This window comes from Aliiroseovarius sp. PrR006 (assembly GCF_010500215.1).
GTDB lineage: Bacteria > Pseudomonadota > Alphaproteobacteria > Rhodobacterales > Rhodobacteraceae > Aliiroseovarius.
On the sequence record NZ_JAAGOY010000004.1, the window covers coordinates 55,091 to 165,060 of the forward strand.

The following is a 109,970-nucleotide window of genomic DNA, read 5'->3' on the forward strand; positions in this document are numbered from 1 at the left end:
AGATCTGGTTCGTTCCTATACCACGCAGGCCCAAAGCATTGTACCGCAGTTCCTTGCGGCCAGCTTCGAGATGCTGCGTGATGGTCAGTCGAAGATGATGGAAAACTTTGGTGGCATGGGCAATCCCATGGCGAACATGCCGGGGTTTGAGGCCATGCAGGCCCAGCAGGAAGCCTTCATGAAGGCAATGATGAGCGGGTTTTCTGGGACGGCAGGCCCCACGCAAGATGGCGAGCCAGACAGCAAGGGCGGTGATGCAGACGAGCTGGAAAAAATAAAGAAACAGCTGGTCGAGCTTCAGTCGAAACTGTCCAAACTCAGCTAAAACACGCGTCCACTGATCACATGGAAAAGCCCGGCACAGACCGGGCTTTCTTCGTTTCGCGTGTCGCGTGAAGACCTAGTAGGTCCGGATCAGCCCAACCAGCTTGCCCTGCACCTTCACCTGACCTTCGGGCAGAAGGCGGGTTTCATAGGCGGGGTTTGCGGCCTCAAGCGCGATCATGTCGCCGTTCTTGCGATAGCGTTTCAGCGTCGCCTCATAACCATCCACCTGCGCGACCACGATGTCGCCATTCTCGGCCTGATTGGTTTCGCGGATCACAACGACATCGCCATTATTGATCCCGGCGTCGATCATGCTGTCGCCTTTGACTTCAAGCGCATAGTGACGTCCGCCAGAACCCAGCATCGCACCGGGTACAGACACATGCTGTGCCCCATCGGTGATGGCTTCGATCGGCTCACCCGCGGCGATCCGGCCCAGAAGCGGAAGCTCGTTCACGCCAAGCGCCTCTAGCGGCATCGCGGTTTTGGGAGTGCTTTCAGGACGTCCACCTTCAACAACACGTGGTTCGAACCCGGCACGGCCCGAATTTTCCATGGTTTCCGGCAGCTTTACGATCTCGATCGCACGGGCGCGATGGGCGAGGCGACGGATGAAGCCACGTTCCTCAAGCGCTGTAATAAGACGGTGAATGCCGGATTTGGAGCGCAGGTCCAGCGCCTCTTTCATTTCGTCAAAGGACGGCGATACCCCATCCTTTTGCATACGCTGGTGGATAAATTCCAGAAGTTCCAACTGCTTGCGGGTCAGCATCTGCGTTCCTCCGTCCTCATTCATGGGGCAAAAGGAGTGAATTTTGACCTTTAGCCCAAGGCCCTCGTCGCGGGGCGTTCAAGTTCTGTTCTACCCATGTTCTCTTTTTGTGTCAAGCGCAGGCCGGTGGGCGGCCACGAGGGTCAGATCGGCAGATACTCAACCCGCGCGCCGGCTTTCAGCGCTGGGGCGGCGATCGGACGTACCAGCAGCGCATTGGCTTGCGCAAGCACGCTCAGAAGGGCGCTGTCTTGGCTGTCGAAGACGGTGAGTTCGCCGTTGTCGACGCGGGCACGCATATAGTGTTCACGGGGGCCATTCGGGCCAATATCATCGGCGAGCGTGGCGTGGTGCCGAGGGGCGGCAGCTTCGCCCAACCCCTGCATGGCGCGAAGCGCCGGGACAAGGAAGACATGACCGCAAACCATTGAGGACACGGGATTTCCGGGAAGTCCGATCATCACAGCGTCGCCCATGCGACCCGCCATCAAGGGTTTCCCGGGGCGCATCAAGACTTTGTAAAAGCTCTGATCCATGCCCATCTCGGCTGCGACCTCGCCGACGATGTCATGATCCCCGACCGAGGCGCCACCGATGGTCACGATCAGGTCCGCATCCGCGGCCAGATCCAGCGCAGTCCGCAGGCTGTCGGCATTGTCGCGCGCGATGGGCAGCATGCGGGCATGCCCTCCGTTCGCTTCGATCAGAGCCTTTAGGCCGAAACTGTTCGAGGCGATGATCTGGTCCGGGCCCGGTTCCTCGCCGGGCATGACCAGCTCGTCCCCGGTGGCCAGAAGCGCCACGATGGGTTTGCGGGAGACGGTCAGGGTGGGGACGTTCATTGCCGCCGCCAGTGCCAGATCAGCGGGCGTCAGCACACGCGGAGCGGGGATTGTGTCGCCGGGTTTGAAATCAGCACCGGCTGGGCGCACATGCGGACCTTTGTCCAGCTTGCGGGCGAGCGTGACCAGATTGCCCTTGCGGGTCACATCTTCCTGAATGATGACGCGATTGGTGCCTTCTGGAAGGGGGGCGCCGGTGAAGATGCGCGCGCATTCGCCGGGGCCGACGCGGCCGTCAAATCCATGACCGGCGGCACTTTCACCAATCACGCGGAACATCGCTTCGGGGTCGGCTTCCACGCCGTTCAGCGCATAGCCATCCATCGCCGAAGCGGCGAAGGGCGGTTGCAGGCGGGTGGCGGTGACGGGCGCGGCGAGGGCGCGGCCTGCGGCCTCGGCCAACGGCACCTCTTCGGTTCCACAAGGCGTGACCAGCTCAAAAATTGCGTCCAACGCCTCGTTCACCGTGATCATCAGTCTGCCCCAGAATCTGCCGTGTAAGTTCCCGATTTCCCACCTTCTTTGCGCAGAAGGCGAATGCCCGTGATTTCCATACCCTTCTCGGCCGCCTTGAGCATGTCATAGACCGTCAGGCAGGCGGTCGACACGGCGGTCAGGGCTTCCATTTCCACGCCGGTCTGGCCGCCGGTTTTCACAGTGGCGGTGATGCGCACGCCGGGCAAGTCGGGCTGCGGCTCGAGCTCCAGCGCGACCTTCGTGATCGGCAGCGGATGACAAAGCGGGATCAAGTCCGAGGTTTTCTTGGCCCCCATGATCCCAGCCAGGCGCGCAATGCCTAACACGTCGCCCTTCTTGGCCGTGCCCGAGGTGACAAGCGCCAGCGTCTCGGGTGTCATGCGGACGAAGCCTTCCGCCAGCGCAACGCGGTCTGTCACAGCCTTGTCCGAGACATCGACCATATGGGCCTGTCCCTCGGCGTCGAAATGGGTCAGGGGGCTATCGCTCATGCGGGCACCGGGTCTGCAAGAATGGCGCGGGTTGCGGCCTCGACATCGTCCTGACGCATCAGGCTTTCGCCGATCAGGAAGCTGCGCGCGCCGTGCTCGGCCATGTCGGCCAAATCTTGCGGGGTAAAGAGGCCACTTTCGCAGACCAGATGACGCTCTTTCCCGGCCAATTTCGACAGGCGGCGGGTGGTGTCGAGTGTCGTCTCGAAGGTCTTCAGGTTGCGGTTGTTCACACCCAGAAGGGGAGATTTCAGGATCGTCGCGCGTTCCAGCTCTTCTTCGTCATGCACTTCTACAAGAACATCCATACCCCAGGAAAAGGCTGCGTCTTCAAGCTCTTGCGCTTGGCTGTCCTCGACGGACGCCATGATGATCAGGATGCAGTCAGCGCCCAAGGCGCGGGCTTCGGCGACCTGATAGGTGTCATACATGAAATCCTTGCGCAACGCAGGCAGCGACACGGCAGAGCGGGCAGCCACAAGGAACTCATCCGCGCCTTGGAAGGACGGCGCGTCGGTCAGAACAGATAGGCAGGACGCGCCGCCAGCCTCGTAAGCTTTGGCGATCTCTGGAGGATTGAAGTCCTCGCGGATCAGGCCTTTGGAGGGACTGGCCTTCTTGACTTCAGCGATCAGGCCATAGCCGGTTTGGGCGTCTTTCATCAGGGACGCCGCGAAGCCACGGGTGGGGCTTGCGGCGCGGGCGGCGGCCTCGACCTCGGACAGGGGGCGGGCGGCTTTGCACGCGGCCACATGTTCGAGTTTGTAGGCTTTGATTTTGTCTAGAACAGTGCTCATGCGCTGGTTCTAGCGCGGGCAGGGGGCGGATGGAAGGCGGAATGCGCGCTTCGAATGTGTGAAGGGCATCGGCCGTCCGTCGGGTGGGCGTATAACGCCCGCCCGGTGGGGGCGGACGGGCGTTGCCCGGCGTGCCGCCGGGCGAAAGGTTTAAGCCGCCGAGGTCAGGGCAGCCAGCGCCTCGATCTTCGCTTTCGCAGCGCCGCTGTCGATGCTCTCGGCTGCCATCTCGACGCCGGATTTCAGGTCGCCCACTTTGTCGGCCACGATCAAAGCCGCAGCGGCGTTGAACAGCACTGCGTCGCGATAGGCGGAGGGCGCACCATCCAGCAGCGCCCGGAAGGCGACGGCGTTCTCGGCAGGCTCGCCGCCAAGGATCGAGGCCAGCGGATGCACCGGCAGGCCTGCGTCTTCGGGGTGAATTTCGCGGGTGTGAACCGCACCATCCTCGACCGCCGCCACAGCCGTGGTCCCGGTGATCGAGATCTCGTCCATCCCTTCGGAGCCATGCACCAGCCAGGCTTTCTCGGACCCAAGAGCCAACAGCGTTTCGGCCATCGGATGGATCAGATCCGCCGCAAACGCGCCGGTCAACTGGCGTTTGACGCCTGCCGGATTGGTCAGCGGGCCAAGAATGTTGAAGATGGTCTTGCAACCCATTTCCTGACGGACGGGCATCACGTGTTTGATCGCCGGGTGGTGCATCGGGGCCATCATGAAGCCGATCCCGACTTCGTTGATCGCACGTTCGGCCACGTCCGCGCCGACCATCACGTTCACGCCCATCTCGGTCAGCGCGTCCGCTGCGCCCGATTTTGACGACAGGTTGCGGTTGCCGTGCTTGGCAACAGTCACGCCCGCGCCTGCCACAACAAAGGCTGTCGCGGTCGAGATGTTCAGGGTGCCCAACGCGTCGCCGCCTGTGCCCACGATGTCCATCGCACCTTCAGGTGCGTTTACCGCGTTGCACTTGGCGCGCATGACGGCAGCAGCAGCAGAGTATTCCGCCACGCTTTCCCCACGCGTGCGCATTGCCGCTAGAAGCGCGCCGATTTGCGCAGGTGTTGCGCGGCCTTCGAACAGCTCTTCAAACGCGTCTTCGGCCTGTCCGCGCGACAGCGGGCCTTCAGTGGCTGCAAAAATCAGGGGTTTCATCGCGTCGCTCATGCCGCCACCTTTGTTTTCTTCAGGAAGTTTTCCAGCATCGCGTGGCCGTGTTCCGACCGGATGCTTTCGGGGTGGAACTGCACGCCCTCGATCTCGAGCTCTTTGTGGCGCAGACCCATGATCAGACCGTTGTCCAGCTCGGCCGTGATCTCAAGACAGTCGGGCAGGGTGGCGCGATCCACCACCAGCGAGTGATAGCGCGTGGCCTGCAGGGGCGAGGGCAGGCCTTCGAACACGCCTTTGCCTTCGTGTAGGACCGTACCCATCTTGCCATGTACGATTTCGGGCGCGCGGACAACGTCGCCGCCGAACGCCTCGCCAATCGTCTGATGGCCCAGACAGACACCAAAAAGAGGTACTTTCGCTTCGGCAGCAGCCAGCGTCAGCGGCAGGCAGATGCCCGCTTGCGCCGGGTCACAGGGGCCGGGGGACAGGACGATCCCATCCGCGCCCATACCCATCGCTTCTTGCACATCCAGCGCATCATTGCGACGCACGACCACATCGGCCCCAAGCTCGCCAAAGTAATGGACGAGGTTGTAGGTAAAGCTGTCATAGTTATCGATCAGCAGGATCATGTCGCGGCCTTTCGCCAAAGTTGTATCAGAAGGGGTTACGAAAAGCCCTTGTCGGGCTATACATGGTCCAGGCAAGCGCCGAGGGTCAAGAGCGGCGCGGGATCAATCGAGTAATCAGGGGGTAAAAGCCATGGCAAAAGGCTTCCTTACAGGCGTAATTTGCGGCGGGATTGTTTCTGCGGTCGGTTTGGCGTTCGTGTCGCCGATGCTACCGCCTATTAAGGTGGCCACCGCACCAGTCGCCCCAGTTGATGCTTCGGTCCCTGTTGAAGCCCCCGTGGTTATTGAGGACGCGCCAGCAGATACCGCTGTGTCGGAAGCGGAAAGTGCGCCAGAATCGACGGAGCCTGCTCCGGCAGAGCAACCTGCCGAGCCCACGCCCGCACCGGCAGATGAGGCTGACGATACCGGAACAGCGCCGGCAGCTCCCTCCGCCAGCGAAGCAGCGGACGAAGAGGACGTTCAGCCGCAACCCGCCACAACCGACCCTGTCGCCGTAGAACCTGAAACCACTGCACCTGAGGCCGCAGAGCCGAGCGCCATTGATCCCGAAGTGACCACGGACGCGCGCAGCGGGCTGGGCACAAGTGTTGCGCCCCTTGAAGACCAAGCCCCCGGTGTGACCACCAATCGTCTGCCCAGCATCGGCTCGGCTGACGCCGCGGAAGAGGCGCCCGCGATAGATTTGGGGCAATCGCTTGCTACGGCTCTGCTTGATCTGTCGTCCTCGCCCTTGGCGATCGAGCGGAACTCGGTGCCCGTTGCGGATATTGGCGGGCGTCCCCTGATGGCGGTTGTGCTGAAGGATATGGGGCCAGAGCGCACCAAGCTTGAAGGGCTCAACAAGCTTCCCTTCCCGGTCAGCGTCATTCTGGATGTCACCGCGCCCGATCTGGACGATGCCATCGCGTTCTATCGCGCGGCTGGGGCCGAACTGGTGATGCAGGCCGATCTGCCACCCGAAGCCACTCCGACAGATGCCGAGGTGAACCTGCAAGTGCAACAGTCCGCGCTGAATATGGGGGTTGCGGTTTATATGGCGCCTGACAGCGGTTTCCAGACCAACGCGCCACTGTCGCGTCAGGTCTCAGAGATCCTTATCGTGTCTGGCCATGGTTTGATCACCCAGCCTGCGGGGTTGAATACCGGTCATAAGAATGCGCTGAAAACCGGCGTGCCCGCGGGGTTGGTGTTCCGCGACCTGGATGGAAGCGGACAGGACAACAAGGTGATCCGACGTTTTCTGGACAATGCTGCCTTCAAGGCCGATCAGGAAGATGGCGTGATCCTGATGGGCCGCGCGGTCCCGCAAACGCTGGCCGCTTTGGTTGAGTGGAGCGTGGGCAACCGCGTCGGCTCGGTCGCGATGGTGCCGGTGTCGGCTGTTCTTCTTGGTGGATCCTGATCAGGCACGCGGAATGTCAAAGCCGGGCGCGGCCAGCGTGAAGCCCTCGAACTGAAACCCCGGCGAGACGGTGCAACTGACCAGCGTATAGGCCCCGGTCGTGTGCGCCGCTTGCCAGTGACCCTTCGGGACGATGATCTGCGGCATCTGCCTGGCGGCAAGGTCGGGCCCAAGCATGTGATTCGAGGCAGGGCCTTTATCGGTCTCAGACATGGACAGCACCAAGGGCGCGCCCGCGTGATACAGCCAGATCTCGCTCGCATCGACGCGGTGCCAATGGCTTTGCTCGCCCTCTTTCAACAAAAAATAGATGCAGGTGCCGCTGGGGCGACCGTCGGCATCGGTATCCACCCATGTCTGGCGATAATGCCCGCCTTCGGGATGCGGGGCGAGGTCGAGGTGTTGAATGATCTGGTCCGGAGTCATGTGTTCAAGCCTATAGCCTTTCGATGGATACGCGCGAGTCGGAATATGTGGTAGGATCCGCGCATTCACGAGTGGCGAGGCAGGGCAGGGACCTATCATTCATTTCCAATCAGGAGGTTGATATGTCTTTTTATCTATTTAGGGGCCGCTACAGCACGGACAGTCTGCGTGCTTTGGTCGATGAACCGCAAGACCGCGAAGCCGCCGCGGGGGCGATGATCGAAAACATGGGGGGCAAGCTGCACCACCTGTTTTTCTGTTTCGGGGAAGATGATGTTGTGGCGCTGATCGAAGCGCCGGACGATAGCACGATGGCGGCCTGTGCCTTGGTGGTTGGGGCGTCGGGCATGATGTCCGGCGGGTCCACGACTAAGTTGATGACCAGCAAAGACGCGATGAAGGCGATGGAAGCCGCTGGCAAAGGGCGCGCAAATTATCAAACCGTCGGAAGCTGAAGCAACGCTGGGCGGGCTGGCTATATTAAGACGCCCGCCCCTCACATGCTGTGGCGCAGTTCAGTGATGGATTTGCCCAGTCGGAACGGGGCCGTGAAGCTGACCATGCACAGTGCAATCACTTGCCAGATCAGGATGCCGGAATGCTGTTGAAGGTATTCCCATTCGTCTTTCAGCGCGCCGACCCCGTCCAGCAAAACCCAGACCAAATCCGCCAGTTTTCATGTGGTGTGCCCCGGCGGGTTACGGAACAGAAACACTGTCCCGACCGCCCCAATCCCGAAGAGCAGAAGCATGAGATGAACTTGATATTGCGCGATAGAAGCCATGCAGGAAGTTTAGGGGCTGGCGGACGCGGGGCAACCGGGATGACGAAGTTGTCATGTGGGCGTGCGATCGGCGGCTAGAGCGTCATCTCAAAGAAAAGAATATGCCCTTCTCCGATTTCGGGCAGAGGCTGGTACGGCCCGCGCGGTGTGAACCCCATGGACAGGTAAAGTTTCTGGGCTGACTTCAGAGGCTTCGACGTGTCCATCAGAATGCGTGCAAACCCAGAATTGCGGGCTTGAGTGATCAAGGCCTCCATCAGCGCGTAACCGGCGCCTGTCCCGCGCGCTGCGTCGGTAACATAGACGCGTTTGATTTCGGCCGTGTCTGGGTCCAGCGCATGATACATGCCGCAGCCAACGGGTTCTCCCTCCTTCAACGCAAGTCGCATGGCCCCACCCGGAGAGGCGTGCTCGTGCTCAAGATTGTCGACAATTTTCTGATATTTTTCACGTGGGTAGAATGCATCAACTAACTCGGCGTCAAATGGGCTGAGCGCGCGCAGATAGGCATGGTATTCCCAACAAAGACGCCGGACCGCATCAAGCTGGTCCGGCGTATTCGGTTCTATGATGTCCAACATGGCAGGCTCCCTTTGAGGGAAGTCTAACACGTTTTGGTATTACTTCAGAATGCTGCGCCCTGCATATTCAGCAGTCGCACCCAGGCTTTCCTCGATGCGGATCAGCTGGTTGTACTTCGCCAACCGGTCCGAACGGGCCAGCGAGCCGGTTTTGATCTGGCCGCAGTTGGTGGCAACGGCGAGGTCGGCGATGGTGGCATCTTCGGTCTCGCCCGAGCGGTGCGACATGACGTTGGTCATGCGCGCGCGGTGGGCCATGTCGACGGCTTTCAGGGTTTCCGACAGCGAACCGATCTGGTTCACTTTGACCAGCATCGAGTTGGCAGCACCCTTTTCGATGCCTTCGGCCAGACGGGCGGGGTTGGTCACGAACAGGTCGTCACCCACCAATTGCACCTTGTCACCGATGGCTTTGGTCAGGGCGACCCAGCCGTCCCAATCGTCTTCGTCCATACCGTCTTCGATCGAGATAATCGGGTAGTCGTCGCAAAGCGCTTTCAGGTAGTCGGCGTTTTCTTCCGAGGTCAGCGATTTGCCTTCGCCAGCCAGAACATATTTGCCGTCCTTGTAGTACTCGGTCGCGGCGCAATCGAGGGCCAGATAGATGTCTTCGCCCGGCTTGTAGCCTGCTTTCTCGATCGAGCTCATGATGAAGTCGAGCGCTGCGCGGGTCGAGCCGATGTTGGGGGCAAAGCCACCTTCATCACCGATGCCGGTGGACAGACCAGCGGCCGACAGCTCTTTTTTCAGGGTGTGGAACACTTCGGCGCCCATGCGCACGGCTTCGCGGATGTTTTCCGCAGCAACCGGCATGATCATGAATTCCTGAATGTCGATCGGATTGTCGGCGTGCTCGCCGCCATTGATGATGTTCATCATCGGAACCGGCAGAACGCGGGCCGAAGCGCCACCCACATAGCGATACAGCGGCAGGGCCGACGCATCGGCAGCGGCTTTGGCCACAGCCAGCGAGACGCCCAGAATGGCGTTCGCGCCCAAGCGGGCTTTGTTCGGGGTGCCGTCCAGCTCACACATGGCGGCGTCGATGGCTTCCTGTTCGGTCGCGTCGAAACCGATCAGCATGTCCGCGATCTCGCCGTTTACGGCTTCAACAGCGGCCAGAACGCCTTTACCCATGTAACGCGCCTTGTCGCCGTCACGCTTTTCCACAGCTTCATGCGCACCGGTCGATGCGCCCGAAGGCACAGCAGCGCGGCCCAGCGTGCCGTCTTCCAGAATAACGTCCACCTCGACGGTGGGGTTGCCGCGGCTGTCCAGAATCTCGCGGGCGAAAATATCGACGATGGTGCTCATGTTAGCGCTCCCAATAAGAAGAAAACTTCAGTTGAGGCGTCTTTAGCGCGTTCCGCGCGGTACGACAACAGGGCAGGGAAATGTTAGCGCGCGCGGGCCTGCTGTTCGCGCAGGAACATGTAGATTCCGGTACCAATAACGATGGCCGCCCCCAGATAGGTCCAGCTGTCGGGGCGTTCGGCGAAGATCAGCATGCCAAGGATCATCGAGAATATCAGTCGCATATAGCGAAACGGCATGATGATCGCGGTTTCAGCGATACGCATCGCCTGCACGATGGCGTAATAGCCCGACACGCCACAGATGACGGCCCCCAGCATGTAGGCCCATTCGATGCCCTGAGGCATGACGAAGGAATCATTGATCGGCGCCAGAATGATCCCAGCCGGAACAACCGACGCAAAGCCATAGAAGGCCACGCTGACGGATGGGATCGAGGGATCCATCTGGCGGGTCAGAAGATCGCGCACGGCGATCGTGATCACTGCCCCCAGCGGCAGCAGGGCCGCCAATTGGAACGTGTCACCGCCGGGGCGGATGATGATCAAGACGCCAATGAAACCAATGCCAATGGCGCTCCAGCGGCGCCAGCCAACCTGTTCACCCAGAAACAAGGCTGCCCCTGCGGTGATGGCCAGCGGCGTAGCCTGAAACACGGCCGCGACGGTCGACAGCGGTACCAGCGACAAGGCGGTGATGAAGAACATGGCGGCGACGGCCTCAGACGCGTTGCGCCACAGCATAATGGGCGAGCGCATGTCGCGATGCACCAGCGGGGCCAGCGTGCCACGTTGCAGATACGTCATGACACCGAACGCGATCATCCCGCCCAATCCCAGAAAGATCAGCACTTCGGACACGGGAATGCCGCGCGACATCGATTTGATGAACGTGTCTTCCGCAGCGAAAGCCGCCATCGAAAAGGTAATAAGAATGATGCCGCGAATGTTTTGCATGTTCCGATCCGTTCAGTGCGTCCGGCGACAGAAACCGATTTGCTGAACTGCGGCAAGGGGGGATTCGGTGATGTATCCAATCACGGTGCGTGATGGATGGCGGTGCGCCTTAGTCTTTCTTGCGCACGCCGTACAGTTCCAGCCGGTGCCCCTTCAGCTCGAACCCCAGCTTGGCGGCGATCTTTTCCTGAAGCGCTTCGATTTCCGGGTCGAGGAACTCGATCACCTCTCCGGTAGTCAGGTCGATCAGGTGATCATGGTGATCGCGATCCGCACTTTCATAGCGCGCGCGCCCGTCACCGAACTCGTTCTTCACCAGAATGCCGGCCTCTTCGAACAGCTTCACAGTACGATAGACGGTCGCCAGCGAAATGCGGTTGTCCACCGCGGCGGCGCGGGCGTGCAGCTCTTCTACATCTGGGTGGTCGTGATGGGCATCTTCCAGAACACGCGCAATCACGCGGCGCTGATCGGTCATGCGCAGCCCCATATCTTCACAACGTTTCAAAATGGATGCGCCTGCCATAAGCCCCTCGGTGTTTTGATGCCCGCCCCTTATGCCGTGAAATTTCAGGCAGGCAAAGGGGGGCGGCAAAATCTGGTGGATGGGGTGACTTTTCCCCCTGTGTTCCATAGAAATGGGAGGGACTGTTAATTGATCAGCAGTCAGTGTGGGGAAGAGGCTGCGAACCATGACGGTTGGCCAGAATATCAAACGCGCAATATCTGAGGATCAGAAGGCCGAACGCCAGGCCATGATCTTGTCGGCTGCGCGTGACATGATCGACGAAGCGGGCTTTGACGGCGTGACAATGAGCGCGCTGGCCAAGCGGGCTGGTTTGGCGAAGGGCACCCTTTATCTGTATGTGCGGTCGAAAGAAGAGCTGTTTTTGCTGTTGTTCATCGAGGCGATGCGCACGGTCGTGGCACGCTTCAAGGGCGATGTGGCGCTTGGGTATAGTGCCGCCCAGATCGCGCGCTGCATGACCGATCATGCGCAGACAACGCCGCTTTTCCTGCCGATGTACGCGCGCCTTGTGGCGGTGATCGAATCGAACGTGGCGGACGAACCACTTTTTGCGGCAAAGCGTCAGTTGCTTGCGCTGAGTGCGGAATGGGCAGAGCACTTGGCCCATGTGACGCGCGTGTCCCCAGACATGGCCGAGCCTTTGGCCACAGCCCTTATGATGAGCCTTCAAGGTGCCGCGCAATTCGACCTGTCTTCACAACGAGATCCGACAGGCTTGCCAGAGGACATTCGCGAGGCGTTTTCGCGCTATGCTTTTGCCCGCAGTTTCGAGCCCTCGGCGCGGTTGATCCTTGAGGCGGTGATGACACCACCCAAATAGCGTTACAGGATCAGCTTCCCTGACATCACACGCACGGCAGATCCGGCGACCGTGACGCGTCCCGGTTCCGCCTTCAGGTGGATTTGCGATGGGCGTCCCATGTCATAACCCTGATGGATGGTCAGGCTTTGATTTTCGCCACGATCGGCACACAAAAGCGCGGCCAACGGGGCGGCGGCGGATCCGGTGGCCGGGTCTTCGGGGATGCCATCCAAAGGCGCGAACATGCGGGCGTGGAATGTGCCGTTGGTGTCTTCGACCCAGGCATAGACCGCGAAGTCGTGATTGCCGGGGAACAGCTGCGTTCCTTCGCGCATGGCGTCAGTGTTGGGTGACAAGGCCGACAGCGTGTCGCGACTGTCCAGTTGCGCATAGACGAAGTCCCCACCCAGCGAGGCAATTTCGGGCTGGCTCACGATATGATCTGGAGTGCAGCCAATGGCGCGGGCGACCAGATCGACCTCGGGATTGCCTTTGCGCTCCAGCGGCACCTCGGTCACGAAACGGGCCTGACCGGCCTCGGCATAGGCGGGCAGGGGCCCAACGCCCAGCTCTAGCACCATGTCGGGGCCGTATCCCATGTCGGCCAGCATGACCGCAGTGCCAATGGTCGGATGCCCCGCGAAGGGCAGCTCGCGCATCGGTGTGAAAATGCGGATTTGGGCGGTGTGGGCCGGGTCCTGTGGCGGTAGGACGAAGGTGGTTTCCGAGAAGTTGAACTCGCGCGCGATGGTTTGCATCTGGGCCTCGCTCAGACCCTCGGCATCAGGGATCACGGCCAATTGGTTGCCACCAAAAGCCGTATCGGTGAACACATCATAGACTGCATAGTCGCGCATCACATCAGCTCCGGTTCGCGGCCGATCCGTTTCGCCATCGGGGCGACGGTGAGCCCCTGCACGATGATCGAGAAGATCACCACGATATAGGTGGCGGTCAGGATCAGCGGTTTCCACTCACTGTCGGGCAGGGACAGGGCCAGCGCAACGGAAATCCCGCCTTTCAGCCCGCCCCAGGTCATGATGGGGATGACCCCGCGCGAGAAGCTGCGGAACGGCTTCAGCAGTATCACCGGCACGGCCACGGCGGTCAGGCGTGCAACCAGCGCCAGCGCGATGGCCATGGTGCCTGCAACAACGGCGTCCATGGTGAAGGCGACGGCGAAGACCTCGAACCCGATCATCAGGAACAAGACAGCGTTCAAGATCTCGTCAATCAGCTTCCAGAAGGCGTCGACATAGTTGCGGGTCTCCTCGCTCATCCCGTGTTTTGCGCCTACGTCACCGATCAGAAGGCCTGCACAAACCGCCATGATCGGGGCCGAGAAATGCAGGGCGACGGCCAGCGAGTAGCCCCCGAAGGCAAGGCCGAGGGTCAGCAACACCTCAAGAGAATAATCGTCAATCAAGCGCATGATGCGGAAGGTGAGCCAGCCCAATGCGACGCCCAGAACGGCTCCGCCAACCGCTTCTTGCAGGAACAGAATGACCGCGCCCATAGCCGCGCTTTCCTCGTGCCCGCCACCGTGGCTGCCGTGATGCGGGAAGGCCAGCCCAACCAGAACAAGGAAGACCACATAGCCCACGCCATCGTTGAACAGACTCTCGCCCGCGATCTTGGTTTCTAGCGACTTCTGCAGATTTGCCTCACGCAATACGCCCAGCACGGCGACTGGGTCAGTGGGGGTGATTAGCGATCCAAAGACCAGCGCGATCAGGATCGGCATGCCGGTGATCCAGCTGAAGCCCACGCCGACCACAGCAGTCGACAGCGCCACGCCCATCGTCGCCATCAGAAAAACCAACCGCCATTGCTGGCGCAGGTCCGAGATCTTCACGTGCAGCGCGCCGGCAAACAAAAGCAGCCCTAGCATGCCTTCTAGCAGCGCATCCGAGAAGTCGATGCTGGTGACCTGCGTGCGCACCTGATCGGCAACGCCAAGCCCGGGGGCGACGAGGTCCAGAAGAAGGATCGCAACGGACGCGAACAGCGAGACCACGAGGATCCCGATGGCCGAGGGCAGTTTCAGGAAAAGATAGTTGATGGCCCCGAAAAGGCCGGCCAGAACAATCAAAAGAGAGGCAATTTGCAGAAAAGTCATTCTCGAACCCGTGTAATCGAAAGTCGTGTTTGTGCGCCTCATAGCATGGGCGCAGGCATAGACAAACATCGGAAATTGCGACGGATTTACTTAGTCCGTGATGCGCAGCTTGGCCCAGACCGGCAGGTGATCCGAGGCGATGCGTGCCAGCTTTGACTGGTCCACGCCCGCATCCCGCAACTCGACGCCCTCTGACGTCGCGATCCGGTCCAGCGCCGCCATCGGACGCGAGGCATGATAAGACCGGCCGGGGGAATGGATGTCGAAATGCACTTCGAGCGGTTCGAATCCGCGCCGGGGGGACCATTCGTTGAAGTCACCAAGGATCACGGTGGGTAGGTCGATGTGATCGAAATGCTTCGCCAACGCGCGCATTTGCTGATGCCGATAGGGGCGCAGCAGGCCCAGATGGGTGCCGATCACCTGCATCTTGCCCTCGATCCCGACAGACACTGCGCCACGTGGTTCTAGCCCCGGCAGCTCTAACGTGCGCGCGTCGTGAAAGGTCAGTCCTTTGCGCACCAGAACCGCGTTCCCGTGACTGCCAAGGGACAGGCCGTTGGAAGAGAAGGGAACAGGCACAAAATCCGTCTCGCCCTCGATCAGTTTGAAAGGCAGAGCCGTGGGGCGGGGGCCAAGACGGCGGTCCGCCTCTTGCAGGACCAACACATCCGCATTCAGGTCGTTCAGTACATGCAGAATGCGATGCGGATCACGTCTGCGGTCCAGCCCAATGGCTTTGCGCATGTTGTAGGTCGCGAGTTTCAGATCCATAGCCAAGCCGCCCGCGTGGGCGCGTCAAAAGAGATGTGTCATCAGATGATAGCGGTTACGCGACTGAAAGCCCATGCGTTCATAAAGCGCACGCGCCCGTTCATTGTCGGCATCGACCTCAAGATGCATCGCTTTCACACCTTGTCCAGATAAGGCGCGGGACAGGGCGGTCAAGGCTTCCGATCCCATGCCACGCCCGCGCACCCGCTCGCGGACGTAGATTTCGTCCAGAAATGCGTCGATGCCGCCGAACTCGATCGACCAGCCGAAGCTGACCGCGACATATCCCACCGGGGCCACGCGCGGGCCAATCATCCAGATTGCGCCATGGGGCGAGCCTTCTAGAAGCGGGGTCAGAGCGCCACGCCGTGTGGCGTCATCCTGTTCGATGCCGGCCTCGGCATGGAACCCGGCCACGAGGGGCAGAAGTCGGTCCAGATCGTCCAGAGTGGCAAGGCGCAGGCTGCTCATAGGCGGGCGATCCTTTCGGTTAGAAGGGCAAAGAAACCATCCGCATCGAGGTCTCCAATGAACATGGCGTTGGGGGCGTGATCGGTGACGCCCCACCAATCGGCGACGGTCATGCCCATGGTCAACTCGGATGTGGTTTCGATCTGCACATTGATGTGGCGGCCGGTGAACAGGTCAGGGCGGATCAGATAGGCGATCACAGTCGGGTCGTGCAAAGGTGCGCCCTCGGATCCGTATTTGTGGATGTCGAACCGTTCGAAGAAATCCGTCATCTCGGCGACCGCGTGGCCGACATCCCCCGGCAGAGCGCGGAAGGCGTCGTTGCGGGGCTTGGTGACGAGCGCCTTGTGGGTCACGTCCAGAGGCATCACGACAAGTGGAACGCCAGATGTGAACACGATATCAGCGGCTTGCGGGTCGACATAGATGTTGAACTCGGCCGCGGGAGTGACATTTCCAACCTCGAAATAGGCGCCGCCCATCAGGACTATCTCTTGTACACGCTCGATGATGTCAGGTGCGCGTTCAAAGGCGGTGGCGATGTTGGTGAGCGGCCCAAGCGGGCAGAGCGTGACAGTGCCAGAGGGTTCTGCGCGTAGGGTTTCGATGATGAAATCTACCGCGTTCTGGTCTTGAAGGGGCATGGTCGGATCGGGCAGGTCTGGCCCGTCCAGCCCGGTTTTCCCGTGCACATATTCCGCGGTCACCAGATCGCGGCGCAGCGGACGGTCGCAGCCTGCAAAGACTGGGGTCTCGGATTTGCCCGCCAGCTCGCACACGATGCGTGCATTCTTGGCAGTCAGCTCCAAGGGCACGTTTCCAGCGACGGCGGTGATGCCCAGAACCTCGACATCCTCAGGGCTGGCCAGCGCCAGAAGAATGGCAACAGCGTCGTCCTGCCCGGGATCTGTATCGATGATAATATTGCGTGTCATTACAGTTCCTTACGCGGTCAACTTCACCCAAATTGGCACGTGATCCGAAGGCTTCTCGCGCCCGCGAACCTCTTTGTCGATCTGGCAGTCCTCAAGCATATCTGCGCATTCCGGGGACAGCAGGAAATGGTCGATCCGAATGCCGTCATTGCGTTGCCACGACCCGCGCTGGAAATCCCAGAAGGAATATTGCTCGGGTGCTTGGTTGCGGGCGCGGAAGGCTTCGGTCAGACCAAGGTTCAGGATCTTACGCCATGCCTCGCGGCTTTCGGGGCGATAAAGCGCGTCTTCCACCCAATCCTGCGGGCGGGCGGCGTCTTCGGCTTGTGGAATGATGTTGTAATCGCCCGCCATCAGGAAAGGCGTTTCCTCGGCCAACAGCGCCTCGGCACGGGCGCGCAGACGCTCCATCCATGCGAGCTTATAGTCGTATTTCGGACCCGGCACCGGATTGCCGTTGGGCAGGTACAGCCCGCAGATCCGCACGGCCTGATCGCCCACCACGGTTGCCTCGATGTAACGGGCCTGTTCGTCTTCGTCGTCGCCGGGCAGCCCGCGCGTCACATCCTCAAGCGGCAGCTTGGACAAAAGCGCCACGCCGTTGAAGCTTTTTTGCCCGTGAGTTTCGACGTTATACCCTTTGTCTTCAAAAGCTTCGCGGGGGAAGTTCTCGTCAATAGACTTGATTTCCTGCAAGATCGCCACGTCCGGCTGCGCCTCGTCCAGCCAGCCCATCAAAGCGGGCAAACGGGCCTTGATGCCATTGATGTTGAAGCTGGCGATTTTCATGGGGCTCTCCTGTTGTTGGGGGCACTGTGGGGGCAAACGCGGGTGGGCGCAAGCGGCGCGGGTCAGGCTTCGGCGATATGCCGCCCGGCAGCGTGCGCGCTGGCCCAGGCCCATTGGAAATTGAACCCGCCCAACCAGCCGGTGACGTCGACGCATTCGCCGATGAAGTAAAGCCCGGGTACGGATTTCGACATCATGGACTTGCTATCGAGCCCGTCGGTCGAGACGCCGCCAAGCGTCACTTCGGCGGTGCGATAGCCTTCGGTGCCCGAAGGGGTGAGTTGCCAGTCGGACAGCTGTTCCAGCAGCGCATCCAGCGCTTTGTCAGACTGGTCCGCCAGCCGTTGGGTCAGGTCGAATTGCGCTGCCCATTCTGTGGCGAGGTGATCGACCAACTTGCCGGGCAGGTGACGGGACAGTTCCGTCGACAACTGCCGCCGCCCTTCGGTCTGACGCTGAGTGCGGAGCGCCTCGCGCAGGTTCAGCCCGTGGGTCAGGTCGATATGCACGGGTTCTCCCGGTTGCCAATAGGAGGAGATCTGTAGGATCGCGGGGCCAGAGAGGCCGCGGTGGGTGAACAACAGCGCCTCTTCAAAGCTGGCACGGTCGTTCCAGACGCGCACAGGCAGGGACACGCCGGATAGCGCGGCGAACCGCCCGTCGGGGAAGGTGAAGGGGACAAGCCCTGCGCTTGTCTCGATGATCTGGTGGCCGAATTGCCGTGCAATATCATAGGCAAAGCCTGTCGCGCCCATCTTGGGGATCGACTTGCCGCCGGTCGCGATGATCAGGTTTTGGCAGGTAAGCAGGCCCTGCGACGTTTCAAGCTGGAAACCGCCTTCGGTCTTTGCGACCGCGCTGACCGAAGTGTTCAGCGCCAGTTCTGCCCCGGCCTTGTACAGCCAGTCTGTCAGCATCTGAACAATCTGCGTGGACTTCCCGTCGCAAAAGAGCTGCCCCAGCGTTTTCTCGTGCCACGCAATCCCCGCCTGATCGACCAGTTCGACAAAGTCCCACTGGCTGAACCGGGCCAGCGCCGATTTGTGGAAATGCGGGTTCTGACCCACGAAATTCTTCGGCTCGGCATACATATTGGTGAAGTTGCAGCGCCCACCGCCGGAAATGCGGATCTTCTCGCCGGGTTTCTTGGCGTGGTCGATGACCAGCGTGGCGCCTGCTTGGGCCGCATAGGGCGCGGCAAACAGCCCTGCCGCGCCTGCGCCAATGATGATCGTATGCCATTCCGTTTTCATGCGCGGGTCCTAGCGTGTTCGCCCGATGGGGGGAAGAAAAATGCGCGGGGTGACGATTTTCTGTGATTGCAGTCAGAGATTGTTAACCGAGATCCGTCAAGTTTGAGGCAAATCTGAAGCACCATAAGAGGGATCACGGCGATGGATCACCAAACGCGGGCGCAGTGCCAACATTGTCTGGACCTTTTGGTCGGTCAGGAAGAGGGCTTTGCCCGTGCGTTCTTCCCGCTTCTGTTTCAACGTGGGCCCGAACTGAAGGTGCTCTTTCCCGGTAATATCGACGATCACGCTGAACAGGTGCGGGTGCTCTATCGTCTGATGACGTGCTTTGCTGGGAGCGAAGTCACGTTGATCGCAGGGCTGCGCCTGATCGGTTTCAGGATGGCTATGCGCGGGTTGGGCATCGACTATGCCGAGGTGCTGGCCAACACGCTGATCGGCACTCTGAAACGCCAGATGGGCAGCTCTTGGCAGGGCGATTTCGCCCATGCTTGGCAGATTGCGGCAGACGAGGCGCTAGATGCGTTGGCGTTGGGGGCCGAGCTGATGGCGGCGTGACACCTTAGATCGAGAACGAGGTGCCGCAGCCGCAAGAGGCCGTGGCGTTCGGGTTGTCGATCACGAAGCGCGCGCCGATCAGTTCTTCGGTAAAGTCGATCACGGCGTCGGCCAAAAACGGTAGAGAGACCTCATCGACCACGACTTGCTCACCACCTCCAGTCAGTACAAGATCACCCTCGGCCGGATCATCCAGCGAGATTTCGTATTGAAAACCCGAACAGCCGCCGCCTTCGACAGCCACGCGCAGCGCTTTGCCTTGCGCGCTTGCGCCGATCTCGGACAGGCGGGCGAAAGCTCGGTCAGTGACTTTTGGGGGCAGGGTCAGGTCCATCGGGAAATCCGTTTCATGTTCACGCAAAACGCAATATAGGTTGGCCTGACGGGCGCGACAAGACGCCCCGGACAGGCACATGCGGACGGGACATCCGCGAGGGGCCGGAAATGACAGGCGGAAAGGGGCAGCCATGCTTGCCAGCTTTGCAACCCATCCCGGTGGCAGCCAGGGGCGACTGTACCCGGAAGGGGAAAGCGAATTTCGCGAGCCGTATCAACGGGATCGCGACCGGATCATCCATTCCTCGGGCTTTCGTCGGCTGAAGCATAAGACGCAGGTGTTTGTGGAGCACGAGGGCGATTACTTCCGTACGCGACTGACACATTCCATCGAAGTGGCACAGGTGGCGCGGACGATCGCGGGCGCGCTGGGGCTGAACTCTCATCTGACTGAAGCTGTCGCGCTTGCCCATGACCTTGGCCACACGCCCTTTGGGCATACGGGCGAGGACAAGCTGGACGAGTTGATGACCCCCTTTGGCGGGTTCGACCACAACGCGCAGGCGCTGAAAATCGTGACCTCGCTTGAGCGGCACTATGCCAAGTGGGACGGGCTGAATCTGACATGGGAGACGCTGGAAGGGATTGCCAAGCACAATGGCCCGGTGACTGGCGATCTTCCCTATGCGCTGGCCGAGTATAACGCCAAGCATGATCTGGAGCTGTCCACCCATGCAGGCGCCGAGGCGCAAGTTGCCGCGCTGGCCGACGACATCGCCTACAACAATCACGATTTGCATGACGGGTTGCGCGCGGGGCTGTTCACGATGGAGGAAATCGCCGCGCTGCCCATCGTGGGCGCTGCGATTGCTGAAGTGGATGGGCTCTATCCCGGCCTGGATGCGGGCCGTCGACGGCACGAGGCGCTGCGTCGTGTTTTCGGCGTGATGGTCGAGGATGTGCTGGGCACCTCGCAGGCCTTGTTGAAAGCGGCGAACCCGCAATCCGTCGAAGATATTCGCGCGCTGGATCACGCGGTCATCCGTTTCTCGCCTGCCTTGTGGTCCGATCTGAAAGTGATCCGCAAATTCCTGTTCACCCGCATGTACCGCGCGCCATCCGTGGTTGAGATGCGCACCCGTGTTACTGCCGTGGTGGACAACCTGTTCGGACATTTCATGGCGCATCCGATGGAGCTGCCTGACGACTGGTGTCGCGAGATTGAAGCGGCGGAGGGCGAGACTGCCTTGGCACGCTTGGTGTCGGACTACATCGCCGGGATGACGGATCGCTTCGCCCTGCAGGAGCATGCGCGATTGGGGCTGGGTGGGTAGGGGCTTTGCCCCTCTTGGCCTTGGGCCAATGGGCTCCGCCCGTTCTCAGGCGAAACTGTCCCCCGGACAGTTTCCGGGAAGCCTTCGAACCCCAGGATATTTGTGACAAGAAAATGCGCGGGAGGCGGGTTCTGCCCTCGCATCGCTTGACCTTTGGGGCCGGGGTGCTAAAGCGTTTCGGGATCAAGTTGGCTCACAGCTTGATTTCGAAACGCCCTCGAGATTGGTAAGGTCCGGGCGTTTCGCCATACTATTGGGTTTCAATAGTATGCCGAAACGCTTTAGGAGTGCGCCTGAGAGAAAAGGACCAGACCGATGAACCTGTTTGCCGATATTCGCGCGCTTGTGATTGATGCCCTGACCCAGATGGTCAGCGACGGCGCTTTGCCCGAGGGGCTGAGCTTTGACAATGTGGCGGTCGAACCCCCGCGCGATGCGGCGCATGGCGATATGGCAACGAACGCGGCGATGGTTCTGGCCAAGCCCGCCAAGATGAAGCCGCGTGACATTGCGGAGGTTCTGGCAGGTAAGCTGGCCGAGGACGCGCGCATTGACGTGGCCGAAGTGGCTGGGCCCGGGTTCCTGAACCTGCGTCTGGCGGCGCCCGTTTGGACTGGACTGGTTGCAGGTGTTCTGGCGGATGTGAATTATGGCCGCTCGACCATGGGGGCTGGGCAGAAAACCAACGTGGAATATGTCTCGGCCAACCCGACAGGTCCGCTGCATGTGGGTCACACACGCGGCGCGGTCTTTGGGGACGCGCTGGCAAGCCTGTTGGACTTTGCCGGCTACGACGTGACCCGCGAATACTATATCAACGATGGTGGCGCGCAGGTCGATGTGCTAGCCCGCTCGGTTTACCTGCGGTATCTGGAGGCGCACGGCCAAGAAGTTGCCTTCGAAGACGGCACATATCCCGGCGACTATCTGGTGCCGGTGGGCGAGGCGCTGAAGGGCAAGGTGGGCGATGCCTATGTGGGCAAGCCTGAAGCTGACTGGCTGGTTGAAATCCGGGAGTTCGCCACCGAAGCCATGATGGACCTGATCCGCGAAGATCTGGCGCAGCTGGGCGTGAAGATGGATGTCTTCTTCTCGGAAAAATCTTTGTACGGTACCGGCCGGATTGAGGGCGCGCTGGAGACGCTGCAGAACAAGGGCCTGATCTATGAAGGCGTGCTGGAGCCGCCTAAGGGCAAAAAGCCCGAGGATTGGGAACCGCGCGAGCAGACCCTATTCAAGTCGACCGAGCATGGTGATGACGTCGATCGTCCGGTGAAGAAATCGGATGGCAGTTGGACCTATTTTGCGCCGGACATTGCGTACCATTTCGATAAGGTCGAGCGTGGCTTTGACGCGTTGATCGACGTCTTTGGTGCCGACCACGGTGGCTATGTGAAGCGGATGAAGGCGGCGGTTTCGGCACTGTCTGATGGCAAAGTACCGCTAGACGTCAAACTGACCCAGTTGGTGAAGCTGTGGAAGAATGGCGAGCCGTTCAAGATGTCCAAGCGGGCGGGCAACTTTGTCACCCTGCGCGATGTGGTCGAGCAGGTGGGCTCGGACGTGACCCGTTTCGTAATGCTGACGCGCAAGAACGACGCGCCGCTGGATTTCGATTTTGACAAGGTGCTAGAGCAGTCCAAGGACAACCCGGTCTTCTATGTGCAATACGCCCATGCGCGGGTACGCTCGGTTCTGCGTAAGGCGGAAGAGCAGGGCGTGACCCTGTCTGACACGCCGAACCTGCAGGACGAGGCCGAGCTGGCCGTGGCCAAGAAACTGGCCGAATGGCCGCGTCTGGTCGAGATCGCTGCACGTACCCACGAACCGCATCGGATTGCATTCTATCTGTACGAGCTGGCCTCGGAATTCCACGCGCTGTGGAACCGCGGCAATGACAAACCCGAGCTGCGCTTCCTGCAAGATGGCAATAATGACTCATCGGCGGCAAAAATTGCCCTGCCGCGCGCAGTCGCCGTTGTCATTTCGTCCGGATTGGGTATTTTGGGCGTCACTCCGGCCGAGGAAATGCGCTGACAAAATGCGCCCCGGTCGAGTGCGAGTAGAGCAGTTTGACCGGTGCAGGGTGTGGAAAGAGCCATAAAGGCCAAGCCCCTGGAGATACCGGGTGTGAGGCAAGATGGCAGAAGCAAATTGGGGGCATGGCGCCCCGCATCCGGCGTATCAAAATCATCCCGACTATGGGCATCGCCCTGAACCTGTGATGCGTTCTGCATCGGCAGGCGCGTCTGCCTATGTGCATCCGGCCCATGGTGGCCCAGAGGTGCAACCGGCGCCAATGCAGGCCGATTATGCGGGCTATCAGGACGCACCCTATGCGGATCAGGGATACTATGCCCAACCTGCTGAACCGACCGCACCGCGAGGTGGCGGGGCTGGCGGGCTTTTGAACTATGCTGGTGCCGCTGTGTCGTTGGCGCTGATCGTGGGTCTTGGCGTCTGGGGCTACAAGCTGGCCGTGCGCGATGTGACCGGCATTCCGGTCGTGCGTGCGTTGGAAGGCCCGATGCGCGTGCAGCCCGAAAATCCCGGCGGACAGTCGGCGGACCATCAGGGTCTGGCTGTGAACGCCGTGCAGGCGGAAGGCGAGGCCTCGGCCCCTGCTGATCGTCTTGTTCTGGCGCCCGAGCCCGCCTCGCTGACGGACGAAGATGCGTCCGTGGCCGAGGTCGCCCGCGCCGATACGGACCTGTCCCTTCCCGCTGCTGCAATTCAGGCTTACGTGACCGAGACAGCAGCGGATGTGGATCCGGTTGCCGCCGCACTGGCCATTGCCGAGCAGATCGCAGCAGACAGCCCATTGCTGGGTGGTGAGACTGACGTTGAGCCGACCGAGGTCATTGCCTCGCTTGCGGCGACCGTGCTTCCGAAGCCCTCGACGCCCGCAGTAGAAGAATTGGCGACGCCAAGCGTGAATATCATCCCGGCCTCGATCCCCGGTGTCAGCACATCGCTGCGCCCGGTCGTCCGGCCTGCGGATCTTAACACAAAGGTCGCGGCCCCGGCGCCGTCTGCCCCCGCAGTCGCGAAAGAGATCGATCCCGCGACCCTCGCCCCGGGCACGCGTCTTGTGCAACTGGGTGCCTTTGACAGCGCCGAAGTTGCCCGTGAACAGTGGGATGTGCTCTCGGCCCGGTTCGAGGACTACATGGGCGGCAAAACCCGTGTGATCGAGAAAGCCCAGACCGGTGGCAAAACCTTCTATCGCCTGCGTGCGATGGGCTTTGCCGATCTGGCGGACTCGCGCCGGTTCTGTTCGGTGCTGATGGCCTCTAAGGCCGCCTGCATCCCGGTTGTGACCCGGTAACCATGTCCCGCGTTGGCGCATATATCCTGGGCTGCGAAGGCACCACGCTTTCGCGGGCTGAACGTGATTTTTTTGAACGGGCACAGCCTTGGGGCTTTATCTTGTTCGCGCGAAACGTCGACACACCAGACCAATTGCGTGCGCTGACCAGCGAATTGCGCGGCGCCGTCGGGCGGGACGCGCCCGTTTTTATTGATCAGGAAGGGGGGCGCGTCGCCCGCATGGGCGCACCTTACTGGCGTGAGTGGCTGCCCGCCTTGGATCAGGTCAAGCTGAATCCCAAAGCATCGGTGCGTAGCCTGTATATTCGCTATCGCCTGATCGCGGACGAGCTGTTGTCAGTTGGCATCGACGGCAACTGCGCACCCCTAGCCGACATCGCCACCGCCGAGACCCACCCGATCCTGCAAAACCGCTGCTATGGCGAGGACGTGGTCAAGGTGGCCGAACGTGCCGCCAGCGTGGCGCAGGCCTTGCTGGATGGCGGTGTGCTGCCGGTGGTCAAGCACATCCCCGGTCATGGCCGCTCCACGCTGGACACGCATCTGGAGCTTCCGCGCGTGAAGACCAAGGCGAAAGAGCTTGGCTGGACCGATTTCATGGCGTTCGAGCCACTGGCCGGGCTGCCCTTGGGCATGTCCGCCCACATCGTCTTTGAAGACATCGACCCCGATCAGCCCGCCACCCAAAGCCCCGAAATGATCGCGCTGATCCGGGGTAAGATCGGCTTTGGCGGGCTTCTGATGACTGACGACATCTCGATGAAAGCTTTGTCAGGTGCTTTGTCGGTGCGATCCCGCGCTGCGCTTCGGGCGGGTTGTGACATCATCTTGCACTGCAATGGCGTGCTTGAGCAGATGGAAGAGGTCGCGGATGCCTGTGGAGATCTGTCCGGAGAGGCGCTTTCACGTGCCCAAACCGCGCTTTCGTGGCGCAAACCGCCCGTTCCCATTGACATTGAAGCCTTGGACGCTGAATTTCAAAGCCTGATGACTGGTGAGACAGTACCACAGGCAGGTGATGAGCGAGACTGAAGAGTTTCAAGAAGATGCAATGTCAGTGTCCGAGCGGTTGGCCGCCGAGGCGCTGATTGTTGATGTCGAGGGATTTGAAGGCCCGCTCGATCTTCTTCTGACGTTGTCGCGCACCCAAAAGGTGGATCTGCGTAAAATTTCGGTCCTGGAACTGTCCGTGCAATATCTGGCTTTCGTGGAACGGGCGCGGCATCTGCGGATCGAACTGGCCGCCGACTATCTTGTGATGGCGGCGTGGCTGGCCTTTTTGAAATCGCGTCTGCTGTTGCCCCCCGATCCCTCCGAAGAGGGTCCGTCAGGCGAGGAACTCGCCGCTCACCTCGCTTTCCAGCTGGAGCGCCTTCAGGGGATGCGCGACGCCGCCGCCAAGCTGATGGCGCGCGACCAGTTGGGGCGTGATTTCTTTGCCCGCGGCGTGCCCGAGGATGTGACCCGCGTACGACGTGTGACCTATACCGCCACGCTTCTCGATCTAATGCAGGGCTACGCCCGGATCCGTACCAAGGACGAGTTCCGGCCATTCGTCATGGACCGCGACGCGGTGATGACGATGGAGCAGGCGCTGGATCGGATGCGCGGGCTGATCAACTATGCGGGCGACTGGACCGAGCTGACCTCGTACCTGCCCGAAGGGTGGGAAGTAGAGCCCGCCAAACGCCGTTCGGCCATGGCCGCAAATTTCGCCGCCACGTTGGAAATGGCCAAGCGGGGCGAGCTTGAACTTAGACAGGGCGACACGTTCTCGCCCATTCAAATCCGCAGGAAAACGCATGACGGATGATGTGATCAGTGACACGCCCAGTGAAGGGCAAGACGCGCGCGAGGAAAGCCTGTTCGAGGCCCCGCCCATGGGTGAACAGGAACGGATGGTCGAGGCTATCCTCTTTGCGTCCACCGAGGCCGTCAGCGTGAAAGAACTGGAAGAGCGGATGCCCCACGGCTGCGACGCTGCCGAGGCATTGGTCCATCTGCGCAAGCGCTATGAAGGGCGCGGCGTATCCGTTGTCAAAGTCGGCGACGCCTGGGCAATCCGCACGGCACCCGACCTTGGCTATCTGATGCAAAAGGAAACGGTCGAGCAGCGTAAACTGTCACGTGCCGCGATCGAGACCTTGGCAATTATCGCCTATCATCAACCGGTTACACGTACCGAGATCGAAGAGATCCGCGGTGTCTCGGTTAGTCGCGGCACGATCGACCAGCTAATCGAGATGGAATGGATCCGCTTTGGCCGCCGCCGCATGACGCCGGGCCGCCCTGTGACCTTCGTGGTCACGCCGGGCTTTCTGGATCACTTCGGTCTGGAAAGCGCACGCGACCTGCCGGGGCTGAAAGAGCTGCGTTCGGCCGGGCTTTTGGAAAGCCGCCCGCCCCCCGGTGCGATGCCCGGCCCCAACAGCGATGACGAGGATGAAAGCCCTGAAGGCCAGTCCGAACTGTTCGAGGATTAACACTATGAATGCCAATCAGCTGATCAACATGGTCATCCGCATGGTGACGCGCCGTCTGATCAACAAAGGTGTGAACACCGGGATCGACATTGCCGCGCGGAAAGGTCGGCAGGTCGAAGATATGACCCCGGAACAACAAAAGGAAGCGCAGAAAGCACGCGATCTTGCCAAGCGCGGACGCAAGACCATGCGGATTGGAAAGCGGTTGTTTTAACTGGCGCGTTGCCTAGCCCGCGCATCACGCGGAACCTGCAGCTACTTAAAGTGCTTTGACAGCTTCAGCCCCTGACCCTGATAATTCGACTTGATGTCGACACCATAAAGCGCTTCGGGAATTTCGCTCATCTTTTCATAGACCAAGCGGCCCACGACCTGTCCGTGTTCCAAAACGAACGGGGCCTCGTGGCAGCGCACTTCCAACACCCCGCGTGAGCCTGACCCTCCGGCTGCGTCATAGCCAAAGCCGGGGTCAAAGAAGCCCGCATAGTGCACGCGGAATTCGCCGACCATCGCCAGATAGGGGGCCATTTCGGCGGCGCAATCGGGCGGGATGGCGATCGCCTCGCGGCTGACAAGGATATAGAACGCGCCGGGATCCAGGATGATACGGCCCTCGGTGGTGCGGACCTCTTCCCAGTACTCGGCCGGGTCGTAATGGGCCAGCTTCGACAGGTCCACGACACCGGTGTGGCGCTTGGCGCGATAGCCAACCAGATCGCCGTCAGCGGGTTTCAGATCGACCGAAAAGCCAAGCCCGTCGGAAATCACCGGCTCGCCCGAGACGATGGGGCTGCGGGCGTGGACATCGCGCAGTTCATCATCGGACAGAATCGTTTTGCCCTGCCGGAAGATGATCTGGTTCAACAGCTGCCCGGGCTGGGCGACGACCGAGAAACTTTGCGGGCAAAGCTCGGCATATAGCGGACCGTCATAGCCTTCGGGCACGCGGTCAAATTCGATCCCCTGATCGGTGATCACGCGGGTCATTAGGTCGACCCGTCCAATCGAGCTTTTGGCGCTGGCGGCGGCTGTCATGCCCTCGGGCAGGTTCAGCCGCTCCATCAGGGGAATCACATAGACGCAGCCTTTTTCCAGCACGGCGCCGCCAGTCAGCGACAGCTCGTGCATGGTCAGTTCCGACAGGCGATCAGCGACAGTCGCATCTTTGCCGGGCAGGAAGGACGCGCGTACGCGATAGGCGATTTCGCCCAGACGCAGGTCAAGCGAGGCGGGCTGGATCTGTTCGTTCAGGATGGGCGAGGATGCGGAAATACCGCCTTCCGTGATCATCTGCCGGATCTGATGATCGGCAAGTACTCCGGATTTCATGGCGTTCCTCCTTCGCCGTAGGCCGTAAAGGGGCCTGGTCCATACAAAAACACCCGCCCGAAAGCCGGGCGGGCGTTTTTTGAATTGGTCGGGCTAGCAGGACTCGAACCTGCGACCTTCCGTCCCCCAGACGGACGCGCTACCAGGCTGCGCCATAGCCCGACTGAGGCCCTTACATAGTGATTTTCACGGGCAGGGCAAGCGGGAAAAGAGCGGAAAATGCGCATTCTTTCCAAAGACGTTGCCCAAGCCTTTTGCAGGGTCATTCTGCCTGCCCATTGTCAGACGGGGCAGGGGCCATGCGGCTTGCCAGATCGGACAGCCGTGCGGTCAGGCTGCGCAGGGCATCTTCTGGCAGCGGCTTGCCTGCGGCCCGGAGCGCCCGCAGGCGTTCGCTGGTCAGAACATCCGGCGCGGTTGTGAAGGCGTCGTCTGAGACGTCAGACGCAACATGCGAGATGTCGATGGGGGCAGGGGCTTCGGGGGCGGGATCAGGCTCTGCCACCGGGTCTTGTTCTACAGGCTGGGCGACCTCTGGCACGGCTGTGTCGTCGTCAGTGAATGTCACCTCGTCCTCGACAGAGGTCAGGGTGTCCTCGTCAGGATGCGATGCGGCGATGTCGGCGTCCAGCTCGGTCGGTTCGACATGGTGTTCGGGCGCAGAAGGTTCCGGTTCTGTTTCTTCAATCTTTTCAGCGATCTGTAGGAATTCGGCGGCGAACAGATCCGGTTCCGATGGGCCGTCTTCGGCTGTTTCTTCAGGCACGGCTTCGATCTCAGGCGCGTCATCCGAAGTGTCGGTCAAAGTCGGTGGCGTTTCGTCAACTGGTGCTGCGTCATCCGGTGCGGCCATCGGGGCGTCGTCGGCGGGAGTTTGACGATCGATCTGCGGCTCGGCCTGAACCGAGTCCTCGGCGGTCTTTGATGGCGGTGTCAGCGGGACAACATTCGATCCGTCCGAGCTGCGCATCTCGTTGCTGTCCAGTGGGGGCGACATGGCCGCCACATGCTTCACACCTTTTTCGCGCAGCAGTTTTTGCACGCCACGAATGGTCATGCCGTCTTCGTGCAGAAGCTTCCGAATGCCCCCCAAAAGCTCCATATCCGCAGGGCGATAATATCGCCGCCCTCCGGCGCGTTTGACGGGTTTGACTTGGGTAAACCGGCTTTCCCAGAACCGCAGAACATGTGTGGGCACACCCAACCAATCGGCCACTTCGCTGATGGTGCGAAACGCGTCCGGAGACTTCTTGTCCATGATTGTGCCTGCCTTCTAATCCGTGGCTTCTGGTTGCTACAGGTTGCCTTCAGGTACCCTGATCAGCGTTTGTTTCCATCCGCAACGCGATCTTTCATCAGATGCGACGGGCGGAAGGTCAAGACGCGCCGTGGCAGGATCGGCACTTCTTCCCCGGTCTTTGGATTGCGGCCGACGCGGGCTGCTTTGTCACGGACCGAGAATGTTCCAAACGATGAGATTTTGACGCTTTGGCCAGACACCAACGCGTCCGAGATGTGGTTCAAGACGTTTTCAACCAGTTGCGCGCTTTCGTTGCGCGACAGGCCGACCTCACGAAACACGGACTCGCTTAGGTCCATGCGGGTCAAAGTCTTTTCACTCATATTGTCCCCCTGAATGCTTTTTATTGCCCTTTTTATCGGTGCAAGGGCACCGGGCATGATCAGATATTGGATTGGAGCATGGAATTTTTGAAATTCCGAGTCAATATCAATGGCTTGCGAAAGCAGAAGCTTGCCTGCGCAATTTTGGGGGAAATGGCTGCTCTGGGGGGGCGGAATGCGTGCGGCTGAGCTGTTACCAGCGCAGAACCACAGCACCCCAGGCAAGACCACCGCCAATGGCTTCGGCGACCACAAGATCACCGTCTTTGATCTTGCCTTCGGCGCGCGCCACCGACATGGCCAGCGGGATCGATGCGGCAGAGGTGTTGCCGTGATCCTGTACAGTAACCACAACGCGGTCCATCGAGACGCCCAACTTTTTGGCGGTGCCTTGGATGATGCGGATATTGGCCTGATGGGGCACGATCCAGTTCACGTCGTCGTCAGTCAGGCCCACTTTGGACAAAGCCGTTTCTGCGGTCTGGGCCAGTTTGCCAACCGCTTGACGGAATAGCGGATTGCCCTGCATGCGCAGGTGGCCCGAGGTCTGCGTGGTCGACACGCCGCCGTCCACATAGAGCATCTCGCGTAGGCGTCCGTCGGAATTCAGGTCCGCAGACAGGATGCCGCGATCGGTGTTTTCTCCGGCCCCCTCTTCGGCTTCCAGCACCAGCGCACCCGCGCCGTCGCCGAATAGCACACAGGTGGCGCGGTCTTGCATGTCCAGAATGCGCGAGAAAGTCTCGGCGCCGATAACCAGCACGCGTTTGGCCTGCCCGGATAGGATCAGGGCGTTGGCGTTGGTCAGGGCAAACACAAAGCCTGCGCAGACAGCCTGCACGTCAAAAGCAAAACCGCGCGTCATGCCCAGTTCGTTCTGCACCATCGTGGCCGCTGACGGAAAGGTCAGGTCGGCGGTCGAGGTCGCCAGCACGATGGCGTCAATGTCATCAGGTTCCAGCCCTGCATCAGCAAGGGCCATACGCGCAGCGTTTGCGCCCATTTTCGAGGTCGTTTCGTCTTCCGCAGCAAAATGGCGGCGCTCGATCCCCGACCGGGTGCGAATCCATTCGTCCGATGTGTCTACGATGTCTTCGAAATACGAGTTCGGAACCACGCGTTCGGGCAGATAGTGCCCGACGCCTTTGACCACGGCGCGAAGTGTCATTCTGGCTGCTCACCTTCCGGTTTTTGTGTTTTTTGATCTTGGCTTGGCGTGCCGGCGGATGCAACCCGGGCCGCAAGCTTCTGATTGAAGCCGCTTTCGGCCAAGCGGAAGGCCAATTTCACGGCGGCTGACATGCCTGTCGCATCAGCCGATCCGTGACTTTTGACCACGGTGCCGTTCAGGCCAAGGAACACACCGCCATTGTTGCGGCGGGGGTCCACGCGTTTGCTGAGGCGTCGTAGCGCGGTCAGCGACAACAGCGCCGAGATCTTCGACAAAATCGTCGCATTGAATGCGTCGCGCAACAGGCCCGAGACAAGGCTGGCCGTGCCCTCGGCGGTTTTCAGGGCGACGTTGCCGGTGAAGCCATCGGTGACAATCACATCCACGCGGTCCGAGGGGATATCGCCGCCTTCGATAAAGCCAACATAATCGATATTGGCACGATCCGCGGCCTCTGCGATCAGCTCATTTGCGCTTTTCAGTTCAGCCCGACCTTTGTGTTCTTCGGTGCCAACATTCAGAAGGCCAACGCGGGGACGTTCAAGACCAAGCCCGTTGCGGGCATAGGATGCGCCCATCATGGCATATTGCAGAAGGTCGGTGTCATCGGCCCGGATATCCGCGCCCACATCCAGCATCACGTTGAAGCCCGCCGGATTGCGCGAGGGCCAGAGGCAGGCAATGGCAGGGCGGTTGACGCCGGGCAGCTTGCGCAGACGCACCATCGACAGAAGCATCAAGGCGCCGGTGTTGCCGCAGCTGACGGCCACGTCGGCCTCGCCGTTGCGCACCGCGTCAATGGTCGACCACATCGAGGTGTTCTGACCATTGCGCATCACAAAGCTGGGCTTGGCGTCCATCGTCACGACCTCGTCGGCGTGGCGAATGTCACAGACCTCGGCCAGATCTTTTGTCCGGGCGACCAGCTTTTCAAGTTCGGGTTTGTTGCCATGCAGAATGAACCCGATGTTCGGGTTCTTATCAGCAGACAGCGCAAGACCGGCAACCACGGCTGCCGGTCCAAGATCTCCGCCCATGGCGTCGACCGATACGATTGTGCGTTTGGGGGCGTTCATTGTCATTCTTTATCCCATGCTCGGGGATTTTCTGACATGCTCACCCGCGCGGGGCAAGTGCCTTACGCCGCGTCCTCGTCGTCCAGGTCGATTTCGTCGGCCATGGCAACAACTTCACGGTCGTCATAGTGACCGCAGGACGGGCACACGTGGTGGGGGCGCTTCAGCTCGCCGCAGTTCGAACATTCGTTCGGGTTCGCAGCAACCAGTGCGTCATGTGCGCGGCGATTGTTGCGGCGCGACTTGGATACTTTGTTCTGTTGGACGGCCATGGTCTCAACCTTTGATTTTGGGGGCACATGGCCCGGTGAATTCTTTAGGCTTCGGGGAAGCCTGCTTATCCTCGTGTCTGAGTCTGGCGCCTCATACGCTGTTTGCGGGGCGCTGTCCAACCCATCTTGTGGAAGAAGCCGGGAAAATACTGGGATTCTTCTTTCTTGCAAGTGAAGATTGCGCCGATTCCCCCGAAAACGTCGGTTTTTCGGGGGTGTTTTCGCGCGATGCGCCCAAGTTTGGCCTATTTGGCGTCGTCGTCCGAGTCGCTTTTGCCTGCCAGTTGATCACGCAGGGCCGACAGACCTGCAAAAGGTCTGGCGTCCTCATCGCGCATCGGGGCAACGCCCGGAGCGGCAAAGTTGGTTTGATCCAGTTCGGCCCCATTGGCACGCGGAAACAGCGGCAAAGCTAGCGCAAGGGATTCGGTCATCACCTCGCCCAGATCAATCTCGGGCCCAAGCTGTTCTAGCGTTTCGTCATCCGGCATCTCGACCTCGTCCCCGGCCTCAAGCTCGGGCAGGTCGCGCACCCAGCGGCGGCTGACGGGTTCCTCGATCCGCGTGGTGACGGGATCCAGCGTCACGACACACTCTTGAACCACGGTTGCGCCCAGTTGTGCTTTCAACTGCCAGTCCCTCTTGCCACGTGCGGTCAACGTGCCCTTGAACCGGACCTTGCGCAGGGCAGGCAGGCCCAAATCCGCAGCAATCGCCTTGCATTCCGCCGCCGTCGGGATCAGCTCGAACGGGGTTTCCACACTGGTCGGCAGATCCGCCACCCGCAACACGTGCTGATACACGGGCGCGTCTTGGCCGGACTGGGGCGTATCGGTGCTCATGGCGGTGTCTCCTGACATTGAGTTGCGCGGTATATGGTGGGAACCCTCACCTCTGGATACAAGACCCGTATCGTTTCTTGAACCAAAGCCATTCCTGAGATAAGCCGATACCCAGAAGCAAGGGAAGAACGCAAGGGGAGCATATGTCTTATCTTTCGGATAGGGTGAAACGCGTCGGCCAAGTTGCTGTCGCCATCACGCTTGCCATCGCCTTGACGGCCTGTTCCGCGACCTACCGCAATCATGGCTATATGCCGGTGCAAGAAGATGTGGATCTTCTGGTGGTTGGAAAGGACACCCGCGAATCCGTGACCGAGGCAATCGGGAAGCCGGGGACCTCGGGTTTGCTGGCTGACAGCGGGTTTTACTACGTTCGCTCACGCTTCGAGCACTACCTTTACAACGCCCCGAAAGAGATCGACCGCGAAGTTCTGGCGATCAGCTTCGATAGCAAGGGGCGCGTCGAGAATATCGAGCGTTTCGGGCTGGAAGACGGGCAGGTCATCGTGCTTGAGCGTCGTGTGACCGAAAGCAACATCAAGGGCGTTAGCTTCCTGCGTCAGCTCTTCGGTTCGTTTGGCCGAATCAATGTGGCAGAACAGCTTGGCGGCTAAGCCTGCCTGAAAGCTTGCAAATTGGCGTCGGACCTCCGGCGCCTTTTTCATTTTTGGGGCAGGGCGCGCAGCTTTCGCTTTCGCCACGTCACTTGCCTGTCATATCTTGTTGGCAGAAGGGCGCATGCGCATATGAACGGGAAGGCGTTCGTGCAAAAAGCGGAGGCACCAGATGCCGAAAGGGACGACACCTCGTTTTCGGGCGCGGTTCAATGAAACGCAGGCCGATATTCTGGCCGCCCAAACCTTGCGCCACCGGTGCTTTCGCGGAGGCGAGGGGTTGGATGCGGATCCCTATGACGATATTTGCCGTCATATGCTGGTTGAAGACGTTGCTACAGGTAAACTGGTCGCCTGTTTCCGTCTGATGCCCTTCCCAGACGGCGCGTCAATTGGCGACAGCTATTCCGCCCAGTTCTACGAGCTGTCGGCCTTGCGCGACTACGCAAGCCCGATGATCGAGATGGGGCGCTTTTGCATTGATCCCGACGCCCAAGACGGCGCAGATATCCTGCGCGTCGCATGGGGGGCGATGACGCATTATGTGGATCAGGAAAACATCGGGCTGATGTTCGGCTGTTCGTCGTTTCAGGGCACGGACGAGGCACGCTATCTGGACACGTTCGCGCTGCTTCGTGACCGCCATATCGCCCCGAAACGCTGGCTGCCGCGTGTCAAAGCCCCCAAGGTGTTTCGCTTTGCGCAACGCCTGCGCCGCACCCCTGACGCCAAACGCGCCATGCTGGGCCTGCCGCCGCTTCTGCGTACCTATCTTATGATGGGCGGCTGGGTGTCGGATCATGCGGTGGTGGATCATGACCTGAACACGCTGCATGTGTTCACCGGGGTCGAGATCGCCTCGGTCCCGCCAGCACGGGCACGACTTTTGCGCGCGGTTGCTGCGCCCGCTTGACCCCAAAGGCGCAAGCCCGTAACCCGGCCCTATGGCACGTATACCCCTTTTGCAGATGAACGATATCGCCCTGACTTTCGGCGGTGACCCTATCTTTGATGGTCTGGACCTTGTGGTGCAGCCCGGCGACCGCGTGGCGCTGGTTGGGCGCAACGGCTCGGGCAAGTCGACCTTGATGAAGATGATGGCTGGGATGGTCGAACCCGATACGGGCACCCGCGTTCTGTCACCGGGCGTCACGGTGGGTTATATGGACCAGCACCCAGACCTGTCCGCCTTTGAAACGCTGGGCGAGTTCGCGGCCTCCGGCCTTGAGCCGGGACATGATTATCTGGTCGAGCGTGTCGCCGAAGGGCTGAAAATGAAGCTCGACACGCCGGTCGCGACCGCATCCGGGGGCGAACGCCGCCGCGCTGCGCTGGCCAAACTGCTGGCCGAAGCGCCCGAGCTGATGCTGCTGGACGAACCCACCAACCACTTGGACATCCAGGCCATCGAATGGCTGGAAAACGAACTGAAACAGACCCGCGCGGGCTTTGTTCTGATCAGCCACGACCGCGCCTTCCTGCGCGCGCTCACCCGTGCGACGCTCTGGGTCGACCGGGGGCAGGTGCGCCGACAAGAGAAAGGCTTCGAGCATTTCGAAGCATGGCGCGACAAGGTCTGGGAAGAGGAAGACCTGAATCGCCACAAGCTGAACCGCAAGATTAAATCCGAGGCCCGCTGGGCCGTCGAAGGCATCTCGGCCCGGCGCAAGCGCAACCAAGGTCGCCTGCGCGCATTGTATGCCCTAAAAGACGAACGCGCCTCGCAGATCAAACGGCAAGGCGCCGCCGAAATGGCGCTCGAGGCCGGCCCGAAATCTGGCCGCAAAGTGATCGAGGCCAAGGGGATTTCAAAGATTTACGGCGACAAGGTGATCCTGAAGCCGTTCGATCTGCGCGTCATGCGTGGCGAAACCATCGCCTTTGTCGGCCCCAACGGCGCGGGCAAAACCACGCTTCTGAAGATGCTGACCGGTCAGGAAGAACCGGACACGGGCAGCGTCTCGCACGGCACCGGGCTCGAGATGGCGGTCTTTGACCAAAATCGTTCGACGTTGGATGAGAACGCCAGCCTGTGGGAGAACCTGACCTCGGACCCAGAAATGAGCATCTCGGGTAAATCCGATCAGGTTATGGTGCGTGGCAACCCGAAACATGTGGTGGGCTACCTGAAAGAATTCTTGTTCTCGGACGAACAGGCCCGCGCGCCGGTGCGCTCGCTGTCCGGCGGCGAAAAAGCACGCCTGATCCTCGCCCGTATCATGGCGCGGCAATCGAACCTTCTGGTGCTTGATGAGCCGACCAACGATCTGGATGTAGAAACGCTCGACCTGTTGCAAGAACTGATCTCGGGCTTTGACGGGACAGTTCTGGTCGTCAGCCACGACCGTGACTTCCTGGACCGTGTGGCCGAGCGCACGATTGCGATGGAAGGTGACGGCATCGCCACCGCCTATGCCGGTGGCTGGTCAGACTACCGCGCGCAACGTCAGGACGTTGATGCACCGGCTGCACAAAAGTCTGAGAAGCCCAAACCGGCCCACAAAGACAAGCCGAAGGAAAAGCAGACCACTTCCGGCCTCAGTTTTACCGAAAAACACCGGCTGGAAGCGCTACCCGGCGAAATGGACCGCCTGATGGCCGAGATCGCCAAACTGGAAGAGTTCCTGATGGACCCGGACCTATTCACCAAGGAGCCGGTGAAGTTCAAGAAAGCCTCGGAAGGTCTGGCCGAGCGTCAACAGAAACTCGCCGCCGCCGAGGAAGAATGGCTGGAACTCGAAGAAAAAGCCGAAGCGGCCAGCTAACGCATTTTCTTGCTGAAAATATCCTGCGGGGGTCCGGGGGTGCAAAACCCCCGGTCCTGACCGTGCTTATTTCGGCAGGTGGATGTTGAACCGCGCGCGGATCGCCGCATCCACCACCGGATCCAGATGCGCACGCGACGTTTCGGCCAGAATGGCCTCTTTCCGCGCCTTGGCCGCCTGTACCAGATCAGGTTTGCCGACCTCGGCCCATTCCTTGGGCGACGTGCGGTCCCCCAGTGCAGGATAGGCATATTCCGTCTGCATCAGGCTTAGCGTTTGGTCCGCGCCCAGATAATGCCCTGGACCGTCCAGACAGACAGACCGCATCAGGTCCAAGTCCAACGCATCCTCGGTCACTTCGATCCCGCGCACGCAGCGCAAAGCCTGCCCGATGATGTCATCTCCAATGATCAGGCTTTCATGGCAGAAGCCCAGCAGAGATGCGTGCATGCCCGCGGCTTCGTACACCATGTTCAACCCCGAAAGACCCGCCATCACGTTCGAGCACATCTGCTCCCACCCGGCTTGCATGTCAGGCAGCTTCGCGTCCGAAAAACCAGAGGCCGCACCGCCGGGAAGACCATAGAACTGGTGCATCTGCGCGCACCCAGCGGCAAGCAAAGCCTGCTCGCCCGATCCGCCCGACATCGCGCCAGACCGCAGATCGACCACGAAGGGCCAGGTGCCAAAGATCGCTGGATGCCCCGGTTTGATCGCGTTCACATAGACAACCCCTGCCAGACATTCTGCCACGGCTTGAACGATCGTGCCTGCCAGCGTAGGCGGAGCAGTTGCGGTGGCCATGCCTGCAGACAACAACAGAACCGGCATGCCCGCGGCGATGACCTTCTCCATTACTTCGCAGCTTTCGGTGGCGAACTTCATCGGCGGTACGACAAAACAGTTCGAGTTCGACACGAAAGGACGCGCGCGCCACTTGTCTTCGCCGCCAGCCATCATGTGCAGAAGCTCAATCCCGTCATCAACGAAATCCGGCTCGGTGAACGAGGTGCCAATGTGCTTGGTCGTCCCTGCCACACAGGCGTAGATCGAATTCAGGTCCATCTCGCGATTGTCGGGAATGTCGCGGCACACCATCGGGCGCTGCAGGAAGTGGATGTTGTCCAACTGATCCGCAATGCGGGCCGCGTCATGCAGGTCTTGCACGGTGCTGTCACGGTACTCGCGCCCGTCGACATCGACCATATGTACTGCGGCCCCGGCGGTGCCGTAATGCACTCGGTTGCCCGATAGGTTCAAGTCATGCTGCGGATCGCGCCCATGCAGGGTGATATTCTTCGCGGCCTTGGCCAGCATGTCTTCGACCAAGGCACGGGGAAACCGCAGGCGGCCGTCGTCGCCCAAAATGGCACCTGCGCGGGTCATGATTTCGACGCCGGACGGCGGGGCGTCGGCCAGACCGATTTGCTCTAACGCGTCCAGTGCGGCTTGGTGAATGCGTTCCATGCCTGCTTGGGTCAGAGGCTTATAGGCGCCGCCTTCAAGGCCTGCACGTACGGGGCGCGAATCTTTGGCCAACGGGGCTGCGCGAAGCGCTTGGCGGGCCTGACGGCCACCCGAGCGGCGTGAAGTTCTTGCTGTCATATGTGGGATGTCCTTCCTGCTGTCTTATCAATTTCTGGGAAATGACATCAGCAGGGGCGACCACGCGCAGCACGGCCGCGTTCGGCGCCAATGGTGCGCACGACGATCGAAATTTTCCAATCCAACCGGTCCATAAGGTTCCTCCACAGGTTAACTATTGAAGACGCCGACCGAGGATTCTAGCCCGTTTGCGTCATTCAACGTGACGCTTTCTGTATGCTTTGGGGCCTTGCAAAGCGGCTCAGGACCACGCCACCATCACCACAGCAGCATAGTGCGCTGCGGCGCCCAGAAGCACATGCACATGCCAGATCGCCCGGTTGAAGGGCAAGTGGTCGCGCAGGTGAAACAGCGTGCCGATGGTGAACAGGAACCCGCCAATCACCAGAAGGACCAGCACCCCAAGGCTGACGCTGGCCAGAAGCGGGCCAATCATCAAGACGCCCATCCAACCCAGCATCAGGGTCAACATGAAACCTGTGCGTTCGAACCGACACAGGAAGAAAAGCTTCAGCGTCATCCCAAACAGCGCCACGGTCCAGATCAACGCGGCCCAAGCCACGCCCGTGGTGCCACCGATCCCGATCAGAGCGATGGGCGTATAGGTAGCGGCGATAAAAAGAAAAATCGCCGCATGATCAAAGCGGCGAAGAACGGAACGGGCAGAGCTGTGTAGGGTCATGTTATAAGCGGCGGAAAGGCCAAAACTTGCAACCATCCCGATCCCATAGACCAAGAGCGGCGGCAGATGCCCCATGGGCGCATCGCCAGTTGCCCACAGGATCAAGGTGATCGAACCGATCAACGCGGCGATCACGCCCAGCCCATGCACAACCCCATCAGCTACATATTCGCGAAAGGTGAAATGCTGCCCGAAATGGTGCCGGTTGGGCAGAGTGTCAGTGTGATGGGCGCTGCAGCTGTCCGACAGGTTTTCAGTGTAGCGGCCCAGAAAATGTTCACGGAAATCATCCATGTGAATACCCTCTCTCGCTTGCCTCTAATATAAGGGGCGATACAGGCTTGGGTGTGCCGGGCTTTGGTCAATAAAATGTCAGATGCCCGTGACACCAGCCTCTATACTATAGAGCATATTCACAAAAATGTAAAGAATTCCTGACCTTACAGATCTTGCGTGAGTTCGGACAGAACTTGAGGGATGGCCATCACATCGTCTCGCGTGCAGGTGAACTGTCCTACAGACACGCGAATGACGAATTGTCCGTCGTGATGTGTCTGGGTCAGATAGATGCGCCCGTCACGGTTTACACGCTCCAGAAGCTCAGCGGTTTTGGCGTCGTCCTGATAGCGGAAGCTGAACAGCGACAGGATCGGGGGCGTCGTGATTTCAAAGCCGGGCAGGGCGGCGATGGCGTCGCACGCCTCACCCGCCCACGCGACGTGGTTGCGGATACGGGCGCGCAGGCCAGAGAGGCCCTCGGCGCGCAAAAGGAACCAAATTTTCAGCGCGCGGAAGCGGCGGCCAAGCGGCAGGGTCCATTCGTTGTAGTTCACGATTTCGTCCGCGCCTTGCGTCTTCAGATACTCCGGACGCAGTCCCATCGCCCCGATCTGAGGACCGGGGTCGCGTAGGAATTGCACGGCACAATCGAATTGCGCCCCCAGCCATTTATGCGGGTTGAAGATGATGCTGTCGGCGTCCTTGATCCCGGCCCAGAGGGCGCGGAATTCCTCGCAGATCATCGCAGATCCCGCCCATGCCGCATCCACATGGACGGTCAGCCCATGGCCGTGGGCCACCTTGATGCAGGCCGCAATGTCATCGCACGCCCCGATGGACGTGCCGCCGACGCAGAGCACAACGCCAGCAGGCTTGCGCCCAGCGGCGATGTCCTCGCGGATTAGGCGATCCAGAGCGTCCGGGTCCATCGACCATGTGGGGTGACCGGGAATGGTCGGCACTTTCACCAGATTGTCTTGCCCAATGCCAGACAGGCGCACGGCCTTGTCGACGCTGGAGTGGGTTTGTGCGCTGGCATAGATGCGCAGCTGCGGCGCGCCGGACAGGCCCTTGGTGATGCCGGTATGCTCCAGCGCTAGCTCGCGCATGGTCGTCACGGCGGAAAACGTGGCGGTGGTCGCGCTGTCGTGGATGGTGCCGGTGAAATCTTCCGGCAGGCACATCCCGTCGCGCAGCCAGCGGATCACCAGATCCTCCATTTCATTGGCAGCGGGCGCGGTCTGCCACAACATCGCTTGGGCGGACATGGCGTTGGCTAGCTGCTCGGCCAGCATCGAGGCAGGGGCCGCGTTAGCCGGGAAATAGGCGAAGAAACGCGGGTGTTGCCAGTGGGTCATGGCATCGGGCACCAACTGGGTGAAGTCGTCGAAGATGGTTTCCATCGCCTCGGGGGCTTCAGGAACAGGGGCTTCGATCTTGGCCAGAAATTCACCCGGTGCAATATCGGGACGTACCGGACGGTCACGCAGGCCCGCGTGGTAATCGCGCGCCCAGTCAGCAGCGCGTTTTTGCCAGTCGGCCAGATCATCGTAATTCATCGGGGGCTCCTGCGATATTTAGTTGCGATGTTAAGTATATGGGGCGGTCTGTCAAGATGCGAAAACCCCGACGCGAGGGCCGGGGTTTCAGAAAGCAATGTGTGGCGCGGATCAGGACGCGGACAGGGCCGTGATGATCTGGCCGAAATCCTCGGCTTTCAGGCTGGCCCCACCCACAAGCGCACCGTCTACGTTGGAGACTCCGAAGATCTCGGTCGCGTTGCTGGGCTTCACCGAACCACCATAGAGGATACGGGTCGACAGGCCGACGCCATCGCCAAAGCGGCGCACCAGATGATCGCGGATGAAGTCATGCACTTCGCCGATCTGATCCAGCGTGGGCACTTTCCCGGTGCCAATTGCCCAGATGGGTTCGTAGGCAACAATCAAGTTCTCGGCCGTGACCTGATCCGGGATCGAGCCCGCCAGTTGCCCGCTGATGATCTCCAGCGTGTTGTTCGCCTCGCGCTCTTCCAGGCTTTCACCGCAGCAGATCACAGCCTTCAGGTCAGCGTCGATCGCTGCGCGGGCTTTCAGGCGCACGTCGGCATCGCTTTCATGGTGATCTTCGCGCCGTTCCGAGTGACCAAGGATCACATAAGTCGCGCCTGCGTCTTTCAGCATCTGGGCCGAGATATCGCCCGTATGTGCGCCGGTCTCGGCCTGATGGCAATCCTGCCCGCCGATGGCGACGTTTTCGCCGCTGGCCGAGGCCGCGCGGTGGATCAACGTCGCGGGGGGGCAGATCAGGATATCGCAATCGGCATCCCCGTAACCCTGCGCTAGCGCGTCCAGCTCGGCCAGATTGTCCTGCAGGCCGTTCATTTTCCAATTGCCCGCTGCCAGTTTGCGCCGCATGTCGATCTCCCTTGTCATGTTTGGCCCGTTTTCCATTGCGGCGCGCGGGGCGTCAAGCCCTGCGGCTATTTTGCCGTTGATCCACGGGGCGTGTCCTGTAGAAGCGGGCAAGTTTATTCATGAGGTCCCCGATGATCCCCAGACTGGACGCTGCCCTGATTGACGCCCGCGATCCCGCCACGATGGCCGAGCTTCTGCGCGGTGTGCTGGAGGTGGGCTTTCTGACCGTGCACAACACGGCGATCAGCACAGATGAGCTGACCAAGACGATCGCGATGTATCGCGCGTTCTTCCATCAGCCCAAGGATGTGAAGGACGCCGTGAATATGGCTAAGACCGGGGCCAATCGCGGCTGGGGGGCTGCGGGCAGCGAGCAGGTGGATCCCGACGCCAACCCCGATTTCAAAGAGGTCTTTGATTGCGGTTTTGAACTGGCCGCCAACGACCCGCTGCGCGCGCTGAACCTGTCGGTCTATGGAGATAACCAATGGCCCGAGCTTGAGGGCTTTCGCGAGGTTATTCAGGCCTATTACGCCAAGGCGCTGGGCGTTGCGCTGGGGGTTCTGCGTGGAATTGCCGCCGCGATTGGCGAGGATGAAACCTATTTCGACGCGGCCTTCACCCGTCCGATGGCGCTGTTGCGTGGGAACTACTATCCGCCACGCCCGGATTGGGCAGGGGACAGGGATTTCGGCATTGCCGCACATTCGGATTACGGCTGCGTGACGCTTCTGGCGTCCGACGGTGTGGCCGGGCTTGAGGTGTTGGGGGCGGATGGCAGCTGGTTTCCGGTCAATGCGCCCTTGGGGGACTTCGTGATCAATTTCGGCGAGATGCTGGAGATGTGGACCGAAGGCCGAGTGAAGGCCACCTTGCACCGCGTTATTGGGTCAGGGGACGAGCGGATTTCGGTTCCGATGTTCTTCAACCCCAACCACGACACCAATGTGGCCCCGCGCGGCTCCGGGCAGGTGATCATGGCGGGTGATCATATGAAAAAGCGGTTTGACGAGACCTATCTGCACTTGATGACGCAGACGGGAAGCTGAGCCTTTCGGTGGCTCACGTTGTGAGCCTAGGGGCGCTGCCCCCGCGCGACGCGCTCCCCCGGGATATTTAGGGCAAGAAAATGCGGGTGCTTTGGCGTGCTTAGAATTTCGGCGGAGCGTTCAGATCCGTGGGTGCGGCCGAGAGGGTGTCGTCGAATTTGATCGACTCGCCACAGCCACAAGCCTCGGTCACGTTGGGGTTGTTGAACTTGAAGCCGCTTTCCAGAAGCGAGACCTCATAGTCGATCTCGGTTCCGAACAGGAACATCTGTGCCATGGGCGCGATCATCACGCGGGCATCGCCCTGTTCGACGACCTCGTCATGGGGTTCGACCTCGTCCACGTAATCCATGGTGTATTCCATCCCTGCACAGCCGCCTTTCTTGACGCCAATGCGCAGGCCCTTGTGGCCGTCCTTCTCCATTAGTCGGGCAATCTGAGCCTCGGCCGCTGGTGTCATGGTGATGGGTGATTTGCCGGGAATTCCGAACATATACGTGATCCTTGTCGCTTATCCCTAATTTAGGGAAGCAGTGCGGCAATCTCAAGCGGGGGCAGAAGGGAAAGAAGGGCTTGGGTGGCAAAACCTGCAAGGATGGCCCAGCCGAAACTCGCGAGAGTGCCGATGATCACATATTCGGCGGTGCGCTGGTCGCGGCTGGCGGTGCCAAAGCGCAGGATGGATTTGGCGGCGACCAGAAAGCCCACGCCGAGGGGCAGGTCGGCCAAGATCAGGACAAAGACCAGCCCGCGCTCCAAAATGCCAATGGTCCAGCCGCCGCCCTTTAGCCCGTTGTTGCGGATGCGCATGGTGTGGGGCTGCATGAGAAGCCCGATGGCAAAGCCGCCCGCGCGGGTGGCGACGATTGCCCCGGTCGCCAGTGCCATAAGGGGCAGGGCGGTGTCGGACCATGTGCCCCAGAGAGTGGGAGCGTAGAAGGCAACAACCGCAATGGTCACAAGATGCGCGGCCTGATCCCACAGAAAACCCGAGAGTTTCCGAAACCAGCCGTGCGATTTTACCGCGTCGATGATCAGGTGGGCGAGAGCGAGGACGAGTAGTTCGGGCGCATCGTAGGTGCCCAGCGCGGCCTGTGCGGTGACAAGCACGATCAGCACGTGCAGAAGCAGGACTTGGGGGCGGCGCTTGTTGTCGGTGATCCAGTTGGTTTGAAAGACAAAATCAGCAAGAACATGGGCGAAGAGGAGGGCTGTGAAAGTTTCAATCATCTTTGGCCTCTTCGTTTTCGATATAGGCTAGGGCTACCCAAATGGAATCATAGCCAGCACCTTCAAGGGCTTTGGTTACCGCTTGCCGTGACTTGCCCAATGCGCGCGCAACTTTCGAGTAGTTGGGTGAGTTTCCCAGAGCCAGCATAGGTAGTATGGCTGCGGCTTGTGCCGGGGTCCAGCTTTGCGAAATGTGATCAGCTAGCACGAATGTCGCGCCGAGTGCCTTGATGTCAGTGTGGGCTATTTGGGTGGTGAGTGGGTTGGATTTGATTTGATCCAAACGGCGACCGCTTTCAATGAATGCCTCATCGGACGCCCAATTCAGATCCATTCCTGGCATTATTGGCGTTGCTGGTCCCGTCGCCACCGCCATAAATGTCGAAAACTCTTTCCCCTCACAGCGTAGCGCGGCCCTGAACGCCAGCGCGGACCGCAAGGCCAACTCGGGACGGGCAAGCCGTACTTGCCATCCATCCCCGCGTTGGCGGGTGAAGTGGAGGTCTTCCCCGTGCCACTCAGCCTGAACCTCGGCCGAGGCGGACAGCGCGTCGAAGGCGCGTTCCAGGTCCTCGGGCGACATTTGGGTCGAGCCGATGATGTCTCCGGTCAGGACGGCGATATGCGTTGGGGTTTTGCTCATGGTGCAACCATAATAGGTTGCGAATGCAGAAAAGCAATCTTTTAGGGTTGCGTATTGCTGCCTGCACCAGAAAAGGGTTGCGAAATGAAAAACGCAACCCGATTGGGTTGCGCTAGGCCGATCTGTGTCGGCAGAAGATGCTCTGGGTGGGGGCTTACATGAAGCCCAGTTCCAGTCGCGCCTCGTCGGACATCATTTCCATGCCCCAGGGCGGTTCCCATGTCAGTTCGACATTCACCTGCTTTACGCCCGCGACCGGCTCGATCGCTTCGACCAACCAGCCGGGCATGTCACCTGCAACGGGGCAGCCGGGGGCGGTCAGGGTCATGATCAGGTCAACTTCGTTCTGGTCGTTGATCTCGATCGTGTAGACAAGGCCAAGATCGAAGATGTTCACCGGGATTTCCGGGTCATAGACCGTACGGCAGGCTTCAACCACCGCGTCATAAAGCGGGTGCTCTACACTGGACGGTTTGATCAGGGGTTCCCCTTCAATCCGGGTATCGGCTGTATCGGTCATTCTGGTCTCGCTCTAATCCTGAGCGAACATATAGGGTTCTCGTGTCGCGAGGTCCAGAGGGGCAATGACAGACAGGGGATAAATGCGGACAATTAACGGAACTTGGCTCGGGGAAGCGGCACCATAATTACAGCTTTATATTGACGAAGTGGGGGCCAAGTTTCGCCATAGTCGCAAGGCACTTTCAGCTGGAAGGCCCCCTTGGGGTCGTGCCCTTTTTTTAGGGTGAGGGGATCTATAAGGGGTGCGTGGCGACATGACCGCGGAGAGTGAGGGCTTCCCGGATAGGGAAGACGGTAAAAGCAGAATTGATCGGCTGTCCGATGCGGCGCAAATGGTTCAGGATTTCACCTATGACTTTGCGGCGCATCTTGATCCGGTCATCATGACCGAACTGATGGTGACCAGCCGTCGGTTGGAGCGTTTGGCGCAGCGGTTGGCCAAGGATCCTAATATTGTCGATGCAATTGCGCGCGGGGTTGGCGGGGAAACGTCGCCAGACGAGTAAGTCAATCTGACAATAGCCCTTGGCTTTCGAGCCGTGTTGGGCCACATCTCGGCCATGACTGATCAAAGCACGACAAAGTTCTCGTATACGCTGAAAGCAACGGATGGGCGCGCGCGTACCGGAGTTATCCATACGCCGCGCGGTGAGATCCGTACGCCAGCATTCATGCCCGTAGGAACAGCGGCCACCGTAAAGGCGATGATGCCCGAAAGCGTTGCCGCAACCGGGGCGGATATTCTGCTGGGCAACACTTATCATCTGATGCTGCGCCCAACGGCCGAGCGGATTGACCGGCTGGGTGGGCTGCACAAGTTTATGAATTGGGACAAGCCGATCCTAACGGACAGCGGCGGGTTCCAGGTTATGTCACTGGCAAGTCTGCGAAAACTGACCGAGAAAGGTGTGACCTTCAAATCGCACATTGACGGGTCAAAGCACGAGCTGACGCCGGAGCGCTCGATGGAGATCCAGAAACTTTTGGGGTCGGACATTGTGATGTGCTTTGATGAATGCCCCGCGCTGCCTGCCGACCGCAAACGGATTGCCGAAAGCATGCGCCTGTCGATGCGCTGGGCGCAGCGGTCGCGGGATGCGTTCGGGGACCGTCCGGGATATGCCTTGTTCGGAATTATGCAGGGCGGGCTTGAGGCCGATCTACGTGAGGAATCGGCCAAGGCACTCACGAATATTGGCTTTGAAGGCTATGCCATTGGTGGTTTGGCCGTGGGCGAGGGGCAAGAGGCGATGTTTGACTGTCTCGACTTCGCGCCCGGATACCTGCCAACGGACAAACCGCGTTACCTGATGGGCGTGGGTAAACCGGATGACATCGTGGGGGCTGTAAAACGCGGTGTGGACATGATGGATTGCGTGTTGCCGTCCCGCTCGGGCCGTACCGGTCAGGTCTGGACCCGCATGGGCGTTCTGAACATCAAGAACGCGCGTCACCAAGACGATCCGCGCCCGATTGATGATAATTGCACCTGTCCCGCCTGCCAGAACTACTCGCGCGCCTATCTGCACCATGTGTTCCGTTCGAACGAGATGATTTCGGGCATGCTGCTGACGTGGCACAACCTGCATTATTTCCAAGAGATCATGCAGGGGATGCGGGATGCGATTTCCGAAGGGCGTTTTGATGCGTGGGAGGCCGAATTCCACGCAGCCCGTGCGCAAGGGGATATTGATCCGCTGTAAGGGGCGCTGCCCCCGCATGATTTCCTGCGGAAACTCATGCTCCCCCGGGATATTTTTGACAAGAAAAAGCGTGGGTTGGTATTGAGGGGTATGGCTGAGCTTCTGATCATATGGCACTCACGCACCGGCGGCTCTCGGCAGATGGCCGAGGCGGCGTTTGATGCGGCCCGTGACGAGGGGGCGGCACGTATTCTGACGGCGGAGGAGGCAGGGCCTGAAGATCTGCTGGGCGCAGCGGGGTATCTGTTCTGTGCGCCGGAAAACCTCGCCAGCTTATCCGGTCAGATGAAAGAGTTCTTCGATCGCTGCTATTACCCCGTTTTGGGGCGGATCGAAGGGCGCCCTTATGCTCAGATGATTTGTGCCGGATCAGACGGGCAGGGGGCCGCACGGCAGCTCGCCCGGATCGCCACGGGGTGGCGACTGCGCGAAGTTCAGCCGCCCTTCATTCTTTGCACTCATGCCCAAACGCCCGAAGCCATACTGGCGCCAAAACAGCTAGACGCCGAGGCTTTGGCGCCCTGTCGCGAGCTTGGGGCGGCGCTGTCCGCAGGTCTTGCGCTGGGCGTCTTTTAAATCAGGTCTGAAATTCCTGTGGATAATTCCGGCACCCGCCTTGTGGATCGCGAAATTGCTGGTCACTATGGGGTGAAGCGCACGCCGAACGCGGTTGAAATACCCAATTGGCATCCCCATTTCGGCGTGACAGGTCTGTGAAACAGGCCGAATTCCAGGAGGACGTGTGATCTGCCGAATATCGGGGACACGCTGACTGCCCAACCATAAGGAAGATCAATGAGTGAGCAACTGAGCCAATCCTTCCCGGTCCTGCCGCTGCGCGACATCGTGGTGTTCCCCCACATGATCGTGCCGCTCTTCGTAGGGCGTGAGAAAAGCGTGCGTGCGCTGGAAGAGGTGATGGCGGATGACAAGCAGATCCTGCTGTCCAGCCAGATCGACCCTTCCGTGGACGAGCCGGATGTGGAAGGTATCTATCAAGTTGGCGTGTTGGCCAATGTGCTGCAGCTTCTGAAATTGCCCGATGGCACCGTGAAGGTGCTGGTCGAAGGGCAGTCGCGTGTGCGCATCACTGACTATGTCGACAATGCAGATTACTTCGAAGCGTTTGCCGAAGTGATCGACGAACGTCCGGGCGACCCGAACGAGATCGAAGCGCTTTTGCGCTCGGTCGGGGAAGAGTTCGAGCGTTACGCCAAGATCAAGAAAAACATCCCTGAAGAAGCGCTTGCTGCCGTGTCCGAGACGCGCGCACCCGACAAGCTGGCCGACCTTGTGGCCGGTCATCTGGGTGTCGAGGTTGAGCAGAAGCAAGAGCTTTTGGAGACCTTCGTCGTGTCCGAACGGTTGGAGAAGGTCTTTGGCCTGATGCAGGGCGAAATGTCCGTCCTGAAGGTCGAGAAAAAGATCAAGACCCGCGTGAAATCGCAGATGGAGCGCACCCAGCGCGAGTACTATCTGAATGAGCAGATGAAGGCCATTCAGAAGGAGCTGGGCGACGGTGAGGAAGGCCAGAACGAACTGGCTGAGCTGGAAGAAAAGATCGAAGAAACAAAGCTTTCCAAGGAAGCCCGTGAAAAGGCGGATGCCGAGCTGAAGAAGCTCAAGAACATGTCGCCCATGTCGGCAGAAGCCACGGTTGTGCGCAACTATCTGGACTGGATGCTGGGTCTGCCATGGGGCAAGAAAAGCCGCGTGAAGAAAGACCTTGTGAACGCCCAGAAAGTGCTCGATGCCGATCACTATGGGCTTGAGAAGGTCAAGGAACGCATTGTCGAGTATCTCGCTGTTCAGCAGCGCTCGAAGAAGCTGAAAGGCCCGATCATGTGCCTTGTTGGCCCTCCGGGTGTGGGTAAAACCTCGCTTGGGAAATCGGTTGCCAAGGCGACAGGGCGCGAGTTCATTCGCATCTCGCTGGGTGGGGTGCGCGATGAAAGCGAGATTCGCGGTCACCGCCGGACTTACATTGGGTCGATGCCCGGCAAGATCATCCAGGCGCTGAAAAAGGCAAAAACCACGAACCCGCTGATCTTGCTCGATGAAATCGACAAAATGGGGCAGGATTTCCGTGGTGACCCGGCTTCGGCGATGCTGGAAGTGCTGGACCCGGAACAGAACTCGACCTTCGTGGACCACTATCTTGAAGTGGAATACGACCTGTCGAATGTGATGTTCCTGACCACGGCGAACTCGTACAACATGCCGGGTCCGCTTCTGGACCGGATGGAGATCATTTCGCTGGCCGGCTACACCGAAGACGAAAAACGCGAGATCGCCTCGCGTCATCTGTTGCCCGAGACAATCAAGGATCACGGGCTGAAGAAGGGTGAGTTTGCGGTGCCGGAAAGCACTCTGACCGACATCATCCGCTACTACACCCGCGAAGCAGGTGTGCGGAACCTGAAGCGCGAATTGGCGAAGCTGGCAAGGAAAGCAGTGACCAAACTTGTGAAGAAAGAGGTCGAGACCGTCGAAGTGACGCCCGATCTGCTGGACGACTATCTGGGCGTGCGCAAACATCGCTTTGGTTTGGCGGAAGAGGCTGATCAGGTGGGTGTTGTCACCGGGCTGGCATGGACCAGTGTCGGTGGTGATTTGCTGTCCATCGAAGCGCTGCGCCTGCCGGGTAAAGGTCGGATGAAGACCACCGGGAAACTGGGCGATGTCATGAAGGAATCGATTGATGCGGCCAGTTCCTATGTCCGCTCGATCGCGCCCGAGATTGGTGTGAAGCCGCCCCAGTTCGAAAAATGGGACATCCACGTGCACGTGCCGGAAGGTGCGACGCCCAAGGATGGTCCGTCGGCCGGTCTGGCCATGGTCACGTCCATCGTGTCTGTCCTGACGGGCATTCCGGTGAAGAAAGACATCGCCATGACAGGTGAGGTCACACTGCGCGGCAACGCACTGGCTATCGGTGGCTTGAAAGAAAAGCTGCTGGCAGCGCTGCGCGGTGGCATCAAGACAGTTCTGATCCCGCAGGAGAACGAAAAAGACCTGCGCGAGATCCCGGACAATGTGAAAGAAGGGCTGACCATCATCCCCGTCAGCCACGTCTCGGAAGTTCTGGAGCACGCTTTGGTGCGTAAGCCTGAAGCCGTCGAATGGGACGAAGCCGCTGAAGAGGCCGCCGCCAAGGCGCTGGCCAAGGATGCAGGCGGGTCGGGTGCCGTAGCGCACTGATCCTAACCGGATCGATAAGAAATACGGGGCGCGGCAGACATCTGTCGCGCCCTTTTTCGTTCAGGCGGGAATTGGCTGCAATCTGCCTCTTGCACCCTGTGCGCGGCGGCGCTACATAGCGATCAGTCGGGTGATTAGCTCAGTTGGTAGAGCGCTTCGTTTACACCGAAGATGTCGGGAGTTCGAGCCTCTCATCACCCACCATTTCCCTTTGACACCAAAGAGATGGCGCCCTTTCTTAGAAGGGTATTCGGGCACGCCGCTGGTCAAGATAGGCCTTCATGCGCTGCTTGTACCGCGTCGAATTTCGTCCGATCAATCCGTGTACACCCCGGATCGCACCTGCCGAGATGTCATCTTCGATAAACGCACGCATGATGTCTTGAGTGACGCCTGTGCCCTCCAAATGTTTCAGCGCCGTGTGACCGCCGAAGGGCAGGGCGACGGGCTGTAGATCCGGATGCAACGCGCGAATGTGGTCTGCGTGCAGGCGGTCCTGCGGGGCAAGCCGTGGGTCATAGGCGATGATGCCCTGGAGGCGCTGCCCATTCTCCAACGGTACTACCCGATCCAACGCAGGGTCCAAAGTCGCAGCCTCGTCCCGATAGGCCATTTCATACGGCGCTTTTTCAGGCATGATCGAGTATTGCGGGGACAGCAGCAGCACCCGACGCAGGCGCAAGGCATTAGCGAACAATAACGCGCCGTATCCGCCCATCGAAAACCCGACCGAGCAGCTTTCCTTGCTCTGACACAGTTCCGTCAAGAATTCGCGCAGCCGGTCGGTGTCTTGGTTCAGAAACCAGTCATTCTGCGCTGTTTGGATAAAGATATGCCCAAAACCGTGGTTCAGGGCGGTTTTGGAGGGCCTGTACTCTGGGAATGACGCCCGTTTGCGCCGCCAATGGTCAAACGTGACGAACAGCTTGGGTCGGTCGACCGAGCTTCCGATAACTCGAAGCGCCGCGCCGTCAAAAAGAAGTTGGCTCACATCGGACCCCAATAGATTCCGTCATCGGATGTCGCAAACGCACGCGTCGCGTCACTTGGGGCAATCTAGGGTGCAGCAGGCCCCGGGTTCAAGCCCAAGCGCTTGGATCATTGGGCAAATGTATTCTGAGGTTCGGTGAATTCTGCTTTCCTCTTAGCAGGTTTTCCGTTTCACTCGGTCTGTCACGCGAGAGGAGGAACGCATGTCAGAACACGGTTATGCTGGTGGTCGGTTGAACTTGCCATTTGTTGGAATCGCCACCTTTGGCAAGAAGCCCTATGTAGAAAACTGGGATGAGATCGACGCTGATGTGGCCGTCTTGGGCGCACCGTTTGATTTCGGCTGCCAATACCGGTCAGGCGCACGGTTTGGCCCGCGCGCAGTGCGCGAGGCCTCGACCCTGTTCAGCTTTGGCCATGCGGGCGCCTATGACCACGAGGATGACGCAACTTATCTTGGTTCTGACGTGCGGATCGTCGATCTGGGCGATGCAGACATCGTTCACACCATGACCGACAAAAGCCACGCCAATATCGAATATGGCGTGAAGAAGATTTTGGATGCCGGCGCGCTGCCGGTGACCATCGGCGGCGATCACTCGATCAACATCCCTTGCATTCGCGCCTTTGAAGAAGATTGCGCCGAGAACGGGCCGATTCACGTGGTGCAAATCGACGCCCATCTGGATTTCGTCGATGAACGCCACGGCGTGACTGAGGGCCACGGCAACCCAATGCGCCGCGCGATCGAGAAGGACTATGTCTCGGGCATGACGCAGCTGGGAATTCGTAATGTTTCGTCCACGGCTAAGGAAGGCTATGACGACGCGCGGGCGCGGGGCTCGGACATTCTGTCGGTGCGACAGGTGCGCAAGCTGGGGACGGATGGCGTTCTGGACCGTATTCCCGAAGGTGCGCGGTACTATGTAACCATCGACATTGATGCATTCTGCCCATCGATTGCCCCGGGGACAGGCACGCCCAGCCATGGCGGTTTTGCCTATTACGACGTGCTGGAGATCCTACAGGGGCTCAGCAAGCGCGGGGATGTGGTTGGCATTGATCTGGTCGAGGTCGCCCCGGCCTATGACCCGACTGAAAGCACGCAAGTTCTGGCCGCACAGCTTTTGCTGAACTTCCTGGGCTTCATCTTCCACAACAAGAAAGCCTGATTGCGGCTTATCCCCCGCCGGCCGAAAACCGGTGGGGGGACATGCCAAACGTCTCGCGGAACCGTTTCGAGAAATAGGCCGCAGAATCATAGCCGCAGGCGATGGCCACATCGACCACAGGCATGTCCGTTTCCGCCAGTAGGATACGGGCGCGTTGCAAGCGCAGATCTTGCAGGTATTTCTTCGGCGTCGTGTTCAGATGGTGGCGAAACAGCCGCTCCATCTGGCGGCGCGAAATGCCCAGCTCTTCGGTGACGATGTCCAGATTGACGCTGTCTTCGAGATTCTCTTCGAAATACGTCAGCACCCGCACCAGCTTGTCATTGCGCACCCCAATCGTCGCCGAGGTCGAGCTTTGCTGGCGGTCCGTTTCCGACCGCTGAACCGTGTGTAGACACATGTTCAGAACGGCCTGTGAAAGCACTGGCCCATGCGTGTCGTAGATCAGGCGCAGAAACAGGTCGGTCGCGGCCGCACCGCCCCCACAGGTCAGGACGCGATTGTCGATGGTGTAAAGCTGCTCGACCGGATCAAGGTCCGGGAAATGCTCGCGAAAGGGGGCGATGTTTTCCCAATGCAGGGTGAACTTGTGCCCACCCAAAATGCCCGCCTTCGCCAGTGTATAGGCCCCGGTGCAGAGCGATCCGACGGTGCGCCCCAGCCGCCACTGCAACCGCACCCAGTCCGACACTTTGGTGGATAGCGATTTCTCGGGCTGAACACCCGAGCACACGAAGACCCGGCTGTTTGCGGGCGTCTCGCCAATGGGGCGATCAATGCCGATCTCGATCCCATTTGAACAGCGCACATTTTCGCCGTCCTCGGACATGGTGGTCCAGCGATACAGGATATGCCCCGTCAACTGGTTCGCAATGCGCAAGGGTTCGATGGCCGAGGTGAAGGCCAGCATCGACAGGTTGTCCAGCAGCACGAAAACAATCGTTTCGGGCTCGGCCGGAGGGGTGACGACGACATGGGCAACGCCCTTTGGAACGACGGGTTCTTGCATGGCAAACCTGATAGCTAACGACAGCAGTCTAACGCGCTTTGCCATGCAGACAAAGTAATGCAGCGTCCAGTTTTAATGCGTCCGCGTCAGAAATTAAAAAAAGTGGATTTCACCTCTTGCCAAGCCCCGGCGAATAGCGATATGTCGCGTCCCACGGCGGGTGATTAGCTCAGTTGGTAGAGCGCTTCGTTTACACCGAAGATGTCGGGAGTTCGAGTCTCTCATCACCCACCATTCCTTCCCTAGAGCATCGAGTATGATCCCCATACGGGACAGTTGCATCCGGACGTCTTTGCTGCGCGTCGCGGGCGGGCAGGGGGGATTTCCGCCCTCATCTTAGGCTTGGGCATCGAGGGGCAAAAATAATTCGAAATCTGCAAAAGGCCGCTTGACGCCTCCGGTGGGTGCGAATAGAACGCCCAAACAGTCGCAAGACTGGCAGTGAGCGGTTGTAGCTCAGTTGGTTAGAGTACCGGCCTGTCACGCCGGGGGTCGCGGGTTCGAGCCCCGTCAACCGCGCCACCACTGCCCGAAAGAAACCCCGCCTTTGGCGGGGTTTTTTCGTTACCAGGGAGCTGAAATGCCATCCCCATCGGCACCGAAGTTTTTCACCAGAAACCGCATTTTTCCCCATTGACCCCCCGCAGATGTCGGGCTATTCCCACCGCTACGCGCGGTTGTAGCTCAGTTGGTTAGAGTACCGGCCTGTCACGCCGGGGGTCGCGGGTTCGAGCCCCGTCAACCGCGCCACTTCACCACATTTCGTCAAATGCTCTGGCCTGTTAAGGCGGGTGAACCCGTGTGGTGTAACCCTTTGGATCAGGAGCCCCCTATGTCCTTCATTGATGAAATGCCATTCTCTTTGATCTTGATTGCCTGCCTGACATTGGGGCTGGCCCCCTTCGCCCCACCGCACATCTGGGAGAAGCTGGGTATGCTGGCCTCTGGCACGCTGGTGAAGCCTGTCGATATCTTTGATCTGGTGCTGCACGGGGTGCCGTGGCTGCTACTGATTCTGAAGCTGACGCGTTTGAACCGGGCATGAAAAAGCCCCGGCGCGCAGGGGCGTCCGGGGCTTTGGTGAGTTTCGCTGTCTAACGGGGGTTAGGCCAGTTCCGCCAGAATCCGCGCCCAGCTGCGGATGCCCTTGTGGAAGCTCTCCAGATCATACTTTTCGTTCGGTGAGTGGATCTTGTCATCATCATTGGCAAAGCCGACCAGCATGCTTTCCATGCCAAGGATCGATTTGAAGTAACCCGCGATCGGAATCGATCCGCCCATGCCTGCAAAGACGGCATCGCGTTTCCATTCGGCCGACAGGCCTTTCTGGGCTGCGCCGAACTCGGGGCGGGTGATGTCCATCACGGCCGCGGGCGAGCCTTCCAGATCGTTGTCCCAAATCACCTTCATATCTGGCTTCAGCTGCGCCTCGACATGGGCGCGGACGCGGTCGCGCAGCTTGTCGGGGTCCATGTCGCCCACAAGCCGGCAGGTGATCTTGCAGTGCGCCTCGGACGGAATCACGGTTTTCGAACCGACGCCGTTATAGCCGCCCCAGATGCCGTTCACTTCCAGCGTCGGGCGCGCCCATTGCTGTTCCAGGCACGAGCGGTCCTTCTCGCCGTGGCTCATCGTGTAGCCAGCATTGTCCAGATAGGCCTTCTGATCGAAGCCCGAGTTCTCCCACGCCTCCAACTGATCCGCCGGGGTGTCGTGGACGCCCTCATAGAAGCCTTCGACTGCGACCTTTCCGGTCTCGTCATCATAGAAGCTGGCAACGATGCGGGACATTTCGCGCAGCGGGTTCAGGCCCGGACCGCCATAATGGCCCGAATGCAGATCCAGCTTCGGTCCGACGAGTGTAAATTCGTCCTTCAGCATGCCGCGCAGCTGGCTGGCGATGGAGGGAACGCCGGGGCTGACCATCGAAGTGTCACAGATCAGCGCGATATCGGCAGTCAACTCGTCACGATTCTGCTCCATGAAGGGCACCAGCGACGGCGAGCCTGATTCCTCTTCCCCCTCAAGGAAGATCGTCAGTTTCGCGGGCAGCGATCCGTGGACTTCTTTCCAGGCGCGGCAGGCCTCGATAAAGGTCATCAGCTGGCCCTTGTCGTCCGATGCACCACGGGCACGGATGATCTTGCCGTTGGGGGTGTCTTCGATAAACGGAGCGAAGGGGTCGTGATCCCACTTGGCCAGCGGATCGACGGGCTGCACGTCATAGTGACCATAGAACAGCAGGTGGCGATCCCCATCTCCGCCATGCCCAACGACCATCGGGTGGCCGGGGGTGTCGCGTCTATCCGCCTGAAAACCAATTGCTTTCAGGTCGTTCGCTAGCCAGTCAGCAGCGGTGACGCAGTGGTCTGCAAAGGCGGGGTCGGTGGAAATCGACTGGATGCGCAAAAGCTCCATCAAACGGTCGAGAGCGTCGGGAAGGTCCGCATCAATGCGGTCCAGAACTTGATCAAGCGACATTTCGTGTCTCCGGTATCGGGAAAATTTGAAAACAGCCTATCACTGCCATTGCCACTGTCCAGATCGGATCCGATCTGAAAGCGCGTCGGACGAGTTGTCGCGGCGATACGGAAAACGCTTCCGTTTGAGGTGGATCAATGTAAAACCGCACCAAGTCCCGCAAGGTGGGCAAGCGAACAGGCGCAATATACGTTTTTTTGAATGCGTATTGCGGGGGAATCCCTGTATAAGGCTCGCAGGGAACAGGATGAAACGGCCCGGGAGGGTAAATTGGACTACGATCACAAGCTGGACGAGGCGCTTTCGCGTCTGCATGAGGAAGGGCGCTATCGCACCTTTATCGAGATTGAGCGCCGCAAAGGGCAGTTCCCTCATGCGACTTGGACCAAGCCTGATGGGTCCGAAGCTCCGGTGACGGTCTGGTGTGGCAATGACTATCTGGGCATGGGCCAGCACCCAGTTGTGCTTGAGGCTATGCATGAAGCGATCGACGCCACTGGCGCTGGCTCGGGCGGCACGCGCAACATCTCGGGCACCACGGTTTACCACAAGCGGTTAGAAGCCGAACTGGCCGACCTGCACCGCAAGGAAGCTGCACTGGTCTTTACCTCGGCCTACATCGCCAATGATGCGACCCTGTCGACCCTGCCCAAGCTGTTCCCCGGCCTGATTATCTATTCGGACGCGCTGAACCACGCCTCGATGATCGAAGGCGTGCGCCGCAATGGCGGTGCCAAGCGTATCTTCCGTCACAACGATGTCGCCCATCTGCGCGAGCTTCTGGAAGCCGACGATCCCGCCGCCCCGAAACTGATCGCCTTTGAAAGCGTCTATTCGATGGACGGCGATTTCGGTCCGATTGAAGAGATCTGCGATCTGGCTGACGAGTTCGGCGCGCTGACCTATATCGACGAAGTCCATGCCGTCGGCATGTACGGCCCGCGCGGGGCAGGGGTTACCGAGCGTGACAACCTGGCTCACCGCATCGACATCATCAACGGCACGCTGGCGAAAGCCTATGGCGTAATGGGTGGCTATATCGCGGCCTCGGCCAAGATGTGTGACGCGGTGCGCTCTTATGCGCCCGGCTTCATTTTCACGACCTCTCTGCCGCCGTCGGTGGCGGCTGCGGCTGCGGCGTCGGTTAAGCATCTGAAGACCGATCAGTCGCTGCGTGACCAGCACCAGACCCAAGCCAAGATCCTGAAGACCCGTCTGAAAGGGATGGGCCTGCCGATCATCGATCACGGCTCGCACATTGTACCGGTGATCGTTGGGGATCCGGTGCACACCAAGCAGCTGTCCGATATGTTGTTGGAAAACTTCGGGATTTACGTCCAGCCGATCAACTTCCCGACGGTCCCGCGCGGTACTGAACGGTTGCGGTTTACGCCGTCGCCAGTTCATGGTCCGGACGAAATGGACAAGCTCGTACGCGCGCTGGATAGCCTGTGGTCCCACTGTGAGCTAAATCGTGCCGAACTGTCGGCCTAAGCCGAAAGTTAATATACACAATTTTCCGTGATGTGTTACTTTCCCCGCAGGGAAACGATGAACCACGAATCGTATTCTCGGGACAAGAGGCATCAGGAGCAGTTGTATGATCGGGCGTTGGAGCACGTCTCAGGTCGAGGATGAAGAACAACCTACGGGGTTCGATTCCTACGATGTCCTGTTGGGCGATGTGATGCGCGGAGAACGTGCAACGCTTGGGAAGTCACTTCTGGATGTTCAGCGCGAACTGAAGATCAAGGCCAGTTACATTGCAGCGATTGAAAACGCAGACCCCACGGCCTTCGCCTCGCAGGGGTTTATCGCTGGTTACGTGCGTTCCTACGCGCGTTATCTGGGCCTTGATCCCGAATGGGCTTATTCGACGTTCTGCGCCGAGGCTGGCTTCGAGGTAGACCGCGGCCTGTCCAATGGTCTGGTTAGCGAGAAGAAGGCGCAGCGCAGCTCCGTACATCATGGTGATCCCCTGTCCAATCCGAATGCAACTTGGGTTCCCCAAAAAGAAAGCATTTTCGCAGGCATCGAGCCGGGCGCGATTGGTTCGATTTCGATGCTACTGCTGCTGATCGGCGGGTTGGGCTATGGCGGGTGGGCCATGCTGAAGGAAGTTCAGCGTGTCGATTTCGCCCCCATTGAACAGACACCGGGCGTGCTGTCTGAACTGCCCGAACTGGAAAATGCACCCTTGGCTGCTGAAGGTGAGGGCACACAGATCGCGGCGGCTGGTCTAAGCACACCGCCGACCGTTGAAGCGCTGGACCGTCTCTATCGCCCGCAGGCGTTGGACGTGCCGGTTCTGACCCATCGCGACGCGCCGATTTCAACGCTGAACCCGAATTCGGTTGGTGTTCTGGCGGGATTTCAGACGCCAGTGTTGCCCGTTGTTGAAGAGACTTTCCCGGAAAGCGAGACGCGCCTTGCCAGCGCAGCGCCGGCCGCAGGCAAAGTTCAGGTGCTGGGGGCAGATGCCGCAGATGTGGCTGTGTTCGCCGTCCGCCCGTCATGGGTCCGTATTCAGGCTGCAGACGGCAGCGTGATTTTCGAAAAGATCCTCGACGCGGGCGAGACCTATGTGCTGCCGAAGACCGAGCAAGCGCCGATTATGCGGTCGGGGAACGCGGGCTCGATCTATTTCGCGGTCAACGGATCCGCCTACGGTCCTGCTGGCGATGGCGCAACGGTCGTTAAGAATATTGCCCTGTCTCAGGATGCGGTGCGTGAGAACTTCGCGCTGGCCGATCTGGAGGGCGACGCCGACCTGGCAACTGTCGTAGCCGAGCTGCAAGCCGCCGAATAACCACAAATTCAGTGATCTGTTTTAGCGCGTGCCTTGTCGCAGCTGCGAACGCGGGTTATCCCTTCGACCAAGAGAAGCCAGCTGGAATTCTACACATGTCTCACAATCCCATTCGCCCGTGGCGTGATATCGAGCGCCGGAAATCCCGGCAGATCATGGTGGGCAATGTGCCTGTAGGTGGCGGCGCACCGATCGCGGTGCAGACCATGACCAACACCGACAGCTCGGACGTGAAGGCCACGCTGGGGCAGGTGCTTGCTGCGGCCGAAGCGGGTGCGGACATCGTTCGCATTTCCTGCCCGGATGTGGGATCGACTACTGCGCTGAAAGAGATCGTGGCCGAAAGCCCGGTCCCCATCGTAGCCGACATCCATTTCCATTATAAACGCGCCATCGAAGCCGCCGAAGCCGGTGCCGCCTGTCTGCGGATCAACCCGGGCAACATCGGCGATGCTGGCCGCGTGCGCGAGGTGATCAAGGCGGCGAAGGATCACGGATGCTCGATCCGCATCGGCGTCAACGCCGGCTCTCTTGAAAAGCATCTGCTTGAAAAATATGGAGAACCTTGCCCCGAAGCGATGGTGGAGTCGGGGCTCGAGCATATCCGCATTCTGGAAGACAACGATTTTCACGAATACAAGATCAGCGTGAAGGCATCGGACGTTTTCTTGTCCGCAGCTGCCTATCACGGCATCGCCGAGGCCACTGACGCCCCCATCCACCTAGGGATCACCGAAGCAGGCGGGTTCGTATCCGGTACGATCAAATCGGCCGTCGGTCTGGGCAACCTGCTTTGGGCCGGTATTGGAGACACGATCCGCGTCAGCCTGTCGGCTGATCCGGTGGAAGAGGTGAAAGTCGGCTATGAGATCCTGAAATCCCTTGGCTTGCGCCATCGCGGCGTGAACATCATCTCGTGCCCGTCTTGTGCGCGTCAGGGATTTGACGTGATCAAAACCGTGGCCACGCTGGAAGAACGGCTTGCTCATATCCACACACCGATGAGCCTGTCGATTATCGGTTGTGTTGTGAACGGTCCGGGCGAGGCACTGATGACCGATGTGGGCTTTACCGGCGGGGGGGCTGGATCGGGCATGGTCTATGTCGCCGGGAAACAGGATCATAAGCTCGACAACGACAAGATGGTCGATCACATCGTGGAGTTGGTTGAAAAACGCGCCTCTGAAATCGAGGCAGAAGCGGCGGAATAGGGGGCGTTGCCCCCTCGAGCCTCCGGCTCTCACCCCCAGGATATTTAGTGCAAGAAAATAAGTGTTTGTTAACCTTGTCTTGCAAGAGTGGGGACGCGGAACAGGCGGGGACGCCGATGGCCGTGCAAGGAAATGAGAGCTTCATTTCAAGGGGGGCGGTTGGGGCCCCCCTTTTTCATTTTCTTGCTCAAAATATTCCGGGGGGCATGAGTTTCCAAAGGAAAGTCATGCGGGGCAGCGCCCCTGACCGGCGCAGCCGGCCACTACCCCGTTGGGCGCGAGGCAAAGCCGAGCGCATTTTTATTACTCAGTTGGCGTAATATCACGAATAGGAAAGCGCATTCTGTCTTCGGTGATCAATGTCAGGCGCGCTCCGCTGTGGACAATCAGATCGCAGCGCGTGCTTCCGGTGACAAAAGTTGTACAAGCAATGCCATCCTCTTTCAGTTCGTAGTGCCCCAGCCAAGTGCCTCCTTCGCCGTATGTGTAGGAATACTCGCCGTTTGCTGAATAGACGGACCTTCCGTTGTCAAAGAAGATTAGCGTGTTCCCAACAAGCTGCTCGCGCAGTTCTGCCACAGACAGGGGTTTGTCGTCGGCGCGCGTGTTCCAGTCCGCTGCAATGGCAAGGGCTGGTAGGCTGAACAAAGTAAGGGCGAGTGGCAGTGAACGCATTGAATGCTCCTGAAACATGTCAGGACACTTTAGCGCGCCGCGCAATGACGTGCTGTCACGTTGCGGTGAAGGCGGGTGATCAGGTTTTGTTCAACCGTGCGCGGCGGCCACCACGCCGTTTTGTCAGGCTCGATTTGCGCGCAGGCAATTCGTCCATGACGCGGGCGCGTTCGGCGTCACTCATGCCGGACCAGCCACCAATCTCTTCGATCGAGCGATAACAGCCGGTACAGATCCGGGCGTCCGGATGGACCACGCAGATCTTCACGCAAGGGCTTGCGATCTCGTTTCGTTTCCAGACGTCGTCTGTCATCCTAGATGCCTCAACCGGTCCAATACACCTTGAAGGATATACCCGGCGGCGACGTGGTCGATGACCTCGGCGCGACGCTTTCGAGACGTATCCGCCTCGAGCAGGGCGCGTTCTGCCGCCACGGTGGACAGGCGTTCGTCCCAGAAGCCGATGGGCAGGTCAGTCAGTTTTTCTAGATTGCGGGCGAAGGCGCGGGTGGATTGGCAGCGCGGACCTTCCGAGCCGTCCATGTTGCGGGGCAGTCCCAGCACCAGCCCGCCCAGTTGCCGATCTTTGGCAATCTCCAGCAGATGCTCGGCGTCCAGCGTGAATTTCTTGCGCTTGATGGTTTCCAGCGGTGTGGCCACCTGTCGGAAACTGTCCGAGACCGCGACGCCGATCGTTTTGGTCCCCAAGTCCAGCCCGGCGAGGGCAGTCATTGGGGGCAGGGAGGCTGCGAACTCTTCGATGCTTTCAAAGATCATTGGGCAATCCCTGCCTGTTGGGCTGCTCGGTCCACGATGGTCAAAGCCTCGGGCTGGGTGGCAAAGACGGATTGTGCCTCGGCATAGATCTCGGCGGCTTGCTCTGTTTCGCCCACAACGCTGAGCGCCATGATCAGGCGTGCCCATTCTGCAGGGGTGCCGCCATAGGCCGCCAACCGGTCAGATAGCCGTGTGATCATGCTTTGGATCATCTCGGCGCGATCTTCTTCGGACATGTCCGAGGCGGCTTCGATATCGTCAGCCGTGGGACCGCTGAGGTCCGTTTCGGGGGCTGCAGGCGGGATATAGTCTTCGCCCGCAAGGGCTGCGAGGTCTTCGATCTGATCGCGAATGACAGGCCACCAATCCGCGTCTGTTGGTCCTTCCTCCAGCAGACGGCGCCACATACGGAAGGCCAGGTCCGGACGTCCGTTCTGGGCAAACATCAATCCGGTATTGAGGCGTGCGTAGGGGTGGCGCGGGTCGCGTTCCAGCGCTGCGCGCAGCATGGCTTCGGCGTCAGGGGACACAAAACCTCCGGCGGCATTGATCATCAACTCGGCTTGGCGTGCGAAATCATCCGCAGTCGCCGTGTCACCTTTGATTACAAGCAGTTGCCCCATGGCCTCTCGGGCTGCGACCATGTTGCCAAGGGCCGCTTCATGCTGGGCCAGAAGGTTCAACCCGCGGGGATCTTCGGGGCGTCCGGCCACGGCTTGGCGCAGCCCATCGACCAGTTCAAGATAGTCAGCCGGAGCATCGATAGGAGGTCCGGCCCAGACCGGCATCTGCGCCTCTGCCTGCTCTTGCGAGGGGCGGTTCTGGCGTACTTCCTCACTGATCGCGATCCGTTTGGCGCGTCCGAAATCCGGGGCGCCAGGCACGCCGATGGTCCAATAAAGGCCGAAACTGCCGGCGGCCAGTATGATTGCGATGACCCCCATCGTCACACGTGTCAGGCCTTCGGGCGTATCCTTCGCGGCTTCACGGGCTTTGGCGGCTTTGTCCGCATCCAGAAGACGGCGCGAGATCTCAACGCGGGCGCGGTCGGCATCTTCTTTTGACACTGTGCCACGGGCAATATCACGATCCAGTTCAGACAGTTGGTCGCGATAGACCTTCATGTCTGACGTCATCGCGGCCTCATTATCCGAGGTGCCCTCGGGCGATACCGACAGCATCCGTCGCGCCAGAATTAGGATGGTCGCCAAGGTGGCTGCACCAATGATGGCCCAGAATGCCAAGTTATCCATGTATCCTCCGCGCGGTTTTGCAATCAGCTGCTCACCCCATGTAATGCGCCACGGGCGTTCGCAAAACCCCAGATCAGGGCCTGCGACAATCGGCATGCCGGAAAAGTGACGTGATTTGTGGATTATGTCGTCTTTTTCCGATCAAATGACGCTGATCTTGGATGGTGTCATGTCGCTTCGGCGTAAAACCGACACAAACCGAAAACCCAAACAGGGGAATCGCATGCGACGTTATTCGGCATTTGCCATCGCGCGGGAAGCCGCGCGCTATCACACCGGATGGGAGCGGGCTTGGAAATCGCCCAAACCCAAGAAGAAGTACGATGTGGTGATCGTAGGGGCTGGGGGCCACGGGTTGGCCACGGCATATTATCTGGGCAAGAATTTCGGGATCACCAATGTGGCGATCATCGAAAAAGGTTGGCTGGGCGGCGGTAACACCGGCCGTAACACCACCATCATTCGCTCGAACTATCTGCAGGATCCCTCGGCGGCGATCTATGAAAAGGCACGCTCTCTGTACGAGACGATGTCGCAGGATCTGAACTACAACGTCATGTTCTCGCCCCGCGGCGTCATGATGCTGGCCCAGACCGAGCATGAGGTGCGCGGTTATGAGCGCACGGCACATGCCAACGCTCTGCAGGGCGTGAAGACCGAGTTCATCTCGCCCCAGCGCGTGAAAGAACTGGTGCCGATCATGAACATCAACGGCCCACGCTATCCCGTTCTGGGTGCGCTGTGGCAGGAGCGTGCGGGCACCGCGCGTCACGATGCTGTGGCATGGGGCTATGCCCGTGCGTGTTCCGACATGGGCATGGATATCATCCAGAAATGCGAAGTCACCGGCGTGCGTCAGGCAAACGGCGTAGTCACGGGTGTCGACACCACACATGGTCAGATCGACTGTGACAAACTGGCGATGGTTGTCGCGGGTAATGCGGGTCACTTGGCCGACATGGCTGGCTTCCGTCTGCCGATGGAAAGCGTCGCGCTGCAAGCGCTGGTCTCCGAGCCGATTAAACCCTGCATCGACGTGGTGGTCATGGCCAACACTGTGCACGGCTATATGTCCCAGTCCGATAAGGGCGAGCTTGTGATTGGCGGCGGCACCGACGGGTTCAACAACTACACCCAGCGCGGATCGTTCCACCATGTGGAAGAAACCGTGCGCGCACTGGTCGAGACCTTCCCCATTATCTCGCGCCTGAAAATGCTGCGCCAGTGGGGCGGCATCGTGGACGTGACCGGAGACCGCTCGCCCATCATCGGCAAAACGCCACTGGGCAACTGCTTCATCAACTGTGGTTGGGGCACCGGCGGCTTCAAATCGATCCCCGGGTCGGGCTGGGCCATGGCCGAGACCGTTGCGAAGGGTGAGCCGGGATCGCTGGCGGCCGAGTTCGGCCTGAACCGCTTCTCTGAAGGACGCTTCATTGATGAAAGCGTGGCTGCGGGGGTGGCGCACTGATGGCACTGACAACCGTAATTCAATCTTTCCGCGCGGCGCAGTCGCGCAACCAGTTGAAAGGAGCTGCAAAATGCTGATCCTTGAATGCCCATACTGCGGCGTGATGGCCGATGAAACGGACCTGCATGGCGGTGGCGAAGCGCATCTGAAGCGCTTTGGTCCCGGCTCGTCCGATGATGACTTCGAGACCTATCTGTTCCACCGCAAGAACCCGAAAGGCGTTCACTTCGAGCGCTGGCGGCATGTCTCGGGCTGCGGCAAGTGGTTCCACGCGGCGCGCAACACGATGACGCTTGAGGTCTACGGCACCTATCCGGCCCAGACCTATGAGCCGCCGAAAGATCTGGTCGCCAAGATCAAGAAGAAACATCCTGAGTGGGGGGGCTACGAATGAGCACCCGTCTGGCACAAGGCGGTCGTCTGATCGACCGTTCGAAACCGAAAAACTTCACCTTCAACGGCAAACGCATGAAGGGGTACGAGGGCGACACGCTGGCCGCAGCGCTTCTGGGCGAAGACCAGATGCTGATGGGCCGGTCGTTCAAATACCACCGTCCGCGTGGTGTTGTGGCCTCCGGCGCGGAAGAACCGAATGCACTGGTCAATCTGGGGCAGGGCGAGCGCTTTGAACCCAACCAGCGCGTCACCACGACCGAGCTATTTGACGGTCTTTATGCGACCTCGCAAAACCACTGGCCGAGCCTAGAGTTCGACGTGGGCGTGGTGAACAACTACGCCGCGCGCTTCCTGCCGGCGGGTTTCTACTACAAGACCTTCATGGCGCCGAAAGCGGCGTGGAAACACGTGTTTGAGCCGATCATCCGTAAATCGGCTGGTCTGGGTCAGGTTCCGACCGAGGCCGATGTAGATCGCTACGAGCACTACTACTACCACACCGATGTTGTGATCATCGGCGGCGGTGTGGCCGGTCTAGCCTCGGCTCTGGCCGCTGGTCGTTCGGGTGCGAAAGTGCTGATGATGGAGCAAACCCATCACTGGGGCGGTCGTGCTGCCGTTGACGGCGGCGAGATCGACGGTCAGTCGGTTGATGCATGGATCGACGCAGCCGTGGCCGAGCTTGAGGGCATGGAGAACGTCACCCTGCGCACACGCATGATGGCTTCGGGCGTCTATGACCACGGCTATGTGCTGGGCTACGAGCGTGTGGCTGATCACACCCCGGGCGACGGACGTCCGCGTCACCGCCTGTGGCGCATCCGCACCAAGCAGATCGTGACCGCCACTGGCGCGATCGAACGTCCGCTCTCCTTCGCGGGCAACGACATTCCCGGCGTCATGCTGGCCTCGGCTGTGCGCGACTATGCGGTGAACTGGGGCGTCTCGATTGGCGACCGCACCGTGGTTGTGACCAACAACGATGACGGCTATCGCACCGCGCTGACGCTGAAAGAGGCCGGGATGGAAGTGCCTGCTGTTCTTGATGCGCGCGCAGAAGCCACCGGCCCGCTGGCCGAAGCCGCGCGTGCTGCTGGCATCCGCGTTGAAGCCGGTAAAGCCATCGCCAAAGTACATGGTGGCAAGCGCGTCACCGGCGTGTCGGTCTGCTTGCAGGCGGGCGAGGGCTCGACCTTGGAAGAGATCAAATGCGACGCGGTCGCCATGTCCGGCGGCTGGTCCCCGGTCGTGCATATGTGGTCGCATTGCGGCGGTAAGCTGATCTGGGACGAGGCACAGGCCCATTTCCGCCCTGATCCGAACCGCGCACCGACCAGCCATGACGGCGAAGCGTTCGTTGTGACCGCAGGCACGGCTTCGGGCGCGATGTCGCTGGCCGAGACGCTGGAAGACGCTTACGCCGCAGGCAAGGCTGCGAGCAAAGCGGCAGGTGGCAAGGCCATCCGCAAGGCAGGCCCGAAAGCTGAAGCCGAGGCCGAACAGCCGATGGCCCCGGTCTGGATCATGCCGCAGGGCGCAGGTCCGCAGAAGCGCATGAAGATGTGGCTGGATTACCAGAACGACGTGAAGGTTTCGGACGTTCAGCTGGCTGCGCGTGAGGGCTATGAAAGTGTCGAACACACCAAGCGTTACACCACGCTGGGTATGGCGACCGATCAGGGTAAGCTGTCGAATATCAACGGCTTGGCAGTGCTTTCGGACGCTCTGGATCAAGAGATCCCGACCACCGGCACCACCACCTTCCGCCCTCCCTACACGCCGATCAGCTTCGGTGCGATTGCAGGCGAAGCCCGCCACGAAATCTTCCAGCCGATCCGTCGCACGCCGATGCATCAGTGGCACGAAGATGCGGGCGCTTACATGGAGCCCGTCGGTCATTGGCGTCGTCCCTACTGCTATGCCAAGCCGGGTGAAACCAACGAGCAAGCGGTGCATCGCGAGGTACTGAACACCCGCGAGAACCTCGGCCTGCTGGACGCGTCCACGCTGGGTAAGCTGATCGTGAAAGGCCCGGATGCGGGCAAGTTCATGGACATGATGTACACCAACATGATGTCGAACTTGGCGATCGGGAAATGTCGCTATGGCCTGATGTGCTCGGAAAACGGGTTCCTGTCGGACGATGGTGTTGTCGCCCGGATCGACGAGGAAACATGGCTTTGCCATACCACCTCGGGTGGTGCTGACCGCATCCACGCGTGGATGGAAGAATGGCTGCAGACCGAATGGTGGGACTGGAAAGTCTATGTCGCCAACGTGACCGAGCAGCTGGCGCAGGTTGCCGTAGTTGGCCCCAACGCCCGTAAGGTGCTGGAAAAGCTCGGCGGTATGGACCTGTCCAAGGAAACGCTGCCCTTCATGCAGTGGGCTGACGGCAAAATTGGCGAATTCGACGCACGCGTCTATCGCATCTCGTTCTCGGGCGAACTGTCCTACGAGATCGCCGTTCCCGCCAGCCAAGGTCGCGCCTTCTGGGATGCGTTGCTAGAGGCTGGTGAAGAATTCGGCGTGATGCCGTATGGCACCGAGTGTCTGCACATCATGCGCGCCGAGAAGGGCTTTATCATGATCGGCGACGAGACTGATGGCACCGTAATCCCGCAGGATCTGGGGCTGAACTGGGCGATTTCCAAGAAGAAGGAAGACTTCCTTGGTAAGCGTGCTCAGCAACGCTCGCACATGACCGATCCCGAGCGCTGGAAACTGGTGGGTCTGGAAACGCTGGACGGGTCTGTCCTGCCGGACGGCGCCTATGCAGTGGGCGAGGGTAACAATGTCCACGGCCAGCGCAACATGATCGGGCGCGTGACCTCGACCTATTATTCGCCGACGCTGAAAAAAGGCATCGCGATGGGTCTGGTTTTGCACGGTCCCGACCGTATGGGCGAAGTGATCAGCTTCCCCACGGTGGATGGCTCGAACACGGTGATCAAGGCGCGGATCTGTGATCCGGTCTTCTATGACAAGGACGGGGAGAAGCAGAATGTCTAACGCTGTATCCGCACTCCAAGGCGCGTCGTTTGACGGCTATTGTAAAGTCGAAGAGGCTGGCCTGACCGGCATGATCACCCTGCGCGGTGATCTGGCCTCGGACGGTGTTGCCAAGGCGGTGAAAGCCGTCACGGGCGCCGCCATGCCGGGGCAGGGCGAGGTCACAGAAGGTGCCAAAGGCCGCGTTGGCTGGATGTCACCTGACGAACTTCTGCTGATCGTTGATCACGCCGACGCCGCCGCCATTGTCGAAGCTGCGACCGCATCGCTGGGTGACGAGCATTCGCTGGTCGTTAACGTCTCGGACGCGCGCGCAGTGTACCGTGTGAAGGGTGCCGCCTGCCGCGAAGTGATCGCCAAGCTAGCGCCAGCCGACACCTCGGTCATGCAGCCCGGCATGCTGCGCCGCACCCGTATCGCGCAGATCCCGGCCGCCTTCTATCTGGAAGATGACGAGACAGCTGTTCTGGTCTGCTTCCGGTCGGTTGCGCAATACGCGTTCGACCTGCTGAAAGACGCAGTCGAGCCTGGTGGAGAGGTCTTTTGATGATCTCTTGACCAGCTTCTGATCACGTTTTCCGATAAACGGATAAATGTGTTTCAGGCGCGGTCATTTTATCAACGCCCGCCGCGTCTTTCGCTGGCGGGCGTTTTCGTTGAGAACGACGATCAAATCACTGATCCGCCAATTAACAGCGATTTCAGTCTACCAATCCCAGTTGCCGCGTGATCGTCGCGCTGTCGTAATAGTCGCGGCCTTCCACAACCAACCCATCCTTGACCCGCATCACCGAGCAATACCGGACCTCGGCACGTTTGCCCGTTGGCGGGAAGTCTCCGAGGCTGGAGCGAAGCACCCCAGTGTGGGTGCCCGTGTTGCGAAATTCGACAGTGGCCCATTCCCCGCATTGGCTAACGATAACGTTTTCAACCTTGCAAAGCCCGTCTGGAAACGCCTCTCGCCACCGATGATAATCGGCCTTATAGGCGTCTTTTCCGGCTAGTTTCTCATGCCGTGCTATATCTTCGAAATCACAATCTTTGGCGATAACCGCCGCACCGCGGTCGGGGTCGCGCATGTCCCAAGATTCATGGAATTGGCGAACAATTTTTTCCGTTGGATGCATTTCAAATAGCCTTTCCTTTGAGTGCACCAGTGCCTGATCCTGCGCTGGCGCTTGATTGAATTATGACCATTTCTTGAAATCGAACAACTCAGGCGCCCGATCTTGAACTTTCAAAAGCGTCGGTCGAGGGTAATCTGGTGTGGGGGTGGAATGCCTAGGCAAAGACGCAGATTGTGTTTTTCGGTGATTTTCATGATGTGACCCTTGACCATCCCACCCGCGCTGCCCCATCTAGAACCAGAACAGAAACACGCATTGAACAGGGGGCCCAATATGGCTTTTGAACTTCCCGATCTTCCTTACGCCCACGACGCTCTGGCCGAGTTCGGCATGTCGGCTGAAACCATGGAGTTTCACCACGACCTGCACCACAAAGCCTATGTCGACAACGGCAACAAGCTGATTGCTGGCACCGAGTGGGAGGGTAAGACCCTCGAAGAGATCATCGTTGGCACCTATGACGACAAAGCTGTCGCGCAGAACGGTATCTTCAACAACATCTCGCAGCTGTGGAACCACAACCAGTTCTGGGAGATGATGGGCCCGGGCAAGGTCGCCATGCCGGGTGAGCTGGAAAAAGCGATCACCGAAAGCTTCGGCTCGGTCGACGAGTTCAAGTCGCAGTTCTCGGCTGCTGGCGCGGGTCAGTTCGGCTCGGGCTGGGCGTGGCTGGTGAAGAACGCCGACGGTTCGCTGGCTGTGACCAAGACCGAAAACGGCGTGAACCCGCTGTGCTTCGGCCAGACCGCTCTTCTGGGCTGCGACGTGTGGGAGCACTCGTACTACATCGACTTCCGCAACAAGCGTCCGGCCTACCTGTCGAACTTCCTCGACAACCTGGTGAACTGGGAAAACGTGGCTTCGCGCCTGTAACCCATGCGGGCGTGATGCCCGAGATCACAAGATTAGATGCGGCTGCCCCTTGGGTGGCCGCTTTTTTTGTGCCAAGTCTTCCGGGAAGGGCAGGAGGGCCGCATGAGCGACACAACCAAAGGCGTCATCGCCATCATCGTGGCTTGCACGGTCTGGGGGCTATCTCCGCTGTATTATTACTTGCTGGCCCATGTGCCCCCGCTGGAGCTTCTGAGTCACCGTTCGCTCTGGTCGCTGGTGCTCTTGGGGTTCTATCTGGCACTGCAGGGCCGACTGGGAGAGCTACCCGCGCTGATGACCGGTCGCACGGCACTTTTGGTGCTTTTGGCGGCGGTGATGATTTCGGTCAACTGGGGCGGGTTTATCCTGTCTGTGCAGGTCGGCATGGTGGTCGAGGCCAGCCTGGGCTACTTCATCTTCCCGCTGATCATGGCAACGTTGGGCATGCTGTTCTTTGCCGAAGGTCTGTCCGCAAGCAAACTGACTGCAATCCTACTGGCGACCGGAGCTGTCCTGACCTTGACCATCGGGCTGGGGGTCGCGCCGTGGCTGGCGCTGCTTCTGGGCGGCACCTTCGCGGCGTATAGTGTGATCAAGAAACTGATTGCGGCGGGTCCCGTGGTCACTGTGGTGGCCGAGGTTTTGTTCCTTGCCCCGTTGGCATTGATTTGGCTGTGGGGCACGCATACGCAGGGCTGGGAAGGGATCGTGGGCCGTAACGGCGCGGTGTTCGGGGTCGATCTTGTTGCCAGCGCAATGCTGATCGGGTCTGGCTTGTTGACGGGTGGTCCACTGATGCTGTTCAGCTATGCCTCGCGCCGGCTGACCCTGTCGACTGTGGGCGTGGTGCAATACCTGAACCCCAGCCTTCAGTTCCTCTGTGCCGTCGCCATTCTGGGCGAGACGATCACGATCTGGCACATGATCGCCTTCCCGCTGATCTGGGCCGCTTTGGCGATCTATTCGGCGGGCGCGTATCGTCAGGACAGGGCGTCGCGCAAAGCGGCGACCGCCTGATCCACATCATCCACGACGGTGACGAACGCCTTCAGGCTGTCTTCGGCAAAACCCTGACCGATCACGTGATCCAGTAGCCCGACCAGCGGATCCCAGAACCCGTTCACGTTCAACAGCAGAATGGGCTTCTTGTGCAGGCCCAGCTGGCGCCACGTTAGGATTTCGAAAAACTCGTCCAGCGACCCAGCGCCCCCGGGCAGCACCACGACGGCGTCCGAGTTCATGAACATGACCTTTTTGCGCTCGTGCATGTTCTCGGTCACAATGAAGCTGGTCAGGTCGCGCTTGCCGACTTCCCAGTTCAGAAGGTGCTCTGGGATGACGCCGAAGGTGTTCGCGCCCGCAACCTGCGCAGCCTTCGCCACTTCGCCCATCAGCCCGACATCTCCGGCGCCGTAAACAAGCCGCCAGCTGTTGTCGGCCAGTGCCTTGCCCAGAGCCTCTGCCGCGGCGCGATAGGCCGGGTCATTCCCCATGCGAGAGCCGCAGTAAACGCAGATCGAGGCTGTATGTTGTGTCATCAAAAACTCCGGGTGCGAATATATCGTAATGATCTTTTGACCGGTGATATCGGGATTGCTAGGGTCGGGCAAGTTAACGCGACAGTAAGATCGCAACAGGGGATGTAAATGGCTGATATGTCAGGCGGCGCTGCGGGCGCAGGCAAGATTTGGATTGGTGTCGGGGCTGCTGTCGTGGTCGCCGCACTGGGATATTGCAGCTTTGATCAGAGTGCTCAGGCACCAGTGTCCGATCCGGCGGAGGCCCCGAAGGTCACACGAGAAGTACCTGCAGTTGAACAACCTGTTGCGCCAACGGCGGATACCACCACTGCCGAGGCTGCCCCAGAACCCGCAGCGTCCCCCGATGCGCCCGCCTTCGATGTTGTGCGTGTCGATCCTGAAGGGCGCGCTGTGGTTGCCGGACATGCAGAACCCGGCGCGACCGTGCAACTGTCGTTCAACGGTGCGCTGATCGAAACGCTCACCGCAGATGGTGCTGGAAACTTCGTCGCCTTGCTGGACCTGCAGGTCACTGAGCCCGGCCAGCTAAGCCTTCAGATGATGAACGACGCGGGCGAGGTGGTGGAAAATGCAGCCCCTGCGCAAACCGTTCTAATCGAACCGCGCATGCCTGCCCCAACAGCGGAACCTGAGGCGCCCGTCGTCGCCAGTACAGAGGTTGCGCCTGCTCAACCCGAGGCCCCCACTGAAGCGGAAGCGCCCTCCGCACCGCGTGTGCTGCTTGCAGATGACGAAGGGATCACCGTTCTGCAAGACGATGTGGGTGACCTGACAGTTCAGAACGTCATCATCGACGCGATCTCTTATGATGATCAGGGCGAGGTCGCCTTGTCTGGGCGCGCGTCTGGTGGCGGGGCCCTGCGCGTTTATCTGGACAACGCGCCCATCAAAACCGCACCCATTCCCCAAGACGGCCAGTGGCGCCTGCCTCTGCCTGATGTCGCGGCGGGCATCTACACCCTGCGCGTGGACGAGCTCGCCGAGGACGGCACCGTCACCTCGCGCACCGAAACCCCGTTCAAACGGGAAGAGGTCGCACAGATCGCCGCCGCGACGGCAACCGCAGAAGCCCGCGCCAGGGTCGAGGCCGTCACAGTTCAACCCGGATCAACCCTTTGGGCCATCGCGCGCGATAACTTGGGGGAAGGGCTGCTGTACGTACGCGTTTTTGACGCGAACCGCGATCAGATACGCGATCCAGATCTGATCTATCCCGGACAGGTCTTCACGATCCCGGAATGATACGACGCTCTTATTTTCTTGCTAGAAATATCCTGGGGTGAGCCCTGAAAGGGCGAGGGGCAAAGCCCCTCTACGCCTTTTGCACAGAAGTCGCGATACAGCCTGAAATTTCAGCTGCCCCAGCGCAGCAATCATTCAGCAGATAGGCGATGACACCGCCAAGTGCCGCCCGGTCCGCCGCATAGATCACATGCCGACTTTCCTTGCGCGAGGTCAGAAGCCCCGCTTGCTCCAACTGTGACAAGTGAAAAGACAGGCCCGAGGCGGACACACCCAGTGTTTGCGCAATGTCGCCAGCGCACAGCCCGTCATCGCCACGCGGCACCAGCAGACGCACGATCTCAAGCCGCGTGTCATGGGCCATGGCAGACAGGGATTTCAGGACTCGACTCTGTTCCATGCTTCAACTATTGATGAAATGTTGAAATAAAGCAAGACCGACCTTAGGTCGTTGCGAAATCGCATATCAGCAAGGAGCAGCCTTATGGCGCCCAGCCGCATCACCTCGACCGAGCTTCCGGACAACAATTGGCGCACAATCCGGCGCGTCGCGCCCTATCTTTGGCCTGCTGAACATCCGTGGGTGAAACGCCGTGTCGTACTGGCGATGCTTGTGCTTCTTCTGTCCAAACTGGTCGCCGTTGCCACACCGTGGTTCTACGGCTGGGCGGTGAACGAACTGGCCGGGGAAAGCACGGCGCCTGCGTATATGCTTGGGATCGGAGCTGTCGGGTTAACCTTGGCCTATGGCATGGCGCGGTTGATGGCCAATGGGTTCCAGCAGCTGCGCGACGTGATCTTCGCCCGCGTCGGACAGCGCGCGCTGCGCCAGCTGGCGCTCGAGACCTTTACGCATATTCACCGCCTATCCATGCGCTATCACATCACGCGCAAGACGGGCGGCCTCAGTCGCATCATTGAACGCGGTGTGAAGGGGGTCGAGTTCCTACTGCGTTTCATGCTGTTTTCGATGGGGCCACTGATCCTCGAACTCAGCCTGATCGCATTGATCCTCTTCGTAACCTTCGATGTCTGGTACCTAGCCGTCGTCGTCGTGACGATCTGGGCCTATGTCTGGTTTACCTTCAAGGTCACCGAATGGCGCGTGCGCATCCGTAAAGAAATGAATGATCAGGACACGGACGCCAACCAGAAGGCAATTGATAGCCTTCTGAACTTCGAAACCGTCAAGTATTTCGGCGCCGAGAAACGCGAAGCCGAACGCTATGATAGCGCGATGGCGGGGTATGAACAGGCTGCTCTGAAGACCTCGTACTCGCTGGCCTTCCTGAACTTCGGTCAGGCCTTCCTGATCACTGGCGGTTTGGTGGCCGTGATGGTTTTGGCGGCGATCGGCGTGCAGAACGGCCAGCTGACCGTGGGCGATTTCGTTATGGTTAACGCCTACATGATCCAGATCACCATGCCGCTGAACTTCCTTGGCACCGTCTATCGCGAGATCCGGCAGGCGCTGGTGGATATGAGCGAAATGTTCGACCTGCTGGAACAGCCCGCCGACGTCAACGACAAGCCAGATGCGTCTGAGATTGCCGTGAGCGGCGGGGCGCTGTCTTTCAACGACGTGCATTTCGGCTATGACGCCGCGCGGCCCATCCTGAAAGGTGTTTCACTGGATGTGGGCGCGGGGAAGACCGTGGCCATCGTTGGTCCGTCCGGGTCGGGGAAGTCCACCATCGGGCGTCTGTTGTTCCGCTTCTATGATGTGAATGGCGGCAGCCTGTCTATCGACGATCAAGACGTGCGCGACGTGACGCAGGACAGCCTGCATTCGCAGATTGGTGTGGTGCCGCAGGATACGGTCCTGTTCAACGACACGGTGCTTTACAACATCGCCTATGGCCGCCCCGAGGCCTCGCGCTCGGAAATCGAGGCTGCCGCAAAGGCCGCCAAGATCCACGACTTCATCATGGAGCTGCCCGAGGGTTATCAGACTCAGGTTGGCGAGCGCGGATTGAAACTGTCGGGTGGTGAAAAGCAGCGCGTGGGCATTGCGCGGACGCTTCTGAAGAACCCGCCGATCCTGCTCTTGGACGAGGCGACCTCGGCGCTGGACACTCAGACCGAGCGCGACATTCAGGACAGCCTGCGCGAGATGGGGCAGGGGCGCACGGTGATCACCATCGCGCACCGCCTGTCGACCATCGTAGATGCAGACGAGATCGTAGTGCTGGAAGCGGGCGTGATTGTCGAGCAGGGCACGCATGATGAGCTTCTGGAACAAGGCGGTCGCTACGCCGCGATGTGGGCACGTCAAGCCAGCGAGGAAGAGCCTGAGGCGCTGGCTGGCTAAGCCCCGATCAACACCCAAAATGAAGAAAGGCGCGGAACCTTCCGCGCCTTTCGCTTATTCTGCGGCTGCCTTGCCGCTACCGGGTTTGACCGGTTTGGGGTTGGGCTCGGGTTGCAACGCCTCAGGCGTCGCCGGGGCCGCTTCGGATTTGGCGGGCGCCTCGGCATGCGTCGGAGCAGGCTCCTCATCAACCCATTGCAGCTCGTGCAGTTCTTGCTTCTTGGCGGCTTTTTCCAGCATCCGGTCGCGGGCAATTTGGCCCGAGCTATGGGCAAGGCTTTCCAGAACCGTGAACGAGCGATATGCGCCTGCTGAGACCCAGACGCGAAGCGCCAGCATGGACGGTGTGAAGACCAGCGTCAGCACGGTCGCGATGCCTAGGCCAAAGACCACGGCGGTTGCCAGCTGCTTCCACCACAGCGCGGTCGGGCTGTCGATCGAGTAACCACCGCCGAAGAAGTCCAGCGATAGGCCGAACATCATTGGAGCCAGACCGGCCATCGTGGTGATGGTGGTCAGTAGAACGGGGCGGATACGTGCCTCGGCCGTGCGGGTGATCGCCTCGATCTTGGGCATGTGGCCCGCATAGTCCTGATAGGTGTCGATCAAGACGATGTTGTTGTTCACCACAATCCCCGCCAGCGCGACGATCCCGGTACCCGTCATGATGATCGAGAAGGGTTGCTGCATCACCATCATCCCTATCAAGACGCCCGTCGTCGACAGGACTACCGCCAGAAGTACCAGCACCGAATTGTAGATGCTGTTGAACTGCGCCAGCAGAATGATGAACATCAGCCCCAGCGCACCGATGAAAGCTTGACCAAGGAAGGCTTGGCTTTCGGCCTCGTCTTCCTGATCGCCGGTCCATTCATAGCTCACACCATCGGGCAGGCCGGTGGCGTCGATCCAATTGGTCAGCGTGGCGATCCGCTCGGCCGGGGTGACGGGGGTGCGGGTTAGATCCGCGTTCTTGGCCTCTAGTGCTACGGCTTCATCCAATGGGACAATTTGGTCGAAACCACTGTCATCTGTTAGACGTACCAGATCGCTGACCACGGCGGCTTTGACGTCGTAGTAGCGGCTTTGATCCACGCGGTCGATTTGCGCGAAGCTGGGCACTGGCGTGCGGGTGACGAAGTTTGACAAAGGCACCAGACCGCCCGGCGTACGCAGGCGCAGCGTGTCCAATGTTGACAGCACGCGATCTTCTTCCGGCAAGCGGACGCGGATCTCGATTTCCTCGTCCGAGCTGTCGACCCGCATGGTGTCCAACAGGATCCCGTTGGTGATCAGCTGAACCATGCCGCCAACGGTGGCGACGTTGGTGCCGAAGCGCCCGGCTTCCGCTACGTCGACCTGAAGCTGCCAATCGATGCCCGGAAGCGGTAGAGTGTCTTCGATCGCGTTAAGACCGGGGGTGGCCTCGAATTTGGACACAGCGGCAGCCGTGGACGCCTGCAGAGTTTCCCAATTGTCGCCCTTCAGACGCAGATGCACGGGCTTGGCAGAGGCAGGGCCCCGGTTCAGATTCAGAACCTCGATTCGAATGCCCGGGATGGTTTTCAGGCTCTCTTCCAGCCGCAGCATAACCGCGTCACCGTCGTACTCAGGATCAATCTCGCGCTTTGTAAACGGGATGATCCCAAACAGGGTCGCGTCCTTCTCGATCGAGGGACGGTCGGCCCAGGCGACAAGTTCGATCTGCAACTGTCCCACTGTGTCGCGCGGGCCCGAAGCGCCGCCAGTGTTTTGGTTTAGACCGCCATCGCCCGCAAAGGCAAAGACGCTTTCGATGCCTTTGGTGTTCAGTGCAATATCTTCCGCCTGACGGACCATGGCATCTTTTTCGGCAACGCTCAGATTGCCGCGTCCGCGTACGTAAACGATGGCTTGTTCCGGTTCACTGTCCGTGAAGAACTCGACGCCAAGGCTGTTGCGGCTGAAGGTGATGAAGGTGCCGACCACGAAGGTGACGACCAAGACGATCGAAACGATGGGCATGATCGGATTGCCGGCGATAAAGTGGATCACATGGCCAAACTTCGTCCGCTGATAGCCGCCGTGGATGTGATCATCCGCGCGGTACCACGGCATGTGCCAGTCGATCGAGCCCATGGCGATAGATGTGCCAGACGCCCCGATCAGGAACATCAGCGCGCCCGGCAGAATGGCCATTGCGCCCTCAATCGGGCTGGTGCCACCGAAGATATAACCGGGATTCAGAAGCTGCAGGGCGGACAGGAACAGCACATAGGCAAAGATTACCGCCAGCGGAATGCGCACCCAGATCGGCGCGAAGGACAGGGCTTTGGACAGCGTGCCGAACAGGCGGCTGATCCGGCCCGAGACCCCGCCGACAACCGGCAGATAGACCAGTGCCACCAGAAGCGAGGCCGACAGCACATAGATCAGCGTCTTGGGTAGCCAGCCCATGAACTGACCGGGAATGCCGGGCCAGAACAGCATCGGAAGGAAGGCGCAGAGCGTCGTCGCGGTTGAGCTGACGATAGGCCAGAACATCCGCTTGGCGGCCATTGTATAGGCCTGCATGGGGCCGACCCCCAGCTTGATCTTCTTGTCGGCATATTCGACGACCACAATCGCCCCGTCGACCAGCATCCCCACGGCCAAGATCAACCCGAACATCACGATGTTCGAGATCGTGACGCCAAGCGCGCCGAACAGGGCAAAGGTCAGAAGGAACGAGGTCGGGATGGCAAAGCCAACCAGCAGGGCCGGGCGGGTGCCCAAGGCGCCCAGAACCACGATCATCACCAGCGCAATCGCGGTCACGACCGAGCCTTCCAGCTGGCGCACCATGCTGTCCACGATGATGGATTGGTCGTTCGAGGTGCCAACCCAGACGGCCTTCTGCAGCTCGGGCGGCCATTCTTCGCGGGTTTCATCAACGACGCGGCGCACTTCGGCGGCGGTGCCGATCAGGTTGAAGCCTTTGCGTTTCACCACCTGCAGCGCGACGGTGGTGTCGCCGTTGAAGCGGGCGGTGCCCTCGCGGTCTTCAAAAGTCAGACGGATTGAGGCCAGATCGCCCAGTGTCACCACGCTATCTTGGTTCACCTTGATGGGCAGGTCGTAGATGTCCTGCAGCTCGTCAAAGGAAGACGGGATCTTGACGGCGGTCGAGCCTGTCGGCGTCTTGATGTCGCCCGCCGCAATCAGCTGGTTGTTGTTCTGCACGACCGAGATCAGCTCGCCCGCCGTCACGTTATAGGCTTCCAGTTTCAGCGGGTCGATTTCGACCTCGATCATCTCGTCTCGGTATCCGGCCAGCGACGCTTCCAGCACGCTGTCCAGCGCTTCGAGCCTGTCCTGCAGATCGCGGGCGATCTGGACCAGGGTGCGTTCGGGGACATTGCCGGTCAGGTTCACGATGATGATCGGGAATTCCGAGAAGTTGATCTCGTTTACCGAATAGCTGTCAAAGCCCGCCGGGAAATCGGATTCCGCGTTGCTCATCGCGTCGCGCACGTCCGCCATGACCTTGGTTTTGTCCCAGCCGAACTCGAACTCCAGCGCGACACCGGCATAGCCCTCGGCAGCGGTGGCGGACATGGTTTTCAAGCCGTCAATATCGGCCAGCTCGGTCTCCATCGGACGGACCAGAAGCTGTTCAGCATCAGCGGCAGAAATGCCGGGGAAGGGGACCGAAACGAAAAGAGCCGGAATTTCGATATCCGGCTCGCCTTCTTTCGGCAGACTGACATAGGCAATCGTGCCGGCCAGCACCGACAGGATCACGAAAGCTATGACCATACGGGCCCGTTCAGAGGCCCAGTCAATGATGGCGGTCATAACCCGGTCTCCTGATAGGTGATCGCAAGGGCAGACCCGTCCGTGACATAGTGGTGGCCAATGATAATCACGTCTGCAGCGTTGCCCAAGCCCGAGACCCAAACACCCTGCAGGCTATCGCGCACCACGGTAACGGGCATGAAGCCAGCGGTGTCGCCGTCCAGTGCCACGCGCACGCCCAGATTGCCATCGTCATTCAACGTCAGGGCGCTTTGCGGCAACAGATGTGCCTCGGTGCCTTGGCCGGTCGCAACGATCTCGGCGGTTTGACCGGCGCGCACGGGGGCCTCGCCCTCGGCGGGGATCACTTCGACATCCACGCGGAAAGTGCGGGTGACGGGATCTGCTGTGTCGGCCACGAAGCTAACGGTGCCTTGTAGCATCCGGCCCGAGGCCAGTCGGACATTGGCGATCAATCCGGTCGACAGTTGATCGACCAGAAGCTCGGACACAAAGCCCACAACGCGTACGGGGTTGTATTGCACCAACGTGGCGCAGTCCGCGCCCGGCTGCAGAAGGGTGCCGATGTCGGCGGTGTCGGTCTCCAGCTCGCCCGCGAATGGCGCGCGGATTTCAAGTCGTTCGATCTCGCGTTCAGCTGCGGCGACGCCAGCACTGGCCGACTGGATCGCTGCATCAGAGGTCGCTGCACCCGACTGCGCCGAAATGACACCGGCGCGCGCCGCTTCCACACCTGCACGGGCATTGGCCACGCGGGTGTCCGACGCAAACCCGCCTTCTGATAGTTTCTCGGCTGCGGTCAGGTTGATGGTGGCCTCATCCAAACGAGCCTGTGCTTCGATCACGCGGGCCTCGGCCTCGGGGGCGCGGGCCTTGGCTTCGGCCAGACGCGCCTTGGCTTCGGCAAGGCTGGCGTCGCGGGTGCCGGGGTCAAGGCGGCACATCACGTTGCCCTTGGCAACGGTCGATCCTTTGGCCAGCTTGTCCGAAATGACCTGGCCCGAGGTTTCTGCGCGCAGTTCAACGCGGCGCGAGGCTTCGGTGCGGCCCCGGATCACAATGGGGGTTTCGATTTGGCGTGCAATGGATTTCAGAACAACAACGGACAATCCGATTTGTGCCTCGGTGCCTGTTTCAGCCTCAGCTTCTGCCGCCATCTCGGCAGCCTCGGTCACACCGGCAGCTTCGTCTAAGGTATCGCGCTGGAACACAAGCATGAACAAGCCTGCAACGACCAGTAATGCGGTCAAAATAGGGAATAGGCGCATGACCCCTCCTGATGGGTAATGTTTTGCGTTTGAACATAGGTATTCCTGTTCGCGGTAACAAGCTTGCCCCTAGGTGAACTTGATCACGGATTGTGATGGTAAGGATTGCCGAAACTGCTTTATCGTACCGGCGGATTGATGCCCCTTGGCATTGGGGCTTCGTTGGGGCAAAAGAAAGCGACTGAAATCGGAGGCAAACCCGTGAGCGACACAGATAGTTTCATTGATGAAGTGAGCGAAGAGGTTCGCCGGGACAAGCTGTATAGCATGATGCGCCGCTATGGCTGGATCGCGGTTGTGGCCGTGGTCGCCGTGGTAGGTGGTGCGGCCTATAACGAGTGGCGCAAGGCAAGCGAGCGGACAGCCGCACAAGCGTTTGGCGACGCCATTCTTGAGGCTGAAGGCATTGAAGATCCGCAAGAAAGAATCGCCGCCCTTCAAGCAGTCGCGGGCGCGGGTGAGCAAAATGCCGTTCTGAACCTGCTGATGTCAGGCGATGACGTCGAAGTTTCGGCTGATGCATTGGGGCAGATCGCCGCGGATGCGTCGCTTCCAAATCATTTCCGCCACCTTGCCATGCTGCGTTTGGCGCAAATGCAGGATGATGCCGTATCTCTGGACGAAGTGCGCAGCCTGCTTGCGCCTGTCGTTGTGGCTGGGGCGCCCTATCGTGTTCTGGGTGAAGAGGCATTGGCCTTGGCAGAACTGCGTGCCGGTGACAAAGAGGCGGCCGTCAGCCGTTTGCAGTCCCTTCTGCTGGACGATGAGGCGACGACAGCCTTGCGTCGTCGGGCAACTCAGTTGATTGTTGCACTTGGAGGCACGCCCGAGGCATCCTGAGGAACAGGTTTTGCCGCAAGCCTTTGATGAAATTTATAAGAGTCCTTTAGGGGGTTAATGTGAAATTTAAATTCAGCGCCGCGCTTCTGACCTCGATGAGCATTCTGGCAGCGTGTTCTACGCCTGAGTATATCCTTCCGGGCGAGCGTGAAGACCTTCGCAGCCCGAACCCCCAGACCCTCGGGACGGACGCCGCCGCAGAAGCGATCGCTGCCCGGGCGGAAACGGAACAAAAGGACGGTGCGCGTCCTATCCGCCTGCCGGGCGCGGTGAACCATGCAAATTGGACCCATTTGGGCGGATCGCCGTCGCATCAGGTGCAGCACGCTGCCTTGTCGGCAACCCCGCAACTGATCTGGAGTGCTTCGATTGGTCAGGGCAACGACCGGAAGCACCGCATCACGGCAGAACCCGTGGTGGCAGATGGTCGCATCTTCACGCTGGACAGCCGTGCGCAGGTGGTCGCGACCTCGACTGCAGGTGCAACCGTTTGGGCGCGCGACCTGACGCCGGGCTCGGATCGTTCGGATGACGCGTCGGGCGGTGGTCTGGCCTATGCGAATGGCACTCTGTTTGTGTCCTCCGGCTTTGGCATCGTGTCTGCACTGGACGCAGCAACTGGCAACGTGAAATGGCGACAGCGCATGGATGCGCCCGGATCGGGTGCACCCGCTGCCGTGGGCGGACTGGTTTATGTGGTCAGCCGTGATAACACGGCTTGGGCGATGGATGCGGCGACCGGCAAGGTAAAATGGCGTTTGACGGGTACCCCCAGCAACGACGGCGTTGTCGGGGTCTCGTCGCCAGCTGTGACGGACCGCGTGGTTCTGCTTCCCTTCGGGTCGGGTGAAATCGTGGCTGCCCTGAAGAAAGGCGGGACGCGCACGTGGTCCAGCATCATCGCAGGTGAACGCGCAGGCCGCGCCTATACGCAGGTCAGCGACATCACGGGCGAGCCCGTCGTGAAGAACGGTGTGATCTATACCGGAAACTCGGCCGGGCGCACTGTTGCGCTGAACTTGTCGGGTGAACGCCTGTGGACCGCGAAAGAGGGCGCCGTCAGCCCTGTATGGGTTACCGGTGGCTCTGTCTTCCTAGTGTCGGACGAAAATGAGATCGTACGCCTGGACGCAAAAAACGGTGAACGTATCTGGGGCACACGCCTTCCGTATTACACCAAGGAAAAAATCCGCAAAATCAAACGTATCCACGCCAATCTCGGGCCAGTTCTGGCGGGTGGAAAGCTGTGGGTCGCGTCTTCGGATGGGATCATGCGTGGCTTTAATCCCGAAGATGGCAGCGAGATCGCACAGGTCATTATTCCCGGCGGAGCTGCCACGCGCCCCGTGGTCGTAAACGGCGTCGCCTATGTGGTGGCACGCGACGGCAAACTTCTGGCTTTGCGCTGAGTTAAAAACCGTGTATGCGGGGCGCTTGATGTGACGCATGACAAAACACGGGGAGCAAAATGAGCTTCACCCTCGCCATTGTGGGACGCCCGAATGTGGGCAAATCGACCCTGTTCAACCGATTGGTTGGCAAGCGTCTTGCGCTGGTGGATGACCAGCCGGGCGTGACCCGTGACCTGCGCGAAGGCGAGGCACGGTTGGGGGACCTGCGCTTTACTGTGATCGATACGGCGGGGCTTGAAGAAGCGACAGATGAAAGCCTTCAGGGCCGGATGCGCCGCCTGACCGAGCGCGCGGTGGAAATGGCCGATGCTTGTCTGTTCCTTGTGGATGGCCGCGTTGGGATCCTGCCTGCGGATGAGGTGTTTGCCGACATCCTGCGGCGTAAGAATGCTCACGTCATTTTGGGGGCCAACAAGGCCGAAGGTAAAGCTGCTGATGCAGGCGTGATCGAGGCGTATTCGCTGGGCTTGGGCGAACCCGTCCGTATGTCCGCCGAACACGGTGAAGGAATGGGCGAACTGCTGTCAGCTCTGCAGCCCATCGCGAAAGAATTCGAAGCCCGTGCTGCTGAAACCGCGCCCGAAACCGAAGTCGATGTGGACGCCGACAGCGACGAAGACGCCCCCAAGCTGCCCACCAATGAAAAGCCGCTTCAGGTCGCCGTCATCGGTCGCCCGAACGCAGGCAAGTCGACGCTGATCAACAAGCTGATCGGTGAAGAACGACTGCTGACCGGACCCGAAGCCGGGATCACCCGCGACTCGATTTCGCTGAAATTCGACTGGAACGGCACGCCGACCCGGATCTTCGACACCGCCGGGATGCGCAAACGCGCCAAGGTGCAGGAGAAGCTTGAAAAGCTGTCCGTATCTGACGGCTTACGCGCGGTGAAATTCGCCGAGGTGGTTGTCGTCCTGCTGGACGCCGCTATTCCCTTCGAACAGCAAGACCTGCGCATCGCCGATCTGGCCGAGCGCGAAGGCCGCGCCGTCGTCATCGCCGTGAACAAGTGGGACGTTGAGCCCGAGAAACAGGCCAAGCTGAAAGGTCTGCTGGAGGCCTTCAACCGCCTGCTGCCGCAGCTGCGTGGTGCGCCGTTGATCACGATCTCGGCCAAGACAGGCCGGGGGATGGACCGCCTGCACGAGGCCGTCATGCGTGCCTATGACGTGTGGAACCGCCGCGTGAAAACCGCGCATCTGAACGGCTGGCTGGCCGAGATGGTCTCGGCCCACCCGCCCCCCGCACCGGGCGGCCGCCGCATCAAGCTGCGCTATATGACTCAGGCCAAAACCCGTCCACCGGGATTCGTCGTCATGTGCTCGCACCCCGACAAACTGCCTGACAGCTATTCGCGCTACCTGATCAATGGTCTGCGTGAAGACTTCGACATGCCGGGCACGCCGATCCGTCTGACCATGCGTGGGCAGGGCGACAAGAACCCCTATAAAAACCGCAAGAAATCAACACCGTCGCGCCTACGCAAGCACCTTGGAAAAGGCCGCGCTGACGAATAGATTCTGCGCTGGAACACCGCAACAGAAACGGGGCGCCTGACATTGGCGCCCCTTTTTTCTTGTCATAAATATCTCGGGGTGAGCCCCGTACGGGGCGAGGGGCAGAGCCCCTGCTTCAGTTCAGATAGGGCATTGGATCGACGGGTTCCGTACCCTTGAACACAAGGAACTGGATCGCGTTATAGCGGTTCTTGGTCGCCACGGCGATCTGTTGGCCGCGTTTGACCTTCTGGCCTTTCTTCACCGTGATCCCACCAATGAAGCTATAAGCCGTCTGGGTGCCGTTGCCGTGGTCGATCACCACGATCTCTTCCCCTTCGACGTCCTTCGACACCAGGCGCACCGTGCCGCTGGCGGCGGCTTTCACCGGGTCGCCCGGTTTGGCCGAAATCAGGATGTATCCTGCTTTCTCGGCGTCAAACGCGCTTGTCACTTTGCCTGCGACGGGCAACGACATCTGTGATGCGCTGGCCTGGGTGCGGGTGTCGGCCAGTTTTGGAGCCTCGGGCGCTTTTGGCGCAGGGCGTTTCACCTCGTCTTTGGGCAGGGCTTCCGCAGCTGACGGAGGGGGCGGGGTTGCCGATCCCTGACCGGGCGGCGAAATCCGTGTCTCTTTCACAGGGGCGGCAACTTTGACCGGTATCAGCAGGTGCTGACCTTCGCGGACAGTCAGGTTTGACCCCAGCCCGTTCCAATCGGCCAGCGACCGAACCGAAACGCCATAGCTGCGCGCGATCGAATAGGCTGTCTCGCCGCGTTCGACGCGGTGGCGTAGCGGCTGTTGGCCTGAGACCTTGGGGGCTACTGTCGTCGCCGGCGTGTTGCCCGCACGATCAATGGCGTCGCCGGCCAGCGTGGTAATGTTGATCTCGCCCTCGGGCTTGATCACGCCACCCGTAGGTTCCGCCACGCGGCGGGGCAGGGCCAGAAGCTCGCCTTCGCGAAGGGGCGCGTCCAGTGCCAGACCGTTATAGCGGCCCAGCTCGGCGGGGTTCATGCCGATCCGACCTGCGACGTCGGCGACAGTGTCTCCGCGATTGGCCAGAGCGACCTGATAGCCGGGATAGGAAATAACGCCGCGGCCATCGGGTTGCGGGCGTTGGGCGGTGCCGACTGACCGTGCAGCTTGGGATGTAGACAGATCACCGCCAGCCAGGCCTCGGAAATCCATGTCGAAATTCCCGCAGGCAGAAAGCGCCAGAAGTGATCCCAAAAGAAGTGTCGCACGTGTTTTCGTCCCGCGACGCAGGTCGGCACGGGGTGACAGGCACGCAGGTGTGCTGTGGAGTGGCATTGCTCGTCTCTTCCTCAATTCATGGGCCTGTTGGTCAGGCTCTGCATGTGACCCTTTTTGCGGGCCTTGTCATGTTGTGGCCGGGATATCCCAACCTGACCCCGCCGTCGCGGGAAAAATCGTCACTCGCGCCCCAGCCCTTCCAAAAGGGGCACAAACCGGACCGGCAAAAGCTCGTCATAGTCAAACCCTGTCTCGGTTCTTGTGACCTTGATCAGGCTTTGAACGGTGTCAGACTGCCCTACCGGTACGATCATGATACCGCCAACTGCCAGCTGCGCCAAGAGCGGACTGGGCGGGTCTTCTGCAGCAGCGGTGACGATGATGCGGTCGAAGGGGGCCTGATCGGGCAGGCCCCGAGATCCGTCGCCGGTAATTGCGGTGATGTTGTGCAGGCCCATCGCCTCAAAAAGTTCGCGCGCTTCGGCCACAAGGCGGCGGTGGCGGTCGATGGTATAGACGCGGCGCGCCAGCTTCGACAGGATCGCTGCCTGATAGCCAGATCCGGTGCCCAGCTCCAACACCTTGTCACGGGGCGAGATGTTGGCGGCCTGTGTCATCAGTCCGACGACCGATGGCTGCGATATCGTCTGCCCGCAGGCGATCGGCAGGGGCATGTCCTCATAGGCGCGTCTGGCAAAGACACCACGTACGAAGGGTCCGCGGTCGACTTCTTCCATCGCAGACAAGACACGCGGGTTCGTCACACCTTTCGAGCGGAGTGCGAACAGAAACTGCATCTTCTGTTCCGCGTCCCATGTAACGGGGGCTTGTCCGTCAGCTTGGTTCATTCAAACAGACCTTCAAGCGTGGCAATGTGATCATGCGCGGTCAGGTCCGCCCGCATTGGTGTGACCGAGACATAGCCTTCGAGGTTCAGGGTCAGGTCCATGCCCGGCTCGGACGGGGTGGCTTGCGGCCCGCCCTTGATCCACAGGAATTTGCGACCTGAGGGGCTGTGGTGCGCCTCGGTTCCGAAAAACGCATCATGTCGCCAGCCTTGTGGGGCTGTGCGCACGCCTTTGACCAGATCGGCAGCGACGGGCGGGAAGTTCACATTGTAGAAGACCGGGTAGTTGCTGCCTTTGTCCCATGGGCCACTTTCCAGAAGCTTGCGCACGATTTCGGGACCAAAGGCGGCTGCGGCTTGAAACACGCTGTCCAGATCTTTGGTGCCGAGGCCCATGTACTGCGACAGGGCAATGGCGGGAAGACCCTGCAATGCGGCCTCCATCGCCGCGCCAAGCGTGCCGGAGTAGAGCGCATTTTCGGCCGAGTTGTTGCCCCGATTCACACCTGAGATTACCAGATCGGGCCGTTCGGGCATCACTTCATAAAGCGCGGCCAGCACGCAGTCGGCGGGGCTGCCCTCGGCGGCAAAGCGGCGCGGCGCAAGTTCAGCGATCATGAAGGGGCTGGTGTAGGAAATGCAGTGGCCCACGCCGGATTGTTCGAAGGCAGGGGCAACGGTCCAGATCTCGGCCTTCTCGCCAGCCAGATCCTGCGCGACCTGATGGGCGATGGCTTCGGCTACTTTCAGACCGGGCGCGTTGATCCCGTCGTCATTGGTGATGAGAATGCGCATGGTTCGCCCTTTCCGCCCGGCCCAGATTTGGTGGCCTTTTGCCATTCAATAGGGCAGGGACGCCGGTGCAGCAAGCACAGCGGGCCGTCTTGGGATCACGAAATGAAAACCGTTGCGATCTGGCCAGAATTCAGGCGAGGTTCGCCTCGGACAGGATGCGCTTTGCCTCGTCTTCGACCGGGGCCAAGCTGCTGCGATCTTCGCCGGGGAAGAACCGCCCACGCATCGAGGTCGCCAAAGGCTTGGGCTCCGCCACAACAACGCGGGGGCCGATATTGGCGTTTTCCGCTGCCCAGCTGCGCACCATCGCGACTTGAGCAGCCTTGGTCGCACCATAGCCCGCAAAGAATTTCTCGCCCGCATGATCATCGGCAAAGAACAGCGCCGTGCTGTCATCGGTCATCAGCGCGTTGACCATGTAGATCAGGTTGCGCGTGGCTTCGACATTCGTGTTCCACGCCTGCGTCCACCCCTTGTCGTCCAGATCAGGGGTCGGCATCAGGGCAGGGCCGTAAATCGCCGTATGCGCCCAGACATCAATTGGCCCCCAACGGTCATGGATCGAGCGGCACAGATGCGCCATCGCGTCCTTGTTGGTCACATCCATCGGCGCCAGCGTGGCAGAGCCACCGGCGGCCTTGATCTTGTCATCAAGCTCTTCCAAGGCACCCGTAGTGCGGCCCACGGCCACAACGTGATGGGTTTTGGACAGCTCCAGCGCAAGGGCGGCCCCAAGGCCACGCGATGCACCGGTTACGAGGGCGATTTTCTGTGTGTCGGTCATAGATGTCTCACTGAGAGAGTTCGGGGCTCGGACGTTTTTTACTCCGCCGCCTTCAGCTCGAACCCTTTTTCAATCTGGTCCGCAGGCGTCACCGGATATTCGCCCGAGAAACATGCGTCGCAATATTGCGGGCAGTCTTTCTTGCGGCCTTCCGCTTCACCAACGGCGCGGTAAAGCCCGTCGAGCGAGATGAATTTCAGGCTGTCGACTTTCAGATGTTCGCACATCTCGTCTTCAGTCATTTTGGCTGCCAGCAGTTTCTCGCGATTGGGCGTGTCGACGCCATAGAAACAGGGCCATGCGGTGGGGGGGCTAGCGATGCGGAAGTGGACTTCCTTGGCGCCTGCATCCAGCAGCATGTCCTTGATCTTGCGCGTCGTGGTGCCGCGCACCACGCTGTCATCGACAAGCACGACGCGTTTGCCGCGGATCAGCGCGCGGTTCACGTTCAATTTCAGACGCACACCCATGTTGCGGATCTGCTCGGTCGGCTCGATAAAGGTCCGGCCCATATACTGGTTGCGGATGATCCCCAGTGCATAGGGAATGCCGCTTTCCTGACTGTAACCGATCGCCGACGGCACACCGCTATCCGGGATCGGGCAAACCAGATCCGCATCAACCGGGGTTTCACGGGCCAGTTCCACACCGATCTGGCGGCGGGTTTCATAGACCGAGCGGCCACCATAAATGCTGTCCGGACGCGAGAAATAGACGTGTTCAAAGATACAGAATTTCGAGGGCTGCGGGCGGAATGGGAAGCTGCTGTCCACGCCTTCGTCGGTGATCACGACCATCTCGCCCGGCTCGATCTCGCGAATAAACTCGGCGCCGATGATGTCCAGCGCGCAGGTTTCCGATGACAGAACCCAGCCTTCACCCAGTTTGCCCAGCACCAGCGGACGCACCCCGTGTGGGTCGCGCACGCCCATCAGCTTGGTACGGGTCATGGCAACGACCGAGAACGCGCCTTCCACCCGGCGCAGCGCGTCTTCCATCCGCTCGGGGATGGTGCGTTGCAGCGAGCGGGCCATCAGGTGAATGATGCATTCACTGTCCGACGAGCTTTGGAAGATCGAACCGCGCTCGATCAGTTCCTTACGCAGGGCGTCGGCATTGGTGATGTTGCCGTTATGTGCAATCGCGGCACCGCCCATCGAGAACTCGCCAAAGAAAGGCTGCACATCGCGGATGACGGCGCCTTTCGACCCAGCGGTAGAATAGCGGACGTGGCCAATCGACAGCGGACCCGGCAGGGTCTCCATCACGCTGGCCTTGGTGAAGTTGTCGCGGACATAGCCAAAACGACGGGCCGAGTTGAAACCTTCAACCGGGTCGTGGCAGACGATGCCGCCAGCCTCTTGTCCCCGGTGTTGCAGGGCGTGCAGGCCAAGCGCGACGAAGTTGGCAGCGTCTTTCAGGCCGACTACGCCGAATACGCCGCACTCCTCCTTCAGCTTGTCGTCATCAAACGGATGCGCAAATGGCATGGTAGAGGGGCAGGCGGGCGAGGTGTCGGACATGAGCAGCGGTCTCCGATTCCGTGGCGTTGGGCCTCTCTTACTGGAGAGGCTGCGCCATGTCATCAAACTATCACAGTGCTGAGGCGATTAATTCTGCCCCCTGAAACGAAACAACGCGCCCGGGGGCGCGTTGTGATTGGATCAGCTTTCGGTCTCAGTGGTTGGCAATCCGCCCGAACAGGCACCGACCAGCTCTTCGTATTTGCCGACGATCCAGCCGGGGGCGTCCTCGGGGATCTGTTCGTTGATGCGATCCTGCGTGCGGGCAAAGATCTTGGCGGTGCGGCTGTCATCCACCATCGGGATGGTGTCGGTCGTCACGATCCGGTCATAGACCACCAGCGCAATCGCCACCAGAACAAGGCCGCGCAGCACGCCGAAGATGAAGCCAAGCGCCTGATCCAGCCCACCAAGCGCCGAGCGCTGCACGGCCGAGGAAAAGAGCGGCGTAAAGATCGACACGACCACAAGCGCCAAGGCAAAGACGCCGGCGAAAGCTGCGATCATCGACAACTCGCAGCTGTCCGAGATGAAGTCTTTCAGAACCGGGATTTCCTTGATCAGCGGCAAGGCACGCGGGGCAAAGATATAGGCCAGAACGGCTGCTGCGATCCAACCCAGGATCGACATGCCTTCGCGCACGAACCCGCGCGAATAAGCCAGAATTGCCGAGATAAGAATGACCGCTGCCACGATCCCGTCAATCAGCGTGAAACCTTCCATTGTCGTCACTTCGGTTCGGGTCTTGGCCCGATACCGTCCCTGTTGTTGAGCCTATCCGGCCCCGAATATGTCTCCGACGAACCCGGTCAGGTCCGACATCTTTTGTATGCTCAGCCCGGAGCCCGAGCCGGTTTTGCTGCGTGTTGGCGCTATCGCAGATGTGAAACCAAGTTTTTGCGCTTCTTTCAACCGGTTTTCGGTCTGGCCTACAGGTCTCAGCGCTCCTGATAGACTGATTTCGCCAAAAACCACAGTGTCTTTGGGGATCGAGGCATCCTCGCGCGCGGAAAGTAGCGCCGCCGCCACAGCCAGATCCGCTGCGGGTTCCGAGATTTTCATGCCGCCGGCGACGTTTAGATAGACGTCGAGCCCTGCAAAGGGGATGCCACAGCGCGCTTCCAGTACTGCGAGGATCATGGCCAAGCGGCCGCTATCCCATCCCAGAACCGACCGGCGCGGTTGCGAGTGCGGAGAGGGCGCGACCAACGCCTGAAGTTCGACCAGTACCGGGCGGGTGCCTTCGATGCCTGCAAAGACCACCGATCCGGGGGCCGGGTCTTCGCGGTCAGACAGAAACAGGGCCGATGGGTTCACGACCTCGGACAAGCCTCCGCCGGTCATTTCAAATACGCCGATCTCGTCCGCTGGACCGAAACGGTTCTTCACGGCGCGCAGGATGCGGAACTGGTGGCCGCGCTCGCCTTCGAAATAGAGCACTGTGTCGACCATGTGTTCGACCACGCGGGGGCCAGCGATCTGACCTTCTTTGGTGACGTGGCCTACCAGAATAACGGAAATCCCGCGCTTCTTGGCGAACGTTGTCAGCTCATGCGCGGCGGCGCGGACCTGACTGACGGATCCCGGTGCGCTGTCGACATTGTCGGCCCACATGGTCTGAATTGAGTCGATGATCGCAAGCGCAGGACGTTCAGCATCCAGCGTCGTCATGATATCGCGCAGATTGGTTTCGGCGGCCAGCCGGACCGGCGCGTCGGTCAATCCCAACCGCTGCGCGCGCATGCGGACTTGGGCCGAGGCTTCTTCACCTGAGACATAGATCGTGGGCAGGCCTGCTTGCGCGAAACGTGCAGCAGCTTGCAGAAGCAGGGTCGACTTCCCGATGCCAGGATCGCCGCCCACAAGGATGGCCGAGCCGGGCACCAGACCGCCACCCAAGACGCGGTCCAGTTCGCCCATGCCGCATTCGGTGCGTGGCGGCGGGGCTTCTTCGGTAGAGAGATCGGTCAGCGCAATCGACGCGCCGCGTTTGCCGCCCAAGGATTTCGAGGCAGGGCCCGCGCTTAGCGGTGTGTCCTCAGATATCGTGTTCCATTCACCGCATGCCTCGCAACGACCGGACCATTTCGAAGAGCTGGCCCCGCAGGCCGAGCAAGTATAAATTTTCTGAGCTTTTGCCATGCGGAATTTCTGCCCGGTTGGGGCTGCGTGCGCAAGGGGGTAGGTGGCTGCCGCGTCAGGCTTTTTGCCGTTTCGCGGTGGCGAAGCTGAGCGCGATCGAGGTCAGGATGCAGGCAGTGAACAGATACAAGCCCCAGCCGGTCTCGATCTTCGCCAAGCCCACGCCTTTTACGATAACGATATAGAGCGCGATCAGGAAGATATCTGCCATCGCGAGTTTGCCCATGATGTTGAACGTGGGCAGCATCCGGCGGCGCATCATGCCAAATTGGATGAGCGCCAGCCCGAGTACCTTCATGATCGGGGCAAAGACCGCAAAGAATGTGACGAGCAGGGCCAGCAAAACGTCTGTCTCCCACAGCGCCTGTAGGCCCGAGACGACGCTGACCTCTTTTAGGCCGAAAAGCGGCAGGTTGATGCCGGCATGCATGAGGGGTGCGAACCACGCGATAGGGAAGGCGATGAGGAGGGCGAGGTTGAGGTAACGCAGTTTCATGAGGACTATGAAAGCTCTCTTGATCGAATTCTCAAGTGGTGACATCGGGGAGAAACGTTGAATTCTTCCCGCTTGAACTCGCTATCTCACCGCCTCAATCGGTCCCTCAGCATTGCCCGAGATGAACTGCGTCACATAAGGGTCACCCGAGTTGTCCATGTCACCCACTGGCCCGGTCCACTGGATCTTACCCCCGTGTAGCATTGCCACATGGTCGGCAATCACGCGGACCGATGACATGTCGTGTGTGATGGTCATGGCGGTGGCGCCCATTTCGACCACAATCTCGCGGATCAGGTCGTTGATGACGCCGGACATGATCGGATCGAGGCCGGTGGTGGGTTCGTCGAAGAAGATGATCTCGGGCTCGGCGGCGATGGCGCGGGCAAGGCCGACGCGTTTTTGCATGCCGCCCGACAGCTCGGCCGGGAACAGGTCGGCCACGTCGGGCGTCAGACCCACGCGGCGCAGCTTCTCGATCGCGATTTCACGCGCTTCTTCCTTGGGCTTGGCAAGCGATCCGCGCAACAGGCGGAAGGCGACGTTTTGCCAGACGGGCAGGCTGTCAAACAGCGCACCACCTTGGAAGAGCATGCCGAAGCGCGCCAGAAAGGCGTCTCGCTCGACTTTCGAGGTGTCTTCGCCGTCCAGTGTGATGGATCCGCTGTCTTGCACCATCAGGCCCAGAATGCATTTCAACAGCACCGATTTCCCGGTGCCGGACCCGCCAATGATCACCATGCTTTCGCCGCGGTTGATGGTCAGGTTTACCCCATCCAGAACACGTTTCGGGCCAAAGGCTTTGTGGACGTTTGTAAGTTCAATCATGTGGCAAAAAAGAAGCTGGTGAGAAGGAAGTTGGCGGCAAGGATCAGAACGGCGGCGGCCTCGACCGAGGTTTTGGTGGCGCGACCCACGCCCTGCGCACCGCGACCCGAGCGCATCCCGTGATAGCAGCCCATCACGGCGGCGATAAAGCCAAAGGCCGCGCCCTTGATCAGCGAGGACACGATGTCGGACATCTCAAGGAAGTTCCACGTGTTGTTCAGATAAGGTCCGATGGCAAACCCAAGCTGCTTGGTGCCGACAAGGAAGCCCCCCATGATGCCGATGACGTCGCCGATGCCGACCAAAAGCGGCACGACCAGTGTGGCGGCCAGCACGCGTGGGGCTGTCAGGTATTTCATCGGGTGGGTCGACAGGGTGACGAGGGCGTCAATCTGTTCGGTCACTTTCATGGTGGCGATTTCAGCGGCGATGGATGACGTCACGCGGGCGGCAATCATCAGGCCGACCAACACCGGGCCAAGCTCGCGCACCATGCCGATGGCGACGATCTGGGGCACCACGGCCTCGGCCGAGAAGCGTTGTCCGCCGGAGTAGATTTGTAATGCCAGCGCCGCGCCAGTGAAGATCGCGGTCAGGCCCACAACGGGCAGGCTGAAATAGCCGATATTCAGGATCGCGGTCAGAAACTCGCGCGGGTAAAAGGGGGGGCGGACGATATGGGCGATGGATTGGCCCGCAAAGATCGCTACGCGCCCGACAAGCGCCAGAAACCCAAGGGTCACACGCCCAATGGTGGCCAAGGGTTTGGTTACGGCATTCATGCGCGGCCCCGTGCATAGTGGCGGTGATAGCGGTGGCCCAACTGGGTCAGGAATTCATAGCCAATGGTGCCCGCGATCTCGGCCAGATCATCGACGGTCTGCTGGTCAGAGAGCATGGTCATCGTTTTCGGTGTCTCACGCAGATGCGTCACATCCACACCGATCATATCCATCGAAACGCGGCCCAGAATGGGGCAGGGCGTGTCCTCGAAGAACATCACGGCTTGGTTCGACAGGTGGCGGTTCAACCCATCGGCATATCCCGCCGCAACGGTCGCCACGCGCGAGGGCCGTTCGGCGCGCCAGGTGTTCGAATAGCCCACAGTCTCGCCTTCCGCGACATCGCGGATCTGGATGACGGGCAGGTCCAGATGGATGACGGTCTTAGCGTCCTCGAACGGGAAGCCGCCATAGAGGCCGATGCCCGGGCGGGTTAGATCAAAGTGATAGTCAGGCCCTAGAAGGATGCCGCCGGTGGCTGCAAGGCTCCGTGGCACTTGAACCCCGTCGGTCATATCGTGGAAGGCCGACAATTGCTGGTGGTTCATCGGGTGATCAGGATCATCGGCACAGGCCAGATGGCTCATGATCAGGCGCGGGTTCTGAGGTAGCAAGATGTCGCGCAGGGCGGCCCATTCGGCGGGCTCCATCCCCAGACGATTCATGCCGGTGTCCAGTTGAATGCCAAACGGGTGGCCGGGCAGGGCTTCGAGATGGCGGGTCACTTGCTCGACCGAGTTCAGCATCGGCACAAGGCCCAGATCGTGGACCATATCCGTGTCGCCAGACATGTGGCCGGAAAAGACGCTGATTTCAGGGCCGGGGCCAAGCGCCTCGCGCAGGTCAGCCCCTTCTTCAGCGGCGGCGACGAAGAAGCGCCGTGCGCCGGCTGCGGCCAATGCGCGTCCAACTTTGCCCACGCCAAGCCCATAGGCGTCGGCTTTTACCACGGCAGCGGTCTGAACCTCTGCCCCACTTTTTGCATCCAGCGCCCGCCAGTTTGCGACCACTGCATCCAGATCAATTGTCAGTCTGCCCGTACTCATACAGGGGTTTTTGACGGTGCGGTGGCCCGGGTCAAGGTAAAAAGCGGGCGCTGTGCACCCACATGCGGATTTCGCCTGTCAGTTCGCTGTGTCAGTCGGCCAATACGGTCTCGATATGGCTGGAGCTTTCAAGCGTGCGATGCACCGGGCAGCGATCGGCGATTTCCAGAAGGCGCTGACGCTGATCGGCGTCCAGCTCGCCGGTCAGGTGGATCTTACGGCGGAACGTGTCGATCCGGTTCTTTGCCCCGGTTTCAGCGTCCTGTGCGTGGACCTTATCATGGCAGACTTCAACACGGACATGATCCAGCGGCCAGCCCTTGCGCCGGGCATACATGCGGATCGTCATCGAGGTGCAGGCGCCAAGCCCCGCAGACAGGAAGCCATAGGGCGACATGCCCTTGTTGGTGCCACCATAGGCAAGGGGTTCGTCCGCTAGGGTGTGATGTTTTGGGCCGGACTGGATGTCTTGCAAAAAGCCGCGCGGATCGGCCTCGGATACGCGCACGATGCCCTCGGGCGCGCCGATGGGCGGGGCGGGCGGGGCGAGGTTTACGTATTTCGTGGCCCATGTGGCGATTACCTCGGCCACGTACTCGGCATCGCTGGCGCGGCTGATCAGGTGATCAGCGTCGTCCAGCGTGATGAAACTTTTGGGATGCTTGGCCCCCATGAAGAGCGTCGCCGCATTGTCGATCGATACGATCTGGTCGCGCGGGGCGTGCAGGACCAGAAGGGCCGCGTTCAGCGTTTGCAGGGCCTCGTCCAGCTGATGTTCGCGCACATCTTCGACAAAACCAGATCCGATGCGGAAGGGGCGACCACCCAGACAAACTTCGGCGGCACCATCTGAGGCGATGTCGGGCAGAGCGTGCTCGAAATTCTCGATCACATGCGAGGGGTCCGCTGGCGCCCCGATGGTGACGACCGCCTGGATGTCCGACAGGTGGGACGCCGCCTTGATCACGGCCGCCCCACCAAGAGAGTGACCGATCAACAGGGCGGGTGGGTAGCCGCGAGCGCGTAACGCCTCGGCCGCACTTTCCAAATCGCGCACGTTCGAGGTGAAGCTGGTGTTCTCGAAATCCCCGTCCGAGTGGCCAAGGCCAGTGAAGTCGAACCGCAGAACCGCAATGCCAAGCGCGGCCAGCCGTGCCGAGATCCGACGCGCAGCCGCGATGTCCTTGCCGCAAGTGAAGCAATGGGCAAACAGGGCCGTGGCCAGATGGGGGCCATCCGGTAGGTCCAAACGCGCGGCAAGATCATGACCGGAATGTCCGGGGAAGGTGAACTTTTCGGTCGGCATGGGGGCTCCTGTCGTGATCGGCAATGTCAGGGCGGTCGTTGCTTTTGACTGATCTGACGGAATTGAAGTGGTCCGACGAAGGTGGCGCGCGGTGGGCAAAGGGGCAAGAGGCGCGGCGGCAAGCTCACGCAAGGGTGAAGAAATGTAGGTTCGGGTGAAACGCGCCTCAGTTAGCACTTGCACCGCCAGAGCTTGCCACGCACAGTCCGGCCGGTCATTCACTGAGGGATGCAAATGGTCGAGATCTGTCAAAACGAGCTACCGGTTCTGCCATGGGCAGATCCGAAAACTGCACGGCTTCCGGGGTTAAATCCGGTCACGCCGGGGCAATGGCTACAGATTGACGATGCTTATAGCGCGCAAATGGCGCACCGGCTGTCTCTGATGAAAGCGCATGGCGCGCGCGTCCATAAGTTGTCCGACGGCGCCCGCGCAGCAGCCGAGGAACTGCTTGAAGACGTGTTGGCGGAACTGTCGGACATAGAAGGGTTCGAGGTTCAAGAGGATGAGGTGCACTGCCCTGATGGGCGTTTGGTGCAATTGGATTGGTCCCAACCACTTTTGACGCTAGGCGCGCTGGTGCAGGAGGACTTCGTCATCATGCAAAAACAGGGCGAAGAGCATGTGATGACGGGTGCCATCCTCTGTTTTCCGGCCAGTTGGTCGCTTGAGCAGAAGTTTCTGAAACCACTGGTGAAAATACACATACCTGTCGATGCCTACACCCCCGATGTCGCCAGGAGGGTCCAACGCCTGTTTGATGGCATTCAAGTTGCGCGTCCAATGTGGCGGGCGAACTATTTGTTCTACAACGATCCCGAGCTGCATCAGCCGCGTCGGGAAGAAGAACGTCGTAGTTATGACGCGAGCCGCCCCAATTGGTTGCGAGTCGAGCGACAGAGTATGAAGCGACTTGCGAAAACGGGTGCGGTGATCTTTTCGATCCATACCTATGTGGTGGCACAGCCAAGGTTGGATGCGTTGGGGATCACACTGCCAGAACGTGAATGATCAGCGTTCCTTGAGCAAATAAGCGCGGTTTTACTGAATTTTGCGCGCCAATATTCATAGTTTAGACAAAATTTGTAGCTTAAAGCTAGGTATGCCCGACGGGCAGATATCGCGAGTGAACATGGAGCGGGAAAAATTATGAAAAAACTTACTTTGGTGATGGCAATTGCGGCCACCGGCGTGATGGCAGGTTGTGTCGACAAATCGGCATATGAAAGTAACCCGGTGCAAGTGAAGACCAAACAGGGTGTTGTGACCTGTCAGCTGTATACTCGTGACCGTGTGCAGTGGGATGAAGCGATTGCCGTTCCTGCTGGTATGACGAAGGCCGAAGGTGACGCAATTTGCATTCAGGAAGGGCATCGCCAGTACAACGCAGCACATAACCGCGTCTGAGCGAGCTGTTAATCCCAGCCAATATTAGGGTTTCGATTATCGAGACTGCAGTGAAGAAGGCGCCGGGTTTGGCGCCTTTTTTGTTGCCTAGATGAAGCGAAAAGCATGGTGAACGAAAAAGGGCACTGTAAACGGTGCCCTTTTCCATATATTTTTCTGGGATTAGCAGCTGTAGTACAGCTGGTATTCCACCGGGTGCGGGGTGTGCTCGTAGGCGTAGACCTCTTCCCATTTCAGGTCGATGTAACCCTGGATCTGGTCTTTGGTGAACACGTCGCCAGCGGTCAGGAAGTCGTTGTCGGCTTCCAGAGCTTCCAGAGCTTCACGCAGCGATGCGCAAACGGTCGGGATGCCTTCCAGCTCTTCCGGCGGCAGGTCGTACAGGTTTTTGTCCTGAGCGGGGCCCGGATCGATCTTGTTCTTGATGCCGTCAAGGCCGGCCATCAGCAGGGCGGCAAAGCACAGATAGGGGTTCGCGGCCGGATCGGGGAAGCGAGCTTCTACGCGCTTGGCTTTCGGGCTTTCGGTCCACGGAATACGCACGCAACCCGAACGGTTCGAGGCCGAGTAGGCACGCAGAACGGGGGCTTCAAAGCCCGGGATCAGACGCTTGTACGAGTTGGTCGACGGGTTGGTGAAAGCGTTCAGGGTCTTGGCGTGCTTCAGGATGCCGCCGATGAACCACAGGGCTTCCTGCGACAGGTCAGCGTATTTGTCGCCAGCAAACAGCGGCTTGCCGTCTTTCCAGATCGACATGTTTACGTGCATGCCGGTGCCGTTGTCGCCTGCGATCGGCTTGGGCATGAAGGTTGCCGTTTTGCCGTAAGCATGCGCCACGTTGTGGATGATGTACTTGTACTTCTGCAGCTCGTCGGCCTGTTTGGTCAGGCTGTCGAAGATCAGGCCCAGCTCGTGCTGGCACGAAGCCACCTCGTGGTGGTGTTTATCGGTTTTCATACCGATGTTCTTCATCGTGGTCAGCATTTCCGAACGCAGGTCTTGTGCGTCGTCAATCGGGTTCACGGGGAAGTAGCCGCCTTTGACGCCCGGACGGTGGCCGGTGTTGCCCATTTCGTACTCGGCGTCGGTGTTCCAAGCGGCGTCTACGGCGTCCACTTCGAACGAAACCTTGTTCATGGTGTTCGAGAAACGCACGTCGTCAAACAGGAAGAATTCAGCTTCCGGACCCATGTAAGCCACGTCACCGATGCCCGAGGACTTCAGGTAAGCTTCGGCTTTCTCGGCGGTGCCGCGCGGGTCACGAGCGTATTTCTCGCCGGTGTCGGGCTCGACGACCGAGCAGTGGATACACAGAGTTTTCTCGGCATAGAAAGGATCAACATAGGTGCTGTCCATGTCGGGCATCAGTTTCATGTCCGAGCTTTCGATCGATTTCCAACCGGCAATCGACGAGCCGTCAAACATGAAGCCTTCTTCCAGGAAGTCTTCGTCGACCAGGTCGCAGTCCACGGTCACGTGCTGCAGCTTGCCGCGCACGTCGGTGAAACGGATGTCGACATAGGCGATGTCTTCATCTTTGATCTGCTTGAGTACGTCTTGAGCGCTCATATCAGGTTCCTTTGGTTCGTGTATGTTCGTGTGATTTACAGAGCATCGTCGCCGGATTCACCGGTGCGGATGCGAATGGCTTGTTCTACGGGGCTGACAAAGATCTTGCCGTCGCCGATCTTGTCGGTCTTGGCGGCGTCGATGATCGCCTCAATGGCTTCATCTACCTGATCATCGGCCAGAACGATCTCGATCTTCACCTTGGGCAGGAAGTCGACCACATATTCGGCGCCGCGATAGAGCTCGGTATGACCTTTCTGACGGCCAAAGCCCTTCACTTCGATCACCGACAGGCCCTGCACGCCAATGTCCTGCAGCGCTTCCTTTACTTCATCCAGCTTGAACGGCTTGATGATGGCTTCGATCTTTTTCATGGATAGCCCCCCGGTTCGAAACATCGTGTTGGGCATCACTGACCACTTTCCATCGCAAGGAGCAATTGGCTAGGGTGGTGGTAGCGCACGCGGTGGTGTGAAAAACTAAGCATGTGCCTAAAAATTAAGCAGAGCGCGCGAAGTTTGAGCAGAGTGAGAAGATTGAGATGACGGAATTGCTAACCGCTGCCCAAATGCGCGCCATCGAGGCTGCCGCGATTGAGTCGGGCGAGGTCACCGGGCTGGAACTGATGGAGCGCGCGGGCCGGGGCGTGGTCGAGGCCATTTTCGAGGAATGGCCCGAGCTGGCAAAGACCTCTCATAAAGCGGTGGTGCTGTGCGGGCCGGGGAACAACGGCGGCGACGGATTTGTGGTCGCGCGGCTGTTGAAAGAATGGGGCTGGGAGGTCGAGGTGTTCCTGTATGGAGACGCCGAGAAACTGCCGCCGGATGCGCGGGTGAATTATGAGCGGTGGATGGAGTTGGGCGGGAGCGTTTCCAAGTCCGACAGTGTGTCTTCGGACGATCTGTACTTCGCAGAGTACGACGTTTTTATCGACGCATTGTTTGGAACGGGCTTAACACGCTCTCTGCCGTTAGAAGTCGCTCATTGGACATTCTTTTCCAATGACAGCCAAAGTGAAAGCGATATGACTAAGACGGTTTCGATCGATATTGCGAGCGGAATTTGTTCGGATAGCGGACTTTGGGCAGGGTGGGAAACGCCTGTATTGCCGAAACTTGTCGTCTCATTTCACCGCGCGAAGATTGGGCACTTTATCGGTCAAGCTATAGCATACACTCGCTCGCCGCGCGTGGTTGTTGCGGATATAGGTCTCGAGGGCAGTCACCGACCGCGGGGGGGGATGAAATGCCCGCCCGGGGGGGCGGCCACTCTCGGCGATTGTCCAGACAATCGCCTGACGTCAACGGGGGATTGCCCGGCGGTGCCGCCGGGCGAAATTGTTAGATTGGTCGAGCGTCCCAACTGGTTGGGCAAGATTGAGGACAGTCACAAATTCTCCCACGGCCACGCCCTCATCCTATCCGGCCCTTCCGGCAAAGGCGGCGCAGCACGGCTCTCAGCCCGTGGCGCGCTCCGCATCGGGGCAGGGCTGGTCACGGTCGCCCCGACACCCGGCGCGCTTAAGGAAAATGCGGCGCGGTTGGATGCGATTATGTTGTCTCCGGTGGGGGATGCGCAGACGTTGCAGGCGGTGCTTGCGGATGAGCGATTCAACGCGCTGTGCCTCGGCCCCGGATTGGGCGTGGAACGCGCGCGCGATTTGGTGCCGGTGGCTTTGGCGGCGAAACGCGCGACGGTGCTGGATGCGGATGCTTTGACGGCCTTCAAAGACGATCCGTCTGCTCTGTTCGACATGCTTCACGACACCTGTGTGCTGACCCCGCACGCGGGTGAATTCGCGCGGCTGTTCCCTGACATTGCTGAAAAGCTGAACGCCCCTGCCACAAAAGGCCCGGCCTATTCCAAAGTGGACGCAACCCGCGAGGCCGCAGCGCGGGCAGGCTGTGTGGTTCTGTTCAAGGGACCGGACACTGTGATTGCTGCGCCCGATGGCGCATGTTCGATCAACTCCGCCGCCTATGAACGCTCCGCTCCGTGGTTGGCCACTGCGGGATCAGGCGACGTGCTGGCAGGTTTCATCACCGGACTGCTCGCGCGGGGTTTCGCGCCGATGCCAGCGGCAGAAACCGGAGCGTGGCTGCATGTGGAATGCGCGCTGGAGTTTGGGCCGGGACTGATTGCCGAAGATCTACCCGAACAACTGCCCGCTGTGTTCCGCAAATTGGGGGCATAAGCGCCTGATTCTGGGGCTCACGCCCAGCATCCCCGCCGAAAGAGCAAAAAATTGCACAATCTCCCGCTGGATAAGGGCGCTTTTCCTCTCGCATCCCGCGCGCACTGGTGCTAGAAGGGCGCGAATTTGGACGGCCCCGTCCTGAAAACGTGGGCCGTCCTCGGTTTTAGCGGGTGTGGCGAAATTGGTAGACGCACCAGATTTAGGTTCTGGCGCCGCAAGGCGTGGGGGTTCAAGTCCCTCCACCCGCACCAAAATTGAAAGAAGGACGAGATCATGCAGGTCACCGAGACCCTGAACGAAGGTCTGAAACGCGGCTACAAGATCGTGGTTCCGGCCGCTGATCTGGACGCCAAAGTCAACGAAAAGCTGGTCGAAGCGCAGCCCGAAGTCGAAATGAAAGGCTTCCGCAAAGGCAAAGTGCCGATGGCTCTGCTGAAGAAGCAGTTTGGTCAGCGTCTGATGGGCGAAGCCATGCAGGAAGCTGTCGATGGCGCCATGAACAAGCACTTCGAAGAATCGGGTGACCGTCCGGCCATGCAGCCTGACGTGAAGATGACCAACGATGATTGGAAAGAAGGCGACGACGTTGAGATTGAAATGTCGTACGAAGCTCTGCCCGAGATCCCCGAGGTCGACCTGAAAGGCATCAAGCTGGAGAAGCTGGTTGTCAAAGCCGGTGAAGGCGAAGTTGACGAAGCGCTGGCCAACCTGGCCGAGACCGCTCAGGACTTCAAAGACCGCAAAAAAGGCACCAAGTCGAAAGACGGTGACCAGGTTGTGATCGACTTCCTTGGTAAAGTAGACGGTGAAGCCTTCGAAGGCGGCGCTGCTGAAGATTACCCGCTGGTTCTGGGTTCGAACTCGTTCATTCCGGGTTTCGAAGAGCAGCTGGTTGGTGCCAAAGCTGGTGAAGAAGTTGAAGTCAAAGTGGCTTTCCCTGCTGAATACGGTGCGGAAAACCTGGCTGGCAAAGACGCTGTGTTTGAATGCACCGTGAAAGAGGTCAAAGAGCCCGTTGCCGCTGAAGTCAACGACGAGCTGGCCACCAAATTCGGTGCCGAAGACCTGAACGCTCTGAAAGAGCAGATCGGTGAACGTCTGGAAGCAGAATTCGCTGGTGCAGCCCGTGCCGTTATGAAGCGCGGCCTGCTGGACGAGCTGGACAAGCTGGTTGATTTCGACCTGCCGCCGTCGCTCTTGGACGCCGAAGCTGGTCAGATCGCACACCAGCTGTGGCACGAAGAAAACCCGGACGTGCAAGGCCACGATCACCCGGAAATCGAAGCCACCGACGAGCACAAAGCTCTGGCCGGTCGCCGCGTGCGCCTTGGCCTTCTGCTGGCCGAACTGGGCCAGAAAGCCGAGATCGAAGTCACCGACGCCGAGATGACTCAGGCCGTGATGAACCAAGCCCGTCAGTACCCGGGTCAGGAACGTCAGTTCTTTGAATTCGTTCAGCAAAACCCGCAGATGCGTCAGCAGCTGCAGGCTCCGATCTTCGAGGACAAGGTTGTGGACTACGTGTTCGAACTGGCCGAAGTTTCGGAAAAGGAAGTCTCGAAAGACGATCTGCAGAAAGCCGTTGAGGCTCTGGAAGACGAATAAGTCTTACTGACAGACATTCAAAAGGCCGTTCCGATTGGGGCGGCCTTTTTCGTTGGGTTCGCATTTTCTTGCCGGAAATATTCTGGGGTGAGGCCGCTCGAATTTCGAGTGGCCGAGGGGCAACGCCCCTATAGGCTCACGAAGTGAGCTACCATCAGCTCTATCCCGGTCTCAACCCGGTTTCGACCAGAAGGCCCAGCCGTTTAGCCTCATAGTAATACCCGCGGGCATACCACCCCATCGCACGTTCGATGTCTCTGCCCGATACGATATACGCCCCGCGCAGGTACTTGCCCGCGTATTTCAGGTTCACATCCGGGTCCAACAGCTCCTCGACCGGGCCGCGATGACCCATGGTGCGGGCGGTTTGGGGGAGGATTTGCAAGAGCCCCCAATAGGGCCCGTTGCGTGCCTCAGGGCGATGCGTGCTCTCGCGAATGGCCTGACGATGCACCAGCTCGCGCGGGATCTCGTAATGGTCGGCCCATTTGTTGATCTGCGCGCGCAGCTCGGGCGTTTCGTTGGGGTAGAGGGGCGGGTTGAAATTACCATTGGCTTCGGTTTTCGCGGTCCGCTCGGATCCCCGTGCGCCTGAACATGCAGATACTGCGAATGTAGTAAGTGTTAGAATAGCATTGCGTCGTGAATATCTTGTCATGCAAATTACTGTAGATCAGAAAATCGGAATAAGTTAGGGGCTATACGCCCCTTGGCGGCGGGCTGCTGACTGAGTGTCTGCAACGTGCCCAAAGCAGAGGTTCTCGTTACGTCGCCGACCCGCCAGAAGGTAGGTTTTCGACTTACTTGAGCCATGTCAATGTTCGCAAACGCTAGCCCGTCTACAATCTATTAGGTTTTGAAAATGCTGGAGGTTGAAATGATGCGTCTTGCTCTATTGGCTTCGATCTTGGCTACCCCTGCGATGGCTGACCCGGAAAATTATGGGCATATGATGGATTGGGGGCATGGTTACGGTTTTGGTATGCTTTTCGGGCCCGTACTTTGGCTTATCGTTCTAGGCCTCGTAGTCGCGGCCGTTATATGGCTCGTTCGTAGTCTCGACGGCCCACCGTCGCACCAAAAGCCGTCTAGTGCCATGGCGGAACTCGATCTGCGCTTTGCGCGCGGCGAGATTGATGCGGAAGAATATGCCTCGCGAAAGAAGCTCCTAAGCTCTTGATGGTGTACGGCTGCAGAATCTGAGCCAACCTTGATGCTCGGCTGGCGGCCTTTGTAGCCAACCGTTTCGGCCTTTCCATCCAAAGTCCAGATGAAGGCCAAGGTCCGCTTTGTTCCGCACAACGGAAGTTCAACAAAAAAAGGCCGCTCGATTGAGCGGCCTTTCTAATCTTGTGTCGAAGGAAGATTACTCTTCTTCCGAAGCTTCTTCTGCCGGAGCAGGAGCTTCGTCATCATCATCCGATGCAGCAGCGCCGATATCGTCAAACAGCTCGGCGATCTCGAACTCGGCTTCAGCTTCAGCTTCAGCGGCCAGTTCTTGGATCGATTTGCCCGAAGCCTGCAGTTCGGCTTCTTCTTCCGAGCGTGCCACGTTCAGGGCAATCTCGGTTTCGACTTCCGGGTGCAGACGTACGGTGACGGTGTGCAGACCCAGATATTTGATCGGAGCAGTCAGGATGATCTGCTTCTTGTCGACGGTGAAACCAGCTTCGGTGGCCACATCGGCGGCGTCACGCGGGGTGACCGAGCCGTAGAGAGCACCAGCGTCGGAAGCCGAGCGAATCACGATGAACTGCTCGCCGCCCAGCTTTTCAGCCAGAGCGTCTGCTTCTTGTTTGGTTTCCAGGTTGCGGGCTTCCAGCTGAGCTTTCTGAGCTTCAAACGACGCGATGTTTGCGTCCGAAGCCGACAGGGCTTTGCCCTGGGGCAGCAGGAAGTTGCGTGCGTAACCGGGCTTTACGTCAACGACGTCGCCCATTTGGCCCAGCTTGGCCACACGTTCCAGAAGGATAACTTGCATTGATCAGGTCCCCTTACTTAACGGCGTAGGGAAGCAGAGCAAGGAAACGGGCACGTTTGATAGCACGGGCCAGTTCACGCTGCTTCTTTGCCGAAACGGCGGTGATACGCGAAGGTACGATTTTGCCACGCTCAGAGATGTAGCGCTGCAGAAGACGGGTGTCTTTGTAATCGATCTTCGGTGCGTTGTCGCCCGAGAAGGGACATACCTTGCGGCGACGGAAAAACGGTTTAGCTGCCATGAGTTAGACCTCCGATTAACGGTCACGGCCACGGCGGTCGCCGCGTTCGTCACGTTTTTGCATTTGAACAGACGGGCCTTCGGCGTGATCGTCGACCTTGATGGTCAGAACGCGCATAACGTCGTCATGCAGGCGCATCAGGCGTTCCATTTCCTGAACAGCCGTCGACGGAGCGTCGGTCTTCAGGAAGGCATAGTGGCCTTTGCGGTTCTTGTTGATCTTGTAGGCCATCGTCTTGACACCCCAGTACTCGCTGTCAACGACTTTGCCGCCGTTGTCACCCAGCACGGTGCCGAAATGTTCGATGAGGTTCTCAGCCTGCGCGTTGGACAGATCCTGACGCGAGATGAAGACATGCTCGTAAAGGGGCATGTGAACTCCAGTTCTATTTTCAAGCGCGCTTCAAAGAATGGGCCAAAACCTTTCCGCGACCCATCCACGAGAGGCAACGCGGTTCATTCACTTACGGAAAGGACGGTGCCTTATACACGTCTGACCAAGTGGTGCAAGGCTTTGCGGCAAGTTGAGGAGGCTAAATCGGAGTGCATTGGTGGCAGGCGGCGCAAATTATGGCCTCGCATTAACCAATTGGGTGCCCAACTTCCGTCACACTTCAGGTCGATCGTTTGGTAAGCGCCCTTACTTGGGCGGGAAAATACCACTGACCCACTGCTGCAGGTCAGATTCGCAGATGATAAACAGGAAAGTCTTTTCCCATGACATTGGTCTCATCCCTACCTCAGTCTGACGTGGAATTGTCTCACTCTTCACAAACGGTTCTGTTGACACCCACAAGTTGGGGTTACGGGCTGGCGAACCCGGTGAAAGTGACGCGCGGTGGGCTGGTGCTGCGGGCGTTCGGCCGTTTTCTGGGGGTGGCGCTTGCGATTTCATCGGCAGGATTTTGGGTTATGCAGAGCGCCCCGGCGATGGATGACGCTGTTCTTCTGGCAATGAGAATCGGCCTAACCTGCCTATTTATTGGGCTGGGGGGGCTGTTGTATCTGTTCGGCCAGGGGCCTGATGTGGAATCGACGCAGGTAGACCTTAACGAGCGAGTGTTGCGGCGTGGGCGGATCGTTTCTGATAATGCGTTTGAGACTGATATTTCAGTACCGTTCGGAGATGTGACCGGGCTGCTTCTGGCTTGCGGCAAAAGCTCTGGCGGGTTGGGGAGCACGCGTCAGGCGACATTGTACCTGCGCCTTGACGACGGTGCAGAGAACCTGACGGCTGTCGAGATCCTGTCTGGTCCAGAGCTGTTGTTGCGTCCAATCCAAGACCGCCTTTTGCGGGATCTGAAAGATGATCGCGGCGGGATGGCGATCCCCAGCTATGAAAGCCATCGAAGCACCAAAGTTGCATTCGGTGCTGGTGGACGGGCTTTGCAGGCCGCTTGAACTGCGGCGCTGAACCTCCAAACAGTTTGCACAGCGCTGCGTCGCAAGGTATCCCATTCCCTGAAGCCATCGGCATAAAGAGGAGGGGCCATGAGCCGCGCATTCGTATTTCCCGGGCAAGGGGCCCAAAGCATTGGCATGGGCAAGGCCCTTGCAGACGCCTATCCCGCAGCGAAAGCCGTATTTGACGAGGTCGACGAGGCGCTTGGTGAAAAGCTGTCTTCACTGATCTGGGAAGGCGAGCAGGAAGAGCTGACCCTCACTCAAAATGCACAGCCGGCTTTGATGGCCACATCGCTGGCCACCATGCGCGCGCTGGAGGCCGAAGGGGTGTCCATCGACGCCGCGTCTTATGTTGCGGGACACTCGCTGGGCGAATACTCGGCGCTGGCGGCCGCAGGTGCATTGTCGGTTGCCGACACCGCGCGTCTGCTGCGGACCCGTGGAAAGGCCATGCAGGAAGCCGTGCCGGTGGGTGTCGGTGCAATGGCAGCCCTTCTGGGATTGGATTTCGATACAGCTGCCGAGGTGGCCTCGGAAGCGGCTCACGAGCAGGTCTGTCAGGCCGCGAACGACAATGACCCCGCACAGGTGGTTGTGTCGGGCCACAAGGAAGCCGTTGAACGCGCAGTCGAAATCGCCAAGGGCAAGGGTGCCCGTCGCGCGGTTCTTCTGCCGGTAAGTGCTCCGTTCCATTGTGCGTTGATGCAGCCCGCTGCTGAGGTCATGGCCGAGGCGCTGGTTCACGTGGAAATGAACGCGCCTGCGGTGCCACTGGTGGCGAACGTTCGTGCCGCCGAGGTTGCAGACCCGGCGCTGATCCGTTCGCTTCTGGTCGAGCAGGTGACGGGTTCGGTGCGCTGGCGTGAAAGCGTGGCGTATATGGCCGAGCATGGCGTGGATGAGATTTGGGAGATCGGTGCAGGTAAAGCCTTGTCCGGCATGGTCAAACGGATCGACAAATCGGTCGCCACCCGTGCCATCGGATCGCCCGACGACGTGAAAGCCGCAGTTGAAGCGCTGAACGGATAAGAGAAATAAAGGACGGCTAGAGCCAGAGTTTTTGAAAACTCTGGGGCGTTTTCTTGCAAGAAAACGGGGACCGTCTGAGGTGAAAGAAGGAAATGCAGATGTTTGATCTGACTGGAAAAAATGCTCTGGTAACGGGCGCATCCGGCGGCATTGGTGGCGCGATCGCCAAGGCTTTGCACGCTGCCGGCGCGACTGTTGCGCTGTCGGGCACCCGTGTGGAACCTCTCGAGGCGCTGGCCGCTGAACTGGGTGAACGCGCACATGTGCTGCCGTGTAACCTGTCGGACGGCGAGGCCGTGGACGCTCTGCCGAAGCAGGCAGTTGAAGCTATGGGGGGGGTCGACATTCTGGTGAACAACGCGGGCATCACGCGTGATCAACTGTTCATGCGCTTGTCGGATCAGGATTGGGACGACGTGATCAACGTCAACCTGACTTCGACCATGCGTCTGTGCCGTGGCGTGATGCGCCCGATGATGAAAGCCCGCTGGGGCCGTATCATCAACATCGGCTCGATTGTTGGTGCAACCGGTAACCCCGGTCAGGTAAACTATGCCGCGTCGAAAGCGGGTATGGTTGGCTTGACCAAGTCGATCGCCTACGAAGTCGCCAGCCGTGGGATTACTGCAAACTGCATCGCACCGGGCTTTATCGGTACCGCGATGACCGACAAGCTGACTGATGATCAGAAGTCGGGCACGCTTGCGCAGATTCCTGCTGGCCGCATGGGCGCGCCGGAAGAAATCGCAGCAGCGGTTCTGTATCTGGCCTCGAACGAGGCAGGCTATACAACCGGCGCCACGATCCACGTGAACGGTGGTATGGCTATGCTCTAAAGGCGGTGGGCGCGGTCAGCTATTTTTTTGTCTGCGCCCTTGCACCGCGAAAGCGTTTGCCTATCTTCTTCGATGTGTTATAGGCGGCGCAGGTTTACCCCATCAGCCCGAAAGGGCAGTCCAAATGGGCTGGGGGTCTCGGCGTTACGCGCGGGAAACTTAGCGGCCCAAACGGGTCAAACGAAAAGGGCCAAGCCCTGAACTAACGTGAGGATTGATCATGAGCGACGTCGCAGATCGTGTGAAGAAAATCGTAGTTGAGCACCTGGGTGTTGAAGAGGACAAGGTCACCGAGACCGCCTCGTTCATCGACGACCTGGGCGCAGACAGCCTGGACACCGTAGAGCTGGTAATGGCTTTCGAAGAAGAGTTTGGCATTGAAATCCCGGACGACGCTGCTGAAACCATTCAGACCTTCGGCGACGCTGTGAAATTCATCACCGAAGCTGCCTGATCTTTCAAGGCACACGAGTTTCAAAGACGGCCTATCTTCGGATGGGCCGTTTTTTTATGTTCGAATACGTCTTTTGCCGGTTTCAGACTTAATTGAGCCGAATTTAAACGCTCGCTGTTGGATGTGCTAAACTTCACTAGGCCATCACTGGATTGGCGAAGGAGGCGCTCCATGATTATCTATCCTACACTTGAATTGCAGAACGGACGTTGTGTGACGTTGCATCGCGGTCGTCTTGAAGAGCCCTCGATCTGGCATGTGGACCCGGTGGAAACAGCACAAGGATTTGCCGAGGCCGGGGCCGAATGGATCCAAGTGACCGATTTCGATGCGGTTGCAGGCGAATGTGACAATGCCGAGCTGATTGAAGCCATCATTAACGCGGCCGGGTGTTCGGTACAGGTCGCAGGCGGTATCCGTACCCGTGACATGGCTGAAGCATGGATCGAGAAGGGCGCAGGGCGTGTCGTTATGGGAACGGTGGCTGCGCGCGATCCGGCCATGGTGAAAGAACTCGCCAACCGGTATCCAGATCAGATCGTTCTGGCCGCTGACGTTTGGCAGGGCAACCTGATGACCGACGGATGGCGCAATCCGGTTGCGATTTCTCCGGAAAGCTTCTTGGCATCTTATGCTGACGTGCCGTTGGCCAGTGTGCTGATTACAGATATCGACAGCGATATTGAACAACCAGACGCTCAGCTGGGGCTTTTGAGCGCGCTTGCGGGTGAAACCAAACATCAGGTGATTGCAGCTGGCACAGTGCACGAGTTGGATGATGTGGCCCGGCTGAAATATGTGCCGAACATTGCGGGGACATTGATCGGACGGGCATTGTTCTCGAAAAATGTGGATCTGGTGGAAGCTTTGGACGTCGCGCGTCCTGAACCTGAACCCAAGGCAGAGTTCATCTGATCCTTTTGAAACCAACGTGTTGGCCAGTGATCAGACTGGACGCTTGTCCGTTGCTGGCCAACAACTACGGGTGCAATGGAGCGTTGTGCCGATAAGCGAGCTTCCACCCGTGCACGGTTTCGGCTTGCCCCACCATGCCTAGCCGCGCTATCACCGCCAAGACATTTGAAAACCTGAGAAAGGGCACCAGAATGCGTCGAGTGGTTGTAACAGGATTGGGCATGATTTCTCCGCTGGCAAGCGGCGTTGAGGAAACATGGGAGCGTATTCTGGACGGACAGTCCGGCGCGGGCCCGATCACGAAATTTGATGCCTCGCGCGTGACCACCAAATATGCCTGCGAAGTTCCGCTGGGCGATGGCACCGATGGCACCTTCAACCCGGACGACTGGATGGAGCCGAAAGAGCGCCGCAAGGTCGATGATTTCATCCTCTATGGTCTGGCTGCTGCCGAGATGGCGGTCAAAGATGCTGACTGGTTGCCCGAAGACGAAGAAAGCCTTCTGCGCACTGGCGTGATCATCGGGTCGGGCATTGGCGGACTGTCGACCATTGCGGACACCTCGATCCTGCTGAACGAACGCGGCCCGCGCCGCGTGTCGCCTTTCTTTATCCCCGGTTCGCTGATCAACCTGATCTCGGGTCAGGTGTCGATCAAGTTTGGCTACAAGGGCCCGAACCACTCGGTCGTGACCGCCTGTTCGACCGGCGCACACGCCATTGGTGACGCGAGCCGTCTGATCCAATCAGGCGATGCGGATGTGATGGTTGCTGGTGGTGCCGAGGCCGCGATTTGCGAGCTGGGCATTGCAGGCTTCAACGCGTGTAAAGCTCTGTCAACCAAACGTGGGGATGACCCGCAGGCCGCAAGCCGTCCTTATGACGAAGACCGCGACGGTTTCGTCATGGGCGAGGGCGCTGGCATCGTGGTTCTGGAAGAATACGAACACGCCAAAGCACGCGGCGCGAAGATCTATGCTGAAGTGCTGGGTTATGGTCTGTCGGGCGACGCTTATCACATCACCGCACCTGCCGAAGATGGCGATGGTGGTTTCCGTGCCATGCAAGCCGCCCTTGGTAAAGCCGGGCTAGAGCCTGCGGCGATTGACTATATCAACGCGCACGGCACCTCGACCATGGCGGATACGGTGGAACTGGGCGCAGTTGAGCGCCTGCTGGGTGATGCGGCTGACACGGCCACGATGTCCTCGACCAAATCGTCCATCGGCCACCTGCTGGGCGCCGCCGGCGCTGTGGAAGCCATCTTCTGCATCCTGGCCATTCGTGATCAGATCGCTCCGCCCACCATCAACCTAGACAACCCGGCGATCGAGCCGCGCCTGTCGCTGGCCGCCAACAAGGCTGAGAAGCGCGAGATCAACATCGCCCTGTCCAACAGCTTTGGTTTTGGTGGCACCAATGCCAGCCTTGTGATGGGGAAGGTTGCTGACTGATGTGGCGCAACATCGCCTCGAATGCGCTGAGCCTGTTCATTGTCATTCTGATCGTTGCGGTCGGCGTGGTGGCATGGGGCCAGAGACAGTACACGTCTGAAGGTCCGCTGGCAGAAACCATCTGCCTGCGGGTCGAGCGCGGCAGCTCGTTCTCGCGCGTGGCGGACAATCTGGAAGCGCAGGGGGCGATTTCAAACGCCTCGATCTTCAGAATTGGGGTCGAGTATTCCGACAAGGCGTCTGCGCTGAAGGCGGGGTCCTTCCTTGTTCAGGACGGTGCCTCGATGGAAGAAATCGTTGACATCGTCACACGCGGCGGCGCGTCAACCTGCGGGA

General features: G+C 59.8%; 113 protein-coding genes and 6 tRNA genes (2 of these 119 running past the window's edge). 53 read left to right on the forward strand and 66 right to left on the reverse strand.

The window, feature by feature from the left end; translation table 11 throughout:
• Window positions 1–325, forward strand: the 3' portion of a protein-coding gene (phaR, locus tag G0Q00_RS00310) for a polyhydroxyalkanoate synthesis repressor PhaR (RefSeq protein ID WP_163035428.1). Its footprint begins 236 nt before the window's first position; only the last 325 of its 561 coding nucleotides appear in the window; its start codon lies beyond the left edge, outside the window; its stop codon occupies window positions 323–325.
• A gap of 75 nt (window positions 326–400) precedes the next feature.
• On the opposite strand, the gene lexA is transcribed toward phaR, so the two are convergent.
• The 6 genes from lexA to G0Q00_RS00340 all read right to left on the reverse strand — a co-directional run bounded on the left by lexA (window position 401) and on the right by G0Q00_RS00340 (window position 5,451).
• The gene (gene lexA, locus G0Q00_RS00315; protein WP_163038194.1) at window positions 401–1,099 is read right to left on the reverse strand and encodes a transcriptional repressor LexA; all 699 of its coding nucleotides are present in this window, start codon (window positions 1,097–1,099) and stop codon (window positions 401–403) included.
• Window positions 1,100–1,242: 143 nt separating this feature from the next.
• Window positions 1,243–2,415, reverse strand: a complete 1,173-nt coding sequence (gene glp, locus G0Q00_RS00320) for a gephyrin-like molybdotransferase Glp (protein WP_163035429.1) — start codon at window positions 2,413–2,415, stop codon at window positions 1,243–1,245.
• Window positions 2,415–2,909 carry a cyclic pyranopterin monophosphate synthase MoaC gene (gene moaC, locus G0Q00_RS00325; RefSeq protein ID WP_163035430.1) on the reverse strand — a complete coding sequence of 165 codons (495 nt, stop codon included), beginning with the start codon at window positions 2,907–2,909 and terminating at the stop codon, window positions 2,415–2,417. The genes glp and moaC overlap by 1 nt, the downstream gene beginning before the upstream one ends.
• On the reverse strand, window positions 2,906–3,706 hold the full coding sequence (gene trpC, locus G0Q00_RS00330; RefSeq protein WP_163035431.1) for an indole-3-glycerol phosphate synthase TrpC: 801 nt from the start codon (window positions 3,704–3,706) through the stop codon (window positions 2,906–2,908). The genes moaC and trpC overlap by 4 nt, the downstream gene beginning before the upstream one ends.
• Window positions 3,707–3,856: 150 nt before the next feature.
• Window positions 3,857–4,873: an anthranilate phosphoribosyltransferase gene (gene trpD, locus G0Q00_RS00335; RefSeq protein WP_163035432.1), complete on the reverse strand. Its 1,017-nt coding sequence runs from the start codon at window positions 4,871–4,873 to the stop codon at window positions 3,857–3,859.
• On the reverse strand, window positions 4,870–5,451 hold the full coding sequence (locus G0Q00_RS00340) for an aminodeoxychorismate/anthranilate synthase component II (RefSeq protein ID WP_163035433.1): 582 nt from the start codon (window positions 5,449–5,451) through the stop codon (window positions 4,870–4,872). The genes trpD and G0Q00_RS00340 overlap by 4 nt, the downstream gene beginning before the upstream one ends.
• Before the next feature lie 130 nt (window positions 5,452–5,581).
• Between G0Q00_RS00340 and G0Q00_RS00345 the strand changes: the two genes are divergently transcribed.
• Complete coding sequence (locus G0Q00_RS00345; RefSeq protein WP_163035434.1) at window positions 5,582–6,856, forward strand: divergent polysaccharide deacetylase family protein; 1,275 nt, start codon at window positions 5,582–5,584, stop codon at window positions 6,854–6,856.
• On the opposite strand, the gene G0Q00_RS00350 is transcribed toward G0Q00_RS00345, so the two are convergent.
• Window positions 6,857–7,282: a cupin domain-containing protein gene (locus tag G0Q00_RS00350; protein ID WP_163035435.1), complete on the reverse strand. Its 426-nt coding sequence runs from the start codon at window positions 7,280–7,282 to the stop codon at window positions 6,857–6,859.
• Window positions 7,283–7,404: 122 nt separating this feature from the next.
• On the opposite strand from G0Q00_RS00350, the gene G0Q00_RS00355 reads away from it, so the two are divergent.
• A complete protein-coding gene (locus tag G0Q00_RS00355; protein ID WP_163035436.1) occupies window positions 7,405–7,737 on the forward strand; it encodes a GYD domain-containing protein in 333 nt (110 codons plus the stop codon).
• 41 nt (window positions 7,738–7,778) lie between these two features.
• Here G0Q00_RS00355 and G0Q00_RS15825 read toward each other — a convergent pair whose 3' ends face one another.
• From G0Q00_RS15825 to G0Q00_RS00380, 5 genes are all read right to left on the reverse strand, one after another.
• On the reverse strand, window positions 7,779–7,946 hold the full coding sequence (locus tag G0Q00_RS15825) for a hypothetical protein (RefSeq protein ID WP_239058284.1): 168 nt from the start codon (window positions 7,944–7,946) through the stop codon (window positions 7,779–7,781).
• Between the two features lie 194 nt (window positions 7,947–8,140).
• On the reverse strand, window positions 8,141–8,647 hold the full coding sequence (locus tag G0Q00_RS00365) for a GNAT family N-acetyltransferase (RefSeq protein ID WP_163035437.1): 507 nt from the start codon (window positions 8,645–8,647) through the stop codon (window positions 8,141–8,143).
• Between the two features lie 39 nt (window positions 8,648–8,686).
• Window positions 8,687–9,961 carry a phosphopyruvate hydratase gene (gene eno / locus G0Q00_RS00370; RefSeq protein ID WP_163035438.1) on the reverse strand — a complete coding sequence of 425 codons (1,275 nt, stop codon included), beginning with the start codon at window positions 9,959–9,961 and terminating at the stop codon, window positions 8,687–8,689.
• 83 nt (window positions 9,962–10,044) lie between these two features.
• Window positions 10,045–10,917: a DMT family transporter gene (locus G0Q00_RS00375; RefSeq protein ID WP_163035439.1), complete on the reverse strand. Its 873-nt coding sequence runs from the start codon at window positions 10,915–10,917 to the stop codon at window positions 10,045–10,047.
• A 109-nt stretch (window positions 10,918–11,026) separates the two neighbouring features.
• Window positions 11,027–11,443: a Fur family transcriptional regulator gene (locus tag G0Q00_RS00380; RefSeq protein ID WP_163035440.1), complete on the reverse strand. Its 417-nt coding sequence runs from the start codon at window positions 11,441–11,443 to the stop codon at window positions 11,027–11,029.
• Window positions 11,444–11,609: 166 nt separating this feature from the next.
• Between G0Q00_RS00380 and G0Q00_RS00385 the strand changes: the two genes are divergently transcribed.
• Window positions 11,610–12,266 (forward strand): TetR/AcrR family transcriptional regulator, encoded by a 657-nt coding sequence (locus tag G0Q00_RS00385; protein ID WP_163035441.1) that lies wholly within the window; start codon window positions 11,610–11,612, stop codon window positions 12,264–12,266.
• Between the two features lie 2 nt (window positions 12,267–12,268).
• On the opposite strand, the gene G0Q00_RS00390 is transcribed toward G0Q00_RS00385, so the two are convergent.
• The 7 genes from G0Q00_RS00390 to G0Q00_RS00420 form a co-directional block, all read right to left on the reverse strand.
• Window positions 12,269–13,105 (reverse strand): PhzF family phenazine biosynthesis protein, encoded by an 837-nt coding sequence (locus tag G0Q00_RS00390; RefSeq protein ID WP_163035442.1) that lies wholly within the window; start codon window positions 13,103–13,105, stop codon window positions 12,269–12,271.
• Window positions 13,105–14,367, reverse strand: coding sequence for a sodium:proton antiporter (locus G0Q00_RS00395; protein ID WP_163035443.1), 1,263 nt, complete (start codon window positions 14,365–14,367; stop codon window positions 13,105–13,107). The genes G0Q00_RS00390 and G0Q00_RS00395 overlap by 1 nt, the downstream gene beginning before the upstream one ends.
• Window positions 14,368–14,457: 90 nt before the next feature.
• Window positions 14,458–15,141, reverse strand: a complete 684-nt coding sequence (locus G0Q00_RS00400; protein ID WP_163035444.1) for an endonuclease/exonuclease/phosphatase family protein — start codon at window positions 15,139–15,141, stop codon at window positions 14,458–14,460.
• 24 nt (window positions 15,142–15,165) lie between these two features.
• Window positions 15,166–15,612 carry an N-acetyltransferase gene (locus tag G0Q00_RS00405; RefSeq protein ID WP_163035445.1) on the reverse strand — a complete coding sequence of 149 codons (447 nt, stop codon included), beginning with the start codon at window positions 15,610–15,612 and terminating at the stop codon, window positions 15,166–15,168.
• Entirely contained in the window at window positions 15,609–16,547 is a 939-nt protein-coding gene (locus tag G0Q00_RS00410) for a nucleoside hydrolase (RefSeq protein ID WP_163035446.1), read from the reverse strand. Before G0Q00_RS00410 ends, G0Q00_RS00405 begins: the two co-directional genes overlap by 4 nt.
• Window positions 16,548–16,556: 9 nt before the next feature.
• A complete protein-coding gene (xth, locus tag G0Q00_RS00415; RefSeq protein WP_163035447.1) occupies window positions 16,557–17,336 on the reverse strand; it encodes an exodeoxyribonuclease III in 780 nt (259 codons plus the stop codon).
• A gap of 62 nt (window positions 17,337–17,398) precedes the next feature.
• Window positions 17,399–18,589 (reverse strand): NAD(P)/FAD-dependent oxidoreductase, encoded by a 1,191-nt coding sequence (locus G0Q00_RS00420; RefSeq protein ID WP_163035448.1) that lies wholly within the window; start codon window positions 18,587–18,589, stop codon window positions 17,399–17,401.
• 141 nt (window positions 18,590–18,730) lie between these two features.
• Here G0Q00_RS00420 and G0Q00_RS00425 point away from each other — a divergent pair, with 141 nt between their 5' ends.
• Window positions 18,731–19,147 (forward strand): globin, encoded by a 417-nt coding sequence (locus G0Q00_RS00425; RefSeq protein WP_163035449.1) that lies wholly within the window; start codon window positions 18,731–18,733, stop codon window positions 19,145–19,147.
• Between the two features lie 4 nt (window positions 19,148–19,151).
• On the opposite strand, the gene G0Q00_RS00430 is transcribed toward G0Q00_RS00425, so the two are convergent.
• Window positions 19,152–19,475, reverse strand: a complete 324-nt coding sequence (locus tag G0Q00_RS00430; protein ID WP_163038196.1) for an iron-sulfur cluster assembly accessory protein — start codon at window positions 19,473–19,475, stop codon at window positions 19,152–19,154.
• Window positions 19,476–19,614: 139 nt separating this feature from the next.
• On the opposite strand from G0Q00_RS00430, the gene G0Q00_RS00435 reads away from it, so the two are divergent.
• From G0Q00_RS00435 to G0Q00_RS00465, 7 genes are all read left to right on the forward strand, one after another.
• Window positions 19,615–20,757: a deoxyguanosinetriphosphate triphosphohydrolase gene (locus tag G0Q00_RS00435; RefSeq protein ID WP_163035450.1), complete on the forward strand. Its 1,143-nt coding sequence runs from the start codon at window positions 19,615–19,617 to the stop codon at window positions 20,755–20,757.
• A 315-nt stretch (window positions 20,758–21,072) separates the two neighbouring features.
• A complete protein-coding gene (argS, locus tag G0Q00_RS00440; protein ID WP_163035451.1) occupies window positions 21,073–22,794 on the forward strand; it encodes an arginine--tRNA ligase in 1,722 nt (573 codons plus the stop codon).
• A gap of 103 nt (window positions 22,795–22,897) precedes the next feature.
• Window positions 22,898–24,085, forward strand: coding sequence for an SPOR domain-containing protein (locus tag G0Q00_RS00445; RefSeq protein WP_239058285.1), 1,188 nt, complete (start codon window positions 22,898–22,900; stop codon window positions 24,083–24,085).
• A gap of 2 nt (window positions 24,086–24,087) precedes the next feature.
• Window positions 24,088–25,119 (forward strand): glycoside hydrolase family 3 protein, encoded by a 1,032-nt coding sequence (locus tag G0Q00_RS00450; RefSeq protein ID WP_163035452.1) that lies wholly within the window; start codon window positions 24,088–24,090, stop codon window positions 25,117–25,119.
• Window positions 25,106–25,900, forward strand: a complete 795-nt coding sequence (locus tag G0Q00_RS00455; RefSeq protein WP_163035453.1) for a ScpA family protein — start codon at window positions 25,106–25,108, stop codon at window positions 25,898–25,900. The genes G0Q00_RS00450 and G0Q00_RS00455 overlap by 14 nt, the downstream gene beginning before the upstream one ends.
• Window positions 25,890–26,570, forward strand: a complete 681-nt coding sequence (gene scpB / locus G0Q00_RS00460) for an SMC-Scp complex subunit ScpB (RefSeq protein ID WP_163035454.1) — start codon at window positions 25,890–25,892, stop codon at window positions 26,568–26,570. Before G0Q00_RS00455 ends, scpB begins: the two co-directional genes overlap by 11 nt.
• A 4-nt stretch (window positions 26,571–26,574) precedes the next feature.
• Complete coding sequence (locus G0Q00_RS00465) at window positions 26,575–26,784, forward strand: hypothetical protein (RefSeq protein WP_163035455.1); 210 nt, start codon at window positions 26,575–26,577, stop codon at window positions 26,782–26,784.
• A gap of 41 nt (window positions 26,785–26,825) precedes the next feature.
• Here G0Q00_RS00465 and G0Q00_RS00470 read toward each other — a convergent pair whose 3' ends face one another.
• The 8 genes from G0Q00_RS00470 to G0Q00_RS00505 all read right to left on the reverse strand — a co-directional run bounded on the left by G0Q00_RS00470 (window position 26,826) and on the right by G0Q00_RS00505 (window position 32,883).
• Entirely contained in the window at window positions 26,826–27,899 is a 1,074-nt protein-coding gene (locus tag G0Q00_RS00470; protein ID WP_163035456.1) for a 2'-deoxycytidine 5'-triphosphate deaminase, read from the reverse strand.
• An 85-nt stretch (window positions 27,900–27,984) separates the two neighbouring features.
• Window positions 27,985–28,061 (reverse strand) — tRNA-Pro (locus G0Q00_RS00475).
• 100 nt (window positions 28,062–28,161) lie between these two features.
• Window positions 28,162–29,157, reverse strand: coding sequence for a MerR family transcriptional regulator (locus tag G0Q00_RS15830; protein ID WP_239058286.1), 996 nt, complete (start codon window positions 29,155–29,157; stop codon window positions 28,162–28,164).
• A gap of 62 nt (window positions 29,158–29,219) precedes the next feature.
• Window positions 29,220–29,522 (reverse strand): integration host factor subunit alpha, encoded by a 303-nt coding sequence (gene ihfA / locus G0Q00_RS00485; protein ID WP_133486348.1) that lies wholly within the window; start codon window positions 29,520–29,522, stop codon window positions 29,220–29,222.
• A 193-nt stretch (window positions 29,523–29,715) separates the two neighbouring features.
• Complete coding sequence (locus G0Q00_RS00490) at window positions 29,716–30,690, reverse strand: beta-ketoacyl-ACP synthase III (RefSeq protein WP_163035457.1); 975 nt, start codon at window positions 30,688–30,690, stop codon at window positions 29,716–29,718.
• Window positions 30,687–31,775 (reverse strand): phosphate acyltransferase PlsX, encoded by a 1,089-nt coding sequence (gene plsX / locus G0Q00_RS00495; protein WP_163035458.1) that lies wholly within the window; start codon window positions 31,773–31,775, stop codon window positions 30,687–30,689. Before plsX ends, G0Q00_RS00490 begins: the two co-directional genes overlap by 4 nt.
• A gap of 56 nt (window positions 31,776–31,831) precedes the next feature.
• Window positions 31,832–32,041 (reverse strand): 50S ribosomal protein L32, encoded by a 210-nt coding sequence (gene rpmF / locus G0Q00_RS00500; protein WP_108856658.1) that lies wholly within the window; start codon window positions 32,039–32,041, stop codon window positions 31,832–31,834.
• Between the two features lie 245 nt (window positions 32,042–32,286).
• The gene (locus G0Q00_RS00505; RefSeq protein WP_163035459.1) at window positions 32,287–32,883 is read right to left on the reverse strand and encodes a DUF177 domain-containing protein; all 597 of its coding nucleotides are present in this window, start codon (window positions 32,881–32,883) and stop codon (window positions 32,287–32,289) included.
• 143 nt (window positions 32,884–33,026) lie between these two features.
• Between G0Q00_RS00505 and G0Q00_RS00510 the strand changes: the two genes are divergently transcribed.
• From G0Q00_RS00510 to G0Q00_RS00520, 3 genes are all read left to right on the forward strand, one after another.
• Window positions 33,027–33,497, forward strand: coding sequence for an outer membrane protein assembly factor BamE (locus G0Q00_RS00510; protein WP_163035460.1), 471 nt, complete (start codon window positions 33,027–33,029; stop codon window positions 33,495–33,497).
• A gap of 172 nt (window positions 33,498–33,669) precedes the next feature.
• The gene (locus G0Q00_RS00515) at window positions 33,670–34,410 is read left to right on the forward strand and encodes a GNAT family N-acetyltransferase (RefSeq protein WP_163035461.1); all 741 of its coding nucleotides are present in this window, start codon (window positions 33,670–33,672) and stop codon (window positions 34,408–34,410) included.
• A 31-nt stretch (window positions 34,411–34,441) separates the two neighbouring features.
• Window positions 34,442–36,262, forward strand: a complete 1,821-nt coding sequence (locus G0Q00_RS00520; protein WP_163035462.1) for an ABC-F family ATP-binding cassette domain-containing protein — start codon at window positions 34,442–34,444, stop codon at window positions 36,260–36,262.
• 66 nt (window positions 36,263–36,328) lie between these two features.
• On the opposite strand, the gene G0Q00_RS00525 is transcribed toward G0Q00_RS00520, so the two are convergent.
• The 4 genes from G0Q00_RS00525 to tpiA all read right to left on the reverse strand — a co-directional run bounded on the left by G0Q00_RS00525 (window position 36,329) and on the right by tpiA (window position 41,245).
• Window positions 36,329–37,867: a trimethylamine methyltransferase family protein gene (locus G0Q00_RS00525; protein WP_163035463.1), complete on the reverse strand. Its 1,539-nt coding sequence runs from the start codon at window positions 37,865–37,867 to the stop codon at window positions 36,329–36,331.
• Between the two features lie 241 nt (window positions 37,868–38,108).
• A complete protein-coding gene (locus G0Q00_RS00530; RefSeq protein ID WP_163035464.1) occupies window positions 38,109–38,843 on the reverse strand; it encodes a hemolysin III family protein in 735 nt (244 codons plus the stop codon).
• Between the two features lie 146 nt (window positions 38,844–38,989).
• Entirely contained in the window at window positions 38,990–40,387 is a 1,398-nt protein-coding gene (locus tag G0Q00_RS00535; protein WP_163035465.1) for a pyridoxal-dependent decarboxylase, read from the reverse strand.
• Between the two features lie 111 nt (window positions 40,388–40,498).
• On the reverse strand, window positions 40,499–41,245 hold the full coding sequence (gene tpiA / locus G0Q00_RS00540; protein ID WP_163035466.1) for a triose-phosphate isomerase: 747 nt from the start codon (window positions 41,243–41,245) through the stop codon (window positions 40,499–40,501).
• Window positions 41,246–41,376: 131 nt separating this feature from the next.
• Between tpiA and G0Q00_RS00545 the strand changes: the two genes are divergently transcribed.
• Complete coding sequence (locus tag G0Q00_RS00545) at window positions 41,377–42,294, forward strand: isopenicillin N synthase family oxygenase (protein ID WP_163035467.1); 918 nt, start codon at window positions 41,377–41,379, stop codon at window positions 42,292–42,294.
• Window positions 42,295–42,394: 100 nt separating this feature from the next.
• On the opposite strand, the gene G0Q00_RS00550 is transcribed toward G0Q00_RS00545, so the two are convergent.
• The 4 genes from G0Q00_RS00550 to G0Q00_RS00565 all read right to left on the reverse strand — a co-directional run bounded on the left by G0Q00_RS00550 (window position 42,395) and on the right by G0Q00_RS00565 (window position 44,687).
• On the reverse strand, window positions 42,395–42,787 hold the full coding sequence (locus G0Q00_RS00550; RefSeq protein ID WP_163035468.1) for an iron-sulfur cluster assembly accessory protein: 393 nt from the start codon (window positions 42,785–42,787) through the stop codon (window positions 42,395–42,397).
• 29 nt (window positions 42,788–42,816) lie between these two features.
• Entirely contained in the window at window positions 42,817–43,524 is a 708-nt protein-coding gene (locus G0Q00_RS00555; protein ID WP_163035469.1) for a DUF3307 domain-containing protein, read from the reverse strand.
• Window positions 43,517–44,167: a MarR family transcriptional regulator gene (locus G0Q00_RS00560; protein WP_163035470.1), complete on the reverse strand. Its 651-nt coding sequence runs from the start codon at window positions 44,165–44,167 to the stop codon at window positions 43,517–43,519. The genes G0Q00_RS00555 and G0Q00_RS00560 overlap by 8 nt, the downstream gene beginning before the upstream one ends.
• 154 nt (window positions 44,168–44,321) lie before the next feature.
• Complete coding sequence (locus tag G0Q00_RS00565) at window positions 44,322–44,687, reverse strand: SUF system Fe-S cluster assembly protein (protein WP_163035471.1); 366 nt, start codon at window positions 44,685–44,687, stop codon at window positions 44,322–44,324.
• 256 nt (window positions 44,688–44,943) lie between these two features.
• Between G0Q00_RS00565 and G0Q00_RS00570 the strand changes: the two genes are divergently transcribed.
• From G0Q00_RS00570 to G0Q00_RS00590, 5 genes are all read left to right on the forward strand, one after another.
• A complete protein-coding gene (locus tag G0Q00_RS00570; RefSeq protein WP_163035472.1) occupies window positions 44,944–45,195 on the forward strand; it encodes a hypothetical protein in 252 nt (83 codons plus the stop codon).
• A gap of 54 nt (window positions 45,196–45,249) precedes the next feature.
• On the forward strand, window positions 45,250–46,392 hold the full coding sequence (gene tgt / locus G0Q00_RS00575) for a tRNA guanosine(34) transglycosylase Tgt (RefSeq protein ID WP_163035473.1): 1,143 nt from the start codon (window positions 45,250–45,252) through the stop codon (window positions 46,390–46,392).
• A gap of 90 nt (window positions 46,393–46,482) precedes the next feature.
• A complete protein-coding gene (locus G0Q00_RS00580) occupies window positions 46,483–46,968 on the forward strand; it encodes a flavodoxin family protein (protein ID WP_163035474.1) in 486 nt (161 codons plus the stop codon).
• A 219-nt stretch (window positions 46,969–47,187) separates the two neighbouring features.
• Window positions 47,188–49,593: an endopeptidase La gene (lon, locus tag G0Q00_RS00585; protein WP_163035475.1), complete on the forward strand. Its 2,406-nt coding sequence runs from the start codon at window positions 47,188–47,190 to the stop codon at window positions 49,591–49,593.
• Window positions 49,594–49,721: 128 nt separating this feature from the next.
• Window positions 49,722–49,797: transfer RNA gene (locus tag G0Q00_RS00590), tRNA-Val, on the forward strand.
• A gap of 34 nt (window positions 49,798–49,831) precedes the next feature.
• Here the strand turns inward: G0Q00_RS00590 and G0Q00_RS00595 are convergent.
• Complete coding sequence (locus G0Q00_RS00595) at window positions 49,832–50,584, reverse strand: hypothetical protein (RefSeq protein WP_163035476.1); 753 nt, start codon at window positions 50,582–50,584, stop codon at window positions 49,832–49,834.
• Between the two features lie 202 nt (window positions 50,585–50,786).
• Between G0Q00_RS00595 and speB the strand changes: the two genes are divergently transcribed.
• Window positions 50,787–51,755 (forward strand): agmatinase, encoded by a 969-nt coding sequence (gene speB / locus G0Q00_RS00600; RefSeq protein WP_163035477.1) that lies wholly within the window; start codon window positions 50,787–50,789, stop codon window positions 51,753–51,755.
• Between the two features lie 7 nt (window positions 51,756–51,762).
• Here speB and G0Q00_RS00605 read toward each other — a convergent pair whose 3' ends face one another.
• Complete coding sequence (locus tag G0Q00_RS00605) at window positions 51,763–52,764, reverse strand: GlxA family transcriptional regulator (protein WP_163035478.1); 1,002 nt, start codon at window positions 52,762–52,764, stop codon at window positions 51,763–51,765.
• A gap of 158 nt (window positions 52,765–52,922) precedes the next feature.
• On the opposite strand from G0Q00_RS00605, the gene G0Q00_RS00610 reads away from it, so the two are divergent.
• The 4 genes from G0Q00_RS00610 (at window position 52,923) to G0Q00_RS00625 (ending at window position 53,809) form a co-directional block, all read left to right on the forward strand.
• Window positions 52,923–52,998, forward strand: a tRNA-Val gene (locus G0Q00_RS00610).
• Between the two features lie 211 nt (window positions 52,999–53,209).
• Window positions 53,210–53,286: transfer RNA gene (locus G0Q00_RS00615), tRNA-Asp, on the forward strand.
• A 151-nt stretch (window positions 53,287–53,437) separates the two neighbouring features.
• Window positions 53,438–53,514: transfer RNA gene (locus tag G0Q00_RS00620), tRNA-Asp, on the forward strand.
• Between the two features lie 82 nt (window positions 53,515–53,596).
• Window positions 53,597–53,809: an RND transporter gene (locus tag G0Q00_RS00625; protein ID WP_163035479.1), complete on the forward strand. Its 213-nt coding sequence runs from the start codon at window positions 53,597–53,599 to the stop codon at window positions 53,807–53,809.
• Between the two features lie 59 nt (window positions 53,810–53,868).
• Here the strand turns inward: G0Q00_RS00625 and G0Q00_RS00630 are convergent, their stop codons facing one another.
• Entirely contained in the window at window positions 53,869–55,245 is a 1,377-nt protein-coding gene (locus tag G0Q00_RS00630) for a M20/M25/M40 family metallo-hydrolase (protein WP_163035480.1), read from the reverse strand.
• 270 nt (window positions 55,246–55,515) lie between these two features.
• Here G0Q00_RS00630 and hemA point away from each other — a divergent pair, with 270 nt between their 5' ends.
• From hemA to ispG, 3 genes are all read left to right on the forward strand, one after another.
• Complete coding sequence (hemA, locus tag G0Q00_RS00635; RefSeq protein ID WP_163035481.1) at window positions 55,516–56,739, forward strand: 5-aminolevulinate synthase; 1,224 nt, start codon at window positions 55,516–55,518, stop codon at window positions 56,737–56,739.
• Between the two features lie 106 nt (window positions 56,740–56,845).
• Complete coding sequence (locus G0Q00_RS00640; RefSeq protein ID WP_163035482.1) at window positions 56,846–58,054, forward strand: helix-turn-helix domain-containing protein; 1,209 nt, start codon at window positions 56,846–56,848, stop codon at window positions 58,052–58,054.
• A gap of 95 nt (window positions 58,055–58,149) precedes the next feature.
• Complete coding sequence (gene ispG / locus G0Q00_RS00645; protein ID WP_163035483.1) at window positions 58,150–59,265, forward strand: flavodoxin-dependent (E)-4-hydroxy-3-methylbut-2-enyl-diphosphate synthase; 1,116 nt, start codon at window positions 58,150–58,152, stop codon at window positions 59,263–59,265.
• Window positions 59,266–59,568: 303 nt separating this feature from the next.
• Here the strand turns inward: ispG and G0Q00_RS00650 are convergent, their stop codons facing one another.
• From G0Q00_RS00650 to ccmI, 4 genes are all read right to left on the reverse strand, one after another.
• On the reverse strand, window positions 59,569–59,940 hold the full coding sequence (locus G0Q00_RS00650; protein ID WP_163035484.1) for a hypothetical protein: 372 nt from the start codon (window positions 59,938–59,940) through the stop codon (window positions 59,569–59,571).
• Between the two features lie 79 nt (window positions 59,941–60,019).
• Complete coding sequence (locus tag G0Q00_RS00655; protein ID WP_163035485.1) at window positions 60,020–60,253, reverse strand: DUF1289 domain-containing protein; 234 nt, start codon at window positions 60,251–60,253, stop codon at window positions 60,020–60,022.
• A complete protein-coding gene (gene ruvX, locus G0Q00_RS00660) occupies window positions 60,250–60,717 on the reverse strand; it encodes a Holliday junction resolvase RuvX (protein WP_163035486.1) in 468 nt (155 codons plus the stop codon). The genes G0Q00_RS00655 and ruvX overlap by 4 nt, the downstream gene beginning before the upstream one ends.
• Complete coding sequence (gene ccmI, locus G0Q00_RS00665) at window positions 60,714–62,066, reverse strand: c-type cytochrome biogenesis protein CcmI (protein ID WP_163035487.1); 1,353 nt, start codon at window positions 62,064–62,066, stop codon at window positions 60,714–60,716. The genes ruvX and ccmI overlap by 4 nt, the downstream gene beginning before the upstream one ends.
• Before the next feature lie 127 nt (window positions 62,067–62,193).
• Here ccmI and G0Q00_RS00670 point away from each other — a divergent pair, with 127 nt between their 5' ends.
• From G0Q00_RS00670 to G0Q00_RS00685, 4 genes are all read left to right on the forward strand, one after another.
• Window positions 62,194–63,441 carry a sarcosine oxidase subunit beta family protein gene (locus G0Q00_RS00670; RefSeq protein ID WP_163035488.1) on the forward strand — a complete coding sequence of 416 codons (1,248 nt, stop codon included), beginning with the start codon at window positions 62,194–62,196 and terminating at the stop codon, window positions 63,439–63,441.
• Window positions 63,442–63,511: 70 nt separating this feature from the next.
• On the forward strand, window positions 63,512–63,835 hold the full coding sequence (locus G0Q00_RS00675; RefSeq protein ID WP_163035489.1) for a sarcosine oxidase subunit delta: 324 nt from the start codon (window positions 63,512–63,514) through the stop codon (window positions 63,833–63,835).
• Window positions 63,832–66,849, forward strand: a complete 3,018-nt coding sequence (locus tag G0Q00_RS00680) for a sarcosine oxidase subunit alpha family protein (RefSeq protein WP_163035490.1) — start codon at window positions 63,832–63,834, stop codon at window positions 66,847–66,849. The genes G0Q00_RS00675 and G0Q00_RS00680 overlap by 4 nt, the downstream gene beginning before the upstream one ends.
• Window positions 66,842–67,396, forward strand: a complete 555-nt coding sequence (locus tag G0Q00_RS00685; RefSeq protein WP_163035491.1) for a sarcosine oxidase subunit gamma — start codon at window positions 66,842–66,844, stop codon at window positions 67,394–67,396. Before G0Q00_RS00680 ends, G0Q00_RS00685 begins: the two co-directional genes overlap by 8 nt.
• Before the next feature lie 154 nt (window positions 67,397–67,550).
• Here the strand turns inward: G0Q00_RS00685 and G0Q00_RS00690 are convergent, their stop codons facing one another.
• Complete coding sequence (locus G0Q00_RS00690) at window positions 67,551–67,976, reverse strand: ester cyclase (RefSeq protein ID WP_255464702.1); 426 nt, start codon at window positions 67,974–67,976, stop codon at window positions 67,551–67,553.
• 273 nt (window positions 67,977–68,249) lie between these two features.
• On the opposite strand from G0Q00_RS00690, the gene G0Q00_RS00695 reads away from it, so the two are divergent.
• Together G0Q00_RS00695 and rarD are read left to right on the forward strand one after the other, a co-directional pair.
• The gene (locus G0Q00_RS00695; RefSeq protein ID WP_133486430.1) at window positions 68,250–68,849 is read left to right on the forward strand and encodes a superoxide dismutase; all 600 of its coding nucleotides are present in this window, start codon (window positions 68,250–68,252) and stop codon (window positions 68,847–68,849) included.
• Window positions 68,850–68,951: 102 nt separating this feature from the next.
• A complete protein-coding gene (gene rarD, locus G0Q00_RS00700; RefSeq protein ID WP_163035493.1) occupies window positions 68,952–69,866 on the forward strand; it encodes an EamA family transporter RarD in 915 nt (304 codons plus the stop codon).
• Here the strand turns inward: rarD and G0Q00_RS00705 are convergent.
• Window positions 69,830–70,387, reverse strand: a complete 558-nt coding sequence (locus G0Q00_RS00705) for a TIGR00730 family Rossman fold protein (RefSeq protein WP_163035494.1) — start codon at window positions 70,385–70,387, stop codon at window positions 69,830–69,832. The genes rarD and G0Q00_RS00705 overlap by 37 nt on opposite strands.
• Before the next feature lie 108 nt (window positions 70,388–70,495).
• Between G0Q00_RS00705 and G0Q00_RS00710 the strand changes: the two genes are divergently transcribed.
• Window positions 70,496–71,632, forward strand: a complete 1,137-nt coding sequence (locus tag G0Q00_RS00710; protein ID WP_163035495.1) for an Ig-like domain-containing protein — start codon at window positions 70,496–70,498, stop codon at window positions 71,630–71,632.
• 70 nt (window positions 71,633–71,702) lie between these two features.
• Here the strand turns inward: G0Q00_RS00710 and G0Q00_RS00715 are convergent, their stop codons facing one another.
• Entirely contained in the window at window positions 71,703–72,032 is a 330-nt protein-coding gene (locus G0Q00_RS00715) for a helix-turn-helix transcriptional regulator (RefSeq protein ID WP_163035496.1), read from the reverse strand.
• Between the two features lie 84 nt (window positions 72,033–72,116).
• Here G0Q00_RS00715 and G0Q00_RS00720 point away from each other — a divergent pair, with 84 nt between their 5' ends.
• Window positions 72,117–73,943, forward strand: a complete 1,827-nt coding sequence (locus tag G0Q00_RS00720) for an ABC transporter ATP-binding protein/permease (RefSeq protein WP_163035497.1) — start codon at window positions 72,117–72,119, stop codon at window positions 73,941–73,943.
• A 54-nt stretch (window positions 73,944–73,997) separates the two neighbouring features.
• On the opposite strand, the gene G0Q00_RS00725 is transcribed toward G0Q00_RS00720, so the two are convergent.
• Both G0Q00_RS00725 and G0Q00_RS00730 read right to left on the reverse strand, forming a co-directional pair.
• A complete protein-coding gene (locus G0Q00_RS00725) occupies window positions 73,998–77,759 on the reverse strand; it encodes an efflux RND transporter permease subunit (RefSeq protein ID WP_163035498.1) in 3,762 nt (1,253 codons plus the stop codon).
• Window positions 77,756–78,988 (reverse strand): efflux RND transporter periplasmic adaptor subunit, encoded by a 1,233-nt coding sequence (locus G0Q00_RS00730; RefSeq protein WP_163035499.1) that lies wholly within the window; start codon window positions 78,986–78,988, stop codon window positions 77,756–77,758. The genes G0Q00_RS00725 and G0Q00_RS00730 overlap by 4 nt, the downstream gene beginning before the upstream one ends.
• 201 nt (window positions 78,989–79,189) lie before the next feature.
• Between G0Q00_RS00730 and G0Q00_RS00735 the strand changes: the two genes are divergently transcribed.
• The 3 genes from G0Q00_RS00735 to der are packed head-to-tail and all read left to right on the forward strand — an operon-like array spanning window position 79,190 to window position 82,757.
• Complete coding sequence (locus tag G0Q00_RS00735) at window positions 79,190–79,828, forward strand: hypothetical protein (protein ID WP_163035500.1); 639 nt, start codon at window positions 79,190–79,192, stop codon at window positions 79,826–79,828.
• A gap of 59 nt (window positions 79,829–79,887) precedes the next feature.
• Window positions 79,888–81,237, forward strand: coding sequence for a PQQ-binding-like beta-propeller repeat protein (locus G0Q00_RS00740; protein ID WP_370458510.1), 1,350 nt, complete (start codon window positions 79,888–79,890; stop codon window positions 81,235–81,237).
• Between the two features lie 59 nt (window positions 81,238–81,296).
• On the forward strand, window positions 81,297–82,757 hold the full coding sequence (gene der, locus G0Q00_RS00745) for a ribosome biogenesis GTPase Der (RefSeq protein ID WP_163035501.1): 1,461 nt from the start codon (window positions 81,297–81,299) through the stop codon (window positions 82,755–82,757).
• Between the two features lie 115 nt (window positions 82,758–82,872).
• On the opposite strand, the gene G0Q00_RS00750 is transcribed toward der, so the two are convergent.
• The 12 genes from G0Q00_RS00750 to G0Q00_RS00805 all read right to left on the reverse strand — a co-directional run bounded on the left by G0Q00_RS00750 (window position 82,873) and on the right by G0Q00_RS00805 (window position 94,543).
• Window positions 82,873–84,051, reverse strand: coding sequence for a M23 family metallopeptidase (locus G0Q00_RS00750; RefSeq protein WP_163035502.1), 1,179 nt, complete (start codon window positions 84,049–84,051; stop codon window positions 82,873–82,875).
• 122 nt (window positions 84,052–84,173) lie between these two features.
• Window positions 84,174–84,842, reverse strand: coding sequence for a protein-L-isoaspartate(D-aspartate) O-methyltransferase (locus G0Q00_RS00755; RefSeq protein ID WP_163035503.1), 669 nt, complete (start codon window positions 84,840–84,842; stop codon window positions 84,174–84,176).
• On the reverse strand, window positions 84,839–85,636 hold the full coding sequence (gene surE, locus G0Q00_RS00760; RefSeq protein WP_163035504.1) for a 5'/3'-nucleotidase SurE: 798 nt from the start codon (window positions 85,634–85,636) through the stop codon (window positions 84,839–84,841). The genes G0Q00_RS00755 and surE overlap by 4 nt, the downstream gene beginning before the upstream one ends.
• Before the next feature lie 130 nt (window positions 85,637–85,766).
• Window positions 85,767–86,420 carry an SDR family oxidoreductase gene (locus G0Q00_RS00765; protein WP_163035505.1) on the reverse strand — a complete coding sequence of 218 codons (654 nt, stop codon included), beginning with the start codon at window positions 86,418–86,420 and terminating at the stop codon, window positions 85,767–85,769.
• 38 nt (window positions 86,421–86,458) lie between these two features.
• Window positions 86,459–87,910 carry an amidophosphoribosyltransferase gene (gene purF / locus G0Q00_RS00770; RefSeq protein WP_163038202.1) on the reverse strand — a complete coding sequence of 484 codons (1,452 nt, stop codon included), beginning with the start codon at window positions 87,908–87,910 and terminating at the stop codon, window positions 86,459–86,461.
• Window positions 87,911–88,084: 174 nt separating this feature from the next.
• Window positions 88,085–88,666 (reverse strand): CvpA family protein, encoded by a 582-nt coding sequence (locus G0Q00_RS00775; RefSeq protein ID WP_163038204.1) that lies wholly within the window; start codon window positions 88,664–88,666, stop codon window positions 88,085–88,087.
• 51 nt (window positions 88,667–88,717) lie between these two features.
• Window positions 88,718–90,085, reverse strand: coding sequence for a DNA repair protein RadA (radA, locus tag G0Q00_RS00780; RefSeq protein ID WP_163035506.1), 1,368 nt, complete (start codon window positions 90,083–90,085; stop codon window positions 88,718–88,720).
• Between the two features lie 55 nt (window positions 90,086–90,140).
• Window positions 90,141–90,581: a paraquat-inducible protein A gene (locus G0Q00_RS00785; RefSeq protein WP_163035507.1), complete on the reverse strand. Its 441-nt coding sequence runs from the start codon at window positions 90,579–90,581 to the stop codon at window positions 90,141–90,143.
• Between the two features lie 81 nt (window positions 90,582–90,662).
• Complete coding sequence (locus tag G0Q00_RS00790; RefSeq protein ID WP_163035508.1) at window positions 90,663–91,409, reverse strand: ABC transporter ATP-binding protein; 747 nt, start codon at window positions 91,407–91,409, stop codon at window positions 90,663–90,665.
• Window positions 91,406–92,191 (reverse strand): ABC transporter permease, encoded by a 786-nt coding sequence (locus tag G0Q00_RS00795; RefSeq protein WP_163035509.1) that lies wholly within the window; start codon window positions 92,189–92,191, stop codon window positions 91,406–91,408. Before G0Q00_RS00795 ends, G0Q00_RS00790 begins: the two co-directional genes overlap by 4 nt.
• The gene (gene alr / locus G0Q00_RS00800) at window positions 92,188–93,237 is read right to left on the reverse strand and encodes an alanine racemase (RefSeq protein WP_163035510.1); all 1,050 of its coding nucleotides are present in this window, start codon (window positions 93,235–93,237) and stop codon (window positions 92,188–92,190) included. Before alr ends, G0Q00_RS00795 begins: the two co-directional genes overlap by 4 nt.
• A gap of 91 nt (window positions 93,238–93,328) precedes the next feature.
• A complete protein-coding gene (locus G0Q00_RS00805; RefSeq protein WP_163035511.1) occupies window positions 93,329–94,543 on the reverse strand; it encodes a bifunctional alpha/beta hydrolase/OsmC family protein in 1,215 nt (404 codons plus the stop codon).
• Between the two features lie 234 nt (window positions 94,544–94,777).
• Between G0Q00_RS00805 and G0Q00_RS00810 the strand changes: the two genes are divergently transcribed.
• Window positions 94,778–95,554 carry a DUF3445 domain-containing protein gene (locus tag G0Q00_RS00810; RefSeq protein WP_163035512.1) on the forward strand — a complete coding sequence of 259 codons (777 nt, stop codon included), beginning with the start codon at window positions 94,778–94,780 and terminating at the stop codon, window positions 95,552–95,554.
• 138 nt (window positions 95,555–95,692) lie between these two features.
• Window positions 95,693–95,950, forward strand: a complete 258-nt coding sequence (locus tag G0Q00_RS00815) for a hypothetical protein (protein ID WP_163035513.1) — start codon at window positions 95,693–95,695, stop codon at window positions 95,948–95,950.
• 162 nt (window positions 95,951–96,112) lie between these two features.
• On the opposite strand, the gene glnA is transcribed toward G0Q00_RS00815, so the two are convergent.
• A complete protein-coding gene (glnA, locus tag G0Q00_RS00820; protein ID WP_163035514.1) occupies window positions 96,113–97,519 on the reverse strand; it encodes a type I glutamate--ammonia ligase in 1,407 nt (468 codons plus the stop codon).
• Window positions 97,520–97,554: 35 nt separating this feature from the next.
• Entirely contained in the window at window positions 97,555–97,893 is a 339-nt protein-coding gene (locus tag G0Q00_RS00825) for a P-II family nitrogen regulator (protein ID WP_133486483.1), read from the reverse strand.
• 167 nt (window positions 97,894–98,060) lie between these two features.
• Between G0Q00_RS00825 and G0Q00_RS00830 the strand changes: the two genes are divergently transcribed.
• The 3 genes from G0Q00_RS00830 to tig all read left to right on the forward strand — a co-directional run bounded on the left by G0Q00_RS00830 (window position 98,061) and on the right by tig (window position 101,321).
• Entirely contained in the window at window positions 98,061–99,713 is a 1,653-nt protein-coding gene (locus G0Q00_RS00830; protein ID WP_163035515.1) for an NAD(P)H-hydrate dehydratase, read from the forward strand.
• 169 nt (window positions 99,714–99,882) lie between these two features.
• Window positions 99,883–99,967: transfer RNA gene (locus tag G0Q00_RS00835), tRNA-Leu, on the forward strand.
• Window positions 99,968–99,989: 22 nt separating this feature from the next.
• On the forward strand, window positions 99,990–101,321 hold the full coding sequence (tig, locus tag G0Q00_RS00840; protein WP_163035516.1) for a trigger factor: 1,332 nt from the start codon (window positions 99,990–99,992) through the stop codon (window positions 101,319–101,321).
• 160 nt (window positions 101,322–101,481) lie between these two features.
• On the opposite strand, the gene G0Q00_RS00845 is transcribed toward tig, so the two are convergent.
• Window positions 101,482–101,979: a lytic transglycosylase domain-containing protein gene (locus G0Q00_RS00845; protein WP_163035517.1), complete on the reverse strand. Its 498-nt coding sequence runs from the start codon at window positions 101,977–101,979 to the stop codon at window positions 101,482–101,484.
• Window positions 101,980–102,183: 204 nt separating this feature from the next.
• On the opposite strand from G0Q00_RS00845, the gene G0Q00_RS00850 reads away from it, so the two are divergent.
• Complete coding sequence (locus tag G0Q00_RS00850; RefSeq protein ID WP_239058287.1) at window positions 102,184–102,501, forward strand: SHOCT domain-containing protein; 318 nt, start codon at window positions 102,184–102,186, stop codon at window positions 102,499–102,501.
• A 186-nt stretch (window positions 102,502–102,687) separates the two neighbouring features.
• Here G0Q00_RS00850 and rplI read toward each other — a convergent pair whose 3' ends face one another.
• Genes rplI through rpsF form a run of 3 tightly spaced genes read right to left on the reverse strand, consistent with a single transcriptional unit; the run spans window position 102,688 to window position 103,915 of the window.
• Window positions 102,688–103,302, reverse strand: coding sequence for a 50S ribosomal protein L9 (rplI, locus tag G0Q00_RS00855; RefSeq protein WP_163035518.1), 615 nt, complete (start codon window positions 103,300–103,302; stop codon window positions 102,688–102,690).
• Between the two features lie 13 nt (window positions 103,303–103,315).
• The gene (rpsR, locus tag G0Q00_RS00860; protein ID WP_005982441.1) at window positions 103,316–103,543 is read right to left on the reverse strand and encodes a 30S ribosomal protein S18; all 228 of its coding nucleotides are present in this window, start codon (window positions 103,541–103,543) and stop codon (window positions 103,316–103,318) included.
• A 15-nt stretch (window positions 103,544–103,558) separates the two neighbouring features.
• Window positions 103,559–103,915 (reverse strand): 30S ribosomal protein S6, encoded by a 357-nt coding sequence (gene rpsF, locus G0Q00_RS00865; RefSeq protein ID WP_133486495.1) that lies wholly within the window; start codon window positions 103,913–103,915, stop codon window positions 103,559–103,561.
• A 410-nt stretch (window positions 103,916–104,325) separates the two neighbouring features.
• Here rpsF and G0Q00_RS00870 point away from each other — a divergent pair, with 410 nt between their 5' ends.
• The 7 genes from G0Q00_RS00870 to mltG form a co-directional block, all read left to right on the forward strand.
• Complete coding sequence (locus tag G0Q00_RS00870; protein ID WP_163035519.1) at window positions 104,326–104,943, forward strand: hypothetical protein; 618 nt, start codon at window positions 104,326–104,328, stop codon at window positions 104,941–104,943.
• Window positions 104,944–105,033: 90 nt separating this feature from the next.
• The gene (gene fabD, locus G0Q00_RS00875) at window positions 105,034–105,975 is read left to right on the forward strand and encodes an ACP S-malonyltransferase (RefSeq protein ID WP_163035520.1); all 942 of its coding nucleotides are present in this window, start codon (window positions 105,034–105,036) and stop codon (window positions 105,973–105,975) included.
• Window positions 105,976–106,073: 98 nt separating this feature from the next.
• Window positions 106,074–106,811, forward strand: coding sequence for a 3-oxoacyl-[acyl-carrier-protein] reductase (gene fabG, locus G0Q00_RS00880; protein ID WP_163035521.1), 738 nt, complete (start codon window positions 106,074–106,076; stop codon window positions 106,809–106,811).
• Between the two features lie 220 nt (window positions 106,812–107,031).
• Window positions 107,032–107,265 (forward strand): acyl carrier protein, encoded by a 234-nt coding sequence (locus G0Q00_RS00885; RefSeq protein WP_108856591.1) that lies wholly within the window; start codon window positions 107,032–107,034, stop codon window positions 107,263–107,265.
• 171 nt (window positions 107,266–107,436) lie between these two features.
• Window positions 107,437–108,180, forward strand: a complete 744-nt coding sequence (locus G0Q00_RS00890) for a HisA/HisF-related TIM barrel protein (RefSeq protein ID WP_163035522.1) — start codon at window positions 107,437–107,439, stop codon at window positions 108,178–108,180.
• A 191-nt stretch (window positions 108,181–108,371) separates the two neighbouring features.
• Window positions 108,372–109,634 carry a beta-ketoacyl-ACP synthase II gene (fabF, locus tag G0Q00_RS00895; protein WP_163035523.1) on the forward strand — a complete coding sequence of 421 codons (1,263 nt, stop codon included), beginning with the start codon at window positions 108,372–108,374 and terminating at the stop codon, window positions 109,632–109,634.
• Window positions 109,634–109,970: the start of an endolytic transglycosylase MltG gene (mltG, locus tag G0Q00_RS00900; RefSeq protein ID WP_163035524.1), read on the forward strand. Its footprint extends 824 nt past the window's final position; 337 of the gene's 1,161 nt are visible here — the first part of the coding sequence; the start codon lies at window positions 109,634–109,636; its stop codon lies beyond the right edge, outside the window. The genes fabF and mltG overlap by 1 nt, the downstream gene beginning before the upstream one ends.

What these genes read in the sequence shown, in the direction of transcription:
- lexA (WP_163038194.1), bottom strand. Translation starts at nt 1,099, where the DNA reads ATGCTGACCCGCAAGCAGTTGGAACTTCTGGAATTTATCCACCAGCGT.
- glp (WP_163035429.1), bottom strand. Translation starts at nt 2,415, where the DNA reads ATGATCACGGTGAACGAGGCGTTGGACGCAATTTTTGAGCTGGTCACG.
- moaC (WP_163035430.1), bottom strand. Translation starts at nt 2,909, where the DNA reads ATGAGCGATAGCCCCCTGACCCATTTCGACGCCGAGGGACAGGCCCAT.
- trpC (WP_163035431.1), bottom strand. Translation starts at nt 3,706, where the DNA reads ATGAGCACTGTTCTAGACAAAATCAAAGCCTACAAACTCGAACATGTG.
- trpD (WP_163035432.1), bottom strand. Translation starts at nt 4,873, where the DNA reads ATGAGCGACGCGATGAAACCCCTGATTTTTGCAGCCACTGAAGGCCCG.
- G0Q00_RS00340 (WP_163035433.1), bottom strand. Translation starts at nt 5,451, where the DNA reads ATGATCCTGCTGATCGATAACTATGACAGCTTTACCTACAACCTCGTC.
- G0Q00_RS00345 (WP_163035434.1), top strand. Translation starts at nt 5,582, where the DNA reads ATGGCAAAAGGCTTCCTTACAGGCGTAATTTGCGGCGGGATTGTTTCT.
- G0Q00_RS00350 (WP_163035435.1), bottom strand. Translation starts at nt 7,282, where the DNA reads ATGACTCCGGACCAGATCATTCAACACCTCGACCTCGCCCCGCATCCC.
- G0Q00_RS00355 (WP_163035436.1), top strand. Translation starts at nt 7,405, where the DNA reads ATGTCTTTTTATCTATTTAGGGGCCGCTACAGCACGGACAGTCTGCGT.
- G0Q00_RS00365 (WP_163035437.1), bottom strand. Translation starts at nt 8,647, where the DNA reads ATGTTGGACATCATAGAACCGAATACGCCGGACCAGCTTGATGCGGTC.
- eno (WP_163035438.1), bottom strand. Translation starts at nt 9,961, where the DNA reads ATGAGCACCATCGTCGATATTTTCGCCCGCGAGATTCTGGACAGCCGC.
- G0Q00_RS00375 (WP_163035439.1), bottom strand. Translation starts at nt 10,917, where the DNA reads ATGCAAAACATTCGCGGCATCATTCTTATTACCTTTTCGATGGCGGCT.
- G0Q00_RS00380 (WP_163035440.1), bottom strand. Translation starts at nt 11,443, where the DNA reads ATGGCAGGCGCATCCATTTTGAAACGTTGTGAAGATATGGGGCTGCGC.
- G0Q00_RS00385 (WP_163035441.1), top strand. Translation starts at nt 11,610, where the DNA reads ATGACGGTTGGCCAGAATATCAAACGCGCAATATCTGAGGATCAGAAG.
- G0Q00_RS00390 (WP_163035442.1), bottom strand. Translation starts at nt 13,105, where the DNA reads ATGCGCGACTATGCAGTCTATGATGTGTTCACCGATACGGCTTTTGGT.
- G0Q00_RS00395 (WP_163035443.1), bottom strand. Translation starts at nt 14,367, where the DNA reads ATGACTTTTCTGCAAATTGCCTCTCTTTTGATTGTTCTGGCCGGCCTT.
- G0Q00_RS00400 (WP_163035444.1), bottom strand. Translation starts at nt 15,141, where the DNA reads ATGGATCTGAAACTCGCGACCTACAACATGCGCAAAGCCATTGGGCTG.
- G0Q00_RS00405 (WP_163035445.1), bottom strand. Translation starts at nt 15,612, where the DNA reads ATGAGCAGCCTGCGCCTTGCCACTCTGGACGATCTGGACCGACTTCTG.
- G0Q00_RS00410 (WP_163035446.1), bottom strand. Translation starts at nt 16,547, where the DNA reads ATGACACGCAATATTATCATCGATACAGATCCCGGGCAGGACGACGCT.
- xth (WP_163035447.1), bottom strand. Translation starts at nt 17,336, where the DNA reads ATGAAAATCGCCAGCTTCAACATCAATGGCATCAAGGCCCGTTTGCCC.
- G0Q00_RS00420 (WP_163035448.1), bottom strand. Translation starts at nt 18,589, where the DNA reads ATGAAAACGGAATGGCATACGATCATCATTGGCGCAGGCGCGGCAGGG.
- G0Q00_RS00425 (WP_163035449.1), top strand. Translation starts at nt 18,731, where the DNA reads ATGGATCACCAAACGCGGGCGCAGTGCCAACATTGTCTGGACCTTTTG.
- G0Q00_RS00435 (WP_163035450.1), top strand. Translation starts at nt 19,615, where the DNA reads ATGCTTGCCAGCTTTGCAACCCATCCCGGTGGCAGCCAGGGGCGACTG.
- argS (WP_163035451.1), top strand. Translation starts at nt 21,073, where the DNA reads ATGAACCTGTTTGCCGATATTCGCGCGCTTGTGATTGATGCCCTGACC.
- G0Q00_RS00445 (WP_239058285.1), top strand. Translation starts at nt 22,898, where the DNA reads ATGGCAGAAGCAAATTGGGGGCATGGCGCCCCGCATCCGGCGTATCAA.
- G0Q00_RS00450 (WP_163035452.1), top strand. Translation starts at nt 24,088, where the DNA reads ATGTCCCGCGTTGGCGCATATATCCTGGGCTGCGAAGGCACCACGCTT.
- G0Q00_RS00455 (WP_163035453.1), top strand. Translation starts at nt 25,106, where the DNA reads ATGAGCGAGACTGAAGAGTTTCAAGAAGATGCAATGTCAGTGTCCGAG.
- scpB (WP_163035454.1), top strand. Translation starts at nt 25,890, where the DNA reads ATGACGGATGATGTGATCAGTGACACGCCCAGTGAAGGGCAAGACGCG.
- G0Q00_RS00465 (WP_163035455.1), top strand. Translation starts at nt 26,575, where the DNA reads ATGAATGCCAATCAGCTGATCAACATGGTCATCCGCATGGTGACGCGC.
- G0Q00_RS00470 (WP_163035456.1), bottom strand. Translation starts at nt 27,899, where the DNA reads ATGAAATCCGGAGTACTTGCCGATCATCAGATCCGGCAGATGATCACG.
- G0Q00_RS15830 (WP_239058286.1), bottom strand. Translation starts at nt 29,157, where the DNA reads ATGGACAAGAAGTCTCCGGACGCGTTTCGCACCATCAGCGAAGTGGCC.
- ihfA (WP_133486348.1), bottom strand. Translation starts at nt 29,522, where the DNA reads ATGAGTGAAAAGACTTTGACCCGCATGGACCTAAGCGAGTCCGTGTTT.
- G0Q00_RS00490 (WP_163035457.1), bottom strand. Translation starts at nt 30,690, where the DNA reads ATGACACTTCGCGCCGTGGTCAAAGGCGTCGGGCACTATCTGCCCGAA.
- plsX (WP_163035458.1), bottom strand. Translation starts at nt 31,775, where the DNA reads ATGACAATGAACGCCCCCAAACGCACAATCGTATCGGTCGACGCCATG.
- rpmF (WP_108856658.1), bottom strand. Translation starts at nt 32,041, where the DNA reads ATGGCCGTCCAACAGAACAAAGTATCCAAGTCGCGCCGCAACAATCGC.
- G0Q00_RS00505 (WP_163035459.1), bottom strand. Translation starts at nt 32,883, where the DNA reads ATGAGCACCGATACGCCCCAGTCCGGCCAAGACGCGCCCGTGTATCAG.
- G0Q00_RS00510 (WP_163035460.1), top strand. Translation starts at nt 33,027, where the DNA reads ATGTCTTATCTTTCGGATAGGGTGAAACGCGTCGGCCAAGTTGCTGTC.
- G0Q00_RS00515 (WP_163035461.1), top strand. Translation starts at nt 33,670, where the DNA reads ATGCCGAAAGGGACGACACCTCGTTTTCGGGCGCGGTTCAATGAAACG.
- G0Q00_RS00520 (WP_163035462.1), top strand. Translation starts at nt 34,442, where the DNA reads ATGGCACGTATACCCCTTTTGCAGATGAACGATATCGCCCTGACTTTC.
- G0Q00_RS00525 (WP_163035463.1), bottom strand. Translation starts at nt 37,867, where the DNA reads ATGACAGCAAGAACTTCACGCCGCTCGGGTGGCCGTCAGGCCCGCCAA.
- G0Q00_RS00530 (WP_163035464.1), bottom strand. Translation starts at nt 38,843, where the DNA reads ATGGATGATTTCCGTGAACATTTTCTGGGCCGCTACACTGAAAACCTG.
- G0Q00_RS00535 (WP_163035465.1), bottom strand. Translation starts at nt 40,387, where the DNA reads ATGAATTACGATGATCTGGCCGACTGGCAAAAACGCGCTGCTGACTGG.
- tpiA (WP_163035466.1), bottom strand. Translation starts at nt 41,245, where the DNA reads ATGCGGCGCAAACTGGCAGCGGGCAATTGGAAAATGAACGGCCTGCAG.
- G0Q00_RS00545 (WP_163035467.1), top strand. Translation starts at nt 41,377, where the DNA reads ATGATCCCCAGACTGGACGCTGCCCTGATTGACGCCCGCGATCCCGCC.
- G0Q00_RS00550 (WP_163035468.1), bottom strand. Translation starts at nt 42,787, where the DNA reads ATGTTCGGAATTCCCGGCAAATCACCCATCACCATGACACCAGCGGCC.
- G0Q00_RS00555 (WP_163035469.1), bottom strand. Translation starts at nt 43,524, where the DNA reads ATGATTGAAACTTTCACAGCCCTCCTCTTCGCCCATGTTCTTGCTGAT.
- G0Q00_RS00560 (WP_163035470.1), bottom strand. Translation starts at nt 44,167, where the DNA reads ATGAGCAAAACCCCAACGCATATCGCCGTCCTGACCGGAGACATCATC.
- G0Q00_RS00565 (WP_163035471.1), bottom strand. Translation starts at nt 44,687, where the DNA reads ATGACCGATACAGCCGATACCCGGATTGAAGGGGAACCCCTGATCAAA.
- G0Q00_RS00570 (WP_163035472.1), top strand. Translation starts at nt 44,944, where the DNA reads ATGACCGCGGAGAGTGAGGGCTTCCCGGATAGGGAAGACGGTAAAAGC.
- tgt (WP_163035473.1), top strand. Translation starts at nt 45,250, where the DNA reads ATGACTGATCAAAGCACGACAAAGTTCTCGTATACGCTGAAAGCAACG.
- G0Q00_RS00580 (WP_163035474.1), top strand. Translation starts at nt 46,483, where the DNA reads ATGGCTGAGCTTCTGATCATATGGCACTCACGCACCGGCGGCTCTCGG.
- lon (WP_163035475.1), top strand. Translation starts at nt 47,188, where the DNA reads ATGAGTGAGCAACTGAGCCAATCCTTCCCGGTCCTGCCGCTGCGCGAC.
- speB (WP_163035477.1), top strand. Translation starts at nt 50,787, where the DNA reads ATGTCAGAACACGGTTATGCTGGTGGTCGGTTGAACTTGCCATTTGTT.
- G0Q00_RS00605 (WP_163035478.1), bottom strand. Translation starts at nt 52,764, where the DNA reads ATGCAAGAACCCGTCGTTCCAAAGGGCGTTGCCCATGTCGTCGTCACC.
- G0Q00_RS00625 (WP_163035479.1), top strand. Translation starts at nt 53,597, where the DNA reads ATGTCCTTCATTGATGAAATGCCATTCTCTTTGATCTTGATTGCCTGC.
- G0Q00_RS00630 (WP_163035480.1), bottom strand. Translation starts at nt 55,245, where the DNA reads ATGTCGCTTGATCAAGTTCTGGACCGCATTGATGCGGACCTTCCCGAC.
- G0Q00_RS00640 (WP_163035482.1), top strand. Translation starts at nt 56,846, where the DNA reads ATGATCGGGCGTTGGAGCACGTCTCAGGTCGAGGATGAAGAACAACCT.
- ispG (WP_163035483.1), top strand. Translation starts at nt 58,150, where the DNA reads ATGTCTCACAATCCCATTCGCCCGTGGCGTGATATCGAGCGCCGGAAA.
- G0Q00_RS00650 (WP_163035484.1), bottom strand. Translation starts at nt 59,940, where the DNA reads ATGCGTTCACTGCCACTCGCCCTTACTTTGTTCAGCCTACCAGCCCTT.
- G0Q00_RS00655 (WP_163035485.1), bottom strand. Translation starts at nt 60,253, where the DNA reads ATGACAGACGACGTCTGGAAACGAAACGAGATCGCAAGCCCTTGCGTG.
- ruvX (WP_163035486.1), bottom strand. Translation starts at nt 60,717, where the DNA reads ATGATCTTTGAAAGCATCGAAGAGTTCGCAGCCTCCCTGCCCCCAATG.
- ccmI (WP_163035487.1), bottom strand. Translation starts at nt 62,066, where the DNA reads ATGCCGATTGTCGCAGGCCCTGATCTGGGGTTTTGCGAACGCCCGTGG.
- G0Q00_RS00670 (WP_163035488.1), top strand. Translation starts at nt 62,194, where the DNA reads ATGCGACGTTATTCGGCATTTGCCATCGCGCGGGAAGCCGCGCGCTAT.
- G0Q00_RS00675 (WP_163035489.1), top strand. Translation starts at nt 63,512, where the DNA reads ATGCTGATCCTTGAATGCCCATACTGCGGCGTGATGGCCGATGAAACG.
- G0Q00_RS00680 (WP_163035490.1), top strand. Translation starts at nt 63,832, where the DNA reads ATGAGCACCCGTCTGGCACAAGGCGGTCGTCTGATCGACCGTTCGAAA.
- G0Q00_RS00685 (WP_163035491.1), top strand. Translation starts at nt 66,842, where the DNA reads ATGTCTAACGCTGTATCCGCACTCCAAGGCGCGTCGTTTGACGGCTAT.
- G0Q00_RS00690 (WP_255464702.1), bottom strand. Translation starts at nt 67,976, where the DNA reads ATGCATCCAACGGAAAAAATTGTTCGCCAATTCCATGAATCTTGGGAC.
- G0Q00_RS00695 (WP_133486430.1), top strand. Translation starts at nt 68,250, where the DNA reads ATGGCTTTTGAACTTCCCGATCTTCCTTACGCCCACGACGCTCTGGCC.
- rarD (WP_163035493.1), top strand. Translation starts at nt 68,952, where the DNA reads ATGAGCGACACAACCAAAGGCGTCATCGCCATCATCGTGGCTTGCACG.
- G0Q00_RS00705 (WP_163035494.1), bottom strand. Translation starts at nt 70,387, where the DNA reads ATGACACAACATACAGCCTCGATCTGCGTTTACTGCGGCTCTCGCATG.
- G0Q00_RS00710 (WP_163035495.1), top strand. Translation starts at nt 70,496, where the DNA reads ATGGCTGATATGTCAGGCGGCGCTGCGGGCGCAGGCAAGATTTGGATT.
- G0Q00_RS00715 (WP_163035496.1), bottom strand. Translation starts at nt 72,032, where the DNA reads ATGGAACAGAGTCGAGTCCTGAAATCCCTGTCTGCCATGGCCCATGAC.
- G0Q00_RS00720 (WP_163035497.1), top strand. Translation starts at nt 72,117, where the DNA reads ATGGCGCCCAGCCGCATCACCTCGACCGAGCTTCCGGACAACAATTGG.
- G0Q00_RS00725 (WP_163035498.1), bottom strand. Translation starts at nt 77,759, where the DNA reads ATGACCGCCATCATTGACTGGGCCTCTGAACGGGCCCGTATGGTCATA.
- G0Q00_RS00730 (WP_163035499.1), bottom strand. Translation starts at nt 78,988, where the DNA reads ATGCGCCTATTCCCTATTTTGACCGCATTACTGGTCGTTGCAGGCTTG.
- der (WP_163035501.1), top strand. Translation starts at nt 81,297, where the DNA reads ATGAGCTTCACCCTCGCCATTGTGGGACGCCCGAATGTGGGCAAATCG.
- G0Q00_RS00750 (WP_163035502.1), bottom strand. Translation starts at nt 84,051, where the DNA reads ATGCCACTCCACAGCACACCTGCGTGCCTGTCACCCCGTGCCGACCTG.
- G0Q00_RS00755 (WP_163035503.1), bottom strand. Translation starts at nt 84,842, where the DNA reads ATGAACCAAGCTGACGGACAAGCCCCCGTTACATGGGACGCGGAACAG.
- surE (WP_163035504.1), bottom strand. Translation starts at nt 85,636, where the DNA reads ATGCGCATTCTCATCACCAATGACGACGGGATCAACGCGCCCGGTCTG.
- G0Q00_RS00765 (WP_163035505.1), bottom strand. Translation starts at nt 86,420, where the DNA reads ATGACCGACACACAGAAAATCGCCCTCGTAACCGGTGCATCGCGTGGC.
- purF (WP_163038202.1), bottom strand. Translation starts at nt 87,910, where the DNA reads ATGCCATTTGCGCATCCGTTTGATGACGACAAGCTGAAGGAGGAGTGC.
- G0Q00_RS00775 (WP_163038204.1), bottom strand. Translation starts at nt 88,666, where the DNA reads ATGGAAGGTTTCACGCTGATTGACGGGATCGTGGCAGCGGTCATTCTT.
- radA (WP_163035506.1), bottom strand. Translation starts at nt 90,085, where the DNA reads ATGGCAAAAGCTCAGAAAATTTATACTTGCTCGGCCTGCGGGGCCAGC.
- G0Q00_RS00785 (WP_163035507.1), bottom strand. Translation starts at nt 90,581, where the DNA reads ATGAAACTGCGTTACCTCAACCTCGCCCTCCTCATCGCCTTCCCTATC.
- G0Q00_RS00790 (WP_163035508.1), bottom strand. Translation starts at nt 91,409, where the DNA reads ATGATTGAACTTACAAACGTCCACAAAGCCTTTGGCCCGAAACGTGTT.
- G0Q00_RS00795 (WP_163035509.1), bottom strand. Translation starts at nt 92,191, where the DNA reads ATGAATGCCGTAACCAAACCCTTGGCCACCATTGGGCGTGTGACCCTT.
- alr (WP_163035510.1), bottom strand. Translation starts at nt 93,237, where the DNA reads ATGAGTACGGGCAGACTGACAATTGATCTGGATGCAGTGGTCGCAAAC.
- G0Q00_RS00805 (WP_163035511.1), bottom strand. Translation starts at nt 94,543, where the DNA reads ATGCCGACCGAAAAGTTCACCTTCCCCGGACATTCCGGTCATGATCTT.
- G0Q00_RS00810 (WP_163035512.1), top strand. Translation starts at nt 94,778, where the DNA reads ATGGTCGAGATCTGTCAAAACGAGCTACCGGTTCTGCCATGGGCAGAT.
- G0Q00_RS00815 (WP_163035513.1), top strand. Translation starts at nt 95,693, where the DNA reads ATGAAAAAACTTACTTTGGTGATGGCAATTGCGGCCACCGGCGTGATG.
- glnA (WP_163035514.1), bottom strand. Translation starts at nt 97,519, where the DNA reads ATGAGCGCTCAAGACGTACTCAAGCAGATCAAAGATGAAGACATCGCC.
- G0Q00_RS00825 (WP_133486483.1), bottom strand. Translation starts at nt 97,893, where the DNA reads ATGAAAAAGATCGAAGCCATCATCAAGCCGTTCAAGCTGGATGAAGTA.
- G0Q00_RS00830 (WP_163035515.1), top strand. Translation starts at nt 98,061, where the DNA reads ATGACGGAATTGCTAACCGCTGCCCAAATGCGCGCCATCGAGGCTGCC.
- tig (WP_163035516.1), top strand. Translation starts at nt 99,990, where the DNA reads ATGCAGGTCACCGAGACCCTGAACGAAGGTCTGAAACGCGGCTACAAG.
- G0Q00_RS00845 (WP_163035517.1), bottom strand. Translation starts at nt 101,979, where the DNA reads ATGACAAGATATTCACGACGCAATGCTATTCTAACACTTACTACATTC.
- G0Q00_RS00850 (WP_239058287.1), top strand. Translation starts at nt 102,184, where the DNA reads ATGCTGGAGGTTGAAATGATGCGTCTTGCTCTATTGGCTTCGATCTTG.
- rplI (WP_163035518.1), bottom strand. Translation starts at nt 103,302, where the DNA reads ATGCAAGTTATCCTTCTGGAACGTGTGGCCAAGCTGGGCCAAATGGGC.
- rpsR (WP_005982441.1), bottom strand. Translation starts at nt 103,543, where the DNA reads ATGGCAGCTAAACCGTTTTTCCGTCGCCGCAAGGTATGTCCCTTCTCG.
- rpsF (WP_133486495.1), bottom strand. Translation starts at nt 103,915, where the DNA reads ATGCCCCTTTACGAGCATGTCTTCATCTCGCGTCAGGATCTGTCCAAC.
- fabD (WP_163035520.1), top strand. Translation starts at nt 105,034, where the DNA reads ATGAGCCGCGCATTCGTATTTCCCGGGCAAGGGGCCCAAAGCATTGGC.
- fabG (WP_163035521.1), top strand. Translation starts at nt 106,074, where the DNA reads ATGTTTGATCTGACTGGAAAAAATGCTCTGGTAACGGGCGCATCCGGC.
- G0Q00_RS00885 (WP_108856591.1), top strand. Translation starts at nt 107,032, where the DNA reads ATGAGCGACGTCGCAGATCGTGTGAAGAAAATCGTAGTTGAGCACCTG.
- G0Q00_RS00890 (WP_163035522.1), top strand. Translation starts at nt 107,437, where the DNA reads ATGATTATCTATCCTACACTTGAATTGCAGAACGGACGTTGTGTGACG.
- fabF (WP_163035523.1), top strand. Translation starts at nt 108,372, where the DNA reads ATGCGTCGAGTGGTTGTAACAGGATTGGGCATGATTTCTCCGCTGGCA.